The organism is Sphingomonas sp. DMC6, assembly GCF_056314225.1.
This window is the reverse complement of sequence record NZ_JBQUYT010000010.1, coordinates 1-92,932: the sequence shown is the minus strand read 5'-3', so window position 1 is coordinate 92,932 and position 92,932 is coordinate 1. Positions and strand designations below refer to the sequence as shown.

Genomic DNA, 92,932 nt, shown 5'->3' with positions numbered 1-92,932 from the left:
ACAGGTCGCTCACATTCGGTCTCCTTGCGGAGCCTGAATCACATCGCGCCTCTCACATCAATGGGTCCTGACCCTAGGGACAGGGGGAAATATAGGCAGGAAATATAGGGACAGGAAATCAAGGGACAGTATCCAATTTACCTCCCGCCAACCCCTTTCCTACACCCCTTGTTCTGAGTATGTTCCGATCTTTCGTTTGCCGGCCCGGGAGCGACCGATCATGGATATCTGCAACGATGCTTTTGCGTTCCCGGGTGCTCTCTCTGCCGCGCGCCCGCTTCGCCCAGGCATCTGCAACCGAAATCGCCGCGCGAGCCTAAACTTCCTAAACTTAGCCACCCGCTGCCGCTGTGCCCCGGGGCCTTCGCGGCCGCTCGACGGCGCGCGCACGCGCTGCAAAACGCGGGCTGTCGCGCTTCCGCGCCGCCCTGAAAAACATGTCGCGAGCCTAAACTTCCTAAACTTAGCCACCCGCAACCGCCGCGCCCCGGCGCCTTCGCAGCCGCTCGACGGCCCGCGCAAAAACTGTAGAACGCGGTCCAACGGGGAGTGAGGCACGCATGACGGAATCGGTTCAGGAGCCCTGTGCGGCAGAGATGCGGCTGGTGATCGGCGCGTCGTCGCTGGGGACGATCTTCGAATGGTATGATTTCTTCATCTGGGGCACGCTGACCGCCACCGGCATTCTGGGCCGCACCTTCTTCCCCTCGGGCAACGAGACGCTGGCGACCTTGCTCTCCTGGGCCACCTTCGCGATCGGTTTCGGCTTCCGGCCGCTGGGGGCGATCCTGTTCGGCTATCTGGGCGACCGGATGGGGCGGAAATATACCTTCCTCGTCACCATCACGCTGATGGGCGTGGCGACGGCGGGCATCGGCCTGATCCCCGGCTATGCCCAGATCGGGATCACCGCGCCGATCCTGATCCTGTCGCTGCGGGTGCTGCAGGGGATGGCGCTGGGTGGCGAATATGGCGGCGCGGCAATCTATGTCGCCGAGCATTCACCCGGCGGCCGCGCCGGTTTCCACACCAGCTTCATCCAGGCGAGCGTGGTCGGCGGCTTCGTGCTCAGCCTGGCGGTGGTGCTGCTGTTCAAGCTGGGCTTCGCATCGGTATGGGATGCCTGGGGCTGGCGGCTGCCCTTCCTGTTTTCGCTGCTGTTGCTCGCGGTGTCGCTGTGGATGCGTCTGAAGCTGTCCGAAAGCCCGGTGTTCCGCGCGATCAAGGAAGCGGGGGAGACGGCGGGCAATCCTTTCGTCGAAAGCTTCACCTATCCGGGCAACAAGCGCCGGCTGTTTGTGGCGCTGTTCGGCATCGCCGCCGGGCTCACCGTGGTGTGGTATACGGCGATGTTCTCGGTGCTGTCGTTCCTGTCCGGGCCGATGCAGATGGACCAGACGGCGGCGCAGCTGATTACAGCCGCCGGCGCGGTGATCGGCATGGGCTTTTTCGTCCTGTTCGGGGCGATTTCGGACCGGTTCGGGCGCAAGCCGCCGATCGTGATAGGCTATGCGCTCACGCTGCTGTTCCTATTCCCCTGTTTCTGGGTGATCGGCAGCGCCGCCAATCCGGGGCTCGCCAAGATGTCGCTGCGCGAGCCGGTGGTCGTGGCGGGGCCGCATTGCGCCTATGACCCGTTCAGCACGAAGCAACTCGACGAATGCGGGCGCCTGCTCGATCATCTCTCGAAGCGCGGCATCCGCTACAAGACCGAGAAATCGCCCACCGTCTATGTCACCGTCGGCGGGCAGGTGGTGCCGCAGTCCGACCCCGCTTCGCTGGACGCGGCGCTGAAGGATGCCGGCTACCGGTTCGACAAGGTCGTGCCCGGGCCGGTGAATATCGCAATGATCCTGCTCGGCATGGTGGTGCTGATGGCGCTGTCGGGCGCCACCTATGGCCCGGTGGCGGCGCTGCTCAGCGAGATGTTCCCCTCACGCATCCGCTATTCGTCGATGTCGATCCCCTATCATGTCGGCACCGGCTATTTCGGCGGATTCCTGCCCTTTATCAGCCAGTATATGGTGGCGCGGACCGGCAACCCCACCGCCGGGCTGTGGTACACTTTCGTCGTCGTGGCGATCGCGCTGCTGGTTACGCTGTTCGGATTGCGCGAGACGGTGGCGCCGGGCAGCCGGGGGCGCTAACCGGCGGGGATGACGGACTCTCCCCTTCGCCTGCGCCTCGACGGTGCCGCACTGGTCGCCAACTGGAAGCTGCTTGCCCGGTTGAGCGGCCCGGCTGCCTGCGGCGCGGCGGTGAAGGCCAATGGCTATGGGCTGGGCGCGCGCGGCGTGGTCTCGCGGCTGGCCGAGGCGGGTTGTCGCGACTTTTTCGTCGCCTGCTGGGCAGAGGCGCGGGCACTGGCGGATCTGGGCGTGACCGTCTCGGTGCTCCACGGCGTGCGCGCCGAGGACATGGCCGACCGGCCGGCACATGCCCGTCCCGTGCTGGCGAGTGCCGAACAGGTGCGGCGCTGGCGCGAGGCCGGCGGCGGCGTCTGCGACGTGATGGTCGATACCGGCATGAACCGGCTGGGCGTATCGCCGCAGCAGGTGGCCGAGGGGCTCCTCGACGGGCTGGCGATCGAGACGCTGCTCAGCCACCTCGTCGCTTCGGAAGAGGATGTGCCGCTCAACGCCCGCCAGCGCGACGCGTTCGCGGCGCTTGCGGGGCGGACGGGCGCGCGGCGGATGAGCCTGGCCAATTCGGGCGGCATCGCGCTGGGGCCGGACTATCGGTTCGACCTCACCCGGCCGGGCATCGCCCTTTACGGCGGGCGGCCCTGCGCCGCGCTGGCGGGCATCCGCCAGGTGGTGACGCCCGAGGCGCAGATCCTCCAGCGCCGCCGCGTCGCCGCTGGGGACACGATCGGCTACAACGCCACCTATACCGCGCCGCGCGATATGGAAGTGGCGATCCTCAACCTCGGCTATGCCGATGGCTATCTGCGCTGCTTCTCGAACCGGGGACGGGCGCGGGCCGGTGCTGCGGTACTGCCGCTGGTGGGACGCGTCTCGATGGACCTGACGGCGATCTGCGTCGACGCCGCGCCGGGGCTTGTCGAGGGCGACTGGGTGGCCATCGGCTATGATTTGCCCGAAATGGCGGCGATCAGCGGCATGTCGCAGTACGAACTGCTGACCGGGTTAGGGGCGCGGTTCGACCGGGTTTGGGGGTGACGGGATGTTGTGAAATATTTCACGTTCGCAATTTTGTTGCAATTATGCAACATTTTTCGGAAAATGTTTCTGGTTTCGCGTCTGATCCTTTTCTGGACCTCAGGCCTTCCTCATAAGTTCCTCTTTACTAAAAAAGGGGAATCCAATGAGATTGTCATTCTTGGGCTGCGCTTCTGCGCTTGCGATCGTTGTCGGGGTGGTGCCAACGGCCGTATGGGCGCAAAGCGCTGAAACCAAGCAAACGGCGGATCAGCAGCAAGCGTCGGCGGAAGAGGCACCGGTCAACCAGGACGGCGAAGTAGTCGTTACCGGTACGCGCCTCACACTTCCGAATCTCCGGTCGCTGCAGCCGACCATTTCGACGAATGCGCAGTACCTTCAGGACCGTGGCCTGAACAACATTGCCGACGCCTTGAACGAACTGCCCACGATCCGTGGCAGCGTCACGCCGGCAGGGGCGCAGGGATCATTTGGCCAAGGGGTCAACTTCGTAAACCTGTTCAACAACGGCTCAAACCGGACCCTCACGCTTGTAAACGGGCGTCGTTTCGTCACGTCGAACGTCAACACGCAGTTCAACCAGGGGTCGGCTGGTACGCAGGTCGACCTCAACGTCATCAACTCGCTTCTGGTCGATCGGATCGATCAGATCGGTATTGGTGGCGCCCCCACCTATGGTTCGGATGCAATTTCTGGCACGGTCAACGTGATTCTGCGCGACCGGTTCAATGGCCTGCGCGCGAACCTGACCGCAGGTGTCACGCAAGAAGGCGATGGTGGCAATCACAGCTACAGCTTTTTGGGTGGCAAGGACTTTCTGGAGGGCCGCCTCAACATCACGCTCGCTTATCAGCACGACAAGCAGGACGGCGTATTGTATAATGCGCGTGACTTCCTACGAAAGAACCTCGGTGGCGCTACCAACCCGACTGACGCCCAGGCTCTGGCACTCGGACGTACCGCCGCATCTGGCATCACCAGCCTGAACGACGGGCGCGTTAACACCAACTTCGGTTATAACAATTCTACGACGGACGGCTTTCCCGGCACGATCCAAATTCTCAACGAAACGATTTATTATCTGAATCGTGGCGGTGTGATTACAGCTGCGACCGGAAATAGTGCTGCGGTGCGGAACTGGCAGTTCAACGCGCAGGGAAACCTGGTCCCTTTCAACAAGGGTATCATCTTCCCGAGTATCTATGCCAGCGGCGGCGACGGTTTCCGCTTCAACGACTATTCGCAGATCACCAGCGATCTGAGCCGCGATATCTATAACGCATTCGCGCATTTCGACGTGTCGGATTCGCTCAAGCTCTTTGCGGAAGGGGAATATTTCCGCTCGCGCGCCGACGAACTGGTGCAGCAGCCCACCTTTAATAGCAACCTGTTTGGTGGGTCGAGCGGAGCACTGACGTTCCGTTCCGACAGCCCGTTTCTGACTGCGCAGGCGCGTGGGCAACTTCAGGCGCTGGGTATCACCAGCTTCCAGGTGTCGCGCGCATCGGACGATCTTGCGGACCTGACGGGCTACAACATCACCAATCTCTGGCGCGGCGTTGTTGGTGCTCGCGGTGATTTCGATATCGGCAAGCGCAAATTCCGTTACGAAGTTTCGTTCAACTATGGCCGGAATGTCATCCACGATTATGGTCAGGATCTAAACGCGCAGAATTTCATTAATGCCGTGAACGTCACGACTGATGGCAACGGCAGGATCGTTTGCACTGCAACTCCCGCCTATCAGGCAGCACCGGGTGGCACGCCGGTTGCTGATCCGAATTGCGTCCCGCTCAATCTGCTGGGTAGTGGCGTTTCGACGCCTGCTGCGCGCGCCTATGTTATTGCCAACAACCTGACGCGCAGCGTGCTTGAGCAGCAGGTTTTCAATGCCAACGTAGGTGGCTCGCCGTTTTCGCTGTTCGGCAACGACACCGCATTCAATCTTGGCTTTGAACATCGCCGCGAGTCCGGTGCATTCACGCCCAGCAGTTTCCAACAGCAGGGACTCGGCCGTTCGGTGGCGATTTCGCCGGTTTCCGGTCATTACACACTCAATGAAGGTTTCGGCGAAATCGCTTTGCCGTTCATCTCAGCAGATAACCACGTTCCCTTTATCAATCAGTTGACCCTGACGGGCAGCGGCCGCTATGTCGACAATTCGGTGAATGGCAGTTTCTTTGCCTGGTCTGCAGGAGGATTCTACTCGCCGGTTCGCGACATCACGTTCCGCGGTAATTATACGAAGTCGTTCCGTGCACCGGCAATCACTGAACTGTTTCTGCCGATTTCCAACGCATTTTCTTCGGTGACGGATATCTGTTCGCCGGGGAACATCAATGGCGGCCCGGTGCCCGACATCCGCAAGCGCAACTGCACGGCGTTTCTGGCCAAGTACCCGAATGCGACGCCGCTAGATGCAGCTGCGGCGACCGTTCCTTCGCGGAGCGGCGGTAACCCGGGGCTGGAAAACGAAGTCGCGCGGAGCTTCACGTACGGCGTTCTGTTTCAGCCGCGTTTTGTGCCCGGGCTTTCGATGTCGGCTGACTATATTGACATCCGCATTGCCAACCCGATCCAGAGCCTGACCGTCTCGCAGATTGTTCAGGGTTGCTTCGACAATGCCCAATTCAATACGGCCGATCCGGCGCGCGGCAACAGCTTCTGCTCGCTGATCCGTCGTTATGAGACCGGGCAGGGTGGGACAGCGGCGAACGGCGGCGATCGTGGTGGTCAGGTCGTCAACGATCCTGCAAATCCGGGCGTCAACTATGGATATGTCAACGGGAAGAGAATCTTCTTCTCGGGTATTCAGGCGACTTTGAACTACCAGACCTCGCTTCGCAGTCTGGGAATCGGGGGCACGTTCGAGGCTGATGTCGTTAGCCTTTACGTGCGCCGTCGCCTGATCGACGTCACCGGCGTCGCACCGGTCCGTACCGACGGCACGTTTGGGGATCCCAAGTGGCAGGGTCAAGTGAATCTGCGCTATTCAAATGCTGTGTGGGGGCTCAGCACCTCCATCAATATCGTCGGCAGACAGATTGCGGCGCGTACCGGTCTGTCAACCGATCTGCGGGAATTCAATGTCATTAATTCCTATGCGACGGTGAATGGCTCTGCATTCATAAAAGTTGGCGATTCATACCGCCTCACTTTTTCTGTAACAAACCTGTTCAACCGTATTGGTCAGGAATATTACGGTTATTATCCTACCACGTTGATCAACGACTATTTGGGTCGGCGTTTCACCGTAGGTGCGAGGGTCAACTTTTGATCTGAAGCGCTAAAATAAAAGGGGTCGCAGGCATCACCTGCGACCCCTTCTCTTTGCCCTGGTGCAGAATGCCTGCGGATTACTCTGGCGTCCTGCTCTTTTACAGCGCGGTCAGCATCACCCGCGCTCGACGCACATGGCGATGCCCATGCCGCCGCCTATGCATAGCGTGGCGAGACCCGTCTTAACGTCACGCTTCTGCATTTCGTGGACCAGTGTGGTCAGGATGCGCGCGCCCGAGGCGCCGATCGGGTGGCCGATGGCGATGGCGCCGCCGTTCACATTCACCTTGTCGGCGTCCCAGCCCAGTTCCTTGCCGACCGAGAGTGCCTGTGCGGCGAACGCTTCGTTGGCTTCGATCAGGTCGAGATCGGCGATGGTCCAGCCGGCCTTCTCCAGCGCCTTGCGGCTCGCGGGGACCGGACCGATGCCCATGATCGACGGGTCGACGCCAGCGCTCGCCCAGCTCCGGATCGTCGCCAGGATCGGCGCGCCGCGCCTTTCGGCTTCCTCCCGGCTCATCAGCACCAGCGCCGCCGCGCCGTCGTTCAGGCCCGAGGCATTGGCGGCGGTGACGGTGCCGTCCTTCTTGAACGCCGGCTTGAGCCCCGACACGCCCTCCACCGTCGCACCCGCGCGAATATATTCGTCATCGGCGATCACCGTTTCGCCCTTGCGGGTCTTGATCGTCACCGGCGCGATCTCGTCCTTGAAGCGGCCCTCGGCACGCGCCTTTTCGGCCAGATTCTGCGAGCGCACCGCGAACGCATCCTGGTCGGCGCGCGTCACCTGATACTGCTCGGCGAGATTTTCGGCGGTGATGCCCATGTGATAGCCGTTGAACACGTCGGTCAGGCCGTCCTTGATCATCGTGTCAACGAGGCTCAGGTCGCCCATCTTGGTGCCGGGGCGCAGCGACTGGGCGTGCGGGCTCATCGACATCGATTCCTGCCCGCCGGCAACGATGATCGACGCATCGCCGTTGCGGATCGACTGGAAGCCGAGCGCTACCGCGCGCAGGCCCGAGCCGCAGACCTGCTGCACGCTCCACGCCGGCACTTCCTTCGGCACCCCGGCGTTCATCGACGCCTGGCGGGCGGGGTTCTGCCCCTGCGCCGCGGTGAGCACCTGACCGAGGATGACTTCGGAGACTTCCTCGCCCTTCACGCCCGCCTCGGCCAGCGCCGCCTCAATCGCGATGCGCCCCAGCTCGTGCGCGGGGGTGGCGGCAAAGGCGCCGAGAAAGCTGCCCACCGGGGTGCGCTTGGCGGCGGTGATCACGACTTCGATCATGGAATTCTCCTGCGAGTGTGTTTGGCGGCTATCTAGTGCGGGGAAGCGCGGTTAACCAGCCCGCCAGTGGCTCCCAGACCGTGCGACGTGCGCGGCTGCCCACGATCATGCCGACATGGCCCAGCGCCAGCTCGCGCACCTCGCCCAGTCGCGCGGCGCTCGCGGCGGGGACGATGCGGTCGCTGGTCGAAACGAGCGACAGCGCCGGCATCTGCAACCGTTCCGGCACAATCGGCGCACCCGCCACCTGCCAGCGTCCGCGACCGGGCAGATCGGCCGACAGGAAATCGTCGAACAGTTGCTGCCCCGCGGCATAGGTCAGCGGCGCGCCGCCATTGGCCCAGTCCTCCAGCACCACAAAGGCGCGCGCTTCCGGATCGCGCCGGCGCAACCGGCCGAATCGTTCATATTTCAGGATGGTGCGGCGCGGATCGAGCTGCCAGAAGCCCGCCTGCAGCACTTCCATCGGCACCAGCCCCAGCGCTTCGCAAGTGGGGTGCGCCTGGTCCCACAGCGCCGACATGCCCTCCAGCGCCGCGCCATAGCCGGAAAAATGCCAGGGCGCCGCGATCGTCACCAGCCCGGCGACCGGCATCGCCTGTGCTGCCGCAATCGCCATGGTGCCGCCCAGGCAATAGCCGGCCAGCAACGGCGGCCGGCGCAACTGGCGGAGCAGCGGCAGCAGCAGCCCTTCGACATGGCCGGTAATGTCGAGCGCGCGTTCGCCCGGCGCGGGGCTGCCCCAGTCGACCAGCATCGGCCGCACGCCCTGCCGCGCCAGCCAGCGCAGCAGCGAATTGCCGCGTGCCAGATCGAGCACCAGCGGCGGGTTGATGAGCGAAGGCACGAACACGACCGGCTGCCCATGGCCGCCATAGTCGCGCAGCACCGCGCGACCGGCGCGGGCGATCACCGGCCGTTCGGGGCGCGGGGCAGGGCGCGGCGCCTGCTGATAGGCGGCAAGGCCGGCAAGTGCCGCAGCGCGTCGTTCGGGCGATGCTGCAGTTTCGCTGCGCAAAAGCTGCAGAAATAGCGGCAGGGGGCGCGGCCCGTGTTGCGACGCGGCAGAAACTGTTGTTAGGTGAGCATCTGTCACGCGCGAGGTTCCCATGAAGAAAGCTGCATCAGGAAGCGGGCCGGTCATCATCAAGAAATATGCGAACCGCCGCCTCTACAACACGGAAACTTCCTCTTACATCACGCTCGACCATCTCGCCGCGATGACGCGCGAAGGCCGCGACTTCAAGGTCGTCGATGCCAAGACCGAGGAGGACATCACCCATAACGTCCTCACCCAGATCATCATGGAAGAGGAAGCGCGCGGCCAGACGATGCTGCCGGTCAATTTCCTCCGCCAGCTCATCGCGCTCTATGGCGATTCGATGCAGGCGATGGTGCCAGGCTATCTCGAAGCGTCGATGGAAAGCTTTCGCCGCAACCAGGAACAGTTCAAGTCGGCGGTCGAAGGCGCCTTCGCCAATTCGCCTTTCGCCGAAATCGCCAAGCGCAACATGGAGATGTTCGAGGCAGCCGCCAGCGCGTTCAAGCCCACCGGCGGCGCCCCCGCACCCGCACCCGCGCCTGCACAGAGCGAATCGGGCGCGGATGATGTGTCGGCGCTGAAGGCGGAACTCGCCCGGTTGCAGGAAAAGATCGAGAAGCTGGCGCAGTAAGCTGCGCGGGGAGGGGTGGTTAGCCGCTCTCAGCTATGTACTTCCCCTCCCTGCAAGGGAGGGGCAGGGGTGGGTCCGCCGCCATCAGGCGGCGGGACTCGCTATCAGCAAGGGCGAAAGTCTTCAGGCGCGCAGACGCGCGCACCCACCCCCGGCCCCTCCCTTGCAGGGAGGGGAGCGAGAGAGACAGGTGCGATTGTCTTCGTCCGGGTAGCGCCCGGTCAGGGCTTGCGGAATTTCAGCGTCATCCGGTCGCTTTCGCCGATCGCGGCGTATTTGGCGCGGTCCTGGTCTTTCAGCGCATAGGTGGGCGGCAGCGTCCATACGCCGCCGGGCCAGTCGGCGGTGTCGGCCGGGTTGGCGTTGACTTCCGAGGCGCCGACGAACTTGAAGCCAGCCGCCTCGGCCAGGCGCCGCACCGTCGACACCTTGATATAGCCGCTCTTCGTCTCGCGCTCGTCGCTCGCCTTTTCGGGCAGGCGGTGATCCTCGATGCCCAGCACGCCGCCCTTTTTGAGCATCGCGAACATCTGGCGGAACGCCTCGGCCGAATAATCTTGCCCGTTCTGCAGATAGCCCATCCGCCAGTTATGGACGTTGCGGAAGGTGAGCACGACATCCGCCGTGCCATCGGGCACCTTGGGCTGGCCGGCAGCGGCGGGGAAGCTGGCGATGCGGATCGGGCCATAGAGCGCCGGGTTCTTCGCCTTCAGGGCCTCGATCCCTTTAGCGCCATTGGCGGGAACGGCGGCGTAGAGCGTGCCCTTGCCCAGCGTTAGCGGTGCGAGGATTTCGGTGTACCAGCCGCCGGCGGGCCAGATTTCGACCACCGTGTTGCCCGGCTTCACGCCGAAAAAGCTGAGGGTTTCGACCGGGTGGCGATATTGGTCGCGGGCGACATTTGCCAGGGTGCGGGTGGGCGTTGCCACTGCGGCTTCGATCGACTGGCGCGGCGTCGCCGGCTGGCGCGCGGCAACGCTGGCAACGGCAACGGCGGTGCTCGCCACCGCAAGAATCACAAGGGTCTGGCGCATTGGCTTGGGCTCCCGATATGCGCGCCAGTGATTGGAGAAGTCAGGACAGGATGCAACTACAATATTGGGGCGCCGCGGCGACCGCGCTGCTGGTTGCGGCGATCAGCGGCGCAGGCGAATATCGCCGCCGTCGCAGGCGCGACATGGACCGGGTGGGCGTGGTGCCGTGGATGACGATCCAGATGGCGGCACTGTTCGCAGCGATCGTGCTGGCGAGTCTGGCGATACATGCGGGGGCGTGAGGGGGGCTTTATGTGGATCGCGTCGGCCGAGTTTGGGACAAATCTGCCATTCCTATCGACCCGTGGAGCTGGCGGGTTCCGCCGGAAGCGGTCGTGCCACATTGATCGCTTTTCAACGCCAGACGCGCGGCTGTGATGCCCAACAGTCGGTTAGGCTTGGGGGGCGCGGCAGATGGCTGCCGTCTTGGAAGCGATCGAGTAGCGGGCAAGCGGGTCGCCCATGTCATTGCGGCAGTGCCGCGACTGTGTTATCTAGTCAACACAGTTAGTGGGGGCTCTATGGAATTAGAAAATTATCGAGCGCCAGCAAAAGTTAAGCTCGCGGCGCTGTGGGCGTCCACGATGTTCTGTTACATCTACGGCGACTATTTCGGCCTCTACGTCGCCGGCACGCTGGCAGCCATGAATCACGGCAGCATGGGGCCGCTCGGCCATGCAACCGCCGGCGTTCTCATAGGCGTGTCGCTGCTGATGGCGGTGCCGAGCCTGATGGTCGCGCTGTCGCTGCTGTTGCCAGCCTCGGTCTGCCGGTGGGCCTGCATCGTCCTGGGCCTCTTCTACACCGCGATCATGGCGGTCAGCGTTCCGGGATCGGAGCCGTTCTACAAAGTCTTGGCGGCAATCGAGATGACGCTGACGCTAACGATCACCGTCGTTGCGGTTCGCTGGCCGCGAGAAGCCCGTCGTGGTTGACGATAATCCTCCATCGCGGGGCGCACGTCTCGCAGGCGCGCTTTATCTCGGCACGATCGTCTTCGGCCTGTTCGCCGAGCTGGGTTCGCGCGGCTCGCTGATCGTCGGCAGCGATGCTGCAGCCACGACGCGCGCACTTGTTGCGAATGAGGTGCTGTTCCGAGCCGGGCTTGTTGCCGATGTCGCGATGCTGGCCTGCTATGTCGGGGTGACGACGCTGTTCTTCGATCTGTTCCGGCCCGTCCATGCCGGCGTGTCGCGAATGGCGGCCGCATTCAGCTTGATCGGTATCGCCGCGCTGGCGGCCGATTCGCTGCTGCTGCTTGCCCCGTTGCGGCTGCTAGCGACAACGCCCTACCTCTCGGCGCTGGGCGAGCCACAGCGCGAAGCGGTGGCGCTGCTCGCGCTCAAGGTGCATGGCGACGGGTACGACCTAAGCCTAGTATTCTTCGGCATCTACTGCTTGATGCTGGGCTGGCTGGCATGGCGCAGCAACTTCCTTCCGAAAGTTATTGGTGCGCTCATGGCGCTGGCCGGCGTTTGCTACATCCTCAACAGCGTCGCGGACCTGGCGGCGCCTGCTTTCGCCCATATGCTCTCTCCGCACCTTATGGACCCGACGCTGATCGGGGAGGCTGCGCTGGCTCTCTGGCTGCTGGCGTTCGGCGCGAAGCGATCTTGATTAGGTGCGGGTATCAAGGGTGCTCGGTTCCAAGCGAGCGTCGTGATTCGCTGGCCGGCAGGATCAGGAGACTTGAACGGCGGCTCCTGTTGGCGCCGGCCGTTATGGTGAGCCAAGCCGAATGCCGTGATGTGGTCGCAAGCGGACCTAGACAAGCACCACGCAGCGCCTCCGCCCCTAATAGAACCGCCGCAGCACCAGCGCGCGCTCGGTTCCGCCGCATAGGGTGAGCATCACCCGCATCCCCGGCGGTCCGGCGACCCAGCCGGCGGTCGCACCGGGCGCTTCGCGGGCCACGGCCACGCCATTCTCCGCGCAGATCGTCTCGCCCGCTTGCCAGCCTGCCTCGGCCGCCGGCGAGCCGCGCATCACGTGCAGCACCTCCAGCCGGTCGCTCGCATAGCCGAGCAGCAGGCCGCTGGTGGAGCGCAGCACGGCGGCGGCGCTGTCCGGTCCCGGCATCAGCACCATCCGGCCCGCGGCGGGATCGATCAGCACGCGGTATCGGGTCATCCAGCCGCTGCCGATGCGGCCTGCCCAGCCGGTGCGTTCGCCGAAGCTGCCCGCAGGCTCGATGCGGACCTCGGTTTCGGGCGGCGCGGCGCTGCCCAGTGCGAAGCCGGGCACGATCGCGGTTTCGGTCACGACTGCACCGCCCATGCCCCAGCCGAGCGTGGTGGTGATCGTCGCACCGGCATAGCCTGCCGCCTGCCAGGACGGCTGGCTGAGCGTCAGCGCGGCGCCGTCGCCGGTGTCGACCAGCAGGGGGCCGATGGTCCGCCCGTTGAGGCGGGCGCGGACGGCGGGCAGGCCTGCGGCGCCCTGCGACAGCGGCACGGCGATGCCGGCAAAGGGCAGGCGGCCGCTGGGCAGCAGGCGGAAACGTCCGGCCGGATAATCGATGTCGAGTGCGCAGCAGGCGAGCAGATCGCTGCCGACGAACAGGTCCGCGCCGAAACGATCGGGGTCTGCGGCGGCGGAGACTGCCAGCCGGGCGTGGCCGGCGGCGAGCGCGCCGATCCGCAGCCTGTCCGCGCTGGCCCAGCGGAGCGACAGGGCGCCGCCCACCGCCTGCGCCTGGCCGGTGCCGCGCGCGCTGCGGAGCCCGGCCCGGCGCGCCAGTGCGGCGGTTATCAGGCTGTGGCTGATGCCGGTGTCGAGCATCGCGGCGACGCTGTGCCCGTTCAGTTCGGCGGTGAAAATGATCTGGTTGCCGGCGCCGCGCGTGAAGGGCACCCAGCGCGTCTCGGCATCGGCGGCGAGCGCGATTTCCGGGGCTGTTGCGGGCAGGGCGAGTGGCACCGGGCCGGTGTAGCGGCCGGACGGCAGCGGTGAAATCCCCTGGCCGGCCGCCTTCCGATGCGGGCTTTTGCAACCCGCCCCGCAGGCGCCGGGGTGCGTTACCGCGCAGCAAGTTGTTGTGGTCGCTTCCAGGATGAGGCCATTGTGGAGCGAGGCCGCAGTGCACCCGCTTGCGCCTTTAATGCTGGATGCGTTGTTACGAGATGCTGCCAAATCGGCCGGAATTAGAAGGCTAATCTGCGATTTTACTGCATATTTTGTCACAATTCGGCGGTAGCACTTTCGTTCGGGGGAGAATGCGCATGTCCATTGCCTCGACGCAGACCAGCTATGCCAGCCTGTCGCTGAAAGACCTGTTGGCCGCACGCGATGCCTATCACTGGCATTTGATGAACAAGGCCAATGTCGTCGGCACAGCCGTCGGCCTGTATCTGATCCGCAAAGATAGCGTGGCGGCGAGCGAACCGCGTACCTTCGCCAATTCCGAAGTGCGGCCGGAATCCTGGCCGTGCATCCTGGTGCTGGTGAACGACTGGATGTCCGCCACCAGCTTCGGCGGCGATGACGGGATCGACCCTACGCATATGGTGCCGCGGACGCTGTATCTGGCGGACGGGCGCGCGGCGCCGGTCTGCGTGGTGCTTGTCCGCCCCGGCGTGGTGCAGCAGGCGGCGCCGGCGCTGGTGCGCTGGCCGGAAAGCTATATCGGCGGGGGCTGCCCGCTGTTCGCCACTGTGCAGGGGGAAGAGCGGCGCGGTACCGTGGGCTGTCTGGTCAGCGACGGGCACCGCACCTATGCGCTCACCAACCGCCATGTCGCGGGGGAAGCGGGGTCGGTGCTGTCCGCCAGCCTGCGCGGCAACAAGGTGCCGGTGGGGACCAGCGCCGATCGTGCGCTGACCAAGGCGCCGTTCGATCAGGTGTTCCCCGCGTTCGGGACGCAGCGGACGTTCCTGACGCTGGATGTCGGGCTGGTCGATGTCGACAATGCCAGCGACTGGACGAGCCGGGTGTTCGGGCTAGAAGGCGATCCCGGCCCGGTGCTCGACCTCAACGAAGCCAATATCGGCACCCAGTTGATCGATTGCCCGGTCGAGGCATTCGGCGCGGTTTCGGGGCGTTGCCGGGGGCGCATCAAGGCGCTCTTCTATCGGCACAAGGCGCTGGCCGGCTATGAATATGTCTCGCAATTCCTGATCGCGCCGGAAGATGGCGCGGCGCAGACCTGCCCCGGTGATTCGGGGATGGTGTGGCATGTCGTCGAGCCCAGTGAGGGAAATGCGCCGCGCACGCTGCGCCCGATTGCGATCGAATGGGGCGGGCAGGGGATTGTCGGGCCGCAGGGCGGCACGCTCAATTTCAGTCTCGCGACCGGGCTGGCGACGGCGTGCCAGTTGCTCGATGTCGATCTGGTGCGCACCGGCGATACCGGCGCAACGCCCTTCTGGGGACAGACCGGCCATTACAGCATCGCCGCCGTCGCCATCGAGCTTGTGCAGAATCCGGGGCTCAAGGCCTTTCTGAAGGCGAACGAAAAGCGCATCAGCTTCGGCCCTGACGAGCTGAACGCCGATGCGATCCGCGCCGCACTCAGTGCCGGCGACTTTGTCGAACTGGCTGACGTGCCCGATCTGGTGTGGAAGAAGGTGAAGGGCGACGTGCCCGGCGGCCGCGATTATGCCCGCAATGCCGGGCCGGAACATCCCAATCACTATGCCGATATCGACCAACCCGGCGCCGAAGGGAAGTCGTTGCGCGATCTGGTGATGGCGGATCGGGCCAATCTGACGGTGCAGGCCTGGCAGGCCTGGTACGCCGCCAATGGCCAGAGCGATGCCGCGCATCAGGGGCTGCTGCCCTTCCGCGTCTGGCAATTGTTCAAGGTGATGACCGGTGCGCTGCACGCCGGTGAGGTCGATCCCTTCCTGTGCGCGGCCGGGGTGATTTCGCACTATATCGGCGATGCGTGCCAGCCGCTCCATGGCTCCTATCTGGCGGACGGGTACAAGGACCGGCCGGTCGCCAGCACGGGCAAGACGCCCAAATGGCAGGGCAAGGGCGTCCATGCCGCCTATGAAGACAAGATGGTCGACATGTTCTCGGCGCAGTTGCTGGGAGCGATCGAACCCGCCGCGAACGCACTGGCGCATCCGATTCCTCCCATCGCCTCTGGTGCCGACGCGGCCTTTGCGACGGTCGACCTGATGGCGTGGTGCGCGGGGCTGATCCCGCCGGCTGAACTGTGCGATGCCTATATCGCGCTGGGCGGGGGTACCTCGAAGCATGTCATTCAGGGGCTGTGGGACCGGTTCGGCACCCGTACCCAGCAGGTGATGGGCGCCGGCGCGCGCTATCTCGCCGTGATCTGGGACGCTGCCTATGCCGCTGGCGGTGCACTCGCGCTGCCGGCAGAGGAAATCGACGCGAAGGCGCTGGCGGCCATTTACCAGGATGCCAGCTTCGCGCCTTCGCTGACGCTCAACCACATCGCGCCGGAGCTGTAACCGCGCTTCAGCGCAGCGCCAGCACCGCCGTGGTGATCGATTGCGGTGTGGCGGGAATGGTCGTCCCGGTCGGCAGCGGCACGGGCACGGCATCGTGGCTGGCGTCCGTCACGAACAATGCGGCAAGCCGCGCGCCCCGCAGGTCCACCGCCAGCCGCCGCGGCACCGGCCCGGCATTGACATGGACCAGCACCAGCCGGCGCCCGTCCGGCGACAGCGCCGCGACCGTATCGCTGTCGTCGACCGGCACCAGCCGATAGCCGGGGCGGATATGCCGGCTGAAATTCGCCATCGCCCAATATTTGCGGGTGACATGGATCGCGTGCGGCGCATCGGGCGCGGCGGCAAGGTCCATCTTCACCAGGCCCCAGTTGCTGCCCGCGCCGCCCTTGGCGGTGCTCAGCGTCTCGACTGCCTGCCAGAACACCCAGGCGGAGGGCTGGAGCTGCTTCAGGTCGTGCACGACATGCTCGGCAAAGGCGAGCGGCGAGGCCATGCCTTCGAAATTCTCGGGGTCGCCGCTGAGCGGGGTGTCGTTTTCGCTCATCCACAGCCGGATGCCGTTGGCGTGCGCGACGTCGCGCACCGCAGTCTGGTGGATGGTGCCATAGCTGTGGACGTTGATCTGGCCGATCCGGGCGCGCGTGCCGGCCGGATAGCCGGCCCAGTCGGCGAGGAAGGTGTGTGAGTTGGTCTCGTCCGGGGCGGCGATCACGGTCTCCAACTTTCGCGCCTTCAGCGCCTGGTCGGCCGCGTCGATCATTGCGGCCTGTCGCGCAGGGCTCCAGTGCGAGCCTTCCTGCGTGTTGGCGGCGAACCAATAGTCGGTGTTCGGCTCGTTGACCGGCGACAGGGTACGGAACCGGATGCCATGGATGCGCTGCAATTCGGCAACCACGCGCGCCAGATAGTCGGCGAACAAGGCCTCCTTGCCGGGGCGGAGATTATCGTCGGTGCCTTTTTCGGCGCCGGAGACCTTGCCGCTGACGGTCATGAACCAGGGCGCGGAGTTGGAGAATGCCTCGAAGATCGGCGTCTTCACCCGACGACGGATCGCGTCGAGCCACCAGCGCTGGTTGGCGTCTGCCGACCAGTCCCACATGGCGGGATCCTCGGGATGCCACCACTCGGTGCCGGTCGCGCCGGCGGGGCGGCGCCAGAAGCCGGGCACATCGGCGCCGGTGCGCAGATAATGCGGCGTTTCGGGCGCGTCACCGCCGCCGATATTGTAGCGGCCGATGTTCCAGCCAAGCCCGTCGGCGCCGTAGAACAGGTCCGCCAGCTTCTCCCGCACCGGGTCCGGATAGCCGCCGGTGACATGCGCAAACCACGCCAGCGCGGTGCCCCATCCCTCGAACACGGGGCCCGCCTGCGCAAGGTCGGGGTGCACCGCGAGTGTGACAGGACGCTCGACGGGCGCCGACGGGGCGGGCTGTGCATGGGCTGATGCTGCTGCCAGCAGCATGGGAAGAGCGAGTGCGCGGATCATGCAGCCTCCAGACGATAGAGCCCGGCACCGTGCGCGGGCAGGGCAGAAGTGATGCGGTTGCGGACCGAGCCGAGGTCGACGCCCGACCAGAGATCGCGCACCTGCACCGCGCCGGTCAGGCCTAGCAGGTTCAGATCGAAGGCGGTTTCGCCCGGCTTGTCCGCCAGATTGAAAAGCGCGACATAATGGCTGCTGCCGGCGCCGCGCGCGGTCCAGACCCGGCGATCGTCGGCGACGAACCAGGGCCGGTTCTCGCTGCTCGCCTGATTGACCGCCAGCACCGCGCGGTTGGTGAGCAGCGCGCGGGTCGCACCGTCGAGGTGGCGGAGGTCGCCGCCCATGATCAGCGGTGAGCGGGCGATCGACCACAGGGTCATCAATGTCCGCTGCTCGTCCGGGGTGAATTTGGTGTTGCGGGCGCCGAGCGCCAGCCGGCCGAGCGGCAGCATGTCGGCGTCGGGCCAGCCACCGGGGCGGGCGTGGCCGCTCCAGTTCTCCAGCCGGGTGAACTGCGCCTTGAGCATCGCCCAGTCGTCCCAGAAATCGTCCGAGATGCGCCACATCTGGGCATGGGCCGCAACGTGCGCTGCGCGCGGCACAGGGGTTTCCCCTGGCGAAAGGCTGAGCAGGATCGGTCGCCCGCACGCGCGGATCGCCCGCGCTGCGGCTTCGATCTCCGGCGCGTGCGCATCATAGGGACGGCTCATATCGTCCATCTTGACGAAATCGACGCCCCATTCGGCCAGCAGCTTGAAAACGCTGTCATAATAAGCCTGGGCGCCAGGCTTGTGCATGTCGACGCCATACATGTCCGGGTTCCAGGGGCAGATGCTGCCGGTATCAGCAATGTCGGCTGCGCGAATACTGTTCGCCCCGAGCACCGGCAGGTTGCGCTCCACCGCCAGCCTTGGAATGCCGCGCATCAGATGGACCCCGAAACGGAGCCCGAGCGCATGGACCTTGGCCGCGATCGGCGCAAAGCCGGCGCCGCCTGCTGCTGAGGGAAACCGGTTCGGGGCGGGCAACAACCGGCCATAGGCGTCCAGCGTCGGCATCGGCCTGGCGTTGTAGGTGTAGCTTGATGCCTCTGGCTCGTACCACTGAATGTCGATGGTGAAGATGTCATAGCCATAGGGCAGCAGCTCGCGTGCCTGTATCGCCGCCACCTCCAGTGCCTGTGCTTCGGTAATGGTGGTGGCAAAGCTGTTCCAGCTGTTCCAGCCCATCGGTGGTGTGGGAGCGAGCTGCGCATTGCCAGGGGGCAGGGGCGCCGCGCTGCCCCGGGGTGCAGCAATGGCTGCAGCAAGTCCGCCCAAGGTCGCGCCCTGCAACAGCGTACGCCGGCCGATTCCTCCACGCTCTCGCGCGATCTGGTCGGACATCATGCATCTCCCTTCGGACGGCGCCGGAAAGTTCATTTGCGCCTATATTGTCCGACTATATCCCGGCAGTTTGACCGTCAACGCGAGAGACTGGCTTCAGCGGCGCAAGGCGATTTCGGTGTCCTCATGCGCTTCCAGAATCAGCGCGACCGTCGTTGCGCGGGCGGCCGGGCCATCCCCCTCGGTGATCGCCGCAAAAAGGCTGCGGTGGAGCGGCATCGAATCGCGCAACTTGCGCGCGCGACGATGCTTGAAATAGGTCGTCCAGCGCACGGCCGCGCCGATGCTGCCAGACAGGCTGACGAGCAGTTCGTTGCCAGTCGCCTCCAGAATAGTGTTGTGGAAATTCTGGTCCGCGGCCTGCCCCTCCGGGCTTGCAAGACCCGCCTTTTCCATGACTTCCAGCGCATGCCCCAAGCGGGCAATGTGGGGGGGCGTGCGACATTGGGCCGCCAGTTCCGCCGCCGCCGGCTCCACGATCATGCGCAGCTGGAACAGGCTGCGGACGAATTCGGCGCTGGGGGGCTCGCCTTCGAACATCCAGGCGAGCAAATCGGGGTCGAGCAAATTCCAGGCCGTGCGTTCGCGTACGCGTGTTCCGGTCTTTTGCCGGCTTTCTATCAGCCCTTTGGCCGAGAGCATTCGAAGCGCTTCGCGGACGACGCTGCGCGCGACCTTGCGTGTTTCGGCGAACTCCAGCTCGCCGGGCAGCAGCGCGCCAGGCGCGTAACGCCCGGTGACAATCGCAATGCCAATCTCCCGCGCCACCGCGCGATGCGCGGGATCGCGTTTCGGTTTTACGGCCAATCGAACCCCCTTTGCGGCCCTGTTCTGACGCTGCTTCGTGGCGACCGCAAGCTGCGCCGAAAGCTTGCTTATCCATAAATGTGTATTGTCATATAAATCAGAAGCGGTATTATGTCAGACAACTGGGTGCAAACGCCGGCGCAGAAGATGCGGCGTTGCCCGTGCAAAGGGGAGGTTGAAAGGATGAAGTTTCTGCATCGTGATTCGCTGCTGGGTGCCTCGGTGCTCGCGCTTGCCATGGCGTCGCCGGCCATGGCGCAGCAGGCGGCTGCACCCGCACAGGCCGGCGGAGCCGACGCGTCCGACGAAGTCGTTGTGACCGGTGTGCGCGCGAGCCTTCGTTCGGCGCAGGCGCTCAAGCGCAATTCCGACCAGATCGTCGATTCGGTGCAGGCGCAGGACATCGGCAAGCTGCCGGACGCAAACACCGTCGAAGCGCTGCAGCGTATTACCGGTGTGCAGATCCAGCGCCGCTATGGCGAAGGCGCCACCGATTTCGACCACCGGACCCAGCCCGCGATCACCGTGCGCGGCCTTACCCAGGTGAGCAATTTCATCGACGGTCGTTCGGCGATCTCCGCCTCCGGCGGCCGCACGCTCGACCTTGAAGCGACTCCGCCGGAACTGCTTGCCGGCATCGACGTGTTCAAGAATCCGCCGGCCAGCACGATCGAGGGCGATGTCGGCGGCGTCGTCAACATCCGTACGCGCCTGCCGTTCGACCAGGCGGGCCAGCTCATCAGCCTTACCGCAAAGGGCAATTATTACGACCGCGCCGACAAGTTCGGCGGCTCGGTGTCCGGCCTGTACAGCAACCGGTTCGAAACCGGGCTTGGCGAAATGGGCATCCTCATCAATGCCAGCTATGCCAAGAGCTCCTATCGCCAGGATGCGATCCTGATCGGCGCTTTCGGCCCGATTCCGGCCGGCACGGTGATCCCGGGTGCGCCCGCCAACGCGCAGGTGCCCTATGGCGAGCAGATCTATGACGATGGCGGTGACCGCAAGCGCTTCGGCATTGCCGGTGCCTTCCAGTGGCAGATGAGCGACCGCTTCCGGCTAACGGCGCAGGCGCTCTATTCGCGCTACACCTTCTTCCGCCAGGGCAAATACTATTATTACAACAACAACGGAAATTCGGTCACCACGCCGCTCGCCGGTGCTGCCTTCACCTGGGACAGCAATGGCTATGCGACCTCCGGCTCGCTGGCCAACCAGGTGTTCGAATCGGCGCGGTTCGACCAGGATCTGACCAACACCACCGGCAACTACACGCTGAACGGCAAGTGGGACGTAACTGACCGCCTGCACATGACGTTCGACGGCCAGTATCTCAAGTCGAGCTACAATGCCGATCGCAACGGCTTCGTCATTTCGCTCTACGACCAGACCGGCCAGACGCCCTATACCGCCAAGAACCAGAGCATCGTCGATTTCGACCTGCGCGGTTCGCGTCCGGTGTGGAACGTTCGTAACCCTGGGCTGCTGTCCGATCCGAACAACTATGCCTTCACCTATATGGCCGACGCCATCCAGCGGAACGACGCCGACAACGTCTCGTTGAAATATGATGTCGACTATGACGTCGAAGGCGGTTTCCTGAAGAAGCTGCATGCCGGCGCGCGCTATTCGAACAGCACGATCGACCTGCGCGGCACCTGGAACGGTTTCTGCCTGTTGCCGACGGGCCCGAATCCGAGCTGCTCGTCGGCCAACGGCATTCCGTTCGTGCGCGTGTCGCAGCATCCGGAACTGGCGATGAAGGGGCCGACCCCGAACTTCTTCGACAGCCGCACGCTGACCGGCGGGATCCTCTATCCCAATTTCGAGCCGGGCAGCAGCCTGTGGGACAGCCTGACCAAGACAGAGAAAGTGTTCGGGGCTACGCCGAAGAACAGCTTCTCGCCGGGTGACCTGAACCACCAGACCGAAGAAACGATCGCCGGCTATGCGATGGCCGATTATGCCAGCACCATCGCGGGGCTGGACATCGACGGTACCGTGGGCGTCCGCGTCGTGCGCACCAACACGGGCTCGACGGGCACGATCTTCAACAGCGATGGCAGCCAGTCGCCGCTGAACGTCAGCCGCAGCTATACGAAGGCGCTGCCCAGCTTCAATTTGCGGGCGCATCTGACCGATACGCTGCAGGCGCGCTTCGCCTTCTCCAAGTCGTTCGCGCGGCCCAACTTCGACGTCATGTCGACCAATGTGTCGCTCAATCCGGCGTCGCAGAAGACCTATCAGGTCAAAGACGCGAACGGGAATGTCGTTGCCGCCTATCCGACCGGCAGCTCAGGCAATCCCTATCTGAAGCCGATCACTTCGACCAATTACGACGCGACGCTGGAATGGTATTTCACGTCGACCGGCTCGGTGACGGTGGGCGCGTTCTATAAGGACGTGAACGGTTTCCTGGCGAGCGGCACGCGGTTCGATACGTTCAACGGCGTGACCTATGCCATCGGGACCAACGTCAATACCGGCAATGGCACGGTCAAGGGCTTCGAAGCGGCCTATCAGCAGTTCTTCGACTTCCTGCCCGGCGTGCTCAAGGGCCTTGGTGTTCAGGTCAACTATACCTTTGTTGACAGCAGCGTGAGCAACCCCTTCGCAGGCTCCGGCTCGAGCATCCCGAAGATGGTGCCGCTGGAGAAGCTGTCGAAGCACAACTATAACCTTGTCGGTCTGTACGAGCGTGGCCCCGTCACGGCGCGTATCGCGTGGAACTGGCGCGGCAAGTATTTCGACACGACCACGGGCAGCGGTGCCAATGGAACTACCCAGTTCCAGAAGCCCTATGCTTCGCTGGATGCTTCGATCGGGTACAATCTGAACTCGCACATCGCGATTTCGGTCGATGCGGTGAACATCACCAACCGCATGAACGTGACCTACATCGATACGCCCAGCCAGCCGCTGCAATATACCCTCAACGACCGCCGCTTCGGCTTCTCGCTGCGGGCGACCTACTAAACCCTCCCAAGTGACTGCCGGCACGGTATCGCTACCGTGCCGGTTCTTTTTTGGAGTAGTGATTCTCCGGTGCCCGCTTCGATCGACAGCTCTGGCGATGCGCCGCTTTCGCATGTCGCAATCATCGGCGGCGGTACGGCCGGCTGGATGGCGGCGGCGGCGCTGGCGCGGGTGCTGGATACGCGCCGCATCGCCATCAGCCTGGTCGAATCCGATGCGATCGGCACGGTCGGCGTCGGCGAGGCGACCATTCCCCCGATCCTGGCCTTCAACGCCCTGCTCGGCATCGACGAAGCCGAGTTCCTCCGCGCCACGCGAGGCACCTGCAAGCTGGGCATCGAGTTCGTCGACTGGCAGCGGCCCGGCAGCCGCTATTTCCATCCGTTCGGCAACTACGGCATCGATTTCGGTGCGATTCCGTTCGAGGCGCTGTGGCAGCGTGCCCGACTGGCCGGGCAGGCAGCGCCGCTCGACGCCTATTCGATCTGCGCGCAGGCCTCGCGGCTGGGGCGTTTCCAGCGGCCGGACGAAGGCGCAGCGAATACGCCGCTCGCCCATATCGGCTATGCCTATCATTTCGACGCCGCGCTGTATGCCGCCCACCTTCGCGGGCTGGCCGAGAAGGCAGGCGTGGTCCGCCACGAAGGCCGCATCGAACAGGTCGCCCGAAAGGCCGACGGCGCGATCGACGCCGTTGTCCTGGAAAGCGGCACCCGCATCGCCGCCGATTTCTTCATCGATTGCTCGGGCTTCCGCTCGCTGCTGCTGGGTGAGGCGCTGGGCGTCGGGTTCGAGGATTGGGGGCACTGGCTGCCCAATGATCGCGCCGTGGCGGTGCCCTGCGCGATCGGGCCGGAGGGGCTGACCCCCTATACCCGCTCCACCGCGCGCGGCGCGGGCTGGCAGTGGCGCATTCCGCTGCAGCACCGCGTGGGCAATGGCCTTGTCTATGCAAGCGCGCACCTGTCCGACGACGAAGCCACGGCGTTGTTGCTGGGCAGCCTGGAAGGCGAGGCGCTGGCCGAGCCCCGGCTGCTACGCTTCCGGGCAGGGCGGCGGCGGCGGTTCTGGGAGAAGAACTGCGTCGCGCTGGGACTGGCAAGCGGCTTCCTGGAGCCGCTGGAATCGACCAGCATCCATCTGGTGCAGGCCGGCATTGCGCGCCTGCTGGAAATGCTGCCGCTGGGCGGCGGCACCCCCGCGGACATTCGCCGCTACAACCGGCTGATGGCGGCCGAGTTCGACAGCGTGCGCGACTTCCTTATCCTGCATTTCCACGCCACCGAGCGCGACGACACCCCCTATTGGCGCGCGCTGCGAACCATGGCGGTGCCCGATACGCTCGCCGAACGGATGGACATCTATCGCGCCAGCGGCCGCGTCTATCGCGAGGCCGACGAGCTGTTCAGCAAGACGAGCTGGCTGGCGGTGCTGCACGGCCAGGGCGTGCCGGCCACCGGCTATGATCCGATTGCCGACGGCATGGCGCCCGCCGAGGCACAGGCGCGGCTGGCGCGGATCGCCGAAGTGACGGGACTGGCAGCGGCACGGATGCCCGACCACGCCGATTACTTGCGGGCGCGCGGCGCCATCGGGACGACAGGACAAAAGGGATGATCGGTGTGAACAAACTGGGCTTGCTGGCGGCAGTAGGAACGATGGCGCTCGCGTCGGGCATGGGGCTAGCGCAGGACGGGCCGAAGATCGGCGATCCGCCCCAGGTGCAGCCGGTGCAGGTCGATCCCCGCCGCCCGGACTGGGAAAATCCCGCAGTGTTCGCGCGCGGCAAGCTGCCTGCGAACGCCACGCACTTCGCCTATGAAAGCGTGGCGGCCGCACTGGCTGGCGATCCGGCCAAGTCGAACCGCTACCTGTCGCTTGACGGCCAATGGCTGTTCCATTTCTCGCCTTCGTCTGATGCGGTGCCGAACGGCTTTGAAAAGCCCGGTTATGACGTATCGCGCTGGAAAAGCATCAAGGTGCCTGCCGACTGGCAGACCGAGGGCTATGACCAGGCGCGCTATTTCAACATCACCTATCCGTTCCCGGCGAACCGGCCGCTGATTCCGCATGCGACCAACCCGGTCGGCTCCTATCGCCGCGACGTGCAACTGCCAGCGGACTGGGCGGGGGGGGATGTCGTGCTGCATATCGGCGCATCCGGTTCGGCGACGCAGGTGTGGTTGAACGGCGTCGAGGCCGGCTATTCGGAGGATTCGAAGCTTCCGTCCGAATTCGACGTGACGAAGCTGATGCATCCCGGCCGCAACACCATCGCCATCCAGATCCATCGCTGGTCGGACGGCAGCTATCTGGAGGACCAGGATTTCTGGCGCGTCTCCGGCATCGAGCGTTCGGTCTATCTGGCCGCCGTTCCCAAGGCGCGGGTGGCCGACCTGTTCGTCCATGCCGGGCTCGATTCAGCCTATAAGGACGGCAAGCTTTCGACCGAGCTGACCCTTACCGATCGCGCCGCGCCGCTCACCGCGCGGATGACGCTGCTCGATGGCGACAGGCAGGTGCTGGTGCGCGAGACGCAGCTCGCCGCCGGACCGGCGCAGAAGGTGACGCTGGCCGCCGATGTGCCGGGCGTGCGGCAATGGACGGCGGAGACGCCCAATCTCTACACGCTGCTCGTCGAACTGGTCGATGCGCAGGGCAAGGTGGTGCAGGCGACGCCGCAGCGGATCGGTTTCCGCACCGTGGAGATCAAGGACGGGCTGGTCAGCGTCAACGGCAAGCCGATCACCATCCGCGGCGTCAATCGCCACGAGCATGATCCGGAGACGTTCCACGTCGTCAGCCACGCCTCGATGGAGCGCGACATCCAGCTGATGAAGCGCGCGAACATCAACGCGATCCGCACCTCGCACTATCCGAACGACCCCTATCTGTACGAGCTGGCGGATCGCTACGGCCTCTATGTGATGGACGAGGCCGATATCGAGAGCCACGGCTATATGGATTATGCCAACAAGCATGCCGAACGCCGGGCCGAATTGCAGGTCGGCTTCGATCCGGCGTGGAAGGACGCGCACGTCTCCCGCGTCGTCAACATGGTCCAGCGCGACAAGAACCATCCGTCGGTCATCATCTGGTCGCTGGGCAACGAAGCGGGCATCGGGCCGAACTTTGCGGCGGCGGCGGCGGCGGCGCGCGCGGTCGATCCGGGCCGGCTGATCTCGTACCTCGGCTGGGGCACCTGGGACGGGATTCAGGACCACCGCCCCAACTGGTATGCCGACATTTATGCGCCGATGTACGATCCGGCAGTGAAGCTGGAAGATTATGCCACCAACTGGAACTTCAAGCAGCCGGTGATCCAGTGCGAATATGCCCATATGATGGGCAATTCGGGCGGCGACCTGAAGGACTATTGGGACACGATCTACGCCCACCCGAACAAGCTACAGGGCGGCTTTGCCTGGGACTGGGTCGACCAGTCGATGTACCGCTACACCAAGGATGGCCGGCGGTACTGGGGCGACGGCAGCGAATACGGGCCGAACCCGGGCGGCGAGATCGAGTTCGGCGACGGCCTGCTCCAGTCGGACCGCACGCCCAATCCGCAATGGTTCGAACTGCGCAAGGTCTATGCGCCGATCCAGTTCGACGGGTTCGACCCCGCCAGCGGCCGGCTCACCGTGCGCAACCGGCATGATTTCCGCGACTTGTCCGGCTTCACTTTCGATTGGGAAGTGCAGGAAAATGGCGTGAAGGTCGCCAGCGGCGCGCTGGCAACGCCGGATGTGGCGGCGCACGGCGCAGGCACGATCGCGCTGCCGCTCGCGGGGCTGACCCGCAAACCGGGCGCCGAATATTTCGTCACGATCCGCGCGCGCGCCAAGGCGGACGCGGTGCCGCTGGTGCCGGGCGGCACGGCGATCGGCTGGGAACAGTTTGCGCTCGATCCCGCCTATCGTACGGCCGAAATCGCCGCACCCAAGGACCGCGTGACGGCGCAGGACGGGCAGGGGGCGATCACCCTGTCGGCCGGTGGCGCGACGCTGGTGGTCAACCGCGCGACCGGGCTGGTGGATCGCTACGCGGCGGGCGGCAAGACGCTGCTCAGCGGCGGCGCGCCGCATTTCTGGCGTGCGGTCACCGATAACGACATCGGCATCGGCACCGAAAAGCAGCTCGCTGCGTGGAAGGCGATGAGCGACAGCCGCACCGTCACCGACGTGGCGGTGCGCGATCTGGGCGATGCCGGGGCCGAAGTGCAGGTCGATTACGCCATGGGCGGCGGCGCGGTGCGCTTCACCAGCATTTATCGCATGGCCGGCGACGGATCGGTGGCAGTCGACGGGCGGTTCGTGCCGGTTTCCGGCCAGTTGCCGCCGCCCTTCCGCATCGGCCTGGCCTTCACCACGCCTGGTAGCCTGAAGACGGTCGAATGGTATGGCCGCGGGCCGCACGAAAGCTATGTCGACCGCAAGACCTCCGCGCCCATCGGGCTGTGGCGCGGTGCGATCGCCGAGCAGAACCACGATTATATCCGCCCGCAGGAAACGGGTAACAAGATCGATGTCCGCTGGATGGAACTGTCGGGCGCCGGTTCGGGTCTGCGGGTGCAGGGCGACACGCCGCTGATGATGAACGCGCTGGCCTTCCCCTATGCCGATCTCGACCGGCACGAACCCGGCACCTGGAAGAGCACCGATGTGGTGCCCAAGGCGCAGGGCACGCTGCTCGTCGACGCAGCGCAATGGGGCGTCGGCGGCGACACCCAGTGGAGCGAATTCGGCAAGCCGCTGCCGAAATATCGGACGCAGCTGGTGCCGACCAGCATCCGCTTCCGGCTGACTCCGTTCCGGGGCGAGGGCACCACCCCTGACAAGGCGGTGCGGGCCAGCGCGACCGGCGAGGAGTAAGGGGAATGGCGCTGCGCCGGTTGGGCATGATGGTGGCGGCGGTGGCATTGGCGGGCTCGCTCGCCGCCGCAGATGCGCCGGCGCCGCGCTGGGACACGCCCGGCGATCGCAACCCGCTGATCCCCGGCTATTTCGCCGATCCGTCGATCGTCCATGACGGCGGCCGCTGGTACATCTACGCGACCATCGATCCCTGGGGGGACGACCGGCTGGGGATGTGGACGTCCGCGAACGGGCGCGACTGGACCTTCTCCACGCCCGCCTGGCCGACCAAGGCGGCGGCGACCAGCCCGACTTCGGGCGATGCCAAGGTCTGGGCGCCATCGGTGGTGCATGCCGCCAATGGCGCCTGGTACATGTATGTCTCGGTCGGCAGCGAAGTATGGGTGGGCACCGCGCCCTCGCCTGCCGGGCCGTGGCGCGACGCCAATGGCGGCAAGCCGCTGATCGACAAGAATTTCGCCCCCGCCTACCACATGATCGATGCCGAGGCGTTCATCGACAGCGACGGCATCGCCTATCTCTATTGGGGTTCGGGGCTCAACTGGACCAACGGCCATTGCTTCGCCGTGCGGCTGAAGCCCGACATGGTCCATTTCGACGGGCCGGTGCACGACGTGACGCCGGCACATTATTTCGAAGGCCCGTTCATGGTGAAGGCGGGCAGCCATTATGTGCTCAGCTACAGCGACGGCAAGACGACCGAGGACACGTACAAGGTCCGCTATGCGATCGGCGACACGCCGTTCGGCCCGTTCCGCGAAGGCGCCGACAGCCCGATCCTGTCCACTGACCGCGAGCGTCAGGTCATCAGCCCCGGCCATCACGCGATTTTTCGCGTCGGCGGGCAGGCCTATATCCTCTATCACCGCCAGTCGCTGCCCTGGCCGGGCAAGGGCGATGCGACGCTGCGCCAGATCGCCGTCGATCCGCTGGCCATCCATGACGACGGTACGATCGACCGGGTGACGCCCAGCCATGGCAGCAGCGTGGCGGGCTTCGCGGCGCATCGCAGCACCGGCCTGGCGATGACGCTGCGCGGCGCCGCTGCCGATGTGGCGCATGGGGCGGCGCGTGCGGGCGACGACAATTATGCGACGCTGTGGCGGCCTGCGCCGGATGCGGCGCCCGTGCTCGTCGCCGATCTCGGCCGGGTGCGTGCGGTGCACGAAACGCGGTTGCGGATGGAATATGCCAACCGCGGCTATGATGTCGCGATCGAAGCCTCCGCGGACGGCGCCCACTGGCGCGAGGTCGCGGCGCAAGCGGGCGCGAACGGATCGCCGATCGTGCTGCGCCATGCGGTTTCCGCCCGCTTTTTCCGGCTGCGCGTACCGGCCGGCGCGGGTGTGTGGGAGTGGCAGATCTTCTGATCGACGTGGCGACGCTACGGCAACCGCGGAAGGCGTGATCCTGCCGCGTTGTGCGGGCGCGTGCGCGCAATTTTCTCTGCCCTCTTTCGGAACTTCGTGGGTTCGGTATGGTTCCAGCCGTGGAGAGGCTGGAACGTAAATCTGCGCATGTCCGCTCCACGCCATGGTTTTTCCGTGGCGGTAACATCAGTTGATGGAAAAAAGAGTATGTGGACAAGTCTAATCGCTGCGATGCTGGTCCTGGCGCCGCAGGGTGGAGAGGGAGTCGAAGGTCGCTGGAAGACGCAGACCCATAACGCGATCGTCGAGATCCAGCGTTGCGGGCCTTCAATTTGTGGCAAGGTCGTCACCTCCGACGTGCTGCGCACCAATCCGGACCTGCGCGACGTCAAGAATTCGGACAAGCAACTTCGAACGCGCCCCTTGCGGGGGCTGCAGATACTGAGCGGCTTTTCGCCGGGCAGCAATGGCTGGACTGGCGGCAGCATCTACAATGCCGAGGACGGCCGGACTTATAGCGCCGACATCACCATGGCGGGTCCGGACCAGCTCAAGCTGCGCGGCTGCGCGCTCAAGATCTTCTGCCGCACCCAGACCTGGACGCGCGTGCGCTGAGCCGCGCGCGCTTCCCTGTATTCCACAGCGCATTTCGAGGTAACATCATGTCGTATCAGCGTATTTTGTTCAGTGCCGGTTCGGCGCTGCCGCTCGTGCTTGCCTTTTCGGGCACGGCCCATGCCCAGGCATTCTATCTTCAGGAACAGTCGGCCCGCGGCGCCGGCCGCGCCTTTTCGGGCGAAGTTGCCGATCAGGGCGCGGCGTCGCTCTGGTGGAACCCGGCGGCGATTGCCGACGCGACCGACACGGAGGTCGTGCTGAACGCCACGGCAATTCTGCCGCGCGGCGATGTCGTCAATCGCGGCACCCAGATCATCCGGCCGGGCGGCCAGCCGGCGGCGCCGGTGGGGGGCGATGGTACCAGCCGTAATCCGATCAACAACGGCGTGCTCCCTTCGGGCGCGATTGCGGTGCCGCTGGGGCATCGGGTGGCGCTGGGGCTGGCGGTGACGTCGCCCTACAGCTTCACCACCGAATATCCCTCGACCAGCTGGGCGCGCTACAGCGCCGAGCGGACGCGGCTGCGCACGGTCGATATCCAGCCGTCGCTTGCCGTGTCGGTGACCGATTGGCTGCGCGTCGGCGGCGGCGCCAATGTCGAATATACCGATGCCAGCCTCAGCAATGCGCTGCCCAATGTGCTGGCGGTGTTGCCCGATGGTCAGCAGAGCCTGAAGGGCGATGGCTGGGATGTGGGCTGGAGCGCGGGCTTCCAGATGCACAACAGCCGGCTGACGGTGGGCTTCAGCTACAAATCGGCGATCCACCACAAGCTGAAGGGCGATCTGGCGGTGAGCGGGCTGCTGGGGCCGCTCGCGCCGAACAATGTGTCGCTCTCGGGCGTGCAGGCCGATTTTTACACGCCGGCGCAGGAAATTGTCGGCGCGCGCTATCGCGTTACCGACCGGCTGACGCTGAACGGGCAGGTGGTCCATTACAACTGGGACAAGTTCGACGCGATCCGCTTGGGCGCGCCGGTCAACCAGGCGATCCCGGAAAATTATCGCGAGAGCTGGAGCTATGCGGCGGGTGTCGATTACGCCGCCTCGCCGAAGCTGACGCTGCGCGCCGGCGTGCAGCGGGCGCTTACCCCCACCCAGGACGGCCAGCGCGACGCGCGCGTGCCGGACTCGAACCGGTGGAATTTCGGTGTGGGCGGCACCTATGACGTGTCACGCCGCTTCTCGCTCGACGCTGCGGCCAATTATGTCGACTTCGCCAATGCGCCGATCGACCGGCCTACGCTGGCGGCGGGATCGGCGGTGCTGACCTCAGGCACGCTGCAGAATGCCCGCGCGTTCGTCTTCTCGGTCGGCGGCCACGTCCACTTCTGAGGCAAGCAAAAAACGGGGCCGCCGGGGAACACCCCCGGCGGCCCCAGCTTCGGGGGTTAGAACTTCACGCGGACATCGACGATGAAGGCGCGCGGCGGCAGATAGCTGAACTGGTCGCTCTGCCCATAGCCGCTCTGGTAGGCGGTGCCATTGACGGTGGTGGTCGGGGCACCCGACGAGCTGTTCGCGATCGACGTCACCGCGCGGCTGTTGAACACGTTCGACACCGTGGCGCCGATGCGGAAGCGCTTGCCGATATCCTGGCTTATCGCCGCTTCGCCGATGCTGTAGGGCTTGATGCGATAGAGGCGCAGGCCCGGCAGACCGTTATACTCGGTCGCATATTGCGGGCCGGTATATTTCTGGTTGAACGACAGGCGTAAGCCATTGCGATGATAGACGAAGCCGACGGCGCCGGTGGAGAAAGGCGCCTTGGCGATCTGCGCGCCGGTCGAGACGTTCTGCGCATAATTGTACGAAGCGTTCGCGAACAGCGACAGGCCGGTCAGCGGCATCACGCTCGCCTGACCCTCGACACCCTTGTAATGGACCTGGCCGATATTGACGAGCAGCGTCGTGTCGCAGCCCACTGCGGTGCAGGTGCCGATCTTGTTGTTGACGTTGATGATATAGCCATCGACGTCGAGCGACACCTTCTGGCCGTGCCACACCGTACCGACCTGATAGTTGGTGGTGGTCTGCGGCTTCAGCGCATCTAGTGCGGTCGAAAGCTGGCCCGAGGCCGAATAGAAGCTCGACAGATCGGGCACATACATGCCCTGCGCATATTGGGCATAGAAGGCCCAGTTGCGCATCACCTGCCAGTTGGCGGTCAGGAACGGCAGCGTCTTGGTCCAGGTCGCGCTGGTGTCGAGCGGGCTGCGGGTCTTCTGGTTCAGCGCTGCGTCGACGCCGCGGTTGAAATGGACATATTTGATACCCGGGGTGATCGACAGGCCGTCCATCGGCCGGAACTCGAATTCGCCGAACAGCTGATACTGGTCCCAGTTCGAATGCTGGACGAAGTTGATGTTCGCCTGCGAGATCGGCGGCAGGGCATTGGCGGCGGCGGTGCCGCTGCCGTTGTTGAACTTCTCGTTATAGCTCGGCAGGCCGGTGGTGCGGTCAAGGTCGAAATTATGGCGATCGGTGGCGGCATGTTCGTACCAGCCGCCGACGCGGATCTTGCCGAGCGCGAAGGTATAGTCAATCTGGCCGATATAGCCGAGCACGCGATATTTGTTGAGCTTGTTATAGCCGAGAATGTCGTTGGCATTGGCCGGATTGGTCACTGCCTTGTAGGGCGATGCCGGCGTGCCGGCGCCGCTGAAGCCCGTGATGACAGTACCGGTGTTACCTGACATCGTGTTGTTGGTGTAGCCGTACATGTACACGCGATTGTCCATCGCGAAGCCCGAGCCGAGGTTGCTCTGCAGGCGCAGGTACGAGAAATCGGTGCTCTTGTCGGTGCGGTTGTACTTCCAATAGTCCATCGAGTTCGGGTTGTTGCTCAGCCCGTAATTCTTGCCCCAGATGCCGACCTGCGAGTTGGCGGCGCAGTTTTCACCGGTCAGCTGGGTAAGCGGCTGGCCGTCCGGGCCCAAAGCGGCCTTCGGGAAGTTGCCCGATCCCATGGTCGCGCTGCCGCAGGTGGCGCCTTTCAGCACGTCCGACTGATAATAGAAGTTGCGGTTATAGGTGCTCATCACGGTCAGCGTGTTGGCCGTGCCGATGGGGATCACGCCCTTGGCATAGAGGTTCTTCGAACCGACCTGCGAATAGCTGAGCGCACCGTCCGAGGTGAGATACTGGCCGGTCACGACGAAGCGGGCGCCGCCCAGCTTGTCGATCGTGCCGCTCTGCAGCTCGGCGCGGCCCATGAAGGTGTTCCAGTTGCCCAGGATCGCTTCGACCTGGCCGCCGCCCTGTTCGGTCGCGGCGCGCGAATAGAGATTGATGTTGCCGCCATAGCTGGCCTGGCCCAACTGGCTGGCATTGCCCGGGCCGCGATCGACCACAGCCGTTTCGATCGTGTTCGACGGGAAAAAGGCCGTTGAATGGTGCGTCGGGTTGTTGGTGTCGGCAAAGGGAATCGAGTCGTAGGTGACGTTATATTCGCCGTCCTGGAAGCCGCGGATCGTCACCTTGCTTTCGGAAAGGCCGAAACCGTTGTTGTTGCCGGTCAGCGACACGCTGGGGGCCAGCGCGACCAGCTCGTTGAAATCGGCCGCCGGCATAGTGGTGTCGATATAGTCGCGGCTGATTGCCGACTGCGGCTGGGTGGTGGTGAGCGAGGCGGTGAGCGGCGCACCGGCAGCGGTACGCGAACCGATCACGAGCACGTCGGACGAGGTCAGCGACTGCTTGTCGTTCGCCTGACCGGCCTGGTTGGCGCTGGTCGACTGATCTGCATCCTGGGCGTGGGCGATGGCGGGGAACGCGAGTGCGCCCGTCCCGACAGCCGCCAGCAGCGCGGCGCGAAGTGCGATGGTTTTCATGATCTTCCTCGTTGGCTGATTGCGTTGGGGGTCTTGCCGGTCCGCCGCGCGCAGTGCCGCAGCGCGCATGGCGGGCATGCGCGACAGGGCTGGGCGCACCGCGCACGCGGACGCCGCCAGAAGTCTGGCGTTGAACAATGGAATCCCCTTTGACCCCGGAGCGACCTGCAGCACGGTTCCGCACCGCTGCTCCTGGATTTTCCGCTAGGTCCGGCGCATGACGGATCTGTGACTCCGGGGTGTTCGCAACCGCGGAATCAGCCAACATTGCAAACTTAGAATGTTCGGATCATTCCGCTGTCACATCGCCGTTGTGATAGCAGAATGCCGCGCATTTCCTGTGCGCGCTGCTTTCATGATGGGACGAATTCTCGATGCGTCGCTGGCACAAGATGCTTGCCCCCTGGTTCGCGCTGCTCCTCTTCCTGCTCGCCCTGACCGGCGTTGCCACTCAGGCGACGTCGCTGCTGGATGTGCGCACCAAGCCTGCCGCCGCTGCGGTCGAGGCAAAGCCGCACAAGCATGGCGACGGAGATGCTGCGGCGGCCGCGCCGCGCGAGAAGCGCAGCGCGATGGGCGGATGGAACCACTGGATCAAGAAGCTGCATTCGGGCGAAGCGCTGGGGCCGGCGGGCATTGCGCTTAATCTGCTCGGCGGAACGGCGCTGCTGTTCTTCGCCTGCTCGGGCTTCTGGATGTATCTGTCGATGTGGCTCAGGCAGCGGCGGGCCCGGCGACTGCGGGCGCGCTGATCGCGTCGTTCGCGGGAATGCGCACCCGGACTTCGAGCCCGGGTGCCGCATCTGCCAGATCGAGCTGGCCGTGGTGAAAGCGAACGATCGCCTGGGCAATGGCGAGACCCAGCCCGCTGCCGCGCGCGCCTGAGGCTGCCGTACCACGCTCGAAGGGTTGCGTGACGCGCGTCAGATCGCCCAGCGGCAGGCCCGGGCCATTATCGCGAATGGTGATGACCGCCCCGTCGGAGTCGCGCTCCAGCGACAGTCGCGCGCAGGTGCCGGCGGGGGTGTGCGTCGCGACATTTTCCAGCAGATTGACCAGCAGCTGATTGATCAGATCGGCGTCGCCGGTGATGGTCACATCGTCGAGGCGGCCGACTTCCAGCCGCCCGCCATGGTCGGCGAGCACCGGCTCCATCGTATCCGCGACATCTTCCAGCAGCGGCCGCAGCGATAGCGCCGCCATGGCGGAGGGATGCCGGCCCGTCTCGATCTCGGCCAGGCGCAACAGTGCGTCGAAGATCGCGATGATCGAGGCACATTCGCGTTCCGCTCGCTCGAACATGCTGGCGAACACCGGGTCGCCATCGGCCGAACCCTGCGCCAGCAGCGTGCGCAGCCGGGTGAGGGGTGTACGCAGGTCGTGGGCGAGATTGCTGGAGAACAGCCGCTGGGTGCGCACCAGATCCTCCATCCGGTCGAGCATCCGGTTTAGGCTCTGCGCCTGTACGGCGAACATCCCGTCCAGCCGGTCTGTGGGAATGCGGCGGCTCAGGTCGCCCCCCGCAATCGCATCGGCGGCATCCTGTGTCTCCGCCAGCCGCCGCGCGGTGAGGCGCGCGAACAAGAGCGTGGCCGAAACGCCCATCACCATGGCGGCAAGCGAAATGGCGAGCACTACGCGCGGCAACAATGCGTGCAGGCTCGCCGCCGCCTCGCTGTGCTGGACGATGACGAACAGGCTGCCGCCCGGCAGCCGCGTCGCGATGGCTCGGCCGGTCTGCGGCGTGCGCGAGCCGCCATAGAAGCTGACGTCGGAAAAGCCCTCGGGCGGAGGCGTGATGTCCAGCCGGCCGGCGATACGGCGTCCGCTCCGGTCGAACAGAACATAGGTCCGCTCGCTCAGCACCTTGCGCTGTTGCCAGTCGAGAATCTTGGCGCTCAGCGTGGCTTCGTCCACGCGGCTGCCGTCGCCCGGCTTCAGATATTTGGCGGTGTGGTAGCGCAGTGACGTGTCGATCCGGCTGGAAACCCACGCATCGGCAACGCTGAAGGCGACCATGCCGATGGCGATCATCGCCAGCGCGAAGGCGATGCCGACCTGCACCGCCAGCCGCCCGACGCCCCGATTGCGCGAGGAAAGCGGGGCGATCAGACGCATCGTTCGGACCGCAGGATATAGCCGGCGCCCCGCTGCGTTTCGATCGGATCGCAGCCTAGGCCCAGCAGGGCGGTCCGCAGCCGGCTCATATTGCTTTCGACGATGTTGGTGGTCGGCGAAAAGGAATAGGACCAGACGCCTTCCAGCAGCATCGAGCGCGTAACGAGGCGGTCGGCGTTGCACATCAGATGGGCCAGCAGCGAATATTGCTTGCGGTTGAGCACCACTGCCGCGTCGTGGAAGATCGCGCGGTGGCTGCTGGGGTCCAGCCGCAGCTGCCCCACTTCGATCTGCGCCGGTTCGCTGCGTGGCGTGTTGCGGCGGGCGATGGCGTGGAGCCGCGCTGCCAGTTCGTCGATGTCGAACGGCTTGGCCAGATAATCATCGGCGCCGACCTGCAGTCCCTCGACCCGGTCCTTCACCGATCCCAGCGCACTCAGCATCAATACCGGCACGCCGTGCCCTTGACCGCGTAACTGGTCGAGCACCGCCAGCCCGTTCACGTCGGGCAGCAGCCGGTCGAGCACGATCGCGTCATGCTGGCGATGCTCCAGCGCACACAGCGCATCGGCGCCGGTTTGCACCAGCGTCGTATCGTGCCCGCGCTGGCCCAGGCCTGCCACGATATGCTCCGCGATGACCGGATCGTCTTCGACTATCAGGAAATGCAAGGTGCCGCTCCCTATCCGGACCGATGCTTGCGGCGACGGTGTGACAAACGAATGTCAGTTCTGTGTAGGTTGAAAGACGCTGCAACGCCGGTTCTTCCCGGAAGCCTCGCCATGGCGTAGGCCAATGCTTGCGTATGGCACACAAGAGGGAAGCGGTGGCAAGACGGAGCCGGCTGGCGCGGGGCGCGACGATTATCGATGTGGCGGCCCGCGCGGGCGTGTCTGCGATGACGGTTTCCCGCGTCATCAATCGCCGCAGCGGCGTGAGCGAAGAGACGCGCGCAGCAGTGGAAAGCGCAATCGCGGCGCTGTCCTACACGCCCAATGCCGCTGCGCGCAGCCTGGTAACGGCAGCGGAGCTGCGGATCGGCGTGGTGTATTCCAACCCCAGTGCCGCTTTCATGAGCGAGTTCCTGACCGGCGTGTTCGAGGAAGCGTCGATCCGCGGCGCGCGGCTGGTGCTGCTAAAGGGGGAGGGCGGCCACCCGCCGAGCGAGGCGGAACTGGTGAAGTTCGCGAGTGCGGGGCTATCCGGCATCATCCTCGCGCCGCCGCTGGGGGAATCTCGCGCCGTGCTGGCGGCACTGCGGCCGGCGGGCGTGCCGATGGCCGCCGTTGCAGCCTATAAGGTGCCCGGCGCCACCTGCGTCCGCATTGACGACCATCGCGCCGCCTATGAAATGACGCGCCACCTGCTCGAGCTGGGGCATCGCCGGCTGGGGTTCATCGTCGGCAATCCCGATCAAGCGGCCAGCGCCGAACGCATGGCCGGATTCTACGAAGCGGTACGCGAAGTCGCCGATATCGAAGTGAAGGTGGCGCAGGGCGATTTCAGCTATGCCTCCGGCCTGGTGGCGGGCGAGCAACTGCTCGACGGCCCGGCGCCCCCCACGGCCATCTTTGCCAGCAACGACGATATGGCGGCTGCCGTGGTGTCGGTTGCGCATCGGCGCCAGCTCGACGTGCCGCGCCAGCTTACCGTCGTGGGCTATGACGATACGACTGCGGCCGTCACCTTGTGGCCACCGCTCACCACCGTGCACCAGCCGCTGCGCCGGCTGGCTGCCGAAGCGCTCGCACTGGTGGCAAGCGACGTCGAACTGGCGCGCGGCAAGCACCGGCCGCGCGTGCTGGAATATAGCATCGTGCGGCGCAGTTCGACGGCGTCGCCACCGGAAAATCAGTCGGCCGACGCTTCGTAGCGGAACCAGGCGAAATCGGCGTGGATGCCGGCGCCGGCCATGTCCTGACATGCCATGCCGACAAAGGCGCCGGTGAAATTGGGCAGGCCGGGCAGCGTCACTTCGTCCGACAGGATGCTGGCGTCGAGCGCGGGGCCTGCCGGTTGCCATTCCGCCATGTCCGCCCCGCGCCAGGCGAAGTGCAGCGCTGCCCCGTCGACCATGACGCGCAACTCTATCGGGCCGTCCGGCAGCGTGTCGGCAATCACCGTGCCGGTGCAGCCATGCGCCGGATCGGCCGAAAGCAAGGCGAGCTGGCGCGCGCCGTCATCGTCCGGGGTTACATGGAGATAGTGGAATTTGGTGCTGTTATAATAGCAGACCAGCCCCGCCGCCTGCTGGAAATTGGCGGGGGCGAACTCCATCCGGGTGGTGGCGGTGTAGCGGAAATCGCTCTGGCGGCGCGCGAGCAGTGCCTGCTCGAAATGGCTGCCGATCGTCTCCCGGCCGAACAGACGCAGCCAACCGGCGCGCGCGGACAGGCTGAACAGCCTTTCGGGGTACGGCGAGCGCAGCCATTGCAGGTCGGCCGGAAGGTCGCCCGTCGTGAAGCTGCCGTCCCAGGCGGCGTCGGGCCAGGGCGCGGGCGCGAGCGGCGGCAGGGGCGGGGCGGGATCGGGCCGGCCGCTGCCGTCCAGCGTGCGCAGCCAGCCGTCCTCGCCCCAGCGCATCGGCTGGATCGCGGTTTCTCGCCCCAGCACGCAGCGCTCCCGTCCCGGCAAGGGGCGGCCGCACAGATAGGCAAGCCAGGGCGTGTCATCGGCAAGCGTGACCAGATCGCCATGACCGGCGCGGGTGATGGCTCCCGCTCGCGCGCCTTCCGCGTTCAGCACGGCGCCTTCCGGGTGCACGGTATAGGGGCCGAACAGGTCGTGCGACCGTGCCATTACCACCGCATGTTCCCAGCCGGTGCCACCTTCCGCCACCAGCAGATGGTACCAGCCATCCCGCTTGTAGAGATGCGGCCCCTCGGTGAAGCCGCGCTCGGTTCCGGCGAAGAGCATCCGCCGCTCGCCCACCAGTTGCAGCGTGGTACGATCGAGCTCCTGCGCGACGATGCCCGCGAAGCGCTGGCGATCGGGGCGGTGGTCCCAAAGCATGTTGAGCAGCCAGCTACGGCCGTCGTCGTCATGGAACAGCGCAGGGTCGAACCCGCTGCTGTTCAGCGGCACCGGATCGGACCAGTCGCCGTCGATCCGGTCGGCGGTCACCAGATAATTGTGGAAGTCGCGGAGGGACGCGCCATGCGCGCCGTTCACCGTCGTCTGCCCGTAGCGCTTCACATCGGTATAGACGAGCCAGAAGCGGCCGTCCTGATAGGTCAGGTCCGGTGCCCAGACGCCGCAGGAATCGGGATTGCCGCGCATGTCGAGCTGGCTCGCGCGGCGCAGCGGGCGCGCGGCGAGGCGCCAGTGGACCAGATCGCGGCTGTGGTGGATCTGCACGCCGGGGAACCATTCGAAGGTCGAAGTGGCGAGGAAGAAATCCTCGCCGACGCGGACCAGCGACGGATCGGGGTTGAACCCGCGCAGCACGGGATTGCGGAAATGGGTCATGCGGGCTTGCGTACCAGGGTCCAGAGAAGCAGGGCGCCGAGCAGATCGAGCACGCCGAGCAGGATAAAGAAGGGGCCATAGCCGACCCGGTCGACGAGTCCGCCGAGCAGCAGCGAAAAGACCAGCACGCCCAGATTGCCGGCCAGGCCCGCCAGCCCCGCAGCGGTCGCCACTTCGTTGCGGCGGAACAGGTCGGAGGCCATGGTGATGACGGTCACCGAGAGCGTCTGGTGCGCGAAGCCGCCCAGACAGAGCAGGGCGATTGCCGCATAGGGACTGGTGACGGTGCCGACGAACGCCATGCCGGTCATCATCACCGCGCCCAGCGTGAAGGCGCCGCGCCGGGCATCCACCAGCGCCACGCCGCGACGCTGCAGAAAGGCGGCGACGGCGGGGCCGAACAGGCACCCCAGATCCGCCGCAAGGAAAGGCAGCCAGGCGAACAGGGCGATCTGGCCCAGGTCGAAATGGCGCACCCGGGCGAGATAGAGCGGCATCCAGAAGGACAGCATGCCCCATACCGGGTCGGCGAGCATGCGCGGCAGGGCAATGCCCCACAGGTCGCGGCGACGGAGCAGCCCGAGGATTGCCGGGCGCGCGCCATCTGCAGTCAGCCGCGCCTCCTGCCCCGCGGCGATATAGGCGCGCTCCGCTTCTCCCAGACGGGGATGGCGCCCGGGCGGCCGATACCAGAAAAACCACAGCAGCGCCCAGACAAGGCCGATGCCGCCCGCGACCAGAAAGGCCAGCCGCCAGCTTTGCGTCAGCACCGCCCAGGCGACGAGCGGCGGGGCGAGGATCGCGCCGAACGATGCGCCGATATTGTATATGCCGCCCGCCACGCCGCGCTCGCGCGCCGGAAACCATTCGGCGACCAGCTTCTGCCCGGCGGGCTGCGCCGACCCTTCGGCCAGACCCAATACACCGCGGAGCGCCGCAAAACTGATCCAGCCGCTGGCAAAGACATGGGCCATGGTCAGCAGCGACCAGACGCCGACACAGATCGCGAAGCCCAGCCGCAGACCGGCGCCGTCGAGCAGATAGCCGGCAAGCGGCTGGAACATCACGCCCAGCTGAAACGCGCCGGTGATCCAGCCATATTGCTCGCTGCTGATCGCCTGCTCGGCCAGAATCAGCGGCGCCGCCACGCCCAGCACGGCCCGTGCAAGATAGTTGATGACCATCGCCCCGACGAAGAGCGCGATGATCGTCCAACGGAGATGGGGGATGCCAAAGCGGCGCAAGGCGTACTCCGTTAACGTGAACAAGAAGGCGATTCAGAAACGGTCGCCAGCACGGCCCTGGGGACGGGTGATGGCACCAATGTATCACAAAAGAAGCCGATTCGTACTGCCCTTGGTGAGTTTCTGCAAGGGTTTCGGCAACTTGTCTGACTATTGACAGGGCGTCGTATTGGATTTAACCCATAGATGTTAACGTAAACATTTGTGCATTGCAGCAGGCTTCCGGTCAGTGAAGTCTGGTGAAGTGTATCTGCAAGCGTCGCCGCCAGCGGCGCCTGCGGCAATCATAATAATCAAGATCAAATATAAGATCAGGGAGAGCGGGATGTTCTTGAGAGTCGTGGCTCGGCGCGGTTTGCTTTTCCGCAATGTGTCCTTCGGAGCGATTTCACTGGCGGCATGTGCCATGGCGGCGCCGGCGCTGGCGCAGCAGGCGGAGTCGGTGCCGGCAGCTGGTTCGAACAGGGCCGATGCCACTGCGCAATCCTCCGGCAGCACCGAAGAGGCGATCGTCGTTACCGGCACGCGCCTGGTTGTCAGCGGCTTCACCGCGCCGACCCCGACCACAGTGATCGGCGAGGAACAGATTGCCGCCAATGCCCAGCCCAATGTGTTCACCACCATCGCCCAGCTCCCCTCGCTGCAGGGCTCGAGCGGCACGCAGGTCAACACCTTCAGCACGTCGAGCGGGCAGCAGGGGCTCAGCTCCTTTTCGCTGCGCGGTGTCGGCACCATCCGGACGCTGACGCTGCTCGACGGGCAGCGCGTCGTGGGCGCGAACGTTACCGGCGTTCCCGACATCAGCCTGTTCCCGCAATTGCTGATCAAGCGTGTCGACGTAGTGAGCGGTGGCGCCTCGGCTTCCTATGGCTCGGACGCTGTGGGCGGCGTGGTCAACTTCATTACCGACACGCATTTCCGCGGCATCAAGGGCAATATTCAAGGCGGCATCACCACCTATGGTGACGATGCCCAGGGGCTGGTGCAGCTCGCGGCGGGCGACAGTTTCCTCGGCGAGCGGCTGCATATCGTCGGCAGCGTCGAATATGACAAGGAAGCCGGTATCGGCGGCGGCCAGTGGGGCACCGGCCTCGCCAACGGCCGCGACTGGTTCAAGCAGACCACGCTGATCAACCGCGGCGTCCTCAACGACGGTTCGCCGCAATATCTGGTGCGCGATTATGGCCAGTCGATCACCTTCACCAAATATGGCCTGATCACCGCCGGTCCGCTGCAGGGCACCGCCTTCGACCGGAACGGCAATCCCTTCCAGTTCCAATATGGTTCGAACGGCGTGCCGGCACGCGATGCCAAGGGCAACGTCACCGGTTGCTACCCCGGCTACTGCCTGGGCGGCGACCTGTCGGGCAACGTCGATGCAGGGCGCTCGCTCAAGTCGGCGATCGAGCGGCTCGACGGCTATGGCCGGGTAGGGTTCGATTTCGCGCCCGGGAACGAGCTTTATGTCAGTGTCAATATCGGCGAGGTGAAGACCCATAACCAGCCGGTCAACGGGCAGAACAAGCCGGGCCTGACGATCCAGTGCGCCAATCCGTTCGTGCCCGCTTCCATCCAGGCGGCCTGCACCACGGCAGGCATCACCAGCTTTGCCTATGGCACCAGCAACGCGGCGCTGGGCAACACCCGCGTCAACACCGATCGCCGCCAGTATCGCTTCGTGCTGGGCGCCAAGGGCCGCGCGCCGGTGCTGGGCAGCGACTGGAACTATGATGTCTATCTGGAGCACGGCACCAACTATACCGACATCGACGTCCACAATATTCTGCTGACCAACCGCTTCAACCAGGCGATCGACGCCACGCTGGTGAACGGTGCGATCGTCTGTCGCGATCCGGTGGCGCGGGCCAATGGCTGCCAGCCGCTCAACATCATCGGCGGCATGCCGTCCGACGCCGCACTGCGCTACATCATGCCGGAACGGGGCCCCTATCAGCGCACCCGTCAGACTCAGGATGTCGCCAGCTTCAACTTTTCCGGTTCGCCGGTGAACTTGTGGGCGGGGCCGCTGACGGTCGCGTTCGGCGGTGAGTTCCGCCACGAATATTACAAGGTTCGTGCCGATCCCTATGGCGCCGGCTTTGCCGCAACCCCGGCGGGCGGCGACTACCCGGCCGATCCTGTGCTGCTGACCGGCGGCAACAACTGGTATGCCGGCAACTACAAGAACGGCAGCGGCGCCTATAGCGTGAAGGAAGCCTTTCTCGAGGCGAACGTGCCGCTCCTCAATTCCGAGGGCGCGGGCCACGCCAACCTGACCGGCGCGGCGCGCGTTACGGATTACAGCACGTCGGGTATAGTCTGGGCATGGAAGATCGGCGGCACCTGGGAATTGCCGATCGACGGGCTGCGCATCCGCGGCGTCACCTCGCGCGACGTGCGGGCGCCGAACCTGTCCGAACTGTTCGCCGCGCCGGTGACGACGACGCTGCCCAATTTCTATGATCCGTTCCGCAATACCAATGTGCTCGCAATCCAGAACAGCATCGGCAACCCCAACCTGAAGCCCGAAATTGCGCGTAACACCACCATGGGCATCACGCTGGCAAACCCCGGCTGGATGCGTGGGCTCAACCTGTCGTTCGACTATTACAAGCTGAAGATCCGCGACGTGATTTCCAGCCTGGCCGCAACCGACATTGTCCAGCTCTGCTACCAGAAGGTGCTTCCCAGCACGTGCAGTGTCTTCAATCTGAACAACAGTGCCGGCCCCAACTACATCAACGTCCAGGCATTCAACCTGGCATCGATCGATACCGCTGGCTTCGATATCGAGGCGAGCTATCGCTGGCAGCGGCCGCTGGGCCTGCCGGGCAGCCTGACGCTGCAGGCGCTGGCCACGCATGTCATTCGCTACATCACCGATACCGGCCTGCCGGGCACTTTCCCGGTCGATTCCGCGGGCAGCAACCAAGGATCGACGCCCAACTGGAAGTGGCTGGCGGTGCAGACGTACCAGAACCAGGCCTTCTCGCTGCTGGTGCAGGAGCGCTGGTTCAGCGACGGGACGATCGGCAACCAATATATTGTCTGCCAGTCGAACTGCCCGGCCTCGACCGCCGCGCACCCGACCATCGACCAGAATTTCATCCCCGGCGCCTTCTATCTCGACATCGGGGGCACGGTGAACATCACCAAGGCGATCACGGCCTATGCCAAGATCGATAATCTGCTCGACCGGAATCCGCCGCGTTCGACCATCTTCAACAGCCCGACGCTCTACGACCAGATCGGCCGCGTCTATCGGGCGGGCGTGCGCTTCAAGTTCTGAGGGCGGTGCGCGCGGGCTTTCCCTTCCCCGAGCCGGTGCCTGCGCCTCCGCACTCTTCCTGTGCCGCCGACCTTAGGGCCGGCGGTTCCCTTTGGCCGACATGGCCGCGATGAGGAGACAGGCCTTGTTTTCTATCCGCACCGTTCGCACCCGGATGCTTGCCACAGCCATGCTCGCGCTGGGCACGGCGGCGCCGCTCTTCGCAGCTTCCGACGGGCCGGGCCCGGTACAGGTGCGGATCGATATCACGCGGCGATCCGCACCTGTCTCGCCCTATCTCTACGGCATGTTCATCGAGCCGATCGGGGGACTGGTGAACCGCACGCTATGGGCGGAAATGCTCGACGACCGGAAATTCTACTATCCGGTCGGGCCCGCCAGCCGCGATGCACCGCCGCCGCTCAATGCCGAGGGCCGACCCGGCGTCAGCTATCGCAAATGGCGGCCCGTTGGCGGGGACGATGCCATCGTCATGGATACAGCGCAGCCCTTTGTCGGCGCACAAAGCGCCAGCGTGGCGGTGGCGGGGGAAAGCCCGCGCGGACTGTCACAGGCGGGGCTGGGGCTGGCCCGGGGCAAAAGCTATACCGGGCATCTGTGGCTGCGCGGCGATGCCGGAGTGGCGGTGACGGCAACGTTGATCTGGGGCGAGGGGCCGCAGGGGCGACAATCGGTTCGCCTGCCGGTGCCGGGTACGGCATGGGCCAAGGCCGATTTCGCCTTCACCGCCGGTGCCGATGCGACGGATGCCCGGCTGGAGATCACCGGCACCGGCAGCGGTCACTTCGCGGTGGGAGCGGTGTCGCTGATGCCGGCCGACAACATTCATGGCTGGCGCGCCGATACGACGGCGATCGCCCGCTCGCTCCGCTCCGGTTTCTGGCGGCTGCCGGGCGGCAATTTCCTGTCCAACTGGGACTGGCATGAAGCGATCGGCCCGCGCGACAAGCGGCCGCCGATGTTCGACCATGCCTGGAGCGCGATGCAGACCAACGACATCGGCATGGACGAGTGGATGGAGCTGTGCCGCCTGATCGGCGTCGAACCCTATGTGACGGTCAATGCCGGGCTGGGCGATGCCAATTCGGCGGCCGAGGAAGTCGAATATCTGAACGGAGCGGCGGCCAGCACTTGGGGCGGGCTGCGCGCGGCGAACGGCCATCCCGAACCCTATGGGGTCAAATGGTGGAATATCGGCAACGAGCCGTTCGGCTGGTGGCAGATCGGCAAGACCTCGCTCGAATACTATCTGATAAAGCACCGCGAATTTGCGCGGGCGATGAAGGCGCGCGATCCCTCGATCGTCCTGATCGCCTCCGGGGCGATGCCGGACCAGCTCCATCCCAAGGGCGTGCAGCAGAATAGCAGCCTGGAGAATATCCAGCCGAAATTCGGCACCGAGGAAGACTGGACCGGCGGCTTCTTCGACAAGGCATGGGGCAGTTTCGACGGGATCACCGAGCATTGGTACGACCGGGCGGAGGCTCGGCCCGATGCGCCGGCCGCGGACGAGCTGATGGAGTTTGCCCGCGCGCCTTCCACCCATGTCCGGATGGAGGCGCTGGAGTGGGACATCTATCGCAGCCGCTTCCCGAAGCTGCGCGATTCGGGTGTGTTCCTTTCGATCGACGAATATGCCTATCTGGCGGGCGAGCCGAACCTCAAATCCTCGCTCGCCTATGCGATGGTGTTTCAGGAAATGCTGCGCCACAGCGATTTTCTGACCATGGCGGCATTCACGACTGGCGCCTCGACCATGGACATCACGCCGACCGGTGCGACGCTCAACGCAACGGGTATGGTCTTCAAACTCTATGGCGAGCATTTCGGTGCGGGCACCGTGCCGGTGGCGCTGATCGGCGATGCCCCGCAGCCGGCGCCGAAATATCCGGTCGGCTATGCGCATCCTCAGGTGGTTGCGGGCAGCCCGACCTGGCCGCTCGACATGGTCGCGGGGCTTTCACCCGACGGGCGCGTGCTGCGCATCGGCGTGGTCAACGCGACCTATCAGCCGCAGCGGCTGGCGTTGCAGGGCGTGGCGCTGACCGGCGCGGGCACGCGCTGGCTGTTGCAGGGCAAGGGGCTGACCGCGCGCAACAAAGTGGGGGCGGCTCCCGAAGTCACCATCTCCAGCGCCGCCGTGCGGGGCGCTGACAAGGCGATCGACGTTCCGGCGACCTCGGCTGTGATCTACGAGCTGGCGCTTGCGCGATAGCGCCGGCGTTCAGGCAAGCGTGGTCGCGGGACGCAGTTTCAGGCGGCGCGGCACGGCGCGACGCGGCAGCAGGTCGGCGAGCGAGGCGACGCCGCCGACCAGCACATGCGTCGCCAGCGTGAGCGCCGCCACGAACAGCACGGCGCCGGCCAGGCCCGAGCCGGTGCCGATCAGCGCCGCGATCAGCGGCGCCAGCAGCGTGTCGCGCGCCGGGATCAGCGGCAGACGATAGATCATCATCCGCACCGTCGCGACGACCACCAGCGTACCCGCCGAAATCTCCGGCAGCAGCAGCTTCCACAGCATCGCCGTGAGCAGCAGGCTGACGGCGGTGCGGACACAGTGAATGCCGAAGGTTTCCAGCAGCGCGCGCCGCGGCAGCGTGAACACCATGCGGCGGAAGGCGAAGATCGCGAGCGACGAAATCACCACCACCGCGGTTGACGCCAGCAGCGTGTTGAGCAGCGTGCCGGCGGCGAGCGCATAGAGAATCGGTGCCGTCATGCCGACCATCACCAGCGTCGCGATATTGCCCGCCAGGGCCGAAGTGACCGCCACGTCGCGCAGCGTTTCGAACACCGGAACGCCCGGCGCCACGCGCCCGCGCGCCCAGACATAGAGTTGGGCGTCGCCCGAATAGCCGAACACCACTTCGTTCGCGACCTGCTTGCGCAGCAGTGCGGGCAGCGCGTCGATGCCGATGCCCCAGATCCGGCGCAGGATCAGCCAGTCCATCACCGGCGTCAGCACATAGACGCCGAGGAAGCATAGCCAGAACAGCGGGCTGATCGGCGCGCGGAGCAGCATCGTCAGGTCGACGCCCTTCAGCTCGCGCAGCACCGCCCAGAGGATCGCCACGGAAATGGCGAGGCCAGCAACGGCCATCACCCGATCCCGACCAAGCCGGGCGATCAGTGCGGAGGCGCGATTACGAAACGTGGCGAACATTACGCATAGGCCTCCGGCTCGAGCGCCTGCAGGCGGGCACCGCGCTGGACGAGCACGGCATCGGCAAACAGGTCGAGATAGCGCTGCGCCGAACGCTCCAGCGTGAAGCGGCGCAGATGCTGGTACAGCCCCGCAGGCGGCGTGGTGTCGACGGCGGCGGTGCGGATCGCCTCGGCAAGCGCGGCGGCGTCGCGCGGCACGATCGTGCCGAAGCGGCCCTGGCCGAGCAGGCCGCGCAGGCCGCTGCCGCAATCGGTCGTCACCACCTTGAGCCCGGCGGCCAGAGCCTCGACCACTGCAGCCGGCACGCCTTCGTAGCGCGACGACATCAGCAGAATGTCATAGTCGGCCAGCTGCGACGCGGCATCGGGCACATGGCCCGCAAGGTCGACGCGGTCGGCAATGCCGAGCGAGGCGGCCAGCGCCTCCAGCATCGGCCGCTCCGGCCCCTCACCATAGATAGTCAGCCGTTCGTCGGCGCGGGCACCGGCGGCGAAGGCGGCGAGCATCAGCCCGAAATCCTTCTGATGCGCCAGGCGGCCAACGGCGACGAAGCGGCGCGGCGCACCGGCAGCGGCCGGTTCGCGCGGATCGGCGAAGGACAGCGCGTCGATTGCCGGATCGTGGACGACATGGCCGCGGCGGGCCATCGGCCGGGGAAGATCGGCGAGCATCGCTTCGTCCATCACCACCCAGCCGGCGGCGCAGCGCGCCTGCAGCCACAGCCAGAAGCGCCAGCCGAGCCGGGCCACGGGGTTGAGGTCGCGGCGGACCAGATCGTTGCTGATCTTCACGACGATCGGCGGGCAGGAACGGCCGAGCAGCAGCACCATCGCCAGCGCGACGATGGTGTAGGTGGAACCGGCGACGAACAGCAGGTCCGGGCGCTCGCGGCGGATCACCTGCGGCAGCTTCAGGATCATCCACAGCGTTTCCCAGCTCGCCTGGCTGCGGCGGGGCTGGGCGGGCACCTCATACGCGATGCCGGGCGCGAATTCGTTGCGCATCGCGCCGTCTTCGCGGCCGAGGAACAGCGGCGCATCAATGCCGAGCGAGCGCCAGTGGCGCACCATCCGCAGCGCGACGCGCTCGACGCCGCCGGGTTCGAAACTGTGCAGGAACGTCAGTACGCGCAGGCCATTTCCGCCATGCGAGGCGCGTGGTGCGGGCTGGCGCGCGCCGCTGACGCCCGTATGCGATGCACCGTCCCGGCTCGCCTCCTGCCGGGGCGTGGGGAGGGTCGGGCCCCGTTCCTGCGCGCGCGTGCGCTGCGTGAGTTTGCTTGTGATCACGTAGGAAAGACGGCGCCGAAACGCGAACCCGCAGTTAACCACTCGAAAATATTTTCGCCGAGCATTTAGCAGGTGGAACCATCGGTAGGCCTTGCTCGTCTCGCCGAGTCGCCCTGTTTTTCTGGCCGCGCGGGCAAGGCAGCGTAGCGTCCGCCTAGGCGGACGCGCGCAGCGCCGTCGTTGCGCTAGTGGAATAATATTTTCACCGCCGTTCCGGGTGCTTCGACGGGACACTGTGTTGTCCGGCCTTTCAGGCGACAGATCTACGGCTGTTACGGTAAAGCCAATTAATATAAATGAGAAATATCCAAGAATGTATCGCAGGAGATGTTGGTTGTATCTCGAATGAAACAAATATTTGATCAACATTTATCCAAAATAGATAAATTATACGATAGAAATTGGTGTACCATGCTTGTCATTGCCTCGGTTTTGTTCGATTGTGTCTCGAAAATTGTGGCGTAATAGTTGAGACATCGCCCGCGGCTTTGCATGTGTCGAGCTGGTTTTGGTTGAGATTGTCGGACCATTGTGGCTAGTGGGGGCCATGGAGCGCAGTGGGGCCGATCTTCTTACCGACCGGGAAAGAGAGTGCCTGTTGCGTGTCCGGGACGGCCTTTCCTCCAAGGAAATCGCTGCCGAACTCGGCATTTCGCATCACACCGTCGATCTGCATCTGAAGCGCGCGATGAAGACGCTGGGTGCCGCCAACCGGCGGGACGCCGCGCGGCGCATCGAGCTGCCGCCCGTCGCGCCTCTTCAGGCAGAAAAACCGCCGTTCCGGGGATTGGGTACCCAATCGGACGACCTTGCCGATCCGCCGGCCGGGCTGCTTTCCTCGCCCCTGCCACGGATGGAAACGCCACCGCGCTTGCCGGTGCCGTTCCTCCGCCAGGGGAGGCAACGCAATGACCTGACGCCAACGCAAAGGCTGGGCGCGATCGTGATGATCGCCGTTCTGCTGCTGATTGCCGTAGCCAATTTCTTCAACGGCCTGGGCGCGCTCTACACCATTACCGGCTGACCGCCTCCGGTCCGGGAAATCCATTGATTAGTGCTGGAGCGCATTCGCCTCCACAGGGGAGCAAGAATCATGACTTCACCCAAGACCATTGCCGCTGTCCGCATCGCCCGCTCGCTGCAGCCGGCGGAAAAGGCCGTCAACGAAGCCGCGCTGAAGGTGCTGGCGGTCGGCACGGCCGTTCTCACTGCCCGTGTTGACGGTACCTTTCACCCGCTGGAAGCCCAGTCGGCAGTCGAGTTTCTCGGCGACGCAACCGCCAAGGTGTTCGGCGCGCTGAAGGACATCAAGCAGATGCACGGCGAACTGCGCGCGGCAGCCGTGCGCCATCAGGTGCTGGGCGAGGGCGATATCTTCGAAACCCCGCCGCACGACACGCCGCACGGCGAACTCGAAACCGTGGTGGCGATCAGCGAAGTCGCGTGAATGTGCCGGTTGACAGTGGGGCAGGTACCTGCATCCGGAGCTACTGATGCGTGTCCTGGTTTATCTCACCTTGCTGCTGGTCTGTTGTTCCTACGCGCTCCTGAAAGGGGGCGCACCGGAACGCTGGGGCGTGGTCATTCTCATCACGGCGGTGGTCGCATCGCACTTCGTGCCGTCTGCGGGCGAGGTGCGATTCCAGAATCTCGAGACCGGCTTGATGCTGGTCGATCTGGTGATGTTCGTCGCGGTGACGGTATTGGCGCTGCGGGCGCAGCGTTACTGGCCAATGTGGATGGCAGCGATTGTGCTCGACACGCTCATCACGCACCTGCTGATGCTCAGTCCCAAGCTGATGCCTTTCTCCTATTCGGTCATGGCTGCGGCGTGGAGTTATCCAAAGCCGCTCATCCTGGCCTATGCCACGCTGCGGCATCGGGAACGCATCCGGCAATATGGCGAGGACCCGGCCTGGTCCTGACGGCAGTGGGAGGGCATCTGCATGGGTGACTTGCGGCCCGCCGACCCCGAGCAGAGCGAACTGCACGAGATAGCTGATCTGCTGGCCGTGGCGCGGCAGCGGTTGCTTGCCCGCAACCAGCCGCTGCACGCGCGGGTGGTAGAGGCAGTATATCGCGCCCGGCGCATCCGCGACGCAGCCTTTGGCGCGGACGCGGCTATCTTTGGCGAACCCGCCTGGGACATTCTGCTCGATCTTTATCTGGCCGAACTGGCGGAGCGCCGCCTGTCGGTTTCCAGCGCCTGTATCGGCGCCAATGTCCCCACCACCACCGCGATGCGGCATCTCGCAATATTGGAAGCCCATGGCCTGGTGGAGCGTTCGCGCGATGCGCAGGATGGCCGCCGCTCGTTCGTCGGGCTCACCGAGCGCGGACGCAGGGCGATGGACGGCTGGGTCGAGCGGATGCTGCGAACCATCGGCAACATCACCGACCGTGGCTGACGGGCCGGCCGGGGCGGGCACGCCCTACCGTCGCCCGCTTATACCAGCTTGCATGGATGTCGGCGCACCCCGGTCGCAAGCGCTTCACCAGCCGTAACCCCGGCGAAAGCCAGGAGCCGTTCGCCCCTCATTATCGGCAAGAGCTGACAGCCAGACCCCAGCCGACCCCAGCTTTCGCCGGGGCGACGCTTCGCGGAGCAGCGAGGGGGGCTTATCAACGCAATGTGGTATCAGTCTGCGGGCGCGTTTCGACGCGCCGCCATGGCAAAGGCCAGCACCACCAGAAAGCCGATGCCCGGCACCAGCAGGGCGCGGTTGATTCCCGCAAGATCCGAAATCCGCCCCATCGCCGCAGTAATCGCCGCGCCGCCAATGATCGCCATGACGATCAGCGAGGCGCCGATCTGCTTCAGCGGTCCCAGCCGCTCAATTCCGATGGCGAAGATGGTGGGGAACTGGATCGACATGAAGAAGCTGGCCGCGACCAGCGCATAAATGCCGAACAGCCCGCCGACGAATATGGCCAGCGCAGTGAGCACCGCCGCGATGCCCGCGAACAGCGCCAGCAGATACGGCGCCGACACCCGGCCCAGCAACGCGGCGCCGACGAAGCGGCCGATGCCGAACAATACCAGGCTGGCGAACAGATAATCGGCCGCCGCACGGTCGGTCAGGCCGGGCAGGTTGGCCTGGGCATAGCGGATGGTGAAGCTCCACAGTCCGACTTGCGCGCCGACATAGAAGAACTGCGCCACCACGGCGAAGACCAGCGCCGGTTCGCGCAGCACGACGCGGATCGCCGATGCCCCGCCCATCGGCGCGGCCTCCTCGTGCTTTGCCGGCGCCGGAAAGGCGATCAGCGCCGCAGCGATGGCGAAGCCCAGCACGACCAGGCCGATCGCGAGATAAGGCCCCTGCACCGATGCCAGCTCGCCCCGCAGCGTGGCGGTGCGCTCGGCGGCCGACATTGCAGCGAGCGCGTGATCGTCCTGCGCGAAACTCGACAGAATGAAATATTTGCCGATCAGCACGCCGAAGATCGTGCCGAGCGGATTGGCCGCCTGGGCGAAGTTCAGCCGGCGCGCCGCGCCTTCGGGGCTGCCCAGCTCGGCGATCAGCGGGCTGGCCGAGGTCTCGAGAAAGGCGAGGCCGCAGGCGATGACGAACAGCGCCGCCAGGAACCAGCGATATTCGCCGAAATGCGTCGCCGGATAGAAGAGCAGCGCCCCCAGCGCATAGAGTGACAGCCCGGTGACGATCGCCGCCTTGTACCCACGCCGTCGCGCGAGCAGCGCCGCCGGCGTCGCGAGCAGGAAATAGCCGAGATAAAAGGCCTGCTGAACGAAACTGGTCTCGAAATCGCTGAGCGTGAAGGCGCGGCGGAAATGCGCGATCAGAATGTCGTTCAGGTTGTTCGCCATCCCCCACAGGAAGAACAGCGAAACCGTGAGGATGATGGCGGGCGTGTAGCGTCGGGCGGCCTTGCTGGCCATGATGTCCTCTCCTTGGTCCGATGCGCGTTGGCGCGCTTATTCGATGGCGCGGTCGAGATGCGTGTAGCCGCCGTCGACGAACAGCCACTGGCCGGTGGTGTGGCTCGCCCGGTCGGACAGCAGGAACAGCGCGGTGTCGGCAATTTCTTCCGGCGTGGTGAAGCGGTGGCCCAGCGGCACGCGGCGTTCGATCTCCGCGCGGCGCGCGACCGGATCGTCAAAGCTCTTCAGCCATTCGGCATAAGCGGGCGTGCCCACTTCGGCGGGCATGATGGCGTTCACCCGGATGCCGTCGCCGCGCAGCGCCACCGCCCATTCGCGCGTCAGCGCCAGCACCGCACCCTTGGCGGCGGCATAGGCGCTGGTATGGCCCTGGCCGGTGATCGCGGTCTTCGAGGCGACATTGACGATCGCGCCGCGTGCCGCCTGCAGATGGGGCAGGGCGGCGCGGGCCATGCCGTAATAATGGACCAGATTGATGTCGAGCGAGGCGCGGAACTCGGCCGGTGTCGCCTCGAACCCCAGATTGTCGTTGCGGCCGGCATTGTTGACCAGCCCGTCGATGCGGCCCCAACGCGCCACCACCGCCTCGACGGCGGCGACCACGGCATCGTCCTCGGCCAGTTCGCAGCCGTGGAACAGCCAGTCGGTGCCCAGCTGCGCCACCAGATCGGGCGGCGGCACCTCGCGTGAGACGATGGCGGGCAGGGCGCCTTCGCGCGCCAGCCCGGCGGCAATGGCAGCGCCGATCCCCGACGAACCGCCGGTGACGATCACGACCTTGCCGGCGAGGCCCAGATTCATGCGCCGAACCGGAAGGCGGCGAGCGTCTCGGGCTTCATCTCGATCGAATAGCCGGGGCGCTGCGGCGGCATATAGGCGGCGTCGCGGATCACGCAGGGATCGAGGAAATGCTCGTGCAGATGATCCACATATTCGATCACGCGATCCTCCATCGTGCCTGCAAAGCACAGATAGTCGATCATCGACAAGTGCTGGACATATTCGCACAACCCCACGCCGCCGGCATGCGGGCAGACCGGCAGAGTATAGCGCGCCGCCAGCAGCAGGATCGCCAGCGCTTCGTTGACGCCGCCGATGCGGCAGGCATCGAGCTGGACCACGTCGATCGCGCCCAGCGCCATGAACTGTTTGAAGAGGATGCGGTTCTGGCACATCTCGCCGGTCGCGACCTGCACCTTGCCGATGCCGTCGCGGATCGCCTTGTGGCCCAGCACATCGTCGGGGCTGGTAGGCTCCTCGATGAACCAGGGATTGGCGAAGGCGAGGGCGTTGACCCATTCGATCGCCTGGCCGACTTCCCACACCTGATTGGCGTCGATCATCAGCTTGCGGTTTGGGCCGAGCACATCGCGGGCGATGCGCACGCGGCGAATGTCGTCCGCCAGATCGCGACCGACCTTCAGCTTGATATGGTGGAAGCCGGCATCGACGGCCTCCTGCGCCAGCCTGCGCAGCTTTTCGTCCGGATAGCCGAGCCAGCCGGCTGAGGTGGTGTAGCAGGGATAGCCATCGGCCTTCAGCGTCGCGACGCGCGCCGCCTTGCCCTCGGCACGCGCGGTGAGCAGGGCCAGCGCTTCCTCGGGCGTGATCGCGTCGGTCAGGTAGCGGAAGTCGATCGCGCGGACGAGCTGCTCGGGCGTCATGTCGGCGACGAGCTGCCATACCGGCTTGCCTTCGGCCTTGGCCCACAGATCCCAGATAGCGTTGACGACCGCGCCGGTGGCGAGGTGCATCGCGCCCTTGTCCGGGCCGATCCAGCGGAGCTGGCTGTCGCCGGTCAGGTGTCGCCACATCCGCCCGGCATCCTCGGCGATCCAGGCGAGGTCCAGCCCCACGACCAGATGCCGCATCGCCTCGATCGCGGCGATGCACACTTCATTGCCGCGGCCGATGGTGAAGGTGAGGCCGTGCCCCTCCAATCCCGGGACATCCGTCTCCAGCACGACATAGGCCGCCGAATAGTCCGGGTCCGGGTTCATCGCGTCCGACCCGTCGAGCGAGGCGCTGGTCGGGAAGCGCAGGTCGACCGTGCGCAGGCCGGTGATGCGGGCGGTCATTGCCGCCGGGGCGGCTGCGGCCGCGGGGGAAAACACTGTCATAACGGGGCTTTCAGTTGACCCAGCCACCATCGATCACATGGACCGCACCGGTGGTGAAGGCAGCTTCGTCGCTGGCAAGATAGGTGATGAGGGCGGCGATTTCGTCTTCCTGGCCCAACCGGCCCATCGGCTGGCGGGCGACGAAGGCGGCATGTGCCTCCGCGACGGTGATTCCCTGCGCCGCGGCCTGATCGGCGACGCGCTGGCGCAGGCTGGGAGTGTCGACCGTGCCGGGGCACACCGCATTGCAGCGGATGCCGCGCGCGACAAAGTCTGCCGCGACCGATTTGGTCAGGCCAATTACCGCTGCCTTGCTGGCGCCATAGGCATAGCGATTGGGGATGCCCTTCACGCTCGAGGCAATCGACGACATGTTGACGATCGCCCCGCCGCCTTTTTCGAGCATCGCCGGCAGGAAGGCGCCGATCATGCGGTGCATGGCATGGACGTTAAGGTCGAAGGACAAGTGCCAGTCGGCATCGGTGCCGTCGAGGATCGACCCCGCCGCGACGAAACCGGCGATGTTGGCCAGAATGTCGACCGGCCCGATCCGCGCCGGCAAAGCGGCGATCGCGTCTCCGTCGAGCAGGTCGATCACCACCGGCTCCACGCCTTCCAGCGCGGCCAGTGCTTCCGCATCGCGGTCGAGCCCGAAAACCCGTGCCCCTTCGTCGCGCAGTCGCAATGCAGTCGCCCGGCCAATACCATGCGCAGCGGCCGTGACCACCGCGATCTTGCTGTCAAAACGCATCCGCTCCCCTTTCATTGCTTTCATCAGTCAAAGTAACTTTCGTTGCAAGCGATTTGCGCCTAATTTCACTGGCGAGATGCGATTGGCATGACAAAAACGGCTAATGCCGCTAAGCACAGGTCATATGGGTAAAAAGCCGACAGTCGAAGGAGAGCCCGCCCGGCAGCCGGTCTATGCCGCGCCGGCGCTGGAAAAGGGAATCGATGTGCTGGAACTGCTCAGCACCGAGCCGGTAGGCCTGACGATCAGCGAGATCGCGCAGCGGCTGGGACGCTCGATCAGCGAGCTGTTCCGGATCATCGTCGTGCTCGATCGCCGTGGCTGGCTGCACAAGGAGCCGGCGAGCGACCGCTATCGCGTCACCTATCGCCTGCTGGAAATCGCCCATCGCGCAACGCCGGCGCAGGAACTCACCCATGTCGCCACCCAGCCGATGCACCTGCTGGCGGCGGCAACGCAGCAATCCTGCCATCTGGTGGTCGTCAATGGCACGCACGGGCTGATCGTCGCGCGGCAGGAAAGCCCCGGCGCCACCGGCTTTGCGGTGCGGCTGGGTACCGAGATCGACCTGCGCACCAGTTGTTCGGGCCATGTGCTTCTGGCCTTCATGGAGGAAGAGCGGCGCAGCGGCTTGTTCCCCAAGTCGCTGCCGGCAGCGCTGCACGCCCGGTTCGACGCCATTCGGGCGCAAGGGTATGAATCGATTCCCAGTGCGCGGATCACGGCCGTTTCGGACATCAGTTGCCCGGTATTCGGCTTCGACGGCCATGTCGTCGCGGCGCTGACCATTCCGTTTCTGGCTGCGATCGACGATGCGCCGCATGTCTCCGAAGACGAGGCACTGGCGCTGCTCAAGCAGACGGCCGCGACCATCTCCGGCGCGCTGGGCTGGTTCGACCGGGCCGAGGCGCCGGTCGTGCCCAGCCTGTCGGTGGCCGCACCCGCGCGCCGCCGCCGCGCCCCGGCGCGCGAACGGGCCTGATTCCCGCGCGAGGGCGTCAGCCCGGCATCACCCCGTGCCGGCGGGCATAGGCGGTGAAAAGGGTAGGCCAGGCCGATGCTGGTGCAGTCTTCGGCAGGCGCACGCCGAAACCGTGTCCGCCCAGGTCGAAAGCGTGCAGTTCGGCGGGGCGGCGGGCCGTGAGCGTCGCCTGATATAGCACAAGGCTGTTGGCGATCGGCACCAGCCCGTCGTCGCTCGCATGGACCAGAAACAGCGGCGGCGTATCGGCGGAAACGCGGTTCTCGAGCGAGGCGGCGGCAAGCGCCTTGGGGTCGGCCCCCGGCCCGAACAGATGGTCGCGCGAGCCGCCATGGCTGAAAGGCTGGGCCAGCGTGACCACCGGGTAGATCAGCCCGGCCAGATCGGGCCGCGCGGAAAGCCGGTCGGCGGCGTCGACGGGCGTGTAGGCCGCCTCGGCATGGCGGGTGGCGAGGCTGCCGGTCAGATGCCCGCCGGCCGAAAAGCCCAGCACTGCCACCTGCGCCGGGTTCACGCCATATCGGGGCGCATGGTGGCGGATCAGCCGGATGCCGCGCTGCGCATCGGCCAGCGGCACGGTGGCGCGGTTCGCCCAGCCTTCAGCGGGCAGGCGATAGCTGAGAATGAAGGCCGTGACGCCCAGCGCATTCAGCCAGCGCGCCTGTTCCTCGCCTTCATTGTCCCAGGACAGAAAGCCATAGCCGCCGCCGGGCACCAGCATCACGGCGCTGCCATTGGGGTTGGCGGCGCGGCGTATCGTTAGCGTCGGCACGTCGATGCCGGTCAGCCAGCGATCGTTGAAGCCCGGATCCTTGGAGCGCTGTTCGGTCGCGGGCGTCGGCAGCGTGGCCGGCGCGCCCGGCGCCCGGCCCGGCCAGAGCGGCAATACCGCGTCGCCGGCCGCTGGTGTCCGCGCGCGCGATGGCATTGCCGCGGCGAGGCCGGCGCCCGCCGCCCCGGCGAGCATGGTGCGGCGGCTGAAATTCTGCATGGCCATGATTTTCCTCTCCTCGTCCCCGACGCTTGCTGCGTTTGGGTTGCATGGCGGCGGCCGAAAGTAAATTTCCGGCCACCGGTTCCATTCGCATTTTGGTAGCGCTAACCTTCCGCGTGACAAGACGTGAAATGCCAGGGGCAGAGGATGAAGATCCGTAGCGGCGGCGCCGCTGCGAGCCGCCTTTCCTGCTCCGCTGCGATAAACAAGAACGGGCAGGAGAGACGGGCATGACCAAGGTGTGGATCGCGGCGCTGCTGGCGGGCAGCGCGATGGGCGCGGCGCAGGCAACCGAAGACCATGGCTATAGCCGCACGGCCGACGGGGTGGTGGTGACGCCGACCGGCGGCAGTATGTCCCGCGTGCAGGTGTCGGTCCATGGCGACGGCATCTTCCACATCGTGGCCATGCCCAAGGGGCTGGAGAATGCCGCGCTCGCCCCCAGCCTGATGGCGCCCGACCCGCCTGCGCCCGGCGCGTTCGAAGTGAGCAGCGCGAACGGCCATGTGCTGGTGAAGGCAGCGCGCGCCACCGCCGATATCGAGATCGCCACCGGTCGGGTGCGCTTTACCGACGCGAAGGGCCGCGAGCTGCTCGCCGAATCGGGCGCGGCAACCTTCCGGCCGGTGTCGGTGGAGGGCAAGCCGTTCGTCACCGTCAGCCAGCAGTTCAATCGCGGCACCGACGAGGGACTGTACGGCCTGGGGCAGCACCAGAACGCCCAGATGAATTACAATGGCGAGGACGTCGAACTCGCCCAGCACAATATGGATATCGCCGTGCCGTTCGTCGTCTCGACGCGCGGCTACGGCCTGCTGTGGGACAATCCCGGCATCAGCCGGTTCGGCAATCCCCGGCCCTACACGCCGGTGGGCGAGGACATGAAAGTGACCAGCGACGGCAAGCCGGGCTGGAAGGCGGAATATTTCCTCGGCGGCACGCTGGCCGTGGCGCGGCAGGAAACGACTATCGATTACCAGTATATCAAGGACCAGAAGAACTGGCCGGAAGCGGCCAAGGCGAAGACGGTGGCTGCCAGCGGCGGGCAGAACCCCGCCGGCAATGCCGTGCAGAAACAGACCGTGGTGTGGACCGGCGAATTGCAGCCGGAAGTGGCCGGCACACACAAGTTCCAGCTCTATGCCTCCAGCTATTTCAAGCTCTATGCCGATGGCCGGCTGGTGCTCGATCGGTGGCGGCAGAACTGGAACCCCTGGTACACCAATTTCGACTTGCCGATGGTGAAGGGCAAGCCGGTCAAGATCCGCATCGAATGGGCGCCGAACAACGGCTATATGGCGCTGCTCCACAATGATCCGCTGCCGGGGCAGGACCGCCATTCGGTCTGGTTCACCAGCGAAGTGGCGCAGGCCAAGAATTACTGGTTCGTACCCGCCGAGAATATGGACGGCGCGATTGCCGGCTATCGCCAGATTACCGGCAAGGCCGAGATGATGCCCAAATGGGCCTATGGCTTCTGGCAGTCGCGCCAGCGCTACGACACCGCCGCCGAGGTGACCGGCGTGGTGGAGAAATATCGTTCGCTGAACATCCCGCTCGACAATATCGTGCTCGACTGGCGCTACTGGCGCGACGACGCCTGGGGCAGCCACGATTTCGATCCCACGCGCTTCGCCGACCCGAAGGCAATGATCGACAAGGTGCACGATCTGCACGCGAACTTCATGATCTCGGTCTGGCCGAAATTCTACCCGACGACGGAGAACTACAAGGAACTGGCCGCCGCGGGGGCTGCCTATCAGGGCAATCTGCGCCAGGGGAACAGGGACTGGGTGGGGCCAGGTTTCCAGAGCACCTTCTACGATCCCTATTCGGCCGAGGGGCGGCGCATCTTCTGGCGGCAGGTGCAGGCGAAGCTGGGCGTGATCGGCACCGATGCGTGGTGGGCCGATGCCAGCGAACCCGACATGCACTCGAACCTGTCGATCGCCGAGCGGATCGACACGATGGGACCGACGGCGATCGGCCCGGCGGCGCAATATTTCAACAGCTATCCGCTGATGAACGCACGCGCCTTTTTTGACGGCTGGCGCGCCTTCAAGCCCGATGTGCGTCCGTTCCTGCTGACCCGTTCGGGCTTTGCCGGGCTGCAGCGCTATGGTGCGGCGGTGTGGTCGGGCGATGTGGCGAGCCGCTGGTATGATCTGCGCGCGCAGATTTCCGCTGGCGTGAATGCCTCGATGTCGGGCCTGCCCAACTGGACTCACGATATTGGCGGCTTCGCGCTCGAGGACCGCTATTCGGTGAAGAACCCGAAGCCGGAAGACGTGGCCGAATGGCGCGAGCTCAACCTGCGCTGGTTCCAGTTCGGCGCGTTCAGCCCGCTGTTCCGCAGCCATGGCGAGTTCCCGTATCGCGAGATCTACGAGATTTCGCCCGAGGGCTCGCCGATGCGAGGATCGATGGTGTGGTACGACCAGCTCCGGTATCGGCTGATGCCCTATATCTACACGCTGGGCGCCGATACCTATATGAAGGACGGCAGCATCATGCGGGGCATGGCGATGGACTTCCCCGCCGATGGCAAGGCGCGGACCATCAACGACCAGTATCTGTTCGGCGACGCCTTTCTGGTTGCGCCGGTGACCGAGTACAAGGCGCGCAGCCGGGTGGTCTATTTCCCCGGCACCGGCACCTGGTACGATTTCTATTCCGCCAAACCCTATCGCGGCGGCACGTTCGCAGGCGTGGCGGCACCGGCCGAACGGATGCCGCTGTTCGTGCGGGCCGGCGCGATCGTGCCGATGGGGCCAGTGACGCAATATGTCGACCAGGCGCCCGACGCGCCGCTGACGATCACCGTCTATACCGGCGCGAACGGCAGCTTCTCGCTCTACGAGGACGATGGCCGCAGCGAGCAATATAAGGCGGGGGCGTTCAGCCGCATCCCGATGGTCTGGGACGAGAAGGCAGGCACGCTGACGATCGGCGCGCGCGAGGGCAAGGGCTGGCCAGGCATGGCGGCGGCGCGCAGCTTCCGGGTGAAATGGGTGAGCGCCGGTAAGCCCGTGAACGACGACAATGGCTTTGATGCCGAAGTGCGGTATCAAGGTGGTCCTGTCGTGGTTCAGCGGAGGTAATAATGATCGGATCAGGGTGGCGGCGGCGCGGGGTTCTGGCGGGGCTGGCGGCGATGCCGGCAATTGCGCGGGCGCAGGCAGTGGCCGATGGTCCGGTGCAGGCCAACTGGCCGTCGTTGGTCGCGCATTACCGCTACCCCGATTGGTTCCGCGATGCGAAGTTCGGCATCTGGTCGCACTGGGGGCCGCAGGCCGTGCCCGAACAGGGCGACTGGTACGGACGGCTGATGTACATGCAGGGCCATCACGTCTCCGATTTCCATCGCAAGACCTATGGCCACCCCGCCGATGTCGGCTTCATGGAAGTCCAGAATCGCTGGACCGCCGCCAACTGGGATCCCGAAGCGCTGATGCAGCGCTATGTGAAGGCCGGTGCGAAGTATTTCGTGTCGCTGGCCTGCCATCACGACAATTTCGATTGCTATGACAGCGCGCATCACCCGTGGAACAGCACGCGGATCGGGCCGAAGCGCGACGTGGTCGGCACCTGGGCGAAGGTGGCCCGCGCGCACGGGCTCCGCTTCGGCGTGTCCAACCATGCGGCGCATGCCTGGCACTGGTTTCAGACCGCCTATGCCTATGATGCCGAAGGGCCGCGCAAGGGCGAGCGTTATGACGCCTTCCGCCTGACCAAGGCCGACGGCGTCGGCAAATGGTGGGAAGGGCTGGACCCGCAACTGCTCTACACCGGCAAGCACCTGCCCGCGCCCGACGGCCTCGATACGGTCGCGGCGATGCAGAAGTGGCAGGACGACAATACCGGCCAGTGGATGGAGCATGGCCCGGCCGAAGATCCCGGCTATGCAACACGCTGGCTGCGTCGCCAGATCGACCTGGTCAGCAAATATCAGCCCGATCTTTGCTATTTCGACGATTATGAACTGCCCTTCGGCCCGGTGGGGCTGGCGGCGGCGGCGGACTATTACAACCGCTCGATTGCCTGGCACGGCAAGATTGACGTGGTGCTCAACGCCAAGCAGCTGAAGCCTTATGCCCGGTTCGGGCTGGTGCAGGACGTCGAGCGCGGCTTTGCCGACCATCTGTGGGACGAGCCGTGGCAGACCGATACCTGCCTGGGCGACTGGTTCTACAAGCGCAGCCTGTTCACCGAAAAGCGCTACAAATCGGCGAACGACGTGCTCACGCGACTGGCCGACGTGATTTCGAAGAACGGCAATCTGCTGCTGTCGGTGCCGCAGCGCGGCGACGGCACCATCGATGCCGAGGAAGAGAAGATCCTCGACGATCTCACCGCCTGGATGGCAGTGAACAGCGAAGCGGTATTCGGCAGCCGCCCGTGGCGTCGCTATGGCGAGGGGCCGACGCAGCTCACGGCCGGGATGATGAACGAAGGCGCGTTCAAGGGCTTCGCCGAAGGCGATGTCCGCTTCACCGCCAAGGGCGGGGCGCTCTACTTGTTCTGCCTCAAGGCGCCCGAGCACCCGCTGACGGTGCAGGCGCTCGCCGGCCATGGCCAGGGGCGGGTGGCGCGGGCGCGGCTGCTGGGCGGCGGCGACGTGCCCTTCCACCAGAGCGCGAAGGGCCTCACCCTCACGTTGCCGCGCGGACTGGGCACGGTGCCGGTGGTCAAGCTGGAGGGGCCGGGGCTGGTCGCCTGACAGGCTCGCCTCAGATCGCGCCCTTGATCATCCCGTAATGGTGCCAGGCGAAGATCGCTGCCGCACCGCGATGGGGGCGCCAGGCCTCGGACCAGAGGCGCGTCTGTTTTTCGCTCGGCCGTTCGGGGTGGCCGAGCAGGCGGCCGATCTCGATCTGCACGGCCAGGTCGCCTGCCGGCCAGATGTCGGGCCTGCCTTCTGCGAACAGCAGATAGATTTCCGCCGACCAGCGGCCGATGCCCTTGATGGCGGTGAGGCCGGCAATCGCTTCCTCATCGTCTGCCGGCAGCGCGGCGAGGTCCAACCTGCCGCTCGTCACTTCCTCGGCCAGGCTGCGGGCATAGCCGATCTTCTGGCGCGACAGGCCGGCGGCGCGCAGCGTGTCGTCGTCGACTGCCGCCAGCGCGTTCGGATCGTCGATCCTCCCCAGTGCGGCCTCCAATTTATTCCATATGGACTGGGCGGCGGCAACGCTCACCTGCTGGCCGATGATCGTGCGCAGCAGCGTGGCATAGCCCCGCGCGCGGATTCGCGGCTCGGGATAGCCCGCCCGCGCCAACCCGGCGGCAAAGCCGGGTTCGATGGCGGCGAGGGCATCCAGCGATGCTTTCAGCTGTTCGGCGCTCAGTCCCATGCGGTGTGTCCTTGAACTGGCGCCGGATCGGCGGCATGGACCGCCCGGCAAAAGGAGAATGCGATGCCCCAGCTTATCGTCGTCACGCGGGATGGAACAGAGCGTACGGTCACAGGTGAGGCAGGCCTCAGCGTGATGGAAGTCATCCGCGACAACGGCTTTGACGAACTGCTGGCACTGTGCGGCGGTTGCTGCAGCTGTGCCACCTGCCATGTTCATGTCGACCCGGAATTTGCGGACAAACTCCCGAAGATGAGCATGGACGAGGACGATCTGCTCGACAGCTCGGCCGATCGCGATGCGACTTCGCGGCTGTCGTGCCAGCTGCGCTTTACCGAAGAACTCGACGGTCTGCGCGTGCGCATCGCCGCCGAGGATTGATGGCCCGGGGCGTGGCGCTCAGCCCGCCCCGCCATAATAAAGCGCGCGGAAATTGTTGGCGAAGGCGGTCAGCCGCCCTTCCTCGATTGCCGCGCGCAGATCGGCCATCAGCGTCTGGTAGAACCAGAGATTATGCTCGGTCATCAGCATCGCGCCCAGGATCTCCCCGGCGCGGACAAGGTGATGGAGATAGGCGCGGCTCCACTGCGCACAGACCGGGCAGGGGCATGCCGGATCGAGCGGCCCCTGGTCCTCGGCGAATTTCGCGTTGCGGATGTTGATCGGCCCGCCGCGCGTGAACGCCTGACCCGTGCGGCCGGAGCGGGTCGGCAGCACGCAATCGAACATGTCGATGCCGCGTTCGATCGCGCCGACAATGTCGTCGGGCTTGCCGACGCCCATCAGGTAGCGCGGCTTGCTTTCGTCGAGCTGGCCCGGGGCATAGTCGAGCACGCCGAACATCGCCTCCTGGCCTTCGCCGACCGCCAGGCCACCCACGGCGTAGCCGTCAAAGCCGATGTCCTTCAGCGCGTCTGCGCTCGCCTTGCGGAGCCCTTCGTCGAGTGCCCCCTGCTGGATGCCGAACAGGGCGGCGCGGGCGGCATGTTCCTCGCCCGAATCGAAGCCGGCGCGGCTGCGCTTCGCCCAGCGCATCGACCGTTCCATCGCCCTGGCCTGCACCTCGCGGGTGGAGGTGGTCGGCACCAGCTCGTCGAACGCCATGACGATGTCGGAGCCGAGCAGCCGCTGGATTTCCATCGAGCGTTCCGGACTCATCATGTGGCGCGAGCCATCGAGGTGCGACGCGAAGGCGACGCCCTCCTCGCTGCGCTTGGTGAGTTCGGACAGGCTCATCACCTGATAGCCACCCGAATCGGTGAGGATCGGCCGGTCCCAGCCCATGAATTTGTGGAGGCCCCCCAGCCGGGCGACGCGCTCGGCGGTCGGGCGCAGCATCAGGTGATAGGTGTTGCCGAGCAATATGTCGGCGCCGCTCGCGCGCACGTCCTGCGGTTTCACGGCCTTTACGGTGGCGGCGGTGCCAACCGGCATGAAGGCGGGGGTACGGATCTCGCCGCGCTGCATGGCAATGGTGCCGCGGCGCGCCTTGCCGTCGGTGGCGTGGATGGTGAACTGAAAACGGGGCATGTCGCGCTATTGGCGCGGTTTCGGCGCCAAGCCAAGCGGTGAGGGGCTGCTCGCCCGCTCAGCGGTGCGCGGCGACATAGTCCAATATGTCCTGCGGCGTGCGGAACAGCACATCGGGGCCGGTGGCTGCCAGCACTTCCTCGGCAGCATAGCCCCAGAGCACCGATCCGGCGCGCATGCCCACCTCGCGTGCGGCCTCGACATCGCGCGTCTCGTCGCCGATCGCCAGCGCCGCATGGGGCGGCACACCCAGCCTGCGCAGCACACGGCGGAACTTCGGCGCCTTGCCGAACAGCGACGATCCGCAGGCGAAACACTCAATCTGCGCGGCGTGACGCGGCCCCAGGATCGCGCGGGCATTGGCTTCCGAATTGGACGTGACCAGCGCCAGCCGCACACCGGTGGCAACCAGCCGTTCGAGCAGATCGGTGGTGCCGGGAAACAGCTCGATCCGGTGGGTTTCGCGGCTCACCAGCTTGCGCGTGTAGCGGGCGATCCATGGCATTTTCCAGGCCGGAATGCCCAGATAGGCGATCACTTCGCGCGAACTCTTGCGGCGAAGCAGTTCCACTTCCTGCGGTGCTACACGGCGAAAGCGGAAGCGGTCTGCCAGATGATCGACCACCGATAGAAACCAGTCGCCGCTGTCGGACAAGGTGCCGTCGAAATCAAAAATGACGAGGTCCACGCCCGACTGCACACCAGTCCGGGTCTGGACAGCCGCCTCAGCCATGGGTTCCGTGCAGTCGGCAGGCCGCGCCGTCGCCAAGTTCGATCTGGACCGTACAGTGATCGATGCGGAAATCGTGCGACAACTGGTGCTGCAACTCGCTCAGAAACGCATCGCCCGGATGGCCGCCCGGCATCACGAGATGTGCCGTGAGTGCCGCTTCGGTGGTGCTCATCGGCCAGATATGCAGATCATGGACGCGCTCCACCCCCGGCAGGTCCAGCAGCATGGCCTCCACCCGGTCGCTGTCGATATGGTCCGGCACGGCCTGCAGCGCCATGGTGAGCGATTCCCTGAGCAGGCCCCAGGTGCCCCACAGGATCACCAGCACCACCAGCAGGCTGACCGCCGGATCGATCCAGCGCAGGCCGGTCCACCAGATTACGGCGCCGGCTGCGACTACAGCAGCAGAAATGCCCGCATCGGCGGCCATGTGCAGGTAGGCGCCGCGAATGTTGATGTCCGTGTGCCGCCCGCGCGCGAACAGCAGCGCGGTGCCGAGATTGACGACGATACCCACGCCGGCCACCAGCATCACCGGCACGGCCGCGACGGCCGGCGGATGCGACAGCCGCTCGATCGCCTCCAGCGCAATCGCGCCGATCGCGACGAGCAGCAGCAGCGCATTGGCCAGCGCCGCCAGAATCGAGGAGCCGCCTAGGCCATAGGTGAAGCGAGAGGTGGCGGGGCGCTTGCCCAGCTCGGCGCCGACCCAGGCGATCAGCAGGCCCAGCACGTCGGACAGGTTGTGCCCGGCATCGGCTAGCAGCGCCATCGAATCGAACCAGATGCCCGCCCCGCCTTCAATCACCACAAAGGCAAGGTTCAGCGCAGTGCCGATCGCGAAGGCGCGGCCGAAATCGGCCGGGGCGTGCGAATGCCCGTGGCTGTGGCCGTGGTGGTGGTGATGGTCGTGGTGCGCGGACATTGCAGCCTTCTTAGCGGTCGGAACTTGCACGAGGCTAGCCCGATGCGATGGAATTCAGCGTCGGCCCTTGCGGCGGCCGTCCATCAGGCTGGAAGCGGGCGGGCGGATCGTCACCAGTTCGCGTCGTTCGACTACCCCGTCTTTGTTTTTGTCGAACCGCGTCCAGAGCAGGTCGAAGCGGGCGGCGAGTTCATCGAAGGTGATATGGTTGTCGCCGTCGCGATCCACTTCGAACGGGCTGGGCAGGGTGTTGCGGTCGCCCATCCAGCGTTCGGACCAGTCCGAATAGGCGATATAGTCGATCCAGCCCTTGTGCGCGGTATCGATGCTGTCGAAGCTGTGGCGCAGTCCTGCGTCGAATTCGGCGCGCGTGACCTTGGCGTCACCATTGGCGTCAAATGCGGCGATCATCATCGCCACCGGCTCGGCGATCACCGTCGCAGCCGGCTGACCGACCGTGACAGGCGTAATCGGGTTGCCGCCCGCATCGCCTCCGGGGCGGCTATGGTCCTGGGCCGCGGCCGGTGCGGCGGCGAGGAGAGCAAGCGGCAGCAAAGACAGGCGCATCCTGGACCTCATTCTTTTCGGCAAGCGCAGCGCGGGGTGCCGTGGCGTTGGAGGCGGCGTTTGCCGCTCTTCTCTGCCGTATCGTCGCTGGGCGTGCCGCGCCAGCCCCAAGATGCCTGTGCGTGTCCGGGTGGTTCAGCCGATCGCGGCACGCGGACGAAGCCGGCCGAACAGCGCCTTCGCCACCGCCAGCAGCTTTGCCTCAGGCCCGGCGGGGCGCCCCGCCACCACCCAGAGCAGAATGAGGCAAGCGATATAAACCGCCAGCCCGATCACCGCACAGACACAGAGCCCGCAGAACAGCGGGAAGGTGCCAAGGCCCACCAGTTCACCCCGGATCGCGAGCAACGTTGCAGCCAGCACGGCGCCGGAAACCAGGGGGCGGATGCACTGCGCCATCTGGCGGAGGACAGGGACGCCGATCAGCTGCTTGACGATCAGCAGCGAGCGAAGCGTCAGCGCGAGCGTCGTCAATGCACGCGCGGCGATCACGCCATAAATGCCCCAGTAGAGGGCGCCGAGCGTCACCAGCGGAAGCTTGATGAAAAATTCCGACGCGCTCAGCCAGACCCAGACATGTGGGCGGCGCAAGGCAGTGGCGAGCGATCCCAGCGGCGCCGTGAGGGGCGGCAGGATCAGCGTAAGGCACAGCCATTGCATCGGTTGTGCGACGCTCTGCCATTTCGGGCCGAAAGCGACGGCCACAGCGGCATCCGACAGGAAACCAAGCCCCACCATCGCAGGTGTGCCCACCGCCAGCAATCCTACGCTCGACAGCATATAGGCGGCCCGCAGCCGTTCCGCGTCGTGCGTTACTAGGTTGAACGCCGACAGCAGCGGGCCGTAGATCGGCTGAATGAGCGATTGTTCCGGCAGCCCGGACAAGTCGCTGGCCAGCGTGAAGGCGCCCAGGTCGTGCGCCGGAATCAGGCGCCCGAGGACAAGCTTTTCATATTGCCAATTGACCGCCGCGAAGACTTGCGCCGCCGTGGTCCAGGCGAAGAAGCCGGCGAACACCGGCCATTCCGACAGGCTGAGGCGAGGCCTATACGGGGCCACTACAAAGGAAGCGAGGCCGGAAATTGCCGGCCCCGCGATGCTGGCGCATGCAATCGCCCAGTAGCTTCTGGTCTCCCAGGCGACCGCGCCGGCAATCAACAGTGCACCGGTTTTCCCGATGATCGAAAGCAGGACGTCCTTTTTGAAATTCAATTGCTGACGGAATTTCGAAAGCACGGGGCTGCGGACGCTGCGAAACCAGGGCGTGAAGCTTATCACGGCGATCAACCCCAGCAGTCGAGGATCGCCATAAAAATGGGCAATGGGTGCTGCGGCCAGCAGCAGCAGAACGGTAACCACCAGCCCGCGCAGCAGCGAGATGGTGAATGCCGTATCGAGATGTGCGCGCGTAATAGGACGCTGGCCGATCAGCACCTGATCGGTCGAAATCTCGAAAACTGTTTCGATGATCACCACGCAACTGAGCGCCAGCGCAACCAGACCGAAGTCACTGGGCGTGAGCAGGCGAGCCAAGATTAGTAGTGATAAAAAATCAATTAGTTTAACGGTTAGCTTACTGAATATCAGCCAAGCAGATCCCCCGGCGACATGCTTGGACAAACCTTTGACGTCGGCATTTTGGCTGGCGGGCATCGCGCTTCGGGCTCTTTTATCCGTCGGCCTGCATTTTGGAGGAAGTGTCGGCAGGCGCGTGGGACATAGATTGAAACTGCTTAATAGCAGCTTCCTTGCGACAAATGGACGAGCGAAGCAATCGGCGCTGTGGGCGTGCCGCGAGGACCGTCAGGGCCGGGTCGGCAACAGTAGCGATGAGTCGCCATAGCTGTAGAAGCGATAGCCGTTCTGAATGGCATGGGCATAGGCTGCCTGCATCCGCTCCAGCCCCATCAGTGCCGATACCAGCATGAACAGGGTGGAACGAGGCAGGTGGAAATTGGTCATCAGCCCGTCGACGCCCTTGAAACGATAGCCGGGGGTGATGAAGATCGCGGTGTCGCCTTCGAACGGGCGGATCACCCGGTCCTCCCCGGCCGCGCTTTCGAGCAGGCGCAGGCTGGTGGTGCCGACGGCGATGATCCTGCCGCCCGCCGCGCGCACGGCATTCAGCCGGTCGGCGGTGGCCTGGTCGATGCGGCCCCATTCGGCATGCATCTGGTGGTCGTCGGTATCCTCGGCCTTGACCGGCAGGAAGGTGCCGGCGCCGACATGTAGCGTCAGCGTGGTATGATTGATCCCGGCGGCTTCCAGCGCCGCCATCAGGCCGGGCGTGAAGTGCAGCGCCGCAGTGGGCGCGGCGACGGCGCCGGGCTCGGCGGCGAACATCGTCTGATAGTCTTCGGCGTCGCGTTCATCGGTCGGGCGCTTCGACGCGATATAGGGCGGCAGCGGCATCCGCCCGGCGCGTTCGAGCAGCAGCTCGACCGGCTCGTCGCCGGCGAAATCGAGCGCGAAGCTGCCGTCCGCCGCGCGGTCAGAGGCGATGGCTGTCACCCCCGCGCCGAAATCGATCGCGTCGCCTGCATCCAGTCGCTTGGCATTGCGGATAAAGGCGCGCCACCGGCGCGGCCCTTCGCGCTTGTGCAGCGTGGCGCCGATCCGCGCATTGCCGCGCGTGCCTTCGAGCTGGGCCGGGATCACGCGGGTGTTGTTGAACACCAGACAGTCGCCGGGGCGAAGCTGGTCCGCCAGATCGCGCACGATCGCATCGCGCGTCTCCGCTCCGTCCAGCACCAGCAGCCGTGCCGAATCGCGCGGGCTGGCGGGGCGCAGCGCGATCCGGTCGTTCGGCAGTTCGAAATCGAAAAGGTCGACGTTCACCGGGTACGGACCGGCGTCACTTCTTCTTCGGGGCCGGCTTGCGCGGGGCCGGCGCGGCCGGCGTCGTCGGCAGCAGTACCGGGGCTGCCGCAGGTGCCTGGGCGGGTGCCGCCGAATAGGGCGGCGGATTGTCCGACTGGATATAGGCGTGGAGGATCACGCTGGGGTGGGCGGGCGGCTCGCCGCGCTCGATCTTGTCGACCCATTCCATGCCGGAGACCACGCGGCCGAACACGGTATAATCATGGTCGAAGGTCAGCTTGGGCGCCATCATGATGAAGAACTGGCTGTTGGCGCTGTTCTCCGCCTCGGTCTTCTGTTCGGGCGTGGCGTTTTCCGGTGCACCGCGGCGCGCAGCGGAAACGGTGCCGCGCACATGCGGCAGCACGCTGAATTCGGCCGGGACGTTGGGCAGATCGGAATCGCCGGTGCCATCGCCCTTCGGGTCGCCGCCCTGGGCAATGTTATAGGGATCGTCGACCACGCGGTGGAAGGTCAGGCCATCATAGAAATGGCGACGGGTCAGCACCTTGATCCGCTCGACCATCTTCGGCGCGACATCCGGGCGCAGGCGGATCAGCACGCGGCCGCCGGTCGACAGGTCGAGCACCCAGGTATTTTCGGGATCGGCCGGCACCACGATCGGCGCGGCGCTGATCGTCGCGGAGACGCCCTTCAGCGGCTCGGCTTCCTTCTTCTGGGGGCCTCGCCCCTGCGCGAGTGCGGGTGTGATAAACAGGGTGGCGGCCAGGGCAGCCATGGCGGCAACGAAACGCATCAACTTCCCCACTCGGATCCAGGAACATGCCGGCTCTAGACCAAAGCCGGGGCGCCGCAAAGCCGCGACGTGTAACAGCAGATTTCAGCCGGTGCCCTTGCGGCCCAGCTCGTACACGCGGCGGCTGACATCGGCCTCCACCGTCGGCGTGACGAACTTGCGGATGGCGCCGCCATAGAGCGCGATTTCCTTCACCAGCCGGCTGGCGATCGGCTGCAGCGAGACATCGGCCATCAGGAAGACCGTCTCGATCCGGTCGTTGAGCTGCTGGTTCATGCCCGCCATCTGATATTCATATTCGAAATCGGCGACCGCGCGCAGGCCGCGCACGATGATGCTAGCATGTTCGCGCTCGGCAAAGTCCATCAGCAGCGAATCGAAGCTGACAACATCGATCTCGCCGGGAATCTCGGCGACTTCACGCTTCACCATCGCCAGCCGCTCCTCGATCGAGAACATCGGCGATTTGGAGGGGTTGGTCGTCACGCCGATCACCAGCCGGTCGACCAACTTGGCGCCGCGACGGATGATGTCCATGTGCCCGCGCGTGATCGGGTCGAACGTGCCGGGATAAACGCCGATACGGGGGTGCATGGCGGGTCTCCTCAGCGGTCGCGTTCGAGGGTGAAGCGGGCAATGTCGCGCAGCAGGTCCGCTTCCGGACCGAAGGTGTGGAGATGGGCGATCGCCTGGTCGACCAGCATCCGCGCCTGTTCGCGGGCGCGGTCGATGCCGAGCAGCGACAGGAAGGTTTCCTTGCCGCGTTCGCCGTCCTTTTGCAGCTTCTTGCCGACCAGCGCCTCGTCGCCCTCGGCATCGAGAATGTCGTCGGCGATCTGGAAGGCGAGGCCGACATCGCGGGCATAGCCGCGCAGGCCGGTGCGACCCTCGTGCGGCACTCGCCCGAGGATTGCACCGCTTTCAACCGCGCAACTGATCAGCGCGCCGGTCTTCATCGCCTGCAGCCGGGTGACGGTGGCGAGGTCGAAGCTCGCCTTTTCCGCTTCCAGATCCATCATCTGGCCGCCGGCCATGCCCGCCGGCCCGGCCGCACGCGCGAGTTCGGCCGAAAGCTCGATTCGCACGAACGGGTCAGGGTGCGTCGCTTCGTGGGCGAGAATCTCGAACGCCAGCGCATGCAGGCAGTCGCCGGCAAGGATCGCCGTCGCTTCGTCGAACGCCTTGTGCACGGTCGGTTTGCCGCGGCGCATATCGTCATCGTCCATCGCCGGCAGATCGTCATGGATCAGCGAATAGACATGGATGCATTCGATCGCGGTGCCCACCCGCGCGGCACAGGTGCGGTCGACGCCGAACAGCCGCGCCGTGGCGAACACCAGCAGCGGGCGCAGCCGCTTGCCGCCGCCGATCGCCGCGTGGCGCATCGCGCGGTACAGGCCTGCGCGCGGATCGTCGGGTATTGCGAGCAGGTGATCGAACTGGCTGTCGATCTCCGCCGCGACCTGGCGCAGCGCCGATTCGAGCGCGAGCGATGCGTGCGACACGCTCGCCACCGCCTCAGCCGGCCGCGAACGGGGCAGTGCCGGCGGCACGCCCTTCGGCATCGGTGCGGATCGCTTCGATCCGGGCCTGGGCAGTATCCAGCCGGGCGGCGCATTGCCGGCGCAACCGGTCGCCGCGCTCATAGAGGTCGATGGCCTCCTGCAGCTGTGCCTCGCCGCTTTCGAGACGGGCAACGATCCGTTCGAGCTCCTTCAGGGCCTCTTCGAACGAGAGTCCGGCAATATCCGCTTCCTCAACCATGGTCCCGCTATGCGGCAGGCGGGGGGGCGATGGCAACCGGGGACTGGCGATCAAATACCAGTGTACAATTGCGCGGAGGGCACCAGCTTCCTAGCTGCCGCGTTGGGCGCGACAAAGGAGACCCACGGGATGTTCGCAATCATCAATCCGGCAACCGGCGACATTATCGAGCGAATCGCTGAACTCGACGATGCCGGGATCGAGGCGGCGCTGGCCCGGGCGGCGAAGGGTTATCGCCACTGGCGCGCAACGTCGGTTTCCGAGCGCACCGCCTTGCTGTCCGCCATTGCCGACCAGTGGGAGGCGCGGAAGCAGGAACTGGCCGAAACTGCCGTGCGCGAAATGGGCAAGACGATCACCGGCGCGCTTGCCGAAGTGGAAAAGTGCATCAGCGGCTTTCGCCATTATGCCGATGTCGGGCCGTCCTATCTCGAACCCACCCGGGTCAAGACGCCGACCGGCCATGCGGAGGCGCGCTGGCTGCCGCTGGGGCCGGTGCTGGCGGTGATGCCGTGGAATTTCCCCTATTGGCAGGTCGTCCGCTTCCTCGCGCCGACGATTTTGGCGGGCAATGTCGGCCTGCTGAAGCACGCCTCCGGCGTGCAGCGCTGCGCCGCGCTGATCGAGGAACTGGCGACCGCTGCCGGTGCGCCGGAAGGGCTGTTCCAGAACCTGCCGATCCGGTCGGACAAGGTGGAGGCGATCATCGCGGACAAGCGCGTGGTGGCCGTCACGCTCACCGGCAGCGAAGGCGCGGGCGCCAAGGTAGCGCAGGCGGCCGGCCGGGCGCTGAAGAAAGTGGTGCTCGAACTGGGCGGCTCCGATCCGTTCATCGTCATGCCCTCGGCCGATCTAGAAAAGGCCGCGAGCACGGCCGTGACCGCGCGCGTCCAGAATGCCGGGCAAAGCTGCATCTGCGCCAAGCGGATGATCGTCCATGCCGATGTCTATGACGCCTTTCTCGAAAAGTTTGTGGCCGGCATGCGGACTGTGGCGATAGGCGATCCGATGGACAAGGCGACCGGCATGGGTCCGCTGTCGAGCGTGCAGCAGCGCGATACCGTGCTCGAACAGGTTGCGCGTGCCACCGCAGCGGGGGCGCGGCTGGTGACGGGCGCCGAAAAGATCGAGCGGCCCGGAGCATGGATGACGCCCGGCGTCCTGACCGATCTCGACCCCGAAAGCGATGTCGCGAAGGAGGAAATCTTCGGCCCGGTCGCCGCCGTCTATCGCGTCGCGAATATCGATGACGCCATCGCGCTGGCCAACGACGTGCCCTATGGCCTCGGCTCGTCGGTGTGGACGAACGATGCCGGGGAAGTTGAGCGCTTCGCCCGCGACATCGAATCGGGGATGACCGCGGTGAACGCGCTGCTTGCCTCGACCCCCGAGGCGCCGTTCGGCGGTGTGAAGCTATCCGGCCATGGCCGCGAACTGGGGCCATGGGGGCTGCACGAGTTCATGAACCTGAAGGCGGTGATGTTCGGCGCGGGCAACAAGCCGGGCGATTGAGGGAGTAGTTATACGCCCTCCCCTCCCTGAAAGGGAGGGGAGCGATGAGGCTCACCGCCCGGCCTTCACCTCCGCCAGCAAGTCCTTGCGGCTCAGCTTGCCCACCATCGTCTTGGGCAGGCTGTCGCGGATCACCACTTCGGCGACGCGCTCATGCTTGCCGAGCTGGCGGTTGAGCCAGGTGCACATCTCGACCGCGTCGGCATGCTGCCCTTCGGCCAGCGTGACATAGGCGTGCGGCAGTTCGCCGTGATAGGCGTCCGGCAGGCCTAGCACGAGCGCCTCCTTCACCGCCGGGTGCTGGTACAGCACCGCTTCGATCTGGCTGGGGAACACCTTGAACCCGCCGACGGCGATCATGTCCTTCAGCCGGTCGACGATGCGGATATAGCCATCCTCGTCGATCAGCCCGACATCGCCGGTGCGCAGCCAGTGGTCGTCGACAAAGACATGGGCATCGGCATCGGGCCGGTTCCAATAGCCTTTCATGATCTGCGGGCCGGACACGACGATCTCGCCCGGCTCTCCCGGCGGCGGCGGCCGCGTCGGGTCTTCCTTGTCGACCAGCCGCACGCGCGTCGCGGGGATGGGCTGGCCGATCGTGCCGGGCTTGTTCAGCCCCTCATAGGGGTTGGTCGACACCACGCCGGAGCTTTCGGACAGGCCATAGCCTTCGATCACCCGCGCACCGGTGGTCTTCTCCCAGTTCGTCTTGAGCTGTTCGGATAGCGGCGCACCGCCCGAAATGCAGAAACGCAGCGAGGAGAAGTCGGACGGCTTCATCCCCGGCGCGTCGAGCAGCGCCTGGTACATGGTCGGCACGCCGGGCAGCGAGCGCGGCCGGGTGCGCCGCAGCTCGGCCAGCGCCTGGCGGGCGTTGAAGCGCGGCAGCATCACGATCTCGCCGCCCGTCACGACAGTGCGGTTGAGCACGCAGGTGTTCGCAAAAACGTGGAAGAAGGGCAGGATGCCGAGGATCTTGTCCTTCTCCTTGCCCAGATCGGGGTCGAGCCCGGCCACTTGCCGCGCATTGGCCGACAGGTTCTGGTGTGTCAGCATCGCTCCCTTGGGCGTGCCGGTGGTGCCGCCGGTATACTGGATCAGCGCCAGATCATGCTCGGGGTCGATCTTCGGCGTGGCGCAGGTGCCGGCATTGGCGATCAGTTGCGAAAAGGCGAGAATGCGCGGATGATGCGGGCGCGGCGCGACTTCGCTGCTGCGAAACCAGCGATAGAAGAGCGACTTGGCAGGCGGCAGCGCCCCGGCGATCGAGCCGACCACCAGCCGTTCCAGACTGCTCTTTTCCAGCACCTTCAGCGCGGTGGGCAGCAATGCCGTCGCCGACAAAGTGAACAGCAGCCGGGTGCCTGAATCGGCGACCTGCGCCGCCAGCTCCTCGACGGTATAGAGCGGCGAGAAATTCACCACCGTCGCACCCAGTTTCAGGATGCCATAATAGGCGGCGACATAATGGGGCACGTTCGGCAGGAACAGGCCGATCCGGTCGCCCGGGCCATAGCCCAGCGAAGCCAGCCCGCACGCGACGCGGTTCGCGCCGTCCAGTGTCTCGCCATAGCTATAGGTGCGGCCCATGAAATCGAGCAGCGGGGCTTTGGGATGGGCGGTTGCACTCGCTTCGAACAGGTCCACCATGGACAGTGGCGGGAACGCCCGATCCCACTCTCCCGGATGCCTATAGGCGGTGCGCCATGCTTGCTCAGCGTCACTCATTGACAAAGATGTAAGCAGAGGCGCGGGCGCTGGCAAGCGGCCTGGAAGATTATTGGAGTTCGCGGCTCCACGTCACCAGCACCGAAATCGCCACGACCCCAAGATCGATTACAGCCTGTACGCGCTGGGGCGACAAGTCGCCCATGCGGTGCGTGAGGATCTGGATGTCGGCGCGGTGATGCGGTGCGGCCAGGGCAATCAGCCCCAGCGCGGCGCCACCGGCAAGCAACAGCTTTCTGATCCGACGCGCCAAGATACCGATCTCCCTGGAGCGGAACATTATCGTTAACGTGCCGTTCCGGCAAGCGCACGGGCGCGAATCACGCCACGTCGCGCAGCCGCTGGCGGGCACGGTCGCGGCCGGCCGATTTGGCTTCGAACAAAGCAGCGTCGGCGCCGCGATACAGCGCCTTCCATTCGATGTCGCTGGTCAGCGGCCCCTGGCAGGTGCCGATGCTGGCCGTGACCTTCAGGTCGAAGGGCATGCGCATGCCGCGCAGTCGGCCGAGCAGCGCGTCGGGGTCGACGCGGGCATGGGCGTGGGCGAGGATGGCGAATTCCTCGCCCCCCATCCGCGCCACCAGCGCCGTATTGGGTACGGCGCTGCGCAGCATCCGCGCGAACAGGCGCAGCACTTCGTCGCCGCCGTCATGCCCCAGCGTGTCGTTGACGCGCTTGAAATGGTCGATATCGGCAATCAGCAACTGTTGCTCGCCCTTGCGCCCGATCGCCTGGTGCAGAAAGGCGCGGCGGTTGAGCAGGCCGGTCAGCGGGTCGGTATCGGCGAGGCGCCGGGCCACCACTTCGCGCATGAGCGCGTCGTCGCGCTCGTCGCGCAGGAACTTGATGCGGTGGGCCACCGCCATTGCGGAAAGCTGCGCTTCCACCATCATCGACAGGATGGTCGAATTGTCGAGCCAGAAGCTCCAGGGCAGGAAATGCAGCGCCGCCGCCACGCGGACCAGGCCCAGCAGGATCGGTGCGCTCCAGGCGATGCTGAACAGCCACAGGAAGTTTGAACGCCGCCGCCACGCTGCGACGATCATTGGCGCGACGATCGCGATCAGCCCGCCGATGCAAATGGTGTAGATAAGGTCGACCAGGCGCAGATCGACGGCGCCGAACGTGACCACCAGCGCGCCCGAGATGGGCACGATACCCGCCGCCAGCCGCGTCCCCCGGTCGAGCCAGGGCGTCATCACCCGTTCTTCGAAGAAGCTCCGCGTGAACAGCGCCGCTGCTCCGGCGGCGAGGCTCATGAACAGATAGTTGAGCCGCAGGCGGTCGTTATTGGCGATTTCCGGAAGAACCCAGGCCAGCGCGCCGCTGGCGCAGAAGGCATAGGCGAACATCGCCCCGAGCAGCGCGCAATAATGCAGCTGGAACCGGTGGCGCATCGCGCACCACAGCGCGAGATTATAGATGATCAGCGCCACGCTCATGCCGCCAAAGCTGGCGTAGAGCAGCGCCATCCAGAGATTGGCCCTGGCCACTTGTTCGGGCGTCGTCAGCCGCGCGTCCATCACAATGCCGCGGACATTGGCGGCACCCTCGACATGCCACAGGATGCGGACCAGCGGCGCATCGTGCATGGGCACCGGCAGCTCGGCAAAGGCGCCAAGCTGTATCCAGGGGGTGATGCCGCGCTCATCGGTCCGCCAGGTGCGGACCGCGCCATCGGCATAGAGCATCTGCACGGTCAGGTTGCTCTGCCACAGGCTGGCAAAGCGCAGCCGCAGCGGGTGCTGCCAGCTCGAACGCTGGCCGATCGGCGTGCTGATCGCCCAGAAATTGCCGGCACCCATGCGGTATTGCGGTGTGGTGCAGTCGAAGGCGGCGGGGCGGTGGATCAACTCGGCGGCAGATTGGCCCGTGTCGCGGACGATGCAGGTCGCGATCGATTGACCCGCCACACCCGCTTGGGCATGTGCCGACGGCGCGCAGAACAGGGCAATGCCCAGCGCGAGGTGGAACAACCGACGAAACCAAACGATACCCATCGGGAATGTCGCTACGCCTTGATGACGAACAAGACGTAAATGGCTTTCACAGCGGAGAATTTTTCGCGTTTGGATTGAATCTCCCAGGGGCGGAGAGCGGTGGATGGAACAAGGATTGTAATGGCCGCCAGTGCGAATCTGCCCCAGGGACAGGCTAATCGTCTCGAAGTTGTCGACGTGCTGCGCGGTTTTGCGCTGATGGCGCTTTTTCTGGTGCATATCATCGAGAGCTACGAACTCTTCTGGGTGCATGAAAAACCCGGGATTATCACCGAAGTCGTCTTCTCGCTCTTCATGGGAAAAAGCTTCTCGCTGCTGGCTTTATGCTTTGGATTCAGCTTCTTCATCCTGATGGATCGGGCGGCTGCGCGCGGTGTGGATTTTACGGCCAGGTTCGCGTGGCGGTTGCTGATTCTGGAAGTCATCGGCTTCCTGCATGCGCTCATCTATCGCGGCGACATCATGCAGACGCTGGCGGCGATGGGATTCGTGCTGCTGCTGCTCCACCGGATTCGCGACAATCGCGTGCTGCTGGCGGGCGCGGTCTTCTGTTTCCTGGGGCCGTCGCTGATCGTGCAGATGGTTGCGGCGGCGTCCGGTGCGGCCTGGGCGAACGGGCCGGCGCAGTCTTCGGTCGATCCGGGGATGCCGATCTATCTGGGCGGTACCTGGTGGGAGGCGCTGCGCGTCAATCTCTGGGCGGGCCAATTGCCCAAATACTGGTTTTTCCTGGAATATGGCCGGCTCGTGCAGATACTCGGCCTGTATCTGCTGGGCATGGTGCTGGGGCGCACCGGCTTCTTCGCCGATCTGCCGCGCAGCCGCCCCTGGCGCGGCTATGCGATGGCGGGGGCGGCGGTGCTGGCGCTGGGTCTCTATTGGGGGCGTGAGCCGTTGCGGCTGGCTTATGCCGCGCTCGGCACCGGCGCCGCGTCGCAGCGCGCCTTCTGGGCGCTGATGAACATGTGGCTCGATCTGGCGGGAACGGCCTTTTGGGGGCTGTTGCTGATCGCGTTATTCGAGGGGCGCGGCCGCTGGCTGGTCCATCCGCTCGCCGCGCCGGGGCGGCTGACGCTTACCTTCTACATCGCCCAGTCAGTGGTGTTCGTGCCGCTTTTCTATGGCTTCGGGCTCGGGCTCTACAACCAGTGGGATGCGACGACCCGGCTATGGGTGGGGCTGGGGGCGATCGCGTTCCAGATTTTGGCGGCAAATCTTTGGCTGCGGCACTTCTATTACGGGCCGATCGAATGGGTGTGGCGGTCGCTTACCTATCTTCGCCGCGACATCCCCTTCCGCCGCAAGCCCCAGCCGGTGCCCGCTGCCGCGTGACACCCGGCAATCTTGCACCCGTAGATGTTGTTGCGGCGCAACAAAATAATAATCGTGCGCGAGACTGTCATTTTCGCGCCCGCCAGCTGTAATCGATCGATCATTACCCTGCCGCGTCCTCGAACTAGAGGCGCTGTCGAACCGGCAAAGACCGGACGCGACGACGGTCGCACCCCATGTTCGGCAGGAGTATTACCATGAAGCGTTCGATTTTGATTGCCGCCGCTCTTGTTTCGATTGCGGCTGTACCCGCCCGCGCGCAGGATGGCGACACGGCACCGACCGTGCATGTTCGCTACAATCCCGGCGATCTTCTGGACAAGGCTGGCCGCGAGGCGTTTCACCGCCGGGTGATGCATGCGGTCACCCAGATGTGCCGCTTTGACGACAATGGCGCGCTGGTGCCGTCGGGGCAGGAAATGGCGTGCCGCCAGGTCGCGGTGCGCAACGCCCGCCAGCAGGTGGAACTGGCAGTATCGATGGCGACCCGCGACCGTCAGCTCGCCAGCGCGAACCGCTGATTCTTCGGCCCCGGTCGACAAGAAAACGGCCCCGGGGAGGCGATCCCCGGGGCCGTTTCCGTTTCCGCTGCCTTCCGGCTCAGGCCTTGGCGGCCTCGGCCTTCTTGCCCTTTTTCGGCTTGGGCGCGGCGGGCGTGATTTCGAAGGCCAGCGCATTGTCCTTCAGCTTCACGCTCACCTCGCCGCCATGGACGAGCTTGCCGAACAGCAGTTCCTCGGCCAGCGGCTGCTTGATCTTCTCCTGGATCAGGCGACCCATCGGCCGCGCGCCATAGAGCTTGTCATAGCCGCGGTCGGTCAGCCACTGGCGCGCCTCGTCGTCGAGCTGGATGTGGACGCCGCGATCCGACAGCTGCAGTTCGAGCTGCAGGATGAACTTGTCGACCACGCGGGCAACCACTTCCGGCGGCAGATAGCCGAACGGCACGATCGCATCGAGGCGGTTGCGGAATTCGGGGGTGAAGAGGTTCTTCACCGCTTCCTCCTGCACGTCCTCACGGCTGATATTGCCGAAGCCGACGCTTTCCTTCGCCATGTCCGACGCACCGGCATTGGTGGTCATGATCAGGATGGTGTTGCGGAAATCGACGGTCTTGCCGTGGTGGTCGGTCAGCTTGCCGTTGTCCATCACCTGCAACAGGATGTTGAACAGGTCCGGATGCGCCTTCTCGATTTCGTCGAGCAACAGCACCGAATGCGGATTCTGGTCGACCGCGTCGGTGAGCAGGCCGCCCTGATCATAGCCGACATAGCCCGGAGGGGCGCCGATCAGCCGGCTGACCGAGTGGCGCTCCATATATTCGGACATGTCGAAACGCTGGAGCGGAATGCCGAGCAGGTTGGCAAGCTGCTTCGCCACCTCGGTCTTGCCCACGCCGGTCGGGCCGGAGAACAGATAGTTGCCGATCGGCTTGTCGGGATCGCGCAGACCGGCACGGCTCAGCTTGATCGCCGAGCTGAGCACTTCGATCGCCTTGTCCTGCCCGAACACGACGCGCTTCAGATCCTGCTCGATATTGGCGAGCACGCGGGTGTCGTCCGACGAGACGGTCTTGGCCGGAATGCGCGCCATGGTCGCGATGACCTGCTCGATCTCCTTCGGCGTGATGACCTTCTTGCGCTTGGACGGCGGCACCAGCATCTGCATCGCGCCGACTTCGTCGATCACGTCGATCGCCTTGTCGGGCAGCTTGCGGTCGTTGATGTAGCGCGCCGACAGCTCCACCGCCGACTTGATCGCGTCGGGCGTGTACTTCACCGAATGGTGCTGCTCGAACGCCGAGCGCAGGCCGGCCAGGATCTTCACCGTATCCTCGACCGAGGGCTCGTTGACGTCGATCTTCTGGAAACGGCGCAGCAGCGCGCGGTCCTTCTCGAAATGGTTGCGGAATTCCTTGTAGGTGGTCGATCCGATGCAGCGGATCGTGCCACCCGACAGCGCCGGCTTGAGCAGGTTGGAGGCATCCATCGCGCCGCCGCTGGTGGCACCGGCGCCGATCACGGTGTGGATCTCGTCGATGAACAGCACCGCATGCGGCATCTTTTCGAGTTCGGAGACGACCTGCTTCAGCCGCTCCTCGAAATCGCCGCGATAGCGGGTGCCGGCGAGCAGCGCGCCCATGTCGAGCGAGTAGATCACCGCATCCTTCAGCACCTCGGGCACTTCGCCCTCGATGATCTTGCGGGCCAGACCCTCGGCGATGGCGGTCTTGCCGACGCCGGGGTCGCCCACATAGAGCGGGTTGTTCTTGCTGCGCCGGCACAGGATCTGGACGGTGCGGTCGACCTCGGCCGCGCGGCCGATCAGCGGATCGACCTTGCCGATCTTCGCCTTCTCGTTGAGGTCGACGGTGAATTGCTTGAGCGCGCTCTCACCCTTGCCCGTCTTCGCCTCCTGTTTGCTCGCCTTGTCCTCCTCGGCACCCTTGGGCGGTGTCGCTTCGGTCGGCGTGGTGCCGCCCTTGCCGACGCCGTGGCTGATGAAGCTGACGGCATCGAGGCGGCTCATATCCTGCTGCTGCAGGAAATAGACCGCATAGCTCTCGCGTTCGCTGAACAGCGCGACCAGCACATTCGCGCCGGTCACTTCGTCGCGGCCCGAGGACTGGACGTGCAGGATCGCGCGCTGGACGACGCGCTGGAACCCGCTGGTTGGGGAAGGATCGGTGGCATTGTCCACCTTCAGCGCTTCCAGCTCGGTATCGAGATAGTGCGCGACGGTATTCTTCAATTCGCCCAGGTCCACCCCGCACGCGCTCATCACTTTCGACGCATGTTCATCGTCGACCAGCGCGAGCAGCAGATGCTCGAGCGTCGCATATTCGTGCCGGCGCGAGGACGCAGCCTCGAGCGCCTTGTGGAGGGTGGCTTCGAGAGCGGAGGCGAAACTAGGCATTCGGATACAACTCCAGTCGGGCCTTTGGGATGCCAGGCCCTTGGTCCCTTATGTCGGGAGGGCAGGGCGCCGCATCAAGCGCCATGGCCCCGCACCGGAACTTCGTGGCGTATCGCCCCTGGTCCGGTGCCGTGACGCTCATCTCTTAAATAGAGCGTCGGCGCTTGCGCGGTGCTGAACGGCCCGCTGAATCTTTTCGCGGCACCTGGAAATCTCGTTTTCCAGCAACTGGATGCGCGCCTGTAATTCCTCGACCGAAAAGGGATCGAGATCCTGGCGCCCGAGCTGGGCGGCGAGGTCGTCGGTGCGACGCGGCAGATTTTCGTCGGCGTCCATGGGACGAAACGTTGACCGGGGGCGGACCGATGTCAATAAGGCCACGGAGTTCTCCTGAGGCCGAAAAGCGATAATATGATGGTCGCACCCGAAAAGATGTTGGCAATTGACCCGCAAGTACCCGGCGGTCCCGAAGTGCTGGTGCCGGTCGAACGCGCGGTGCCGCAGCCCGGTGCGGGTGAAGTGCTGATTCGAGTCGCTGCCGCCGGGGTCAACCGGCCGGAAGTGCTGCAGCGAAAGGGCAGCTATCCGCCGCCACCGGGCGCACCCTCTATTCTTGGGATGGAGCTTTCCGGAACCATCATCGCCACCGGCGAGGGTGTTTCGCGCGAGATGCTGGGCCAGCCGGTATGCGCGCTCGTCGCGGGCGGCGCCTATGCCGAATATGCCGTCGCACCCGCCGGCCAGTGTCTGCCGGTGCCGCCGGCGCTGAGCATGGTCGAGGCCGCCGCGCTCCCCGAAACGCTGTTCACCGTGTGGAGCAACCTGTTCGAGCGCGCCTATGCGGCGGACGGCGACAGCGTGCTGGTCCATGGCGGCACCAGCGGCATCGGCACCATGGCGATCGCGCTGGGCAAGCTGTTCGGGCTGACCGTCGTTGTTACCGCGGGTTCCGACGCCAAATGCGAAGCGGCGCGCGCGCTGGGTGCCGATCTGGCGATCAACTACAAGACGCAGGATTTCGTCGCCGAAGTGAAGGCCTTTACCGGCGGTACTGGCGTTGATGTGGTGCTCGACATGGTCGGCGGCGATTATGTGCCGCGCAACCTGCAATGCCTGGCCGAGGACGGCCGCCACGTATCTATCGCAGTGCAGGGCGGGGCCAGCGCGACGGTGCCGCTGTTCGACATCATGCGCCGCCGCCTGACGCTGACCGGATCGACGCTGCGGCCGCGCCCGGTGCAGTTCAAGACGTTGCTGGCCGACGAGATTCACCGCAATGTCTGGCCGCTGGTGGCGGAAGGGCAGTTGAAGCCGGTGATCGACGCCACCTATCCGCTGGCACAGGCTGCAGACGCACATCGCCGCATGGAAGCCGGCGAGCATGTCGGCAAGATCGTGCTGACGATCGGCGACATGGGGGCCGTCGACGCGGGCTGATCAGGCTGCGGCTGAGGCCTCCGCTTCCGCCCGTGCGGCTGCGGCCGCCTCGCGCACCATCGGGAAGACGATGCTGCGCTGATATTCGACATAGCGCTCCTGAACGCGCAGCAACTGGCGCAGCACCATGCGATATTCGCGCGGGTCGGCGGCGACGGCGGCACGCGTCCAACGCTGGTAATGCGCCATGGCCACCTGCCGGTTGCGCAGATCCTCCTCGGTGCAGCGGCGCGCCATGGCGCGGTGCGCCGGATGGGCGCTGGCGCGCAGCGGCTCCAGCACAACCTGCTGTTTCAGCGCGAAATACTGGTTGAAGGTCTGGCTCAGCTGCTGGCGCGCCTGGGCAAGCTTCTCGCCATCCGGGCGGCCATCGGCAAGCGCGATGATCGCGCGATGCGATTCCAGGATAATGCGTTGATATTCAGCGAGCTGCGTGAGAGACATGAGCATCCTTTCTCCCTCATTGTAGAACATTCTCGGGATGAGTTGGGATTTGGGATGTTTGCAGATAGTGTAGTGGCCGGTTTTCTGTCGGGGGATAACGGAAATCATGTTGCGAAACCTGCTTGCGGGGGCGTTGATCGCCGCCCTGCCGATCATTTTGCTGCTTTCGGATCGGGACTGGGTGTTGAGCGACCAGCATCGTGCGGTTGCGTTCGTATCCGAAATTCCGGCCAATGCGTCGGGCATGCTGATCTCCCACCTCGACTCGGTGATCGACTGGCAGGGCGTGCATGTCGTGCGCGAGCCGACCAAGGCAGAGACGCTGTACTGGCTGCTGGTCGCTGCCGGGCGGGCGCCGCCGGTGGTTCCGGTCGGCCGCGAGGAACGGCCGCGCTATGGCTATTCGATCCAGGAATTCAGCTTTCTCGGCATGCCATTCGGCTGGCGCAGCGAATTCGGCTTCGTGCTCTACAAGCAGAATCGCTGGCAACTGATCGAAGCACCGCTCAATGAGGCAGGCGCGGCGATGCTCCAGCGCGAGGCGGGGCGCGACCTGGGGCAGGGCGTCATCTTCCCCTTCTGGGCACATGCCTGGGGCTGGCTGTACGTGGCGGCGCTGGCGTTATGGGGATGGCTGCGGCACCGCTGGGTGCAGGAACGGCGCGCCGCCGAAGGCATCATTTGACGATCGTGGGAGGGATATAGTTGCTGTTCGGCGGCGTGACTGTGACAGTCTGGTGAAATTCAAACGATTCGAAATGTAACAATGCCGCGCCATAGGCGAGTCTCTGGTAAGCACAGCGATCCACGGGAACTTGGCAATGGCCACGATCACCAGGCTTTCGTTCGACGTCGCCGGTCTGGCGGACTTTCACGAATCGACTCCGGCCATTCCGGAACGCGCGATTACCCAGCGGCGGAAATATCGGGCGATCTGGATTTCGGACGTCCATCTCGGCACGCGGGGCTGCAATGCCGAGATGCTGATCGACTTTCTCGACCATGTCGACAGCGACACCATGTATCTGGTGGGCGACATTATCGACGGCTGGGCGATGAAGAAGCGCTTCTACTGGCCGGCGACGCACAACGACATCGTCTGGCGTGTGCTGAAGCGCGCCAAGCGCGGCACCCAGATCATCTACATCCCCGGCAACCATGACGAGATGTTCCGCCAGTTCACCGGGCTGGATTTCGGCGGCGTGAAGATCAAGCGTCAGGCGATCCACACCACGGCCGATGGCCGCCGCCTGCTGGTGCTGCACGGCGACGAATTCGACGCGATCACCATGTCGCACCGCTGGCTCGCCCATCTGGGGGACGCGGCCTATGAAATGATGATGGCGCTCAACCGCTGGCTCAACATGGTGCGGCGCTGGATGGGCCTGCCCTACTGGTCGCTAAGCAAATACGCCAAGCAGAAGGTGAAGAACGCCGTGTCGTTCATCTCGAAGTTCGAAGAGATCGTCGCGCGCGAAGCCGGCACCCGCGGTGTCGACGGCGTCATTGCCGGGCATATCCACAAGGCAGAGATCCGCGCGATCGAAGGCGTCGCTTATTATAACGACGGCGATTGGGTTGAGGGTTGCACCGCGCTGGTGGAGCATTACGACGGTACCATGGAAATTCTCCACTGGGCCGAGGAAATGGCGGCGCGCGAAGCGGGCCGGGAGTCCGAGGTCAGACTGGCGGCGGCGTGACGGCAGCGACGGAGGTCGAACCCGTGCGTATCGCCATTGTAACCGATGCCTGGGAACCCCAGGTCAACGGCGTCGTCCGCACGCTCCAGTCGGTGCGGCGTGTGCTGGAAAGCCAGGGCCATCAGGTGATGGTCGTCTCGCCCGACCGCTTCTATTCGCTGCCCTGCCCCACCTATCCCGAAATCCGGCTGGCGATCACCAGTGTCGCGGCGGTGGGAACGATGCTCGAGGAATTCGGGCCCAACGCCATCCATCTGGCGACCGAGGGGCCGCTATGCGTTGCCGCCCGGCGCTGGTGCCTGCGCCAGAAACGGCCCTTCACCACAGCCTATCACACCCAGTTCCCCGATTATGTCTCGGCGCGTTCGGGCGTGCCGGCGGAATGGATCTGGCGCTATATCCGCTGGTTCCACACGCCCAGCTCGGCAATCCTCGCTTCGACCGCGTCGATCCGCCAGTCGCTGATCGACCATGGGCTGAAGCAGGTGCGCCACTGGGGGCGTGGCGTCGATCTCGCCAATTTCCACCCCGGCCTGGCCCCGCATCCGCGCATGGCGGACCTGCCCGGCCCGGTGCAGCTCTATGTCGGCCGCGTCGCGATCGAGAAGAATCTAGAGGCGTTCCTGCAGAGCAGTCATCCCGGCAGCAAGGTGGTGGTGGGCGACGGGCCGGCGCGGTCGATGCTCGAGGCGCGCTATCCCGAGGCGCATTTCCTGGGTGCGATGTTCGGCGCCGAGCTCGCCTCCGCCTATAACGCCGCCGATGTTTTCGTCTTCCCCAGCCGCACCGACACGTTCGGGCTGGTGATGATCGAAGCGATGGCGTGCGGCGTGCCGGTCGCCGCCTACCCGGTCACCGGCCCTATCGACGTGCTGACCCCCGAAGTCGGCGCAATGGGCGACGACCTGACCGCCAGCATCGCCGAGGCGCTGACCCGCGATCCCGCCGCCTGCGCCGCCTATGGCCGCAGCTTCACCTGGGAGGCGAGCGCCCGCCAGTTCCTGAATGCGCTGGTGCCGATGGGGGGCGAACGCGCGGCCGCCTGAGAAAAGCTTGCCCCGGAGCGCAACCTACCCTAAATCAGCTCCATGGTGGCCGCCCGTGATGGGCGGCCCTTATTGTTTCAAGTTCCGGAGATTTCACCGTGGCCCAGCCGCTGATGCCGCATGCGACCGCTTCCTGGCTGGTCGACAACACATCGCTCTCCTTCGAGCAGATCGCCGAATTCTGCGGGCTCCACATTCTCGAAGTGCAGGCGATTGCCGACGACATGGCCGCCACCAAGCTCACCGGCCGCGACCCCGTGCGCGCGCATGAGCTGACGATGGACGAGATCGAAAAGGGCCAGAAGGACCCCAATTACGTCCTGAAGATGCAGAAGGGCCCCGAGCAGGTCCGCCGCACCAAGGGCCCGCGCTACACGCCGGTGTCGAAGCGCCAGGACAAGCCGGACGGCATCGCCTGGATCCTGCGCAACCACCCCGAAGTGTCGGACGGCGCGATCGGCAAGCTGATAGGTACCACCCGCACCACCATCGCCGCTATCCGCGACCGCACCCACTGGAACATCGGCAACATTGTGCCGAAGGATCCGGTGACGCTGGGCCTGTGCTCGCAGCGCGAACTCGACGCGCTCGTCGCCAAGGCGGCCAAGGCGGCGGGCATCGAGGCGCCGACCGACACCCGCCTGGAAGGCGACCGCGAGGCCCTGATCGAACAGCTCCGCGCCGAGCGCGAAGCGGCTGCGCACGGGCATGAACATCACCCCGATACGCACGCCGAACCGACGGCGGAGAGCCTGTTCAAGCATTGATCGCGCCTGACGGCCGATGAAGACGGGCTCCGGCGGATGCGCCGGGGCCCGTTTTGCTTTTCGGTAAGGATCGGGCGGCGTATCAAGGGCTTGGGTGCCGATGGATCGGTGGCACACCGCGAGGAGGAGGATCGCCATGTGTGACGAACATACCGCCGCCGAGAATGACCGCGCGCTCGGCACGCTGACGCGCCGGGGCTTCACCGCTGGCGCCGCCGCTGCCGGCGTCGCCGCGATCCTGCCCGCGCCGGCCAACGCCGCCGCAGTGAAGGGCCGCGACGTGACGATCGCGACCGCCGACGGCACCGCCGATGCCTATTTTGTCGCCCCCGCCAGCGGCCGGTATCCGGCCGTGCTCGTGTGGCCGGACATCATGGGTGCGCGCCCCGCCTTCCGGCAGATGGCCGACCGGCTGGCCCAGTCCGGCTATGCGGTGCTGACGGTCAACCAGTTCTACCGCTCGACCCGCGCCCCGTTCCTCCAGCCGGGGGAATCGTTCGACCAGCCCGAGGTGCGCGCGAAGATCATGCCCTGGCTGAAGCCGCTGACGCCCGCCGCGGTCACGGCCGATGCGCGGACCTTCGCCGCCTTTCTCGACGCGCAACCGGAAGTGGATGGCAAGCGCGGCATGGGTACCACCGGCTATTGCATGGGCGGGCCGTTCGTGTTCCGCACCGCCGCCGCGCTCCCGGATCGCATCCGCGCCGGCGGCAGCTTCCACGGCGCGCCGCTGGTGACGGCGGCGGAGGACAGCCCGCACCGGCTGGTGCCGCAGATGCACGGCCGCTACCTGCTCGCCATCGCCGAAAATGACGACGCCCGCGCGCCGGGCGACAAGGACGCGCTGCGCACGGCCTTTGCGGCAGCGAAGGTGCCGGCGGAAATCGAAGTCTATGCTGGCACGATGCACGGCTGGTGCCCGCCGGACAGCCGCGTCTACAATCCCGCCCAGGCCGACCGCGCCTGGGGGCGGCTGCTCGCGCTGTTCGCTGCCGCGCTGTAGCGAATCGGATTGACCTCCGACGGCCCCCATGTTCTCTTAATGTTCCCGGCACGGCGAGTCGGGCAACAGGGAGACCGGCCATGGCAGAGGAACTGATTTTCTATACAAACCCGCAATCGCGCGGGCGGATCGCGCGGTGGATGCTCGAGGAAGTGGGCGCGACGTATCGCGTCGAGGTGCTCGACTATGCCTCGACGATGAAGGGCGAGGCCTATCGCGCGATCAACCCGATGGGTAAGGTGCCCGCGATTGTCCATGGTGGCCGCGTCGTCACCGAATGCGCGGCGATCTGCGCCTATCTGGCCGATGCCTTTCCCGAAGCCGGGCTCGCGCCGCGCCCGCAAGAGCGCGCCGATTATTATCGCTGGCTGTTCTTCGCCGCCGGGCCGGTGGAGCAGGCGGCGACCAACCATGCCGCGCAGTTCGTGAGTGCCGAGGACAAGAGCCGGATGTTCGGCTATGGCAGCTATGATCTGGTGGTCGATGTGCTCGACGAACTGCTGTCGTCGCGTCCCTATGCCACCGGCGATCGCTTCACCGCCGCCGATGTCTATCTCGGCTCGCAGATCGGCTGGACGACGCTGTTCGGCATGTTGCCCAAGCGCGATTCCTTCATGGCCTATATCGAGCGGGTGCAGGCGCGCGAGGCCTATCGGCGCGGCTGGCAGATGGACGACGATCTGGTGGCGGAACAGGCGGCTGCACAGCCCGCTTGATCCCGGCGCCCCGCTCGCCGATGCTGGCGCGGTGAGCGGGGAACACGCATGACGAAGGCGCAGGGCGCACGCAGCTGGCTGGCGACGGCCGGACGCTATCATCCGCGGCTGATCGAAGCCGCGATGGCAATGAACGACAACCGGCTGGAACTGGCCGAGCCGCTGCTGCGCCAGCATCTGAAGGAAGATCCGTTCGACGTGCCGGCGATCCGCATGTTCGCGGAGCTGGCGGGGCGGATCGGCCGCTATCGCGATGCCGAATCGCTGCTGCGCCGTGCGGTGGAACTGGCGCCCGGCTTCACCCCGGCGCGCGCCAATCTGGCGCTGGTGCTCTACCGCCTCAACCGGCCGACCGAGGCGTTGGCCGAACTGGCGCTGGTGACGGCGGAGGAGCCGGACAATCCCGGCCACGCCAATCTGGAGGCAGCGGCCAAGGCGCGGCTCGGCGATTTCGATGCGGCGATCGCGCTCTATGAGCGCGTGCTCGAACAGGCGCCGAAACAGTCGCGGGTGTGGATGAGCTATGGCCATATGCTGCGCACCGTCGGGCGCCAGGCCGATGGCATCGCCGCCTATCGCAAGGCGATTGCGTTGACGCCGGCGCTGGGCGAGGCATGGTGGAGCCTCGCCAATCTGAAGACGGTGCGGTTCGACGATGCCGATGTCGCCGCGATGCAGGCGGCGCTGGCCGGGGGCAATCTGGCCGAGGAGGACCGGTTCCACCTCGATTTCGCGCTGGGCAAGGCGCTGGAGGATCGCGGCGAGGCGGCGGCGGCGTTCGCACATTATGCCGCAGGCAATGCCCTGCGCCGGCAGCAGCTTCGCTACGACCCGCAAGAAACCCGCGCGCTGGTCGATGCGCAGATCGCGACGCTGACGCCCGGGCTGCTCGCCGCGCGTGCGGGGCGCGGGTTCGACGCGCCCGACCCCATTTTCGTGGTCGGCATGCCGCGCGCCGGATCGACGCTGATCGAGCAGATATTGTCGAGCCACAGCCTGGTCGAAGGCACGATGGAACTGCCCGACCTGCCGCTGCTCGCGCGCGGCATTCCCGACTATCCTGCGGGCATGGCGGCGGTGGCGCCCGAACGGTTGCACGCGCTGGGCGAGGCCTATCTCAAGCGCACGCGCGTCCAGCGCCGCACCGACCGGCCCTATTTCATCGACAAGCTGCCGAACAACTGGCTGCACGTGCCGCTGATCCTGCTGGCACTGCCCAACGCGCGGATCATCGATGCGCGGCGCCATCCGCTGGGCTGCTGTTTCTCCAACTTCAAGCAGCATTTCGCGCGCGGCCAGGCGTTCAGCTACGGGCTGGAGGATATGGGCCGCTATTACCGCGATTATGTGCGGTTGATGGCGCATGTCGACGCGGTGGCGCCGGGTCGCGTCCACCGCGTCTTCTACGAGGCGATGGTCGGCGACACCGAAACGCAGGTCCGCGCCCTGCTGGCGGGATGCGGTCTGGCGTTCGAGCCGGCGTGCCTCGCTTTCTACAATACCGAACGCGCCGTGCGCACCGCCAGTTCGGAACAGGTGCGCCAGCCGATCTTTCGCGAGGGGATGACGGCGTGGAAGCCGTATCAGCCGTGGCTCGGCCCGCTGGAGGAGGCGCTGGGGCCGGTGCTTACGCACTATCCGGAAATTCCAACCGGGCTGTGACGGAAACGCCTGTCGGTCACTAAAGCTCAGCTTTACGGCAATTTAGTTGCACTTTTGTCACAGGAGGAAAACAATCCGCGACGGTTGCAAGTCGCGCCGGTTGCGCCCGCTTGACGAAGCGGGGCCAGCCAAGGACGCTGCGGCGCAACATCGGTTGGGGGATATCATGCGCTTGCCTCGCCATCCTGTACGTTCGCTTTTCCTTGCTTCCTCGATGCTTGCCGGCGCCCCGGCACTCGCGCAGACCGCCGCCCCGCCGCCCGCCGATACCGGCCAGAGCGACAACCCCACCGAAATCGTCGTCACCGCGCAGAAGCGCAGCGAGAGCATCCAGAGCGTGCCGATCAGCATCCAGGCGCTGGGCACCCAGAAGCTCGACGAGCTGAACATCTCCAACTTCGCTGACTATGCGCAGCAGCTTCCCTCGGTGGCGTTCCAGGCGCTGGGCGGCACGCCCGGCACCAACGTCGTCTATATGCGCGGTGTCGCCTCGGGCGGCGACGGCAACCATTCGGGCTCGCTGCCGTCGGTCGGCGTGTATCTGGACGAACAGCCGGTCACGACGATCGGCGGCAATCTGGACGTCCATGTCTATGACATCGCCCGCATCGAGAGCCTGTCGGGGCCGCAGGGCACGCTCTATGGCGCCTCGTCCGAAGCCGGCACCATCCGCATCATCACCAACAAGCCCGATACCAAGGGGCTGTACGGCCGCGTCGACAGCGAAGTGAACACGGTCGATCATGGCGGCGTCGGCGGCAAGCTTGAAGGCATGCTCAACGTGCCGATCAGCAACATGGCGGCGCTGCGCGTCGTCGGCTTCTACGAACATGATGCCGGCTATATCGACAATGTGCCCGGCTGCCGCAGCTTCCTGCCCGAGACGACCTCGAACGCCTGCAAGGCAACCAATGGCGGCATTGCGGTCAACAACCAGGCGTTCGTCAAGAACAACTATAACGACACCGACATCTGGGGCGGCCGCGCCGCGCTGAAGGTCGATCTCAACGACAGTTGGACGGTGACGCCGGGCGTCATTTATCAGGAGACGCGCAGCCACGGTTCCTATGGCTATGATCCCAAGGTCGGCGACCTTGAGGTCCAGCATTTCTTCCCCGAATATCGCCGCGACCGCTTCATCCAGGCCGCGCTGACAGTCGAGGGCAAGCTGGGCAACTGGGATCTCACCTATGCCGGCGCCTATCTCGACCGGCGCGATACCCAGTCGAGCGATTATACCGATTATGCCGAGGCCTATGACTCGCTTTATTCCTCGGCGGGCGGCATTGCCGGTTATTTCTATTTCAAGGACAATGCCGGCAACACCATCGATCCGCGCCAGCGCATCGTCGCGACCGATCATTTCAAGAAGACCAGCCAGGAACTGCGCGTCGCTTCGCCGCAGGACGAACGGCTGCGGCTGGTGGCGGGCCTGTTCTACCAATATCAGTCGAACGACATCCATCAGGATTATCAGGTGCCGGGGCTGGCGGATGCGCTCAGCGTCAACGGCCATCCCGGTACGCTGTGGCTCACCCAGCAGCACCGCATCGACCGCGACTATGCCGCGTTCGGCGAAGTCAGCTATGATCTGACGCCGACACTGACTGCCACGGCGGGCGGCCGCGCCTATATCTACGACAACACGTTGATAGGCTTTTTCGGCTTCGGGCGGAATCCTGGCAACGGCTTTACCGATACGCCGTATAACGCCGCCGGAAGCTCGAAGACCGGCGTGGCGCAGTGTTTCACCACCAGCGGTCAGCGGCTGCGCGATGCGCTTGCGACGGGCGGCAGCACCACGCTGCTGCCGGCGGCAGTGCCAGGCGGGCCCTGCACCAATCTGGGCGTCTATGCGGTCGGCGGCGGGATCCAGCCGGTCGAGGCATCGGGGCAGGGCGGCACCTATCGCTTCAACCTCAGCTGGAAGCCGGTGAAGGGCATCATGGCCTATGGCACCGTCTCGCGCGGCTTTCGCCCGGGCGGCATCAACCGCCGCGTCGACGTGAAGCCCTATGGCGCCGACTTCCTCACCAATTACGAACTGGGCGTGAAGACGACCTGGCTGGGCGGCGCCCTGCGCGTCAATGCGGCCGTCTATCAGCAGGATTGGGACAAGTTCCAGTTCGCCTTCCTCGGCGCGAACAGCTTCACCGAGATTCATAACGGCCCCAACGCCCGCATCCGCGGCGTGGAAGGCGACATCGCCTATAGCTCGGGCGGGCTCTCGCTGAACGCGTCGGGTTCGTACACCGACGCGAAGACGCGGCAGAATCTGTGTCTGGCCGACGATCCGATCTATACGTGTAGCGGCAGCGGCAACCTCGTCTCGGCGCCTGCGGGCACCCGCCTGCCGATCACGCCGCAATTCAAGGTGAGCGGCACGGCGCGCTACACGGTGCCGGTTGGGGCGAACAAGGCCTTCGGCCAGTTCACCGTCGCGCACCAGAGCTCGGCCTCGTCAGACATCCGCACGGCCATTTTCCAGACGGGTACCGGCGCGATCATCAACCCGGCGGCGCAGCTCGGCCGGCTGGAGGCGTTCACCACGCTCGGCGCATCGGCAGGCATGGAGTTCCAGCGGTTCAATGTCGAACTGTTCGTGAGCAACCTCACCGACGAACGCGGCCAGCTTTCGCGCTTCCAGGAATGCGGCTCGTGCGGCCAGCGGCCGTACATCGTGCCGATCACGCCGCGAACCTTCGGCATCCGCGCGGGGGCGAAGTTCTAGGCACTCACGCCGTATCTTCCAGATGTCTCCGTTTAACGGAGCGCAATCGGCTCTCTATCGCTCCCCTCCCTGAAAAGGGAGGGGCCGGGGGTGGGTGTGCGCGTCTGCGCGCTTCCAAAGACTCTTTCCTTTAACCGTGCGTGCCGCCTGACGGCAGTGGGCGTAGCCGGCACGGGGGTGAAGGGCGGTGACCATGCCCCTCGTCACGAGGGTGTCGCTCGGGCTATCGCCCTCGCACCCACCCCCGACCCCTCCCTGCTATGCAGGGAGGGGAGCGAACGAGCCAGTTGCGACCGTCGCCTCGGCTTGAAATTGCGCCTTTGTTTACTATTTGTTCCCGGTGTCCGCGATCGCGGGCGCCGCTCTTTGAACCGTTCTGATACCAGGCAGCAGGGATGCGACCTATCCCCCCACCGCCCTGCCGGTGCACGCTGGCATCTCCGGCAGTAGCGCTGCTCCGGTAGCGCCTGGCCGCATGGAGACCGGGAGCAATCGTATAGGAGCGGGCGGGAAAACAGCGCCGCAAAAACCGCCGTCCTTCCCGCGAAGGCAGGAATCCATTGTCCTCAGCGCCGGGGGAACGAGCCACCCTTTTAGCGTCGATCGATCCCCGCCTTCGCGGCGATGACAAAGGTGCTTCGCAATTCGATAGCGCGCCGGAAGCTAGGAGCGCTTACGGGGGTGACGATGAGCGGAAGTGGCGTGATTGATTGCGAATAAGCAACTGAAATAAAACGTTAAACATTGGATGGTGGCCGCTTTTTCGACTTCGCCCGACCGCTCCGGAAAACTGGGTCCGGGCCTAAACTTCCTAGGCCGTAGACTCATAAGCCCTGAGCCACAGCCGCATTGAGGCAAGCTGGACCATTGCAAGGAAGTTGGCCGCGA

At 65.4% G+C, this 92,932-nt stretch carries 74 protein-coding genes; 38 read left to right on the top strand and 36 right to left on the bottom strand.

The window, feature by feature from the left end:
- Positions 1-560 precede the first annotated feature (560 nt).
- The 3 genes from ACT53M_RS17990 to ACT53M_RS17980 all read left to right on the top strand — a co-directional run bounded on the left by ACT53M_RS17990 (position 561) and on the right by ACT53M_RS17980 (position 6,459).
- Complete coding sequence (locus tag ACT53M_RS17990) at positions 561-2,147, top strand: MFS transporter (protein ID WP_476235137.1); 1,587 nt, start codon at positions 561-563, stop codon at positions 2,145-2,147.
- Positions 2,148-2,156: 9 nt separating this feature from the next.
- Positions 2,157-3,182: an alanine racemase gene (locus tag ACT53M_RS17985; RefSeq protein ID WP_476235135.1), complete on the top strand. Its 1,026-nt coding sequence runs from the start codon at positions 2,157-2,159 to the stop codon at positions 3,180-3,182.
- A 145-nt stretch (positions 3,183-3,327) separates the two neighbouring features.
- On the top strand, positions 3,328-6,459 hold the full coding sequence (locus ACT53M_RS17980) for a TonB-dependent receptor domain-containing protein (protein WP_476235133.1): 3,132 nt from the start codon (positions 3,328-3,330) through the stop codon (positions 6,457-6,459).
- A gap of 117 nt (positions 6,460-6,576) precedes the next feature.
- Here ACT53M_RS17980 and ACT53M_RS17975 read toward each other — a convergent pair whose 3' ends face one another.
- Complete coding sequence (locus ACT53M_RS17975) at positions 6,577-7,752, bottom strand: acetyl-CoA C-acetyltransferase (protein WP_476235131.1); 1,176 nt, start codon at positions 7,750-7,752, stop codon at positions 6,577-6,579.
- 28 nt (positions 7,753-7,780) lie between these two features.
- Complete coding sequence (locus ACT53M_RS17970) at positions 7,781-8,791, bottom strand: alpha/beta hydrolase (RefSeq protein ID WP_476235140.1); 1,011 nt, start codon at positions 8,789-8,791, stop codon at positions 7,781-7,783.
- A gap of 70 nt (positions 8,792-8,861) precedes the next feature.
- On the opposite strand from ACT53M_RS17970, the gene phaR reads away from it, so the two are divergent.
- Entirely contained in the window at positions 8,862-9,425 is a 564-nt protein-coding gene (gene phaR, locus ACT53M_RS17965; RefSeq protein ID WP_476235129.1) for a polyhydroxyalkanoate synthesis repressor PhaR, read from the top strand.
- 221 nt (positions 9,426-9,646) lie between these two features.
- Here the strand turns inward: phaR and ACT53M_RS17960 are convergent, their stop codons facing one another.
- Positions 9,647-10,459 (bottom strand): class I SAM-dependent methyltransferase, encoded by an 813-nt coding sequence (locus ACT53M_RS17960; protein WP_476235127.1) that lies wholly within the window; start codon positions 10,457-10,459, stop codon positions 9,647-9,649.
- Between the two features lie 50 nt (positions 10,460-10,509).
- Here ACT53M_RS17960 and ACT53M_RS17955 point away from each other — a divergent pair, with 50 nt between their 5' ends.
- The 3 genes from ACT53M_RS17955 to ACT53M_RS17945 all read left to right on the top strand — a co-directional run bounded on the left by ACT53M_RS17955 (position 10,510) and on the right by ACT53M_RS17945 (position 12,076).
- Positions 10,510-10,701 carry a hypothetical protein gene (locus ACT53M_RS17955; RefSeq protein WP_476235126.1) on the top strand — a complete coding sequence of 64 codons (192 nt, stop codon included), beginning with the start codon at positions 10,510-10,512 and terminating at the stop codon, positions 10,699-10,701.
- A gap of 342 nt (positions 10,702-11,043) precedes the next feature.
- The gene (locus ACT53M_RS17950) at positions 11,044-11,394 is read left to right on the top strand and encodes a DUF6326 family protein (protein WP_476235125.1); all 351 of its coding nucleotides are present in this window, start codon (positions 11,044-11,046) and stop codon (positions 11,392-11,394) included.
- Positions 11,357-12,076 (top strand): DUF4386 domain-containing protein, encoded by a 720-nt coding sequence (locus ACT53M_RS17945; protein ID WP_476235124.1) that lies wholly within the window; start codon positions 11,357-11,359, stop codon positions 12,074-12,076. Before ACT53M_RS17950 ends, ACT53M_RS17945 begins: the two co-directional genes overlap by 38 nt.
- A gap of 177 nt (positions 12,077-12,253) precedes the next feature.
- On the opposite strand, the gene ACT53M_RS17940 is transcribed toward ACT53M_RS17945, so the two are convergent.
- The gene (locus tag ACT53M_RS17940) at positions 12,254-13,378 is read right to left on the bottom strand and encodes an aspartyl protease family protein (RefSeq protein ID WP_476235123.1); all 1,125 of its coding nucleotides are present in this window, start codon (positions 13,376-13,378) and stop codon (positions 12,254-12,256) included.
- Between the two features lie 302 nt (positions 13,379-13,680).
- On the opposite strand from ACT53M_RS17940, the gene ACT53M_RS17935 reads away from it, so the two are divergent.
- Positions 13,681-15,882 (top strand): phospholipase C/P1 nuclease family protein, encoded by a 2,202-nt coding sequence (locus ACT53M_RS17935; protein ID WP_476235122.1) that lies wholly within the window; start codon positions 13,681-13,683, stop codon positions 15,880-15,882.
- Between the two features lie 7 nt (positions 15,883-15,889).
- Here ACT53M_RS17935 and ACT53M_RS17930 read toward each other — a convergent pair whose 3' ends face one another.
- The 3 genes from ACT53M_RS17930 to ACT53M_RS17920 all read right to left on the bottom strand — a co-directional run bounded on the left by ACT53M_RS17930 (position 15,890) and on the right by ACT53M_RS17920 (position 19,560).
- Positions 15,890-17,371 (bottom strand): glycoside hydrolase, encoded by a 1,482-nt coding sequence (locus tag ACT53M_RS17930; RefSeq protein ID WP_476235121.1) that lies wholly within the window; start codon positions 17,369-17,371, stop codon positions 15,890-15,892.
- Complete coding sequence (locus ACT53M_RS17925) at positions 17,368-18,753, bottom strand: glycoside hydrolase family 27 protein (protein ID WP_476235120.1); 1,386 nt, start codon at positions 18,751-18,753, stop codon at positions 17,368-17,370. Before ACT53M_RS17925 ends, ACT53M_RS17930 begins: the two co-directional genes overlap by 4 nt.
- A 96-nt stretch (positions 18,754-18,849) precedes the next feature.
- Positions 18,850-19,560, bottom strand: coding sequence for a FadR/GntR family transcriptional regulator (locus tag ACT53M_RS17920; RefSeq protein WP_476235119.1), 711 nt, complete (start codon positions 19,558-19,560; stop codon positions 18,850-18,852).
- Between the two features lie 183 nt (positions 19,561-19,743).
- Between ACT53M_RS17920 and ACT53M_RS17915 the strand changes: the two genes are divergently transcribed.
- The 6 genes from ACT53M_RS17915 (at position 19,744) to ACT53M_RS17890 (ending at position 30,735) form a co-directional block, all read left to right on the top strand.
- Complete coding sequence (locus tag ACT53M_RS17915) at positions 19,744-22,536, top strand: TonB-dependent receptor (protein WP_476235118.1); 2,793 nt, start codon at positions 19,744-19,746, stop codon at positions 22,534-22,536.
- A gap of 69 nt (positions 22,537-22,605) precedes the next feature.
- The gene (locus ACT53M_RS17910; protein ID WP_476235117.1) at positions 22,606-24,153 is read left to right on the top strand and encodes a tryptophan halogenase family protein; all 1,548 of its coding nucleotides are present in this window, start codon (positions 22,606-22,608) and stop codon (positions 24,151-24,153) included.
- Between the two features lie 5 nt (positions 24,154-24,158).
- Positions 24,159-27,410, top strand: a complete 3,252-nt coding sequence (locus ACT53M_RS17905; RefSeq protein ID WP_476235116.1) for a glycoside hydrolase family 2 TIM barrel-domain containing protein — start codon at positions 24,159-24,161, stop codon at positions 27,408-27,410.
- A gap of 5 nt (positions 27,411-27,415) precedes the next feature.
- A complete protein-coding gene (locus tag ACT53M_RS17900) occupies positions 27,416-28,783 on the top strand; it encodes a family 43 glycosylhydrolase (RefSeq protein WP_476235115.1) in 1,368 nt (455 codons plus the stop codon).
- Between the two features lie 231 nt (positions 28,784-29,014).
- Entirely contained in the window at positions 29,015-29,398 is a 384-nt protein-coding gene (locus ACT53M_RS17895) for a DUF2147 domain-containing protein (RefSeq protein ID WP_476235114.1), read from the top strand.
- Between the two features lie 47 nt (positions 29,399-29,445).
- Positions 29,446-30,735: an OmpP1/FadL family transporter gene (locus tag ACT53M_RS17890; RefSeq protein WP_476235113.1), complete on the top strand. Its 1,290-nt coding sequence runs from the start codon at positions 29,446-29,448 to the stop codon at positions 30,733-30,735.
- 56 nt (positions 30,736-30,791) lie between these two features.
- Here the strand turns inward: ACT53M_RS17890 and ACT53M_RS17885 are convergent, their stop codons facing one another.
- On the bottom strand, positions 30,792-33,233 hold the full coding sequence (locus ACT53M_RS17885) for a TonB-dependent receptor (RefSeq protein WP_476235111.1): 2,442 nt from the start codon (positions 33,231-33,233) through the stop codon (positions 30,792-30,794).
- A 374-nt stretch (positions 33,234-33,607) separates the two neighbouring features.
- On the opposite strand from ACT53M_RS17885, the gene ACT53M_RS17880 reads away from it, so the two are divergent.
- On the top strand, positions 33,608-33,985 hold the full coding sequence (locus ACT53M_RS17880) for a PepSY domain-containing protein (protein WP_476235110.1): 378 nt from the start codon (positions 33,608-33,610) through the stop codon (positions 33,983-33,985).
- Here the strand turns inward: ACT53M_RS17880 and ACT53M_RS17875 are convergent.
- Together ACT53M_RS17875 and ACT53M_RS17870 are read right to left on the bottom strand one after the other, a co-directional pair.
- Complete coding sequence (locus ACT53M_RS17875; protein WP_476235108.1) at positions 33,948-35,351, bottom strand: sensor histidine kinase; 1,404 nt, start codon at positions 35,349-35,351, stop codon at positions 33,948-33,950. The two genes, ACT53M_RS17880 and ACT53M_RS17875, sit on opposite strands and share 38 nt — an antisense overlap.
- Positions 35,342-36,022, bottom strand: coding sequence for a response regulator transcription factor (locus tag ACT53M_RS17870; protein WP_476235107.1), 681 nt, complete (start codon positions 36,020-36,022; stop codon positions 35,342-35,344). The genes ACT53M_RS17875 and ACT53M_RS17870 overlap by 10 nt, the downstream gene beginning before the upstream one ends.
- 155 nt (positions 36,023-36,177) lie before the next feature.
- Here ACT53M_RS17870 and ACT53M_RS17865 point away from each other — a divergent pair, with 155 nt between their 5' ends.
- Entirely contained in the window at positions 36,178-37,224 is a 1,047-nt protein-coding gene (locus ACT53M_RS17865; RefSeq protein ID WP_476235106.1) for a LacI family DNA-binding transcriptional regulator, read from the top strand.
- On the opposite strand, the gene ACT53M_RS17860 is transcribed toward ACT53M_RS17865, so the two are convergent.
- Together ACT53M_RS17860 and ACT53M_RS17855 are read right to left on the bottom strand one after the other, a co-directional pair.
- Positions 37,203-38,819: a glycoside hydrolase family 43 protein gene (locus tag ACT53M_RS17860; protein ID WP_476235105.1), complete on the bottom strand. Its 1,617-nt coding sequence runs from the start codon at positions 38,817-38,819 to the stop codon at positions 37,203-37,205. The two genes, ACT53M_RS17865 and ACT53M_RS17860, sit on opposite strands and share 22 nt — an antisense overlap.
- Entirely contained in the window at positions 38,816-40,063 is a 1,248-nt protein-coding gene (locus ACT53M_RS17855) for an MFS transporter (protein ID WP_476235104.1), read from the bottom strand. The genes ACT53M_RS17860 and ACT53M_RS17855 overlap by 4 nt, the downstream gene beginning before the upstream one ends.
- A gap of 406 nt (positions 40,064-40,469) precedes the next feature.
- On the opposite strand from ACT53M_RS17855, the gene ACT53M_RS17850 reads away from it, so the two are divergent.
- Entirely contained in the window at positions 40,470-43,352 is a 2,883-nt protein-coding gene (locus ACT53M_RS17850) for a TonB-dependent receptor plug domain-containing protein (protein ID WP_476235103.1), read from the top strand.
- A gap of 124 nt (positions 43,353-43,476) precedes the next feature.
- The gene (locus ACT53M_RS17845; RefSeq protein ID WP_476235102.1) at positions 43,477-45,567 is read left to right on the top strand and encodes an alpha-N-arabinofuranosidase; all 2,091 of its coding nucleotides are present in this window, start codon (positions 43,477-43,479) and stop codon (positions 45,565-45,567) included.
- A 9-nt stretch (positions 45,568-45,576) separates the two neighbouring features.
- On the opposite strand, the gene ACT53M_RS17840 is transcribed toward ACT53M_RS17845, so the two are convergent.
- Both ACT53M_RS17840 and ACT53M_RS17835 read right to left on the bottom strand, forming a co-directional pair.
- Positions 45,577-46,515 (bottom strand): hypothetical protein, encoded by a 939-nt coding sequence (locus tag ACT53M_RS17840; protein WP_476235101.1) that lies wholly within the window; start codon positions 46,513-46,515, stop codon positions 45,577-45,579.
- Complete coding sequence (locus ACT53M_RS17835; RefSeq protein WP_476235100.1) at positions 46,515-47,807, bottom strand: glycosyltransferase; 1,293 nt, start codon at positions 47,805-47,807, stop codon at positions 46,515-46,517. Before ACT53M_RS17835 ends, ACT53M_RS17840 begins: the two co-directional genes overlap by 1 nt.
- A gap of 547 nt (positions 47,808-48,354) precedes the next feature.
- On the opposite strand from ACT53M_RS17835, the gene ACT53M_RS17830 reads away from it, so the two are divergent.
- The 4 genes from ACT53M_RS17830 to ACT53M_RS17815 all read left to right on the top strand — a co-directional run bounded on the left by ACT53M_RS17830 (position 48,355) and on the right by ACT53M_RS17815 (position 50,215).
- The gene (locus ACT53M_RS17830; RefSeq protein ID WP_476235098.1) at positions 48,355-48,831 is read left to right on the top strand and encodes a helix-turn-helix domain-containing protein; all 477 of its coding nucleotides are present in this window, start codon (positions 48,355-48,357) and stop codon (positions 48,829-48,831) included.
- A gap of 69 nt (positions 48,832-48,900) precedes the next feature.
- On the top strand, positions 48,901-49,254 hold the full coding sequence (locus ACT53M_RS17825) for a hypothetical protein (RefSeq protein ID WP_476235096.1): 354 nt from the start codon (positions 48,901-48,903) through the stop codon (positions 49,252-49,254).
- Between the two features lie 46 nt (positions 49,255-49,300).
- Complete coding sequence (locus ACT53M_RS17820; protein WP_476235095.1) at positions 49,301-49,732, top strand: hypothetical protein; 432 nt, start codon at positions 49,301-49,303, stop codon at positions 49,730-49,732.
- A 21-nt stretch (positions 49,733-49,753) separates the two neighbouring features.
- Positions 49,754-50,215: a MarR family winged helix-turn-helix transcriptional regulator gene (locus ACT53M_RS17815; protein ID WP_476235094.1), complete on the top strand. Its 462-nt coding sequence runs from the start codon at positions 49,754-49,756 to the stop codon at positions 50,213-50,215.
- A 230-nt stretch (positions 50,216-50,445) separates the two neighbouring features.
- Here the strand turns inward: ACT53M_RS17815 and fucP are convergent, their stop codons facing one another.
- From fucP to ACT53M_RS17795, 4 genes are read right to left on the bottom strand one after another with little or no spacing between them, the layout of a single operon-like run.
- Entirely contained in the window at positions 50,446-51,708 is a 1,263-nt protein-coding gene (fucP, locus tag ACT53M_RS17810) for an L-fucose:H+ symporter permease (RefSeq protein ID WP_476235093.1), read from the bottom strand.
- 36 nt (positions 51,709-51,744) lie between these two features.
- Positions 51,745-52,512, bottom strand: a complete 768-nt coding sequence (locus tag ACT53M_RS17805) for an L-fucose dehydrogenase (protein WP_476235091.1) — start codon at positions 52,510-52,512, stop codon at positions 51,745-51,747.
- Positions 52,509-53,789 carry an L-fuconate dehydratase gene (locus ACT53M_RS17800; protein WP_476235089.1) on the bottom strand — a complete coding sequence of 427 codons (1,281 nt, stop codon included), beginning with the start codon at positions 53,787-53,789 and terminating at the stop codon, positions 52,509-52,511. Before ACT53M_RS17800 ends, ACT53M_RS17805 begins: the two co-directional genes overlap by 4 nt.
- A gap of 52 nt (positions 53,790-53,841) precedes the next feature.
- Positions 53,842-54,582 carry an SDR family oxidoreductase gene (locus tag ACT53M_RS17795; RefSeq protein ID WP_476235087.1) on the bottom strand — a complete coding sequence of 247 codons (741 nt, stop codon included), beginning with the start codon at positions 54,580-54,582 and terminating at the stop codon, positions 53,842-53,844.
- A gap of 124 nt (positions 54,583-54,706) precedes the next feature.
- Between ACT53M_RS17795 and ACT53M_RS17790 the strand changes: the two genes are divergently transcribed.
- A complete protein-coding gene (locus ACT53M_RS17790; RefSeq protein WP_476235086.1) occupies positions 54,707-55,564 on the top strand; it encodes an IclR family transcriptional regulator in 858 nt (285 codons plus the stop codon).
- 16 nt (positions 55,565-55,580) lie between these two features.
- On the opposite strand, the gene ACT53M_RS17785 is transcribed toward ACT53M_RS17790, so the two are convergent.
- Entirely contained in the window at positions 55,581-56,561 is a 981-nt protein-coding gene (locus ACT53M_RS17785; RefSeq protein ID WP_476235085.1) for an alpha/beta hydrolase, read from the bottom strand.
- A 227-nt stretch (positions 56,562-56,788) separates the two neighbouring features.
- On the opposite strand from ACT53M_RS17785, the gene ACT53M_RS17780 reads away from it, so the two are divergent.
- Complete coding sequence (locus tag ACT53M_RS17780) at positions 56,789-59,659, top strand: glycoside hydrolase family 31 protein (RefSeq protein ID WP_476235084.1); 2,871 nt, start codon at positions 56,789-56,791, stop codon at positions 59,657-59,659.
- Between the two features lie 2 nt (positions 59,660-59,661).
- Positions 59,662-61,278 (top strand): alpha-L-fucosidase, encoded by a 1,617-nt coding sequence (locus tag ACT53M_RS17775; protein ID WP_476235082.1) that lies wholly within the window; start codon positions 59,662-59,664, stop codon positions 61,276-61,278.
- Positions 61,279-61,288: 10 nt separating this feature from the next.
- Here the strand turns inward: ACT53M_RS17775 and ACT53M_RS17770 are convergent, their stop codons facing one another.
- Positions 61,289-61,912: a DNA-3-methyladenine glycosylase family protein gene (locus tag ACT53M_RS17770; protein WP_476235080.1), complete on the bottom strand. Its 624-nt coding sequence runs from the start codon at positions 61,910-61,912 to the stop codon at positions 61,289-61,291.
- Positions 61,913-61,975: 63 nt separating this feature from the next.
- Between ACT53M_RS17770 and ACT53M_RS17765 the strand changes: the two genes are divergently transcribed.
- Positions 61,976-62,293 (top strand): 2Fe-2S iron-sulfur cluster-binding protein, encoded by a 318-nt coding sequence (locus tag ACT53M_RS17765; RefSeq protein ID WP_476226810.1) that lies wholly within the window; start codon positions 61,976-61,978, stop codon positions 62,291-62,293.
- An 18-nt stretch (positions 62,294-62,311) separates the two neighbouring features.
- On the opposite strand, the gene tgt is transcribed toward ACT53M_RS17765, so the two are convergent.
- The 10 genes from tgt to ACT53M_RS17715 form a co-directional block, all read right to left on the bottom strand.
- The gene (gene tgt, locus ACT53M_RS17760) at positions 62,312-63,442 is read right to left on the bottom strand and encodes a tRNA guanosine(34) transglycosylase Tgt (RefSeq protein WP_476235078.1); all 1,131 of its coding nucleotides are present in this window, start codon (positions 63,440-63,442) and stop codon (positions 62,312-62,314) included.
- A gap of 58 nt (positions 63,443-63,500) precedes the next feature.
- Positions 63,501-64,175: an HAD hydrolase-like protein gene (locus tag ACT53M_RS17755; protein ID WP_476235076.1), complete on the bottom strand. Its 675-nt coding sequence runs from the start codon at positions 64,173-64,175 to the stop codon at positions 63,501-63,503.
- Positions 64,168-65,100 carry a cation diffusion facilitator family transporter gene (locus tag ACT53M_RS17750; RefSeq protein ID WP_476235074.1) on the bottom strand — a complete coding sequence of 311 codons (933 nt, stop codon included), beginning with the start codon at positions 65,098-65,100 and terminating at the stop codon, positions 64,168-64,170. The genes ACT53M_RS17755 and ACT53M_RS17750 overlap by 8 nt, the downstream gene beginning before the upstream one ends.
- A 54-nt stretch (positions 65,101-65,154) precedes the next feature.
- Entirely contained in the window at positions 65,155-65,679 is a 525-nt protein-coding gene (locus tag ACT53M_RS17745; protein WP_476235073.1) for an EF-hand domain-containing protein, read from the bottom strand.
- 123 nt (positions 65,680-65,802) lie between these two features.
- A complete protein-coding gene (locus ACT53M_RS17740; protein ID WP_476235072.1) occupies positions 65,803-67,320 on the bottom strand; it encodes an oligosaccharide flippase family protein in 1,518 nt (505 codons plus the stop codon).
- 150 nt (positions 67,321-67,470) lie between these two features.
- Positions 67,471-68,505 (bottom strand): tRNA preQ1(34) S-adenosylmethionine ribosyltransferase-isomerase QueA, encoded by a 1,035-nt coding sequence (gene queA / locus ACT53M_RS17735; RefSeq protein WP_476235070.1) that lies wholly within the window; start codon positions 68,503-68,505, stop codon positions 67,471-67,473.
- Between the two features lie 16 nt (positions 68,506-68,521).
- Positions 68,522-69,283 carry a peptidylprolyl isomerase gene (locus tag ACT53M_RS17730; protein ID WP_476235069.1) on the bottom strand — a complete coding sequence of 254 codons (762 nt, stop codon included), beginning with the start codon at positions 69,281-69,283 and terminating at the stop codon, positions 68,522-68,524.
- Positions 69,284-69,367: 84 nt separating this feature from the next.
- Positions 69,368-69,877 (bottom strand): pantetheine-phosphate adenylyltransferase, encoded by a 510-nt coding sequence (gene coaD, locus ACT53M_RS17725; RefSeq protein WP_476235068.1) that lies wholly within the window; start codon positions 69,875-69,877, stop codon positions 69,368-69,370.
- Positions 69,878-69,888: 11 nt separating this feature from the next.
- On the bottom strand, positions 69,889-70,848 hold the full coding sequence (locus ACT53M_RS17720; protein ID WP_476235067.1) for a polyprenyl synthetase family protein: 960 nt from the start codon (positions 70,846-70,848) through the stop codon (positions 69,889-69,891).
- Positions 70,802-71,047 (bottom strand): exodeoxyribonuclease VII small subunit, encoded by a 246-nt coding sequence (locus tag ACT53M_RS17715; protein ID WP_476235065.1) that lies wholly within the window; start codon positions 71,045-71,047, stop codon positions 70,802-70,804. The genes ACT53M_RS17720 and ACT53M_RS17715 overlap by 47 nt, the downstream gene beginning before the upstream one ends.
- A 129-nt stretch (positions 71,048-71,176) precedes the next feature.
- On the opposite strand from ACT53M_RS17715, the gene ACT53M_RS17710 reads away from it, so the two are divergent.
- Positions 71,177-72,559, top strand: a complete 1,383-nt coding sequence (locus ACT53M_RS17710; protein ID WP_476235063.1) for an NAD-dependent succinate-semialdehyde dehydrogenase — start codon at positions 71,177-71,179, stop codon at positions 72,557-72,559.
- Between the two features lie 51 nt (positions 72,560-72,610).
- Here the strand turns inward: ACT53M_RS17710 and ACT53M_RS17705 are convergent, their stop codons facing one another.
- The 3 genes from ACT53M_RS17705 to ACT53M_RS17695 all read right to left on the bottom strand — a co-directional run bounded on the left by ACT53M_RS17705 (position 72,611) and on the right by ACT53M_RS17695 (position 76,290).
- Entirely contained in the window at positions 72,611-74,290 is a 1,680-nt protein-coding gene (locus tag ACT53M_RS17705) for an AMP-binding protein (RefSeq protein WP_476235062.1), read from the bottom strand.
- 49 nt (positions 74,291-74,339) lie between these two features.
- On the bottom strand, positions 74,340-74,543 hold the full coding sequence (locus ACT53M_RS17700; protein ID WP_476235060.1) for a hypothetical protein: 204 nt from the start codon (positions 74,541-74,543) through the stop codon (positions 74,340-74,342).
- 67 nt (positions 74,544-74,610) lie between these two features.
- The gene (locus tag ACT53M_RS17695; RefSeq protein WP_476235059.1) at positions 74,611-76,290 is read right to left on the bottom strand and encodes a GGDEF domain-containing protein; all 1,680 of its coding nucleotides are present in this window, start codon (positions 76,288-76,290) and stop codon (positions 74,611-74,613) included.
- Between the two features lie 120 nt (positions 76,291-76,410).
- Here ACT53M_RS17695 and ACT53M_RS17690 point away from each other — a divergent pair, with 120 nt between their 5' ends.
- Together ACT53M_RS17690 and ACT53M_RS17685 are read left to right on the top strand one after the other, a co-directional pair.
- Positions 76,411-77,622: a DUF418 domain-containing protein gene (locus tag ACT53M_RS17690; protein ID WP_476235057.1), complete on the top strand. Its 1,212-nt coding sequence runs from the start codon at positions 76,411-76,413 to the stop codon at positions 77,620-77,622.
- Positions 77,623-77,819: 197 nt separating this feature from the next.
- A complete protein-coding gene (locus tag ACT53M_RS17685) occupies positions 77,820-78,143 on the top strand; it encodes a UrcA family protein (RefSeq protein ID WP_476235055.1) in 324 nt (107 codons plus the stop codon).
- A 79-nt stretch (positions 78,144-78,222) separates the two neighbouring features.
- On the opposite strand, the gene clpA is transcribed toward ACT53M_RS17685, so the two are convergent.
- Positions 78,223-80,538: an ATP-dependent Clp protease ATP-binding subunit ClpA gene (gene clpA, locus ACT53M_RS17680; protein WP_476226828.1), complete on the bottom strand. Its 2,316-nt coding sequence runs from the start codon at positions 80,536-80,538 to the stop codon at positions 78,223-78,225.
- 138 nt (positions 80,539-80,676) lie between these two features.
- Positions 80,677-80,874: a DUF1192 domain-containing protein gene (locus ACT53M_RS17675; RefSeq protein ID WP_476235053.1), complete on the bottom strand. Its 198-nt coding sequence runs from the start codon at positions 80,872-80,874 to the stop codon at positions 80,677-80,679.
- A 78-nt stretch (positions 80,875-80,952) separates the two neighbouring features.
- Here ACT53M_RS17675 and ACT53M_RS17670 point away from each other — a divergent pair, with 78 nt between their 5' ends.
- Positions 80,953-81,975 carry an NAD(P)H-quinone oxidoreductase gene (locus ACT53M_RS17670; RefSeq protein WP_476235138.1) on the top strand — a complete coding sequence of 341 codons (1,023 nt, stop codon included), beginning with the start codon at positions 80,953-80,955 and terminating at the stop codon, positions 81,973-81,975.
- Here the strand turns inward: ACT53M_RS17670 and ACT53M_RS17665 are convergent, their stop codons facing one another.
- Complete coding sequence (locus ACT53M_RS17665; protein ID WP_476235052.1) at positions 81,976-82,425, bottom strand: hypothetical protein; 450 nt, start codon at positions 82,423-82,425, stop codon at positions 81,976-81,978.
- Positions 82,426-82,525: 100 nt separating this feature from the next.
- On the opposite strand from ACT53M_RS17665, the gene ACT53M_RS17660 reads away from it, so the two are divergent.
- The 8 genes from ACT53M_RS17660 to ACT53M_RS17625 all read left to right on the top strand — a co-directional run bounded on the left by ACT53M_RS17660 (position 82,526) and on the right by ACT53M_RS17625 (position 92,044).
- Complete coding sequence (locus ACT53M_RS17660) at positions 82,526-83,104, top strand: hypothetical protein (protein ID WP_476235050.1); 579 nt, start codon at positions 82,526-82,528, stop codon at positions 83,102-83,104.
- Positions 83,105-83,240: 136 nt separating this feature from the next.
- Positions 83,241-84,119 carry a UDP-2,3-diacylglucosamine diphosphatase gene (locus ACT53M_RS17655; protein WP_476235048.1) on the top strand — a complete coding sequence of 293 codons (879 nt, stop codon included), beginning with the start codon at positions 83,241-83,243 and terminating at the stop codon, positions 84,117-84,119.
- 23 nt (positions 84,120-84,142) lie between these two features.
- Complete coding sequence (locus ACT53M_RS17650) at positions 84,143-85,165, top strand: glycosyltransferase family 4 protein (RefSeq protein WP_476235046.1); 1,023 nt, start codon at positions 84,143-84,145, stop codon at positions 85,163-85,165.
- Between the two features lie 98 nt (positions 85,166-85,263).
- Positions 85,264-85,932 carry a DUF1013 domain-containing protein gene (locus tag ACT53M_RS17645; RefSeq protein WP_476235045.1) on the top strand — a complete coding sequence of 223 codons (669 nt, stop codon included), beginning with the start codon at positions 85,264-85,266 and terminating at the stop codon, positions 85,930-85,932.
- 136 nt (positions 85,933-86,068) lie between these two features.
- Positions 86,069-86,935: a dienelactone hydrolase family protein gene (locus ACT53M_RS17640; protein ID WP_476235044.1), complete on the top strand. Its 867-nt coding sequence runs from the start codon at positions 86,069-86,071 to the stop codon at positions 86,933-86,935.
- Between the two features lie 80 nt (positions 86,936-87,015).
- On the top strand, positions 87,016-87,651 hold the full coding sequence (locus ACT53M_RS17635) for a glutathione S-transferase family protein (RefSeq protein ID WP_476235043.1): 636 nt from the start codon (positions 87,016-87,018) through the stop codon (positions 87,649-87,651).
- Between the two features lie 48 nt (positions 87,652-87,699).
- Positions 87,700-89,313, top strand: a complete 1,614-nt coding sequence (locus tag ACT53M_RS17630) for a tetratricopeptide repeat-containing sulfotransferase family protein (RefSeq protein WP_476235042.1) — start codon at positions 87,700-87,702, stop codon at positions 89,311-89,313.
- 214 nt (positions 89,314-89,527) lie between these two features.
- Entirely contained in the window at positions 89,528-92,044 is a 2,517-nt protein-coding gene (locus ACT53M_RS17625) for a TonB-dependent receptor (RefSeq protein WP_476235041.1), read from the top strand.
- Positions 92,045-92,932 lie beyond the last annotated feature (888 nt).

What these genes read in the sequence shown, in the direction of transcription:
- ACT53M_RS17755 (WP_476235076.1), bottom strand. Translation starts at nt 64,175, where the DNA reads ATGGCTGAGGCGGCTGTCCAGACCCGGACTGGTGTGCAGTCGGGCGTG.
- ACT53M_RS17675 (WP_476235053.1), bottom strand. Translation starts at nt 80,874, where the DNA reads ATGGACGCCGACGAAAATCTGCCGCGTCGCACCGACGACCTCGCCGCC.
- ACT53M_RS17665 (WP_476235052.1), bottom strand. Translation starts at nt 82,425, where the DNA reads ATGCTCATGTCTCTCACGCAGCTCGCTGAATATCAACGCATTATCCTG.
- ACT53M_RS17875 (WP_476235108.1), bottom strand. Translation starts at nt 35,351, where the DNA reads ATGCGTCTGATCGCCCCGCTTTCCTCGCGCAATCGGGGCGTCGGGCGG.
- ACT53M_RS17630 (WP_476235042.1), top strand. Translation starts at nt 87,700, where the DNA reads ATGACGAAGGCGCAGGGCGCACGCAGCTGGCTGGCGACGGCCGGACGC.
- ACT53M_RS17740 (WP_476235072.1), bottom strand. Translation starts at nt 67,320, where the DNA reads ATGCCCGCCAGCCAAAATGCCGACGTCAAAGGTTTGTCCAAGCATGTC.
- ACT53M_RS17890 (WP_476235113.1), top strand. Translation starts at nt 29,446, where the DNA reads ATGTCGTATCAGCGTATTTTGTTCAGTGCCGGTTCGGCGCTGCCGCTC.
- ACT53M_RS17780 (WP_476235084.1), top strand. Translation starts at nt 56,789, where the DNA reads ATGACCAAGGTGTGGATCGCGGCGCTGCTGGCGGGCAGCGCGATGGGC.
- ACT53M_RS17895 (WP_476235114.1), top strand. Translation starts at nt 29,015, where the DNA reads ATGCTGGTCCTGGCGCCGCAGGGTGGAGAGGGAGTCGAAGGTCGCTGG.
- ACT53M_RS17885 (WP_476235111.1), bottom strand. Translation starts at nt 33,233, where the DNA reads ATGAAAACCATCGCACTTCGCGCCGCGCTGCTGGCGGCTGTCGGGACG.
- ACT53M_RS17925 (WP_476235120.1), bottom strand. Translation starts at nt 18,753, where the DNA reads ATGTCCGACCAGATCGCGCGAGAGCGTGGAGGAATCGGCCGGCGTACG.
- ACT53M_RS17900 (WP_476235115.1), top strand. Translation starts at nt 27,416, where the DNA reads ATGGCGCTGCGCCGGTTGGGCATGATGGTGGCGGCGGTGGCATTGGCG.
- ACT53M_RS17805 (WP_476235091.1), bottom strand. Translation starts at nt 52,512, where the DNA reads ATGAATCTGGGCCTCGCCGGCAAGGTCGTGATCGTCACCGGCGGTTCG.
- ACT53M_RS17770 (WP_476235080.1), bottom strand. Translation starts at nt 61,912, where the DNA reads ATGGGACTGAGCGCCGAACAGCTGAAAGCATCGCTGGATGCCCTCGCC.
- ACT53M_RS17975 (WP_476235131.1), bottom strand. Translation starts at nt 7,752, where the DNA reads ATGATCGAAGTCGTGATCACCGCCGCCAAGCGCACCCCGGTGGGCAGC.
- phaR (WP_476235129.1), top strand. Translation starts at nt 8,862, where the DNA reads ATGAAGAAAGCTGCATCAGGAAGCGGGCCGGTCATCATCAAGAAATAT.
- ACT53M_RS17955 (WP_476235126.1), top strand. Translation starts at nt 10,510, where the DNA reads ATGCAACTACAATATTGGGGCGCCGCGGCGACCGCGCTGCTGGTTGCG.
- ACT53M_RS17635 (WP_476235043.1), top strand. Translation starts at nt 87,016, where the DNA reads ATGGCAGAGGAACTGATTTTCTATACAAACCCGCAATCGCGCGGGCGG.
- ACT53M_RS17830 (WP_476235098.1), top strand. Translation starts at nt 48,355, where the DNA reads ATGGAGCGCAGTGGGGCCGATCTTCTTACCGACCGGGAAAGAGAGTGC.
- ACT53M_RS17745 (WP_476235073.1), bottom strand. Translation starts at nt 65,679, where the DNA reads ATGAGGTCCAGGATGCGCCTGTCTTTGCTGCCGCTTGCTCTCCTCGCC.
- ACT53M_RS17840 (WP_476235101.1), bottom strand. Translation starts at nt 46,515, where the DNA reads ATGTTCGCCACGTTTCGTAATCGCGCCTCCGCACTGATCGCCCGGCTT.
- ACT53M_RS17660 (WP_476235050.1), top strand. Translation starts at nt 82,526, where the DNA reads ATGTTGCGAAACCTGCTTGCGGGGGCGTTGATCGCCGCCCTGCCGATC.
- ACT53M_RS17820 (WP_476235095.1), top strand. Translation starts at nt 49,301, where the DNA reads ATGCGTGTCCTGGTTTATCTCACCTTGCTGCTGGTCTGTTGTTCCTAC.
- ACT53M_RS17960 (WP_476235127.1), bottom strand. Translation starts at nt 10,459, where the DNA reads ATGCGCCAGACCCTTGTGATTCTTGCGGTGGCGAGCACCGCCGTTGCC.
- coaD (WP_476235068.1), bottom strand. Translation starts at nt 69,877, where the DNA reads ATGCACCCCCGTATCGGCGTTTATCCCGGCACGTTCGACCCGATCACG.
- ACT53M_RS17990 (WP_476235137.1), top strand. Translation starts at nt 561, where the DNA reads ATGACGGAATCGGTTCAGGAGCCCTGTGCGGCAGAGATGCGGCTGGTG.
- ACT53M_RS17750 (WP_476235074.1), bottom strand. Translation starts at nt 65,100, where the DNA reads ATGTCCGCGCACCACGACCATCACCACCACCACGGCCACAGCCACGGG.
- ACT53M_RS17710 (WP_476235063.1), top strand. Translation starts at nt 71,177, where the DNA reads ATGTTCGCAATCATCAATCCGGCAACCGGCGACATTATCGAGCGAATC.
- ACT53M_RS17850 (WP_476235103.1), top strand. Translation starts at nt 40,470, where the DNA reads ATGGCGGCGCCGGCGCTGGCGCAGCAGGCGGAGTCGGTGCCGGCAGCT.
- ACT53M_RS17935 (WP_476235122.1), top strand. Translation starts at nt 13,681, where the DNA reads ATGTCCATTGCCTCGACGCAGACCAGCTATGCCAGCCTGTCGCTGAAA.
- ACT53M_RS17880 (WP_476235110.1), top strand. Translation starts at nt 33,608, where the DNA reads ATGCGTCGCTGGCACAAGATGCTTGCCCCCTGGTTCGCGCTGCTCCTC.
- fucP (WP_476235093.1), bottom strand. Translation starts at nt 51,708, where the DNA reads ATGGCCAGCAAGGCCGCCCGACGCTACACGCCCGCCATCATCCTCACG.
- ACT53M_RS17980 (WP_476235133.1), top strand. Translation starts at nt 3,328, where the DNA reads ATGAGATTGTCATTCTTGGGCTGCGCTTCTGCGCTTGCGATCGTTGTC.
- ACT53M_RS17730 (WP_476235069.1), bottom strand. Translation starts at nt 69,283, where the DNA reads ATGCGTTTCGTTGCCGCCATGGCTGCCCTGGCCGCCACCCTGTTTATC.
- ACT53M_RS17815 (WP_476235094.1), top strand. Translation starts at nt 49,754, where the DNA reads ATGGGTGACTTGCGGCCCGCCGACCCCGAGCAGAGCGAACTGCACGAG.
- ACT53M_RS17775 (WP_476235082.1), top strand. Translation starts at nt 59,662, where the DNA reads ATGATCGGATCAGGGTGGCGGCGGCGCGGGGTTCTGGCGGGGCTGGCG.
- ACT53M_RS17785 (WP_476235085.1), bottom strand. Translation starts at nt 56,561, where the DNA reads ATGGCCATGCAGAATTTCAGCCGCCGCACCATGCTCGCCGGGGCGGCG.
- tgt (WP_476235078.1), bottom strand. Translation starts at nt 63,442, where the DNA reads ATGCCCCGTTTTCAGTTCACCATCCACGCCACCGACGGCAAGGCGCGC.
- ACT53M_RS17825 (WP_476235096.1), top strand. Translation starts at nt 48,901, where the DNA reads ATGACTTCACCCAAGACCATTGCCGCTGTCCGCATCGCCCGCTCGCTG.
- ACT53M_RS17765 (WP_476226810.1), top strand. Translation starts at nt 61,976, where the DNA reads ATGCCCCAGCTTATCGTCGTCACGCGGGATGGAACAGAGCGTACGGTC.
- ACT53M_RS17685 (WP_476235055.1), top strand. Translation starts at nt 77,820, where the DNA reads ATGAAGCGTTCGATTTTGATTGCCGCCGCTCTTGTTTCGATTGCGGCT.
- clpA (WP_476226828.1), bottom strand. Translation starts at nt 80,538, where the DNA reads ATGCCTAGTTTCGCCTCCGCTCTCGAAGCCACCCTCCACAAGGCGCTC.
- ACT53M_RS17715 (WP_476235065.1), bottom strand. Translation starts at nt 71,047, where the DNA reads ATGGTTGAGGAAGCGGATATTGCCGGACTCTCGTTCGAAGAGGCCCTG.
- ACT53M_RS17705 (WP_476235062.1), bottom strand. Translation starts at nt 74,290, where the DNA reads ATGAGTGACGCTGAGCAAGCATGGCGCACCGCCTATAGGCATCCGGGA.
- ACT53M_RS17915 (WP_476235118.1), top strand. Translation starts at nt 19,744, where the DNA reads ATGAAGTTTCTGCATCGTGATTCGCTGCTGGGTGCCTCGGTGCTCGCG.
- ACT53M_RS17795 (WP_476235087.1), bottom strand. Translation starts at nt 54,582, where the DNA reads ATGCGTTTTGACAGCAAGATCGCGGTGGTCACGGCCGCTGCGCATGGT.
- ACT53M_RS17985 (WP_476235135.1), top strand. Translation starts at nt 2,157, where the DNA reads ATGACGGACTCTCCCCTTCGCCTGCGCCTCGACGGTGCCGCACTGGTC.
- ACT53M_RS17950 (WP_476235125.1), top strand. Translation starts at nt 11,044, where the DNA reads ATGTTCTGTTACATCTACGGCGACTATTTCGGCCTCTACGTCGCCGGC.
- ACT53M_RS17640 (WP_476235044.1), top strand. Translation starts at nt 86,069, where the DNA reads ATGTGTGACGAACATACCGCCGCCGAGAATGACCGCGCGCTCGGCACG.
- ACT53M_RS17790 (WP_476235086.1), top strand. Translation starts at nt 54,707, where the DNA reads ATGGGTAAAAAGCCGACAGTCGAAGGAGAGCCCGCCCGGCAGCCGGTC.
- ACT53M_RS17800 (WP_476235089.1), bottom strand. Translation starts at nt 53,789, where the DNA reads ATGACCGCCCGCATCACCGGCCTGCGCACGGTCGACCTGCGCTTCCCG.
- ACT53M_RS17625 (WP_476235041.1), top strand. Translation starts at nt 89,528, where the DNA reads ATGCTTGCCGGCGCCCCGGCACTCGCGCAGACCGCCGCCCCGCCGCCC.
- ACT53M_RS17690 (WP_476235057.1), top strand. Translation starts at nt 76,411, where the DNA reads ATGGCCGCCAGTGCGAATCTGCCCCAGGGACAGGCTAATCGTCTCGAA.
- ACT53M_RS17670 (WP_476235138.1), top strand. Translation starts at nt 80,953, where the DNA reads ATGGTCGCACCCGAAAAGATGTTGGCAATTGACCCGCAAGTACCCGGC.
- ACT53M_RS17930 (WP_476235121.1), bottom strand. Translation starts at nt 17,371, where the DNA reads ATGATCCGCGCACTCGCTCTTCCCATGCTGCTGGCAGCAGCATCAGCC.
- ACT53M_RS17655 (WP_476235048.1), top strand. Translation starts at nt 83,241, where the DNA reads ATGGCCACGATCACCAGGCTTTCGTTCGACGTCGCCGGTCTGGCGGAC.
- ACT53M_RS17720 (WP_476235067.1), bottom strand. Translation starts at nt 70,848, where the DNA reads ATGCCGAAGGGCGTGCCGCCGGCACTGCCCCGTTCGCGGCCGGCTGAG.
- ACT53M_RS17695 (WP_476235059.1), bottom strand. Translation starts at nt 76,290, where the DNA reads ATGGGTATCGTTTGGTTTCGTCGGTTGTTCCACCTCGCGCTGGGCATT.
- ACT53M_RS17860 (WP_476235105.1), bottom strand. Translation starts at nt 38,819, where the DNA reads ATGACCCATTTCCGCAATCCCGTGCTGCGCGGGTTCAACCCCGATCCG.